This is a genomic window from Aquimarina rhabdastrellae (assembly GCA_947387485.1).
Taxonomy (GTDB): domain Bacteria; phylum Bacteroidota; class Bacteroidia; order Flavobacteriales; family Flavobacteriaceae; genus Aquimarina.
In genome coordinates this window covers 1-115,343 of the sequence record CANDNT010000008.1, presented here as the reverse complement: position 1 = coordinate 115,343, position 115,343 = coordinate 1, and the positions used below count along the sequence as shown (strand labels likewise).

Annotated in this window: 93 protein-coding genes (1 of these 93 running past the window's edge); 40 read left to right on the top strand and 53 right to left on the bottom strand. The window is 31.7% G+C overall.

What is annotated here, in order from left to right; genetic code table 11:
• The 3 genes in view from ACYEKI_RS13255 to ACYEKI_RS13245 are tightly spaced (at most 8 nt apart) and all read left to right on the top strand, a layout consistent with a single transcriptional unit that may run on beyond the window.
• Nucleotides 1–728: the 3' portion of an SIR2 family protein gene (locus tag ACYEKI_RS13255; protein ID WP_459211680.1), read on the top strand. It extends 190 nt beyond the left edge of the window; only the last 728 of its 918 coding nucleotides appear in the window; its start codon lies beyond the left edge, outside the window; the stop codon is at nt 726–728.
• On the top strand, nt 719–1,285 hold the full coding sequence (locus tag ACYEKI_RS13250; protein ID WP_459211679.1) for a pentapeptide repeat-containing protein: 567 nt from the start codon (nt 719–721) through the stop codon (nt 1,283–1,285). The genes ACYEKI_RS13255 and ACYEKI_RS13250 overlap by 10 nt, the downstream gene beginning before the upstream one ends.
• Nucleotides 1,286–1,293: 8 nt before the next feature.
• Entirely contained in the window at nt 1,294–1,689 is a 396-nt protein-coding gene (locus ACYEKI_RS13245; RefSeq protein WP_459211678.1) for a cytochrome c oxidase assembly factor Coa1 family protein, read from the top strand.
• 49 nt (nt 1,690–1,738) lie between these two features.
• Here the strand turns inward: ACYEKI_RS13245 and ACYEKI_RS13240 are convergent, their stop codons facing one another.
• Entirely contained in the window at nt 1,739–2,614 is an 876-nt protein-coding gene (locus ACYEKI_RS13240) for a hypothetical protein (protein WP_459211677.1), read from the bottom strand.
• A gap of 229 nt (nt 2,615–2,843) precedes the next feature.
• On the opposite strand from ACYEKI_RS13240, the gene ACYEKI_RS13235 reads away from it, so the two are divergent.
• Nucleotides 2,844–3,356, top strand: a complete 513-nt coding sequence (locus ACYEKI_RS13235) for a DinB family protein (protein WP_459211676.1) — start codon at nt 2,844–2,846, stop codon at nt 3,354–3,356.
• A gap of 64 nt (nt 3,357–3,420) precedes the next feature.
• Here ACYEKI_RS13235 and ACYEKI_RS13230 read toward each other — a convergent pair whose 3' ends face one another.
• The 3 genes from ACYEKI_RS13230 to ACYEKI_RS13220 form a co-directional block, all read right to left on the bottom strand.
• Nucleotides 3,421–3,660, bottom strand: coding sequence for a DUF6095 family protein (locus ACYEKI_RS13230; protein WP_459211675.1), 240 nt, complete (start codon nt 3,658–3,660; stop codon nt 3,421–3,423).
• On the bottom strand, nt 3,650–4,462 hold the full coding sequence (gene murQ, locus ACYEKI_RS13225) for an N-acetylmuramic acid 6-phosphate etherase (protein ID WP_459211674.1): 813 nt from the start codon (nt 4,460–4,462) through the stop codon (nt 3,650–3,652). Before murQ ends, ACYEKI_RS13230 begins: the two co-directional genes overlap by 11 nt.
• 174 nt (nt 4,463–4,636) lie before the next feature.
• Nucleotides 4,637–6,868: an NADP-dependent isocitrate dehydrogenase gene (locus tag ACYEKI_RS13220; RefSeq protein ID WP_459211673.1), complete on the bottom strand. Its 2,232-nt coding sequence runs from the start codon at nt 6,866–6,868 to the stop codon at nt 4,637–4,639.
• Nucleotides 6,869–7,219: 351 nt separating this feature from the next.
• Between ACYEKI_RS13220 and ACYEKI_RS13215 the strand changes: the two genes are divergently transcribed.
• A complete protein-coding gene (locus tag ACYEKI_RS13215) occupies nt 7,220–7,939 on the top strand; it encodes a hypothetical protein (RefSeq protein WP_459211672.1) in 720 nt (239 codons plus the stop codon).
• Nucleotides 7,940–8,540: 601 nt separating this feature from the next.
• On the opposite strand, the gene rplS is transcribed toward ACYEKI_RS13215, so the two are convergent.
• From rplS to ACYEKI_RS13180, 7 genes are all read right to left on the bottom strand, one after another.
• Nucleotides 8,541–8,891 carry a 50S ribosomal protein L19 gene (rplS, locus tag ACYEKI_RS13210; RefSeq protein WP_459211671.1) on the bottom strand — a complete coding sequence of 117 codons (351 nt, stop codon included), beginning with the start codon at nt 8,889–8,891 and terminating at the stop codon, nt 8,541–8,543.
• Nucleotides 8,892–9,018: 127 nt separating this feature from the next.
• Nucleotides 9,019–14,307 (bottom strand): T9SS type B sorting domain-containing protein, encoded by a 5,289-nt coding sequence (locus tag ACYEKI_RS13205; protein ID WP_459211670.1) that lies wholly within the window; start codon nt 14,305–14,307, stop codon nt 9,019–9,021.
• Nucleotides 14,308–14,645: 338 nt separating this feature from the next.
• Nucleotides 14,646–15,326 (bottom strand): tRNA (guanosine(37)-N1)-methyltransferase TrmD, encoded by a 681-nt coding sequence (gene trmD, locus ACYEKI_RS13200; protein WP_459211669.1) that lies wholly within the window; start codon nt 15,324–15,326, stop codon nt 14,646–14,648.
• 130 nt (nt 15,327–15,456) lie between these two features.
• Nucleotides 15,457–18,609 carry a TonB-dependent receptor gene (locus ACYEKI_RS13195; protein WP_459211668.1) on the bottom strand — a complete coding sequence of 1,051 codons (3,153 nt, stop codon included), beginning with the start codon at nt 18,607–18,609 and terminating at the stop codon, nt 15,457–15,459.
• Nucleotides 18,610–18,708: 99 nt separating this feature from the next.
• Nucleotides 18,709–19,323 (bottom strand): tRNA (guanine-N1)-methyltransferase, encoded by a 615-nt coding sequence (locus ACYEKI_RS13190; protein WP_459211667.1) that lies wholly within the window; start codon nt 19,321–19,323, stop codon nt 18,709–18,711.
• A gap of 207 nt (nt 19,324–19,530) precedes the next feature.
• Nucleotides 19,531–20,979, bottom strand: a complete 1,449-nt coding sequence (locus ACYEKI_RS13185) for a glyceraldehyde-3-phosphate dehydrogenase (protein ID WP_459211666.1) — start codon at nt 20,977–20,979, stop codon at nt 19,531–19,533.
• A gap of 132 nt (nt 20,980–21,111) precedes the next feature.
• Complete coding sequence (locus ACYEKI_RS13180; protein ID WP_459211665.1) at nt 21,112–22,533, bottom strand: trypsin-like peptidase domain-containing protein; 1,422 nt, start codon at nt 22,531–22,533, stop codon at nt 21,112–21,114.
• 176 nt (nt 22,534–22,709) lie between these two features.
• Here ACYEKI_RS13180 and dapF point away from each other — a divergent pair, with 176 nt between their 5' ends.
• The 4 genes from dapF to ACYEKI_RS13160 all read left to right on the top strand — a co-directional run bounded on the left by dapF (nt 22,710) and on the right by ACYEKI_RS13160 (nt 25,989).
• Nucleotides 22,710–23,495 (top strand): diaminopimelate epimerase, encoded by a 786-nt coding sequence (gene dapF / locus ACYEKI_RS13175; protein ID WP_459211664.1) that lies wholly within the window; start codon nt 22,710–22,712, stop codon nt 23,493–23,495.
• Entirely contained in the window at nt 23,489–24,019 is a 531-nt protein-coding gene (locus ACYEKI_RS13170; protein ID WP_459211663.1) for a GNAT family N-acetyltransferase, read from the top strand. Before dapF ends, ACYEKI_RS13170 begins: the two co-directional genes overlap by 7 nt.
• Entirely contained in the window at nt 24,009–25,052 is a 1,044-nt protein-coding gene (mltG, locus tag ACYEKI_RS13165) for an endolytic transglycosylase MltG (protein WP_459211662.1), read from the top strand. Before ACYEKI_RS13170 ends, mltG begins: the two co-directional genes overlap by 11 nt.
• 295 nt (nt 25,053–25,347) lie before the next feature.
• Nucleotides 25,348–25,989: a peptidoglycan-binding protein LysM gene (locus ACYEKI_RS13160; RefSeq protein WP_459211661.1), complete on the top strand. Its 642-nt coding sequence runs from the start codon at nt 25,348–25,350 to the stop codon at nt 25,987–25,989.
• Nucleotides 25,990–26,021: 32 nt separating this feature from the next.
• On the opposite strand, the gene ACYEKI_RS13155 is transcribed toward ACYEKI_RS13160, so the two are convergent.
• From ACYEKI_RS13155 to dnaA, 3 genes are all read right to left on the bottom strand, one after another.
• Nucleotides 26,022–26,750 (bottom strand): SAM-dependent methyltransferase, encoded by a 729-nt coding sequence (locus tag ACYEKI_RS13155; protein WP_459211660.1) that lies wholly within the window; start codon nt 26,748–26,750, stop codon nt 26,022–26,024.
• A 177-nt stretch (nt 26,751–26,927) separates the two neighbouring features.
• A complete protein-coding gene (locus tag ACYEKI_RS13150; RefSeq protein WP_459211659.1) occupies nt 26,928–27,395 on the bottom strand; it encodes a low molecular weight protein-tyrosine-phosphatase in 468 nt (155 codons plus the stop codon).
• A gap of 12 nt (nt 27,396–27,407) precedes the next feature.
• Nucleotides 27,408–28,835, bottom strand: coding sequence for a chromosomal replication initiator protein DnaA (gene dnaA / locus ACYEKI_RS13145; protein WP_459211658.1), 1,428 nt, complete (start codon nt 28,833–28,835; stop codon nt 27,408–27,410).
• 197 nt (nt 28,836–29,032) lie between these two features.
• On the opposite strand from dnaA, the gene ACYEKI_RS13140 reads away from it, so the two are divergent.
• Complete coding sequence (locus ACYEKI_RS13140; protein WP_459211657.1) at nt 29,033–29,467, top strand: acyl-CoA thioesterase; 435 nt, start codon at nt 29,033–29,035, stop codon at nt 29,465–29,467.
• On the opposite strand, the gene ACYEKI_RS13135 is transcribed toward ACYEKI_RS13140, so the two are convergent.
• The 5 genes from ACYEKI_RS13135 to ACYEKI_RS13115 all read right to left on the bottom strand — a co-directional run bounded on the left by ACYEKI_RS13135 (nt 29,464) and on the right by ACYEKI_RS13115 (nt 33,091).
• Nucleotides 29,464–30,078, bottom strand: coding sequence for an IMPACT family protein (locus ACYEKI_RS13135; RefSeq protein ID WP_459211656.1), 615 nt, complete (start codon nt 30,076–30,078; stop codon nt 29,464–29,466). The two genes, ACYEKI_RS13140 and ACYEKI_RS13135, sit on opposite strands and share 4 nt — an antisense overlap.
• A 17-nt stretch (nt 30,079–30,095) precedes the next feature.
• A complete protein-coding gene (locus tag ACYEKI_RS13130) occupies nt 30,096–30,962 on the bottom strand; it encodes an EamA/RhaT family transporter (RefSeq protein WP_459211655.1) in 867 nt (288 codons plus the stop codon).
• Nucleotides 30,959–31,567 carry an HAD family hydrolase gene (locus ACYEKI_RS13125; protein ID WP_459211654.1) on the bottom strand — a complete coding sequence of 203 codons (609 nt, stop codon included), beginning with the start codon at nt 31,565–31,567 and terminating at the stop codon, nt 30,959–30,961. Before ACYEKI_RS13125 ends, ACYEKI_RS13130 begins: the two co-directional genes overlap by 4 nt.
• Nucleotides 31,560–32,594, bottom strand: coding sequence for a bifunctional diaminohydroxyphosphoribosylaminopyrimidine deaminase/5-amino-6-(5-phosphoribosylamino)uracil reductase RibD (gene ribD / locus ACYEKI_RS13120; RefSeq protein WP_459211653.1), 1,035 nt, complete (start codon nt 32,592–32,594; stop codon nt 31,560–31,562). Before ribD ends, ACYEKI_RS13125 begins: the two co-directional genes overlap by 8 nt.
• A gap of 104 nt (nt 32,595–32,698) precedes the next feature.
• Nucleotides 32,699–33,091, bottom strand: coding sequence for a hypothetical protein (locus tag ACYEKI_RS13115; protein ID WP_459211652.1), 393 nt, complete (start codon nt 33,089–33,091; stop codon nt 32,699–32,701).
• Between the two features lie 60 nt (nt 33,092–33,151).
• On the opposite strand from ACYEKI_RS13115, the gene ACYEKI_RS13110 reads away from it, so the two are divergent.
• From ACYEKI_RS13110 to ACYEKI_RS13080, 7 genes are read left to right on the top strand one after another with little or no spacing between them, the layout of a single operon-like run.
• Entirely contained in the window at nt 33,152–33,637 is a 486-nt protein-coding gene (locus ACYEKI_RS13110; RefSeq protein ID WP_459211651.1) for a GNAT family N-acetyltransferase, read from the top strand.
• Nucleotides 33,638–33,661: 24 nt separating this feature from the next.
• Entirely contained in the window at nt 33,662–34,513 is an 852-nt protein-coding gene (prmC, locus tag ACYEKI_RS13105) for a peptide chain release factor N(5)-glutamine methyltransferase (protein ID WP_459211650.1), read from the top strand.
• A gap of 19 nt (nt 34,514–34,532) precedes the next feature.
• Complete coding sequence (locus ACYEKI_RS13100; protein WP_459211649.1) at nt 34,533–35,123, top strand: LOG family protein; 591 nt, start codon at nt 34,533–34,535, stop codon at nt 35,121–35,123.
• Nucleotides 35,124–35,128: 5 nt separating this feature from the next.
• Nucleotides 35,129–36,238 carry a hypothetical protein gene (locus ACYEKI_RS13095; RefSeq protein WP_459211648.1) on the top strand — a complete coding sequence of 370 codons (1,110 nt, stop codon included), beginning with the start codon at nt 35,129–35,131 and terminating at the stop codon, nt 36,236–36,238.
• Nucleotides 36,239–36,286: 48 nt separating this feature from the next.
• Complete coding sequence (gene ligA, locus ACYEKI_RS13090; protein ID WP_459211647.1) at nt 36,287–38,284, top strand: NAD-dependent DNA ligase LigA; 1,998 nt, start codon at nt 36,287–36,289, stop codon at nt 38,282–38,284.
• 14 nt (nt 38,285–38,298) lie between these two features.
• The gene (locus ACYEKI_RS13085; RefSeq protein WP_459211646.1) at nt 38,299–39,009 is read left to right on the top strand and encodes a hypothetical protein; all 711 of its coding nucleotides are present in this window, start codon (nt 38,299–38,301) and stop codon (nt 39,007–39,009) included.
• Between the two features lie 16 nt (nt 39,010–39,025).
• Nucleotides 39,026–41,740 (top strand): AAA domain-containing protein, encoded by a 2,715-nt coding sequence (locus ACYEKI_RS13080; RefSeq protein ID WP_459211645.1) that lies wholly within the window; start codon nt 39,026–39,028, stop codon nt 41,738–41,740.
• On the opposite strand, the gene ACYEKI_RS13075 is transcribed toward ACYEKI_RS13080, so the two are convergent.
• Complete coding sequence (locus ACYEKI_RS13075) at nt 41,730–42,356, bottom strand: SPOR domain-containing protein (protein ID WP_459211644.1); 627 nt, start codon at nt 42,354–42,356, stop codon at nt 41,730–41,732. The two genes, ACYEKI_RS13080 and ACYEKI_RS13075, sit on opposite strands and share 11 nt — an antisense overlap.
• Nucleotides 42,357–42,509: 153 nt before the next feature.
• Here ACYEKI_RS13075 and ACYEKI_RS13070 point away from each other — a divergent pair, with 153 nt between their 5' ends.
• The 9 genes from ACYEKI_RS13070 to ACYEKI_RS13030 all read left to right on the top strand — a co-directional run bounded on the left by ACYEKI_RS13070 (nt 42,510) and on the right by ACYEKI_RS13030 (nt 50,880).
• A complete protein-coding gene (locus tag ACYEKI_RS13070) occupies nt 42,510–43,031 on the top strand; it encodes a DUF6913 domain-containing protein (RefSeq protein WP_459211643.1) in 522 nt (173 codons plus the stop codon).
• Nucleotides 43,032–43,077: 46 nt separating this feature from the next.
• The gene (gene dapA, locus ACYEKI_RS13065; protein ID WP_459211642.1) at nt 43,078–43,947 is read left to right on the top strand and encodes a 4-hydroxy-tetrahydrodipicolinate synthase; all 870 of its coding nucleotides are present in this window, start codon (nt 43,078–43,080) and stop codon (nt 43,945–43,947) included.
• Nucleotides 43,948–43,951: 4 nt separating this feature from the next.
• A complete protein-coding gene (locus tag ACYEKI_RS13060) occupies nt 43,952–44,869 on the top strand; it encodes an ion channel (protein ID WP_459211641.1) in 918 nt (305 codons plus the stop codon).
• Nucleotides 44,870–45,000: 131 nt separating this feature from the next.
• Nucleotides 45,001–45,798, top strand: coding sequence for an outer membrane protein assembly factor BamD (locus tag ACYEKI_RS13055; protein ID WP_459211640.1), 798 nt, complete (start codon nt 45,001–45,003; stop codon nt 45,796–45,798).
• Between the two features lie 22 nt (nt 45,799–45,820).
• Nucleotides 45,821–46,150, top strand: coding sequence for a DNA-directed RNA polymerase subunit omega (locus ACYEKI_RS13050; RefSeq protein WP_459211639.1), 330 nt, complete (start codon nt 45,821–45,823; stop codon nt 46,148–46,150).
• Between the two features lies 1 nt (nt 46,151).
• Complete coding sequence (gene coaBC / locus ACYEKI_RS13045; protein ID WP_459211638.1) at nt 46,152–47,354, top strand: bifunctional phosphopantothenoylcysteine decarboxylase/phosphopantothenate--cysteine ligase CoaBC; 1,203 nt, start codon at nt 46,152–46,154, stop codon at nt 47,352–47,354.
• Nucleotide 47,355: 1 nt separating this feature from the next.
• The gene (porD, locus tag ACYEKI_RS13040; RefSeq protein ID WP_459211637.1) at nt 47,356–48,243 is read left to right on the top strand and encodes a type IX secretion system protein PorD; all 888 of its coding nucleotides are present in this window, start codon (nt 47,356–47,358) and stop codon (nt 48,241–48,243) included.
• Nucleotides 48,244–48,320: 77 nt separating this feature from the next.
• Nucleotides 48,321–49,976 carry a DNA repair protein RecN gene (gene recN / locus ACYEKI_RS13035; protein WP_459211636.1) on the top strand — a complete coding sequence of 552 codons (1,656 nt, stop codon included), beginning with the start codon at nt 48,321–48,323 and terminating at the stop codon, nt 49,974–49,976.
• Nucleotides 49,977–50,064: 88 nt separating this feature from the next.
• Nucleotides 50,065–50,880, top strand: coding sequence for an enoyl-ACP reductase FabI (locus ACYEKI_RS13030; RefSeq protein WP_459211635.1), 816 nt, complete (start codon nt 50,065–50,067; stop codon nt 50,878–50,880).
• Between the two features lie 82 nt (nt 50,881–50,962).
• Here the strand turns inward: ACYEKI_RS13030 and ACYEKI_RS13025 are convergent, their stop codons facing one another.
• The 9 genes from ACYEKI_RS13025 to tssD all read right to left on the bottom strand — a co-directional run bounded on the left by ACYEKI_RS13025 (nt 50,963) and on the right by tssD (nt 61,305).
• On the bottom strand, nt 50,963–51,424 hold the full coding sequence (locus tag ACYEKI_RS13025) for an SUKH-3 domain-containing protein (protein ID WP_459211634.1): 462 nt from the start codon (nt 51,422–51,424) through the stop codon (nt 50,963–50,965).
• A gap of 7 nt (nt 51,425–51,431) precedes the next feature.
• Nucleotides 51,432–56,045: a DUF6531 domain-containing protein gene (locus tag ACYEKI_RS13020; RefSeq protein ID WP_459211633.1), complete on the bottom strand. Its 4,614-nt coding sequence runs from the start codon at nt 56,043–56,045 to the stop codon at nt 51,432–51,434.
• Between the two features lie 28 nt (nt 56,046–56,073).
• On the bottom strand, nt 56,074–56,319 hold the full coding sequence (locus ACYEKI_RS13015) for a hypothetical protein (RefSeq protein ID WP_459211632.1): 246 nt from the start codon (nt 56,317–56,319) through the stop codon (nt 56,074–56,076).
• A 19-nt stretch (nt 56,320–56,338) separates the two neighbouring features.
• Nucleotides 56,339–56,599 carry an immunity 17 family protein gene (locus ACYEKI_RS13010; RefSeq protein WP_459211631.1) on the bottom strand — a complete coding sequence of 87 codons (261 nt, stop codon included), beginning with the start codon at nt 56,597–56,599 and terminating at the stop codon, nt 56,339–56,341.
• 2 nt (nt 56,600–56,601) lie between these two features.
• Nucleotides 56,602–57,957 carry a tetratricopeptide repeat protein gene (locus ACYEKI_RS13005; RefSeq protein WP_459211630.1) on the bottom strand — a complete coding sequence of 452 codons (1,356 nt, stop codon included), beginning with the start codon at nt 57,955–57,957 and terminating at the stop codon, nt 56,602–56,604.
• A 3-nt stretch (nt 57,958–57,960) separates the two neighbouring features.
• Nucleotides 57,961–59,718 (bottom strand): type VI secretion system Vgr family protein, encoded by a 1,758-nt coding sequence (locus ACYEKI_RS13000; protein ID WP_459211629.1) that lies wholly within the window; start codon nt 59,716–59,718, stop codon nt 57,961–57,963.
• 61 nt (nt 59,719–59,779) lie between these two features.
• On the bottom strand, nt 59,780–60,205 hold the full coding sequence (locus ACYEKI_RS12995; protein WP_459211628.1) for a hypothetical protein: 426 nt from the start codon (nt 60,203–60,205) through the stop codon (nt 59,780–59,782).
• Between the two features lies 1 nt (nt 60,206).
• Nucleotides 60,207–60,845, bottom strand: a complete 639-nt coding sequence (locus ACYEKI_RS12990) for a hypothetical protein (RefSeq protein WP_459211627.1) — start codon at nt 60,843–60,845, stop codon at nt 60,207–60,209.
• Between the two features lie 61 nt (nt 60,846–60,906).
• Nucleotides 60,907–61,305, bottom strand: coding sequence for a type VI secretion system tube protein TssD (gene tssD, locus ACYEKI_RS12985; protein ID WP_459211626.1), 399 nt, complete (start codon nt 61,303–61,305; stop codon nt 60,907–60,909).
• A gap of 506 nt (nt 61,306–61,811) precedes the next feature.
• Here tssD and ACYEKI_RS12980 point away from each other — a divergent pair.
• The 5 genes from ACYEKI_RS12980 to ACYEKI_RS12960 all read left to right on the top strand — a co-directional run bounded on the left by ACYEKI_RS12980 (nt 61,812) and on the right by ACYEKI_RS12960 (nt 66,722).
• Nucleotides 61,812–62,816, top strand: coding sequence for a glycosyltransferase family 2 protein (locus tag ACYEKI_RS12980; RefSeq protein ID WP_459211625.1), 1,005 nt, complete (start codon nt 61,812–61,814; stop codon nt 62,814–62,816).
• Nucleotides 62,816–63,763: a CdaR family protein gene (locus ACYEKI_RS12975; protein WP_459211624.1), complete on the top strand. Its 948-nt coding sequence runs from the start codon at nt 62,816–62,818 to the stop codon at nt 63,761–63,763. Before ACYEKI_RS12980 ends, ACYEKI_RS12975 begins: the two co-directional genes overlap by 1 nt.
• A gap of 2 nt (nt 63,764–63,765) precedes the next feature.
• The gene (gene coaE / locus ACYEKI_RS12970; protein ID WP_459211623.1) at nt 63,766–64,362 is read left to right on the top strand and encodes a dephospho-CoA kinase; all 597 of its coding nucleotides are present in this window, start codon (nt 63,766–63,768) and stop codon (nt 64,360–64,362) included.
• A gap of 112 nt (nt 64,363–64,474) precedes the next feature.
• Nucleotides 64,475–66,004, top strand: a complete 1,530-nt coding sequence (locus ACYEKI_RS12965; RefSeq protein ID WP_459211622.1) for a sensor histidine kinase — start codon at nt 64,475–64,477, stop codon at nt 66,002–66,004.
• Nucleotides 66,005–66,008: 4 nt separating this feature from the next.
• Entirely contained in the window at nt 66,009–66,722 is a 714-nt protein-coding gene (locus ACYEKI_RS12960) for a response regulator transcription factor (protein WP_459211621.1), read from the top strand.
• A 170-nt stretch (nt 66,723–66,892) separates the two neighbouring features.
• Here ACYEKI_RS12960 and ACYEKI_RS12955 read toward each other — a convergent pair whose 3' ends face one another.
• The 10 genes from ACYEKI_RS12955 to ACYEKI_RS12910 form a co-directional block, all read right to left on the bottom strand.
• Nucleotides 66,893–67,531 carry an OmpW/AlkL family protein gene (locus ACYEKI_RS12955; protein ID WP_459211620.1) on the bottom strand — a complete coding sequence of 213 codons (639 nt, stop codon included), beginning with the start codon at nt 67,529–67,531 and terminating at the stop codon, nt 66,893–66,895.
• 98 nt (nt 67,532–67,629) lie between these two features.
• Nucleotides 67,630–68,100, bottom strand: coding sequence for a GNAT family N-acetyltransferase (locus ACYEKI_RS12950; RefSeq protein WP_459211619.1), 471 nt, complete (start codon nt 68,098–68,100; stop codon nt 67,630–67,632).
• Between the two features lie 23 nt (nt 68,101–68,123).
• Nucleotides 68,124–68,660 (bottom strand): YIP1 family protein, encoded by a 537-nt coding sequence (locus tag ACYEKI_RS12945; protein ID WP_459211618.1) that lies wholly within the window; start codon nt 68,658–68,660, stop codon nt 68,124–68,126.
• Nucleotides 68,661–68,707: 47 nt separating this feature from the next.
• Nucleotides 68,708–69,160, bottom strand: coding sequence for a carboxymuconolactone decarboxylase family protein (locus ACYEKI_RS12940; protein ID WP_459211617.1), 453 nt, complete (start codon nt 69,158–69,160; stop codon nt 68,708–68,710).
• Between the two features lie 71 nt (nt 69,161–69,231).
• Nucleotides 69,232–69,804 (bottom strand): Crp/Fnr family transcriptional regulator, encoded by a 573-nt coding sequence (locus ACYEKI_RS12935; protein WP_459211616.1) that lies wholly within the window; start codon nt 69,802–69,804, stop codon nt 69,232–69,234.
• Between the two features lie 75 nt (nt 69,805–69,879).
• Entirely contained in the window at nt 69,880–72,042 is a 2,163-nt protein-coding gene (locus tag ACYEKI_RS12930; protein WP_459211615.1) for a M3 family metallopeptidase, read from the bottom strand.
• A 308-nt stretch (nt 72,043–72,350) separates the two neighbouring features.
• Nucleotides 72,351–73,469: a DNA polymerase III subunit beta gene (dnaN, locus tag ACYEKI_RS12925; RefSeq protein WP_459211614.1), complete on the bottom strand. Its 1,119-nt coding sequence runs from the start codon at nt 73,467–73,469 to the stop codon at nt 72,351–72,353.
• Nucleotides 73,470–73,652: 183 nt separating this feature from the next.
• On the bottom strand, nt 73,653–76,049 hold the full coding sequence (gene gldG, locus ACYEKI_RS12920; RefSeq protein ID WP_459211613.1) for a gliding motility-associated ABC transporter substrate-binding protein GldG: 2,397 nt from the start codon (nt 76,047–76,049) through the stop codon (nt 73,653–73,655).
• Nucleotides 76,050–76,104: 55 nt separating this feature from the next.
• Nucleotides 76,105–76,401, bottom strand: coding sequence for a putative quinol monooxygenase (locus tag ACYEKI_RS12915; RefSeq protein ID WP_459211612.1), 297 nt, complete (start codon nt 76,399–76,401; stop codon nt 76,105–76,107).
• The gene (locus ACYEKI_RS12910; protein ID WP_459211611.1) at nt 76,398–77,237 is read right to left on the bottom strand and encodes an SAM hydrolase/SAM-dependent halogenase family protein; all 840 of its coding nucleotides are present in this window, start codon (nt 77,235–77,237) and stop codon (nt 76,398–76,400) included. The genes ACYEKI_RS12915 and ACYEKI_RS12910 overlap by 4 nt, the downstream gene beginning before the upstream one ends.
• Nucleotides 77,238–77,357: 120 nt before the next feature.
• Here ACYEKI_RS12910 and ACYEKI_RS12905 point away from each other — a divergent pair, with 120 nt between their 5' ends.
• Both ACYEKI_RS12905 and ACYEKI_RS12900 read left to right on the top strand, forming a co-directional pair.
• Nucleotides 77,358–78,314 (top strand): PhoH family protein, encoded by a 957-nt coding sequence (locus tag ACYEKI_RS12905; RefSeq protein WP_459211610.1) that lies wholly within the window; start codon nt 77,358–77,360, stop codon nt 78,312–78,314.
• A gap of 88 nt (nt 78,315–78,402) precedes the next feature.
• Nucleotides 78,403–79,350 (top strand): phosphoribosylaminoimidazolesuccinocarboxamide synthase, encoded by a 948-nt coding sequence (locus ACYEKI_RS12900; RefSeq protein WP_459211609.1) that lies wholly within the window; start codon nt 78,403–78,405, stop codon nt 79,348–79,350.
• A gap of 137 nt (nt 79,351–79,487) precedes the next feature.
• Here the strand turns inward: ACYEKI_RS12900 and ACYEKI_RS12895 are convergent, their stop codons facing one another.
• Both ACYEKI_RS12895 and ACYEKI_RS12890 read right to left on the bottom strand, forming a co-directional pair.
• Entirely contained in the window at nt 79,488–80,120 is a 633-nt protein-coding gene (locus ACYEKI_RS12895) for a Crp/Fnr family transcriptional regulator (protein WP_459211608.1), read from the bottom strand.
• Nucleotides 80,121–80,299: 179 nt separating this feature from the next.
• Nucleotides 80,300–80,917 carry a Crp/Fnr family transcriptional regulator gene (locus ACYEKI_RS12890; protein WP_459211607.1) on the bottom strand — a complete coding sequence of 206 codons (618 nt, stop codon included), beginning with the start codon at nt 80,915–80,917 and terminating at the stop codon, nt 80,300–80,302.
• 738 nt (nt 80,918–81,655) lie between these two features.
• On the opposite strand from ACYEKI_RS12890, the gene ACYEKI_RS12885 reads away from it, so the two are divergent.
• The 4 genes from ACYEKI_RS12885 to ACYEKI_RS12870 are packed head-to-tail and all read left to right on the top strand — an operon-like array spanning nt 81,656 to nt 93,388.
• Nucleotides 81,656–82,732: a hypothetical protein gene (locus ACYEKI_RS12885; RefSeq protein WP_459211606.1), complete on the top strand. Its 1,077-nt coding sequence runs from the start codon at nt 81,656–81,658 to the stop codon at nt 82,730–82,732.
• Nucleotides 82,733–82,777: 45 nt separating this feature from the next.
• Entirely contained in the window at nt 82,778–83,887 is a 1,110-nt protein-coding gene (locus ACYEKI_RS12880) for a hypothetical protein (RefSeq protein ID WP_459211605.1), read from the top strand.
• Between the two features lie 14 nt (nt 83,888–83,901).
• Nucleotides 83,902–84,474: a hypothetical protein gene (locus tag ACYEKI_RS12875; protein WP_459211604.1), complete on the top strand. Its 573-nt coding sequence runs from the start codon at nt 83,902–83,904 to the stop codon at nt 84,472–84,474.
• A 13-nt stretch (nt 84,475–84,487) separates the two neighbouring features.
• Nucleotides 84,488–93,388, top strand: coding sequence for a LamG-like jellyroll fold domain-containing protein (locus ACYEKI_RS12870; RefSeq protein WP_459211603.1), 8,901 nt, complete (start codon nt 84,488–84,490; stop codon nt 93,386–93,388).
• Nucleotides 93,389–93,454: 66 nt separating this feature from the next.
• Here ACYEKI_RS12870 and ACYEKI_RS12865 read toward each other — a convergent pair whose 3' ends face one another.
• The 4 genes from ACYEKI_RS12865 to ACYEKI_RS12850 all read right to left on the bottom strand — a co-directional run bounded on the left by ACYEKI_RS12865 (nt 93,455) and on the right by ACYEKI_RS12850 (nt 97,452).
• Entirely contained in the window at nt 93,455–94,561 is a 1,107-nt protein-coding gene (locus tag ACYEKI_RS12865) for a nuclear transport factor 2 family protein (RefSeq protein WP_459211602.1), read from the bottom strand.
• A gap of 122 nt (nt 94,562–94,683) precedes the next feature.
• Entirely contained in the window at nt 94,684–95,736 is a 1,053-nt protein-coding gene (locus ACYEKI_RS12860; protein WP_459211601.1) for a helix-turn-helix domain-containing protein, read from the bottom strand.
• A gap of 59 nt (nt 95,737–95,795) precedes the next feature.
• Nucleotides 95,796–96,464 carry a DNA alkylation repair protein gene (locus tag ACYEKI_RS12855; protein WP_459211600.1) on the bottom strand — a complete coding sequence of 223 codons (669 nt, stop codon included), beginning with the start codon at nt 96,462–96,464 and terminating at the stop codon, nt 95,796–95,798.
• A gap of 34 nt (nt 96,465–96,498) precedes the next feature.
• The gene (locus ACYEKI_RS12850; RefSeq protein ID WP_459211599.1) at nt 96,499–97,452 is read right to left on the bottom strand and encodes an MBL fold metallo-hydrolase; all 954 of its coding nucleotides are present in this window, start codon (nt 97,450–97,452) and stop codon (nt 96,499–96,501) included.
• A 263-nt stretch (nt 97,453–97,715) separates the two neighbouring features.
• Between ACYEKI_RS12850 and ACYEKI_RS12845 the strand changes: the two genes are divergently transcribed.
• Both ACYEKI_RS12845 and ACYEKI_RS12840 read left to right on the top strand, forming a co-directional pair.
• Nucleotides 97,716–98,444: a hypothetical protein gene (locus ACYEKI_RS12845; protein ID WP_459211598.1), complete on the top strand. Its 729-nt coding sequence runs from the start codon at nt 97,716–97,718 to the stop codon at nt 98,442–98,444.
• A gap of 230 nt (nt 98,445–98,674) precedes the next feature.
• Complete coding sequence (locus ACYEKI_RS12840; protein ID WP_459211597.1) at nt 98,675–99,100, top strand: hypothetical protein; 426 nt, start codon at nt 98,675–98,677, stop codon at nt 99,098–99,100.
• A 59-nt stretch (nt 99,101–99,159) separates the two neighbouring features.
• Here the strand turns inward: ACYEKI_RS12840 and ACYEKI_RS12835 are convergent, their stop codons facing one another.
• The 8 genes from ACYEKI_RS12835 to ACYEKI_RS12800 all read right to left on the bottom strand — a co-directional run bounded on the left by ACYEKI_RS12835 (nt 99,160) and on the right by ACYEKI_RS12800 (nt 113,410).
• Nucleotides 99,160–99,942: an FkbM family methyltransferase gene (locus ACYEKI_RS12835; RefSeq protein ID WP_459211596.1), complete on the bottom strand. Its 783-nt coding sequence runs from the start codon at nt 99,940–99,942 to the stop codon at nt 99,160–99,162.
• 1 nt (nt 99,943) lies between these two features.
• Nucleotides 99,944–101,944: an excinuclease ABC subunit UvrB gene (gene uvrB, locus ACYEKI_RS12830; RefSeq protein ID WP_459211595.1), complete on the bottom strand. Its 2,001-nt coding sequence runs from the start codon at nt 101,942–101,944 to the stop codon at nt 99,944–99,946.
• A gap of 84 nt (nt 101,945–102,028) precedes the next feature.
• Nucleotides 102,029–104,476 (bottom strand): T9SS type B sorting domain-containing protein, encoded by a 2,448-nt coding sequence (locus ACYEKI_RS12825; RefSeq protein WP_459211594.1) that lies wholly within the window; start codon nt 104,474–104,476, stop codon nt 102,029–102,031.
• 30 nt (nt 104,477–104,506) lie between these two features.
• A complete protein-coding gene (locus ACYEKI_RS12820; RefSeq protein ID WP_459211593.1) occupies nt 104,507–107,902 on the bottom strand; it encodes a T9SS type B sorting domain-containing protein in 3,396 nt (1,131 codons plus the stop codon).
• A 26-nt stretch (nt 107,903–107,928) separates the two neighbouring features.
• Entirely contained in the window at nt 107,929–108,765 is an 837-nt protein-coding gene (locus ACYEKI_RS12815; protein WP_459211592.1) for an ABC transporter permease, read from the bottom strand.
• A 4-nt stretch (nt 108,766–108,769) separates the two neighbouring features.
• Nucleotides 108,770–109,669, bottom strand: a complete 900-nt coding sequence (locus tag ACYEKI_RS12810; protein WP_459211591.1) for an ABC transporter ATP-binding protein — start codon at nt 109,667–109,669, stop codon at nt 108,770–108,772.
• Nucleotides 109,670–109,807: 138 nt separating this feature from the next.
• The gene (yidC, locus tag ACYEKI_RS12805; RefSeq protein WP_459211590.1) at nt 109,808–111,670 is read right to left on the bottom strand and encodes a membrane protein insertase YidC; all 1,863 of its coding nucleotides are present in this window, start codon (nt 111,668–111,670) and stop codon (nt 109,808–109,810) included.
• A 123-nt stretch (nt 111,671–111,793) separates the two neighbouring features.
• Nucleotides 111,794–113,410: a CTP synthase gene (locus tag ACYEKI_RS12800; RefSeq protein WP_459211589.1), complete on the bottom strand. Its 1,617-nt coding sequence runs from the start codon at nt 113,408–113,410 to the stop codon at nt 111,794–111,796.
• A gap of 297 nt (nt 113,411–113,707) precedes the next feature.
• Here ACYEKI_RS12800 and ACYEKI_RS12795 point away from each other — a divergent pair, with 297 nt between their 5' ends.
• Complete coding sequence (locus ACYEKI_RS12795) at nt 113,708–115,120, top strand: FAD-dependent oxidoreductase (RefSeq protein WP_459211588.1); 1,413 nt, start codon at nt 113,708–113,710, stop codon at nt 115,118–115,120.
• Nucleotides 115,121–115,343 lie beyond the last annotated feature (223 nt).

The window sequence follows — 115,343 nt, the reverse complement described above, 5'->3', positions numbered from 1 at the left end:
AAGGAATTTCGTTCACTGAGTTTTTTGATATACTCGAAATCCAAAGCAAAAAAGAAAAGAACCTAGGAGGAGAGATACAAAAACAAGTGCAGTCAGCAATGCAGTTATGGAAAGGCTCTGCTGAACAAAATCATTTATTACAAAAGATAAGGTCAATAAAAGCACCTATATTGACTACAAATTTTGATAATCTTATGCAGCAAACAATGCAGTTAAAAATGTATAAGATTGTAACAACTCCATTTACAGATTATTATCCATGGTCGTGTTATTATGGAACAGAACAACTAACTACACCTACAGCAGGTTTTGGGATATGGCATATTAATGGTATGATTAAATACCACAGAAGCATTAAATTGGGATTGTCTCAATATATGGGAAATGTAGCTCAAGCTCGAAAATTTATACATAAAGGATATCAAAATCTTTATGCTCAAGATGCTGTATGGAACGGAAGCAATACCTGGTTAGATATAGTGTTTCATAAACCTATAATGATACTGGGATTAGGATTAGACGAAACCGAAGTCTTTATTAGATGGTTACTTATAGAAAGAGCAAAATATTTTAAGAAGACAAAAACGACTCAAAAAGGGTGGTATATAGAAAAAAGTACATCAAGAAGTAAAATTTCTGAAGGAAAACGCTTTTTTTTAGAATCAGTCGGTATTGAAATTATTACTTTGGATAATTATAAAGAACTCTATGTAGATATATGGAATTGATTCTAGATCAAAATTTTAAAGACAAAGATTTTAAACATACAAAATTTGTAAAAGGAGAATATGATAATTGTATATTCTCTAATTGTGATTTTACCGAGGCGAATTTGGCTAATGTTATTTTTACAGAATGTGAATTTGTTCAATGTAATTTTAGTAATACTTCAGTAAAAAAAACAGTATTTAAAGATAGCGCATTCATAGAGAGTAAATTAGTAGGAATTCAATTTAATGAATGTGATGATTTCTTATTTTCGGTAACATTTACACAATGTATTATAGAATATGCTTCTTTTAGAGCAATGAGAATGCGTAAACAGCAATTTAATTCATGTAAATTACACGGAGTCGATTTTGAAGATACAGATTTAACCGAAGTTGTATTTGAATCTTGTGATTTAGATACAACTACTTTTGTAAGAACAAGATTAGAAAAAGCAGATTTTACAACAGCAAAGAACTATAGTTTGGATCCTGAACTAAATCAAATAAATGGAGCAAAGTTTGATAGAAGTGAAGTTCATGGATTATTATCTAAATATAATATTAGAATAGCGTAATTATTGTTATGGAGTATAAACTGAGAAGATGGGGAATAGGAGGACTCATTTTTATAATAATCATAATAGGAGTGATATATATGTTTATAGGAGAGGCTATACCACAATACGCAGCTATATATGCAGATACTTCGATTTATGAAAAACCTCTTGAACAAGTAAGAGCGAATAAAGAGGTAAAAGCATGTATAGGAGATACCATTACTGTGGGAGAAATTATATCTGGAGAAGTGTTTTTTTTTGAAGATTATAAAAAGCTAACATTAACTTTACCCATACACGGAATAAAGCAAAAGGCCAAAATGGATATTATAGCAATAAAAGAAGGTGAAGAATGGATTTATAAAGAGATCAAAATAAGAGTGAAAAAAATAAAGAAAACGATTTACATTTTAAAAGAATAAAAAAAGGCTTACAGATATTGTAAGCCTTTTGTGTATTTTGAAAAACAATTTAATCCTTGATATAATTAGAAAATTGCTTAATCCCTGTCTCAGATAAACGTTTAGCTTGTTTTGCATAAAAAGATTTAGTCTGTCTTAAAGTCTCAGCTTGAAGAATTTCTTCGCTTCTTATATAACGCTTATCAGAAGCAAACATAGAACGTTTATCAAAAATCAAACTTAATTCTTCTAAAACAGCTTCTAATTTTAATAAAGCTTCTTGAGCTTTTTGTTGAACAATTTGTTGCTGTTTAAGTTCAGCAGCTCGTTTTGCCTCTAGCTTGGCTTGTTTTTGCTTTTGAAGTTCAATTTCTTCAGCTAGTCTTTTTTGTTGAGCTTCTAATTCTTGTTGCTTTCTTAATAATTCAGCACGTTGACGATCCATTTCATTTTGATGCTGTTGAATAGCTGCTTGAGCAGATTCAATTGCAGTTGATGTCTTAGTGGCAGTAGTAGTAGTAGATGCACCTTCAGAAGAAGTACTCTCTTCTTGAGTATCAGAAGATGTTGTGAAATTTGTTTTAATATCACATTTATTTAATTCTACCAAAAGCTCAGTAGCTATTTTTTCAGCTCTTTTAGCATAAAATCTACTTCTTTCCCAAGTATCTTGCTCTATAGAACTTTCCATATTATCACGAGCATCATAAGCTAAACTATTAGAATCATAACATCCGTATAAATCAGTAAGACGTTCTACTTCTAATAAAGCTTCAATCGCTTTCTCGGCATATTGATGACTATGTTCTATATTATTTACAATAAAAGCTTGACGGATATGCTTTTTTGCGTAAGCTGCTGCCGACAGAACATCTTCAAACGTTTTTTGAGCATTTGCAAATGCACAGAAAAATAATAAACTAGTAAAAAGTAATGCTTTTTTCATAGGTTTTTCAAACTTTGTAATAAAAAAGATATACAAAAATACAACTTTTTAAATTTGGGTTACAATAATGAACAGCATTTTTTATGCCAGAGTGAATTGTAACCATATAAAATTTTAAATAAACAATTAATGACAATTACTAAGTCTTGTTAAATTATATCGCCTTACTTTTGTTAAAAAATAATTCAGTTTAGTGTAAGTTAATCGATTAAAATGCGCCTATATCTTTATGAAAGCAATAATTATATCCTCTATCAACAAAAATTTAAGTAGTGCTATATCTTTAATAGATGCTATAGATGACAAAACTTACTGCGATGCTAGTGTAGCACCATATTATTCTAGTATAGGATCTCATATACGACACGTTCTCGATTTTTTTAATTGTATTATAGGCGGATTAGATACAAATAATGTAGATTTGACAGCTCGTAAAAGAGATGAAACTATAGCTACAGATAAGGAAGCAGCAAAAGCATTTATTTATGAATTGCAAGAAACCTTAAATTCTTTCGTTGGAGCAAATACAGATTATTTATTGCATGTAACAGATAATTTAGGACAAGGAAAAGTAACTGTTGATTATACACTCGAAAGCATATTGGCTCATGCTAATAGTCACGCAATACACCATTATGCTGTAATAGGTTATATTCTTTCCTTTTTAGGAATAGAATTAAAAATTTCAGGTTTTGGATATAATCCTACTTCTCCTATTAATAAAAAGAGAGAAGGGATATAGATATAAAAATATTAAGTCCACTTATGATTTAAAAATTATGTTTAAATTATAAGTGGATTTTTATTTAAGATTTCTTCTTCCCAAAGAAGGCATCCATAATAGTTTTGATGCCTCTAAAAGCCATAAAAATTGCAAAAACAGTTCCGCAAAGTCCTAAAACTAAAATAGGAACAAACATCGGGTGATCCTGATTTTTAAAAGAAGAATGTAGAATTACAGGACTAATAAACATAAATAATATAGCTAGAGCCATACGTTGAACTCCTTTTCCTAGTAATTCTTTATCAGTGTGTTTACGATCCATAATTTTTAATTGCGTTACGTACACTACCATACTTTTCTAGAAGATGTTGTGCATCGCTATATGAGATTTTTAATTCTTCGACTAGCATACGGGTACCTCGATCTACTAACTTATGATTACTAAGCTGCATATCTACCATTTTATTATCCTTTACTCTACCTAATCTAATCATAGTAGTTGTAGAAATCATATTGAGGACTAATTTCTGAGCAGTTCCTGCTTTCATACGAGAACTACCAGTAACAAACTCTGGGCCTACAACAACTTCTATAGGATATTGAGCTGTTTGAGCTAGCGGACTTCCTTGATTACAAGTAATACAACCAGTTGCAATTTGATGCTGGTTACACATTTGTAACGCATGAATAACATATGGAGTTGTTCCAGAAGCAGCAATACCTATAACAACATCTTTTGATGAAATATGGTGCTCTTTTAAATCTTCCCACCCTTGAGTAGTACTATCCTCTGCAAATTCGACCGCTTTTCTTATAGCAGAGTCTCCTCCAGCGATTAAACCAATTACAAGATCATGAGATACTCCAAAAGTAGGAGGGCATTCACTTGCATCTACAATACCTAATCGACCACTAGTACCAGCTCCCATATAAAAGAGACGACCTCCATCATTAAGACGATTTACAATTATAGTAGTAAGTTCTTCTATTTGAGGAATGGCTTTTTCTACAGCAAGAGGAACAGTTTTATCTTCATTATTAATATGAGTTAATAACTCATTAACCGACATTTTTTCAAGATGGCGATGATTAGAATCTTGTTCTGTTGTTTTGGTAAAATTCATGAGGTAAAAGTACTATTTTCAAATGAATTCTAGAGTGATAATACTCATATCACACATTAAAATAAAAACGATTAGATAGAATAGCAGAGTAATCTAAATTTGAGAATGATATATCATAGAAATAAGAAAGGCTGTTTTATACAAAACAGCCTTTAATTCTTTTAAATATAGAAATTAAGCTAATTCGCTTAAGATAGTATTAAAAGTTTGACTAGGTCTCATGGCAGCTGTTGCCTTATCTTCGTTAGGATTGTAGTATCCATCTAGATCAACAGTTACACCTTGTACCGTATTTAATTCTTCAACAATTTTAGATTCATTATCAGAAAGTTGAGCAGCTATAGGTGTAAATAACGCTTGTAATTCTGCATCTTTAGTTTGAGCAGCCAATGCTTGAGCCCAATACATAGCAAGATAGAAATGACTTCCTCTATTGTCTAATTCATTTACTTTACGTGAAGGTGATTTCTTATTTTCTAAGAATTTTATAGTTGCTTGATCCAAAGCATCACCTAATACAATAGCTTTTTGATTGTTATCTTTTTCTCCTTGGAATTCAAGAGAAACAGCAAGAGCCAAGAATTCTCCAAGAGAATCCCAACGTAAGTGGTTTTCGCTAGTAAATTGTTGAACGTGTTTTGGAGCAGAACCTCCAGCACCAGTTTCAAATAAACCACCACCATTCATTAATGGTACGATAGATAACATTTTTGCACTTGTTCCTAATTCTAGAATAGGGAATAAGTCTGTGTTATAATCACGTAAAACATTTCCTGTTACAGAGATCGTATCCTTACCTTCTTTAATTCTTTCTAAAGAGAAACGAGTTGCTTCAATAGGAGATAAAATTCTAATGTCTAATCCAGTAGTGTCGTGATTTGGTAAATAAGCATTTACTTTTTCGATTAATTGAGCGTCGTGAGCTCTATTTTTGTCTAACCAGAATACAGCAGGAGTGTTTGTTGCTCTAGCTCTACTTACAGCTAATTTAACCCAGTCTTGAATAGGAGCATCTTTTACTTGACACATACGCCAGATGTCACCCTGCTCAACATTGTGCTCTATTAAAGTAGTACCGTTAACATCAACAACTCTAACAGTTCCGTTTCCAGAAATTTCAAATGTTTTATCATGAGAACCATATTCTTCTGCTTTTTGAGCCATTAACCCTACATTAGGGACTGTACCCATAGTAGTAGGATCAAATGCACCATGTTTTTTACAGAAATCAATAGTTTCTTGGTAAATACCAGCATAACTACTATCAGGAATTACAGCTTTAGTATCTTGTGTTTTTCCTTCTGCATCCCACATTTGACCAGAGTTACGGATCATAGCAGGCATAGATGCATCAATAATAACATCACTAGGTACATGTAAATTTGTAATACCTTTATCAGAGTCTACCATTGCTAGTTTAGGTCCATTCTCATAACAAGCTTCGATATCTGCTTCTATAGCAGTTCTTTGATCTTCTGGTAGTGTTTGTATTTTATTAATTAAATCACCAAAACCATTATTTACTTCAACACCTAATTCTTCAAGAACAGCACCATGTTGAGCAAATACATTCTTAAAGAATACGTTTACAGCATGACCAAAAATGATAGGGTCAGAAACCTTCATCATGGTAGCTTTCATATGTAAAGAGAAAAGAACATCATTAGCTTTTGCATCAGCAATTTGAGCTTCAAGAAAAGCTAATAAAGCTTTTTTACTCATTACTGTAGCATCGATGATTTCACCGTTAAGTAATGCAATACTTTCTTTTAAAACAGTTACTTCACCATTAGCATTTACAAATTCAATTTTAGCGTTTGTATTGTCTGCAATAGTAACCGATTGTTCGTTTGATCTAAAATCCCCGCTAGTCATTGTAGCAACATGAGATTTAGAATCAGCAGACCAAGCCCCCATAGAATGAGGATTGTTTTTTGCATACTGCTTTACTGGCTTAGGAGCTCTGCGATCAGAGTTTCCTTCTCTTAATACAGGATTTACAGCACTACCTTTTATTTTATCATAACGTGCTTTGATTTGCTTTTCGGCATCGTTTTGTGGTTCTTCAGGATAATTAGGTAGATCATATCCTTGAGATTGTAATTCTTTAATGGTAGCCTTTAACTGCGGAATAGAAGCACTGATATTAGGAAGTTTGATGATATTAGCTTCAGGAGTTTTTGCTAAAGCACCTAACTCAGCTAGAGCGTCTGCTTGACGTTGTTCTTCTGTTAAGTTTTCAGGAAAGTTAGCAATTATTCTCCCTGCTAATGAAATATCTTTAGTTTCAATGACAATATTAGCAGCCTTTGTATACGCTTGTACAATAGGTAGAAACGAATACGTAGCTAATGCAGGGGCTTCATCAGTTTTTGTATAAATAATTTTTGATGCTTGGATTGTCATATTGTTTTGTTTTTATTTTAAAGTTTGAACCATTTCCCAAGTTAAGTATAGATTCTTTTTATATGAAAATAAAAATCTAATGATTTGGGTTATTTTTTTCAGTTTGTGAAGATACGAAATATAAGAGGTTAAACACAATCTAAAAAAGATAGTTTTTGATATTGAAAAATATTAAAAATGTATTGAAATTGTTAAAAAAATGATTTTTGCATAAATGGTTTTTTGTAGGCCATATTTTAATGCAATAAACGATAAAATATACATGTTAAAAATAGTTAAACTAAAATAAGAGGAACTATTAAAATTATAAATTTAATTCTACTAAAAAATAAATAAACAATAAGTGTAAACATGGTATCTAGTAATGTATATTTTAAGCAAGATGATAAAAAGATATATCATATTCATTGTAAAACATTAGATAAAAAAGAAGTTATAGATGAAGCATTAGATGTTGTAATGCAGGTTATAAAAAAAGCTATTTCTGAAGGTGAAAGCATTATCGAAACGACTTTTTATGAAAATGATAAAGAAGTAGATTACGATGGTGTTTTTTGGGGTAAAGTAGCAAATCTTAAAGAGAGTAGAGATAAGGTAGAAGAGTATATAGCTTTTATCTTAAATATTTTTGAAACTGATGAGGAGCATTATTGGGAAGGAGATGAGGTGCAATTAGCAGATATAGCTGCATACAAGTTTGCTATGGCAGATAAACAGTATATTCCTTTTTATGCAAAATGCCTTAAATGTTGGGATATGGGACATGAGGTTTTTCAGAGTGAACATATAGAAGAGATTATAAGTAAATATGGTTGGATTCCAGAAATTGAAGAATTAATTATCGCTAGAGCTACATGTAACGGACAACATGATGCAGAACAAATAGAAGAATTAGAAGAACTAATTCTAGAACATAATGAACCTTTAGAAGATAGTGAATTCTATATTCGATTTGTCAGAGCTATAGAGGATAAATTAATGACAGGATCAGGTTGGGAAAACTATGCAGAATATGCATTTCCAACTAAGCGATTGTTAGAAGCAGCGCAAAATATTAAAGAAAAGATATAATAAAAAAAACAAAAGCCATATCAATAATAGATACTATTTTGACATGGCTTTCTTATATAGAAGCAATAACAATGCTGGCTGTCTTACCCGCCATAAAATAACAACTTTCGCTAGTTATATCATAGTATCGATTCTATACACAAAGAGTGGTTAAGAATTTGAATAAAATTCCCACTCATTAACTATTGCGAGCACTTCTTTGTATAAACTACTTATGTAGTTTTTCTTTGATAATCTTTACCCGAATAGCCAACATCATACCTTATTATATGTTTACACTTAAAAAAATATCTGAAATTGCATTAGAAAACAGTAGGACGATCTTACGTAATTTGCAGAAATAAATTGAATTCTTTTAGGTAAAATGTTTAGGTATATATTTTATAAAGAACGTGTTTAGTAGATTATAAAAAATATTGAATTCTTGTGTCATCAATTATATTTCATAATCACAACATAAATTTACGAATTAAAAAACATTAAAACGATTATTTAATATGTTAAATATCAACATGTTATAAACTTAGATTGTTAACAATTGTTTATAAAAAAAGCGATCTGACTAGTCAAATCGCTTTTTAATACTTTTAAAAAAGAAAGACTAACGTCTTCTTTCTTTAATTCTTGCTTTTTTACCAGTAAGTTCTCTGAAGTAGAAGATACGAGCTCTACGAACTTTACCTCTTTTGTTAACTTCAATTTTTTGAAGTGCTGGTAAGTTGATTGGGAAAATACGCTCAACACCTACAGTACCAGACATTTTTCTGATTGTAAATGTTTCTGTAGCTCCAGATCCTCTACGTTGAATAACAACACCTCTAAAGAACTGAGTACGAGTTTTATTTCCTTCTTTGATTTCGTAATACACAGTAATTGTGTCTCCAGCTGCAAATTCTGGGAAATCTTTTTTTGTTACAAATTCGTCTTGTACGAATTTTACTAAATCTTGCATTTTGAAATAGTTTTTAATTTTAGATTGAAACAACATTCACGATTCTCGCCAGAGGTTGGTTCAATGAGTTTGCAAAATTAATAAAAATATTGGCAAAATATATTTTTTATAGCGTTAAATTTAAGCTTTAGCGTATTAAACTAAAATGACCTTTGTAAACACTGTTGTCTGTATATAGTATTGAGAACCAGTATTCTGTTGAAGGCATGCTTCTACCATTATATAATCCATCCCAACTTGGACTGCTAGGTGCTAGTTGAGTTAATAGCTTTCCGAAACGATCATATATATATATTGTTTCAAAAGGAACATAATTAGGATTAACAGCCCATACATCGTTATGACCATCACCATTAGGTGTAAAGAATCGTGGTATCATATCTTCTGGAGGACAAAGCATCACATTTATACTGTGACTTTCCTCTATACTAGTACCATTACAAAGATCAACTGTAATAGTTAGTGTATAAGTACCTATATGCAACTCATTAAAATTATCAATAGTTAAATCATTAAGAGTAGAAAAATAATTATTAGGACCTACCCATAGATAAGTAGCATTAGGATATTCTGGGATTTCTATAAAAAGACTATTCCCAAAACAAGCTGTAGTTGTACTTGGAACTCCTGATAAATCAATATTAGGAGAAGGTTCTATAGTTAGATTAAGACTACTTGAATCTTGTACAATAGAGCCATCACAATTTGTAGCAGAAACGGTAACTGTATATCGCCCAGCTTGATTGGTTGTAATATCGGATAAGGTTATTTCTCTAGTATTTGCACTAAAGTTATTAGGACCAGTCCATGCATAAGATGCATTAGGAATTTCATCTGTAGAAAGTAGAATAGTTTCTCCTTCACAAGTATCGATATCTTCAAGTGGTTGTAATGTGATTACTGTATTTTCTTCAACAACAACATCTGTAGATGCGGTACTTGATATTGGATCTCCTAGACATGTTGTTCCAGAAGCGGTTACTGTATAAGTACCTTGTTGAGCAATTTCAATATTAGAAACTGTAATTACTCTTTGGTCAGAAGTGAAGCCATTGGGGCCAGTCCATTGGTAGATAGCCCCGGTTATAAGAGTAGCTTCAATTGTTAAGGTTTGCTGTTCGCATAGGGTAATTAGAGTAGGGATATTTATATCATAATCAGGAGTTGTATTAATTACAACAGCTGTAGTACTAGTTTCTGTTAAAGGATTACCTAGACAATCTGGTAATGTAATACTTACAGTATAGTCACCTTGTTGTACAGTGGTAATATTAGGAATCGAAATGTTTTGTGTTGTAGCAGTAAAACCATTAGGTCCTGTCCAAGCATAAGTTGCTCCAGCAACAAGGTTAGCTTGAATATCTAATGTTTCAGTTTCACATAAAGTGATATTACTAGGAGTGATAGCTTCAAAAACTGGATCAGAATTGATAGTTACAGCAGTTGTATTAGATCTAGTAACAGGATCACCAATACAGTTAATTACAGTAGCTGTTACGGTATAATCTCCTTGATTTACATTAGTAACATTAGGAATGGTAATAGATCTAGTATCAGCACTGAAGCCATTGGGGCCAACCCATGCATAGGTTGCCCCATTGATAACATTGGCTTCAATAGTTAACGTTTGTTGTTCACATAACGTCAATTGGTCTGGGGTATTAATATCAAAATCTTCATCTGTGTCTACAGTAACTGTAGTTGTTTTTGATTCGGTGATAGGAGATCCTTCACAACTTAATGTCGTTACAGTTACGGTATAATCTCCTTGTTGATTAACGGTAATATTAGGAATAGTAATACTAGGTGTTGTAGCAGTAAAACCATTAGGTCCTACCCATTCATAAGTTGCACCTGCGATTACATCGGTTTCAAGAGTTAAATCTTGTCCTTCACAAATAGATACTTCTTCTGGAGTGGTTATAGTAATGACCACTATAGGATTAACTGTGACATTAGTAGTATTTGATCTAGAAATAGTATTTCCTACACAATTCAAAGCAGTGATAGTTACTGTATAACCTCCTTGTTGTGCAGTAGTAATATTAGGGATAGAAATACTTTGCGTGGTAGCAGTAAATCCATTAGGACCAGTCCAAGCATAAGTGGCTCCATTGATAACATTAGCTTGAATAGTTAAAGTTTCTTGCTCACAAATAGAAAGATCATCTGGAGTAGTAACCTCAAAATCTTCATCTGTATTTACTGTCACTGTGGTAGTGTTTGATTCAGAGATAGGATTACCTTGACAATCTGTAGCGCTAACAGTGAGTACATAATCACCTTGTTGAGCAGTTGTAATACCTGTAATAGCTATATTTTGAGTGCTAGCAGTAAATCCATTAGGCCCAGTCCAAGCATAAGTTGCTCCATTTACATTAGATGTGGTAATATCTAAATCTTCACCTTCACATATAGAGATTTGATTAGGATTTGTGACTTGTATTGTGATATCTTCATTGATGGTTACAGTAGTGGTATTAGATCTCGAGATAGGATCACCTGCACAATTTAAAGCAGTAATAGTTACTGTATAATCTCCTTGATTAGTAATGGTAATGTTAGGTATAGAAATATCTTGAGTAGTGGCCGTAAATCCATTGGGGCCAGTCCAAGCATAGGTTCCTCCATTTACAGCATTAGCTTGAATAGTTAAAGTTTCTTGCTCACATAAAGTAAGATCATCTGGAGTAGTAACTTCAAAATCATTATCTGGATTAACATTAACTGTTGTAGTGCTAGATAATGAAGTAGGGTCACCAGCACAATCTGGAGCAGTAACAGTGACAGTGTAATCTCCTTGCTGAGCAATAGTAATGTTAGGTATAGAAATACTTTGAGTAGTAGCAGTATAACCATTAGGCCCAGTCCAAGTATAGGTTGCACCAGTAACAGTATTAGCTTGAATAGTTAAAGTCTCTTGTTCACATAAAGTAATCTCATCAGGAGTAGTAACTTCAAAAGAGGTATTGTTTATAATAACATTTACTTCTAATGATAATGGACAATTAAAAAAGTTAATTTCAACTCTATATAAACCTTCATGTAATGCTTCTTGTGCATTAGGAATTTCATGATTCATTGTATTGGCTATAGAAATGTTGTTTTGGTCAAACCATTCATAAGTAATTCTACTATCGCCATTAAGTATCTCTGGAAAGTTATTTGATACATCAAGGTTAATGGTTTCACCTTCACAAATAGTAATGTCTGGTGCTGTAAATTCAATATCTTGAAAATGTTCTACAGTATATAAAAACAGTTGAGAACCAGATAATCCATCACCATATAGAATATTTCTAAAGTCTATTTTTCTTGCACTACAATCTTCACTTATATAAATAGCATGTGTTTTTCCTGGAACAGAATAGCGACGATCAGTACGACCACCTTGACGATGAACCTCTGTTTCAGGAACGGCAGCCCATGTTCTATCAGCTATAAAAGCACCATTATCAATATTGACTACAGGTTCTTCTCCAAAATCTTCATGTTCTATATATAATCTCCCTGTAATGTTTTGAGAGTCATCTAATGATTTAATACCTCCCATGATACCATCATGACCAGCTAAATCTTGTCCGTGTAATCTATAATAGGTTCCAGAGTAGCGGCCTCCTTCAAAATTAATTTCGTAGCGGTAGAGTCCTAAATCTGTTAGATCAGATACGATTTGTGTTTGAGGATCAGGATAGTTTCTAGGTAGGTCATTATGGTTACGATCTGTGGTTGAGGTTGCACTAAAATTATGTGTTTCAATGCCTACAGGACGTTTACCACAACCAGGTTGTGTACATTGATTACGATCATCATTACCTGTGAAAACACCATTGTAATTCATATAATTTCCTCCTTGATAAGGCCCTAGATATCTAGGTCTATTATCTCGACGACTATTTTTATCATTAATGATGTTAAGTTGCTGGTGTAATGTATTATCATAATTATAAATCTGTAGTTGTCCTTGAATATTATTTGTTTGTACAAACCAACGCATAGAATTAGCGGGATTTACATCATCAATTTCGTCCCAAGACCATTCGTTTGCACCAGGTAAGTTTTGAGTTTCATAAATATGAACTCGATTGTCAAGTGTATGAATACGTGGTGGGTCTGCACTATGAAAAGTAAGCATATGTACTTTATCACCTGGTTCTACTCGACAATCTAAAATACGCTGACGATCAACCCATTCTCCAATTGGAGTACGTTCTACAGATGGAAGAATAGTGGTTAAGATATCGACTAGAAGCGCTCTAGAAGGTACTAGATTATGATCTGCATTAAGTCTACGATAATATTCTGCATTGAAGTTTTTGAAAAAATCAGGATCTTCAAGATACATTTTTTGCATTACAGTTTGACTAATACCATAACGTTGCCAGTGTGATCCTGTTCCTATATCTGTAGAAAAGAAGTCTGTTGTGGTATGAATTTCATGATTTTGAAAATCATAATCCCAATCAAAAGGCATTCCTCTTGAATGGGACCAGTGTATTTTAAATTCGTCTCCATTAAAGAAATTAGGATAACGATCAATAAAAATATCCATAACAATAATGGCAACTGCTTCGGCCATTCCTTCTTCAAATCCACTAAGCGTAGGAACATAATGCCAAGTCTCATCACTACTTAAAATGACATTATCCCTATAAGCGTGTAGTAATTCATGGATCATAAGACGAGGTTGGTCTAGATCTCCATTACGTTCTACATAGGTTGAGCTAATTTGGTTGGGACCGTTATAAAAAACATTTGTTCCTACAGCATTTCCGTCGTTTACAATAGAAACATCGTGATCTCTAGAAGGAGGACCATATATTTCTTTGATTATAGGATTAACGAGATTATAAAAACGCATCATTCTGTCTCTTTGCCAAATTGCATAAGGACCTAATCCATTCACTCCATAATTAGTCTCTACTCTGATGGTTAACTCATTATTAGCATTTCCTAAATCTTCCCATTCAAATCTAAGAGGAGGTGAAACCCATGATGGATTTTGACCATTATCATACATAGAAAAATAGAAAGTATCTCCTATATTAAAAGTATTTCCCATCGCAAGAGCACTACGTCTTATATCTTCATAACTGTGCCCATAGGTATGTTTATCTGTATTTCTTAATAAATGTCCACGATTAAGATCATCAAGACCTGGTGCAGTACCAATTTCGAATCGATAATAAGAACCGCCATCCCATTTTACAATAGCATTGTGAATACTTTGTACAATAGCTCTGGTATTGGTTCCTGGTAACCGTTTTTGGGCATCTATTTCCTTTTTGTGTAATTGATAATAATCCTCATTTTTTTTGAATGCTAAAGAGGGAGACAGACAAGTCGTCGCATCATGATCCTGTGCATAAGTGCATAGGCTGAAGCATAGAAGTAGGGGAATAATGATGTATTTCATTACGGATGTTTAGTTTGGTTATTTAGTTTTTAATAGAACACAAACTGAACTTGACTAGGGGGTTTAATACTAACGAACTAATTTTAGGGCGGGGAAAATTATTAGTTGTTCATTGTACACTCTAGTTCATAATGTAATACCTCCGTAACGTACGGTTTTTAAAAATGTTTTACAGAAATGTTAAAAAGATAAAATAGTATATGTTTTTGGTAATATAAGCTTATAAATAAAAAATAAACTACGGTTTTTACTGTAAAGTATTCAAATAATAACCGTAGCCTTTTGCATGTTTTTACTAATAACTTATTGGTTTTTAGTAACTAAAAAAATATTGTGTGTTATTCGTCTTCAAGTAAGTCAGGACGAAGTTGTTGTGTCCGTAAAAACGCTTGTTCTTCTCTCCAAGCTTCTATTTTAGGAAAATTACCAGAAGTTAATACTTCGGGAACTTTCCAACCTTTATAATCTGCAGGTCTAGTATAAATAGGAGGGGCTAATAAGTTGTCTTGAAAAGAATCGGTTAAGGCAGAAGTTTCATTACCCAATACACCAGGAATTAATCGTATTACGGCATCACATAAAATAGCTGCTCCTAATTCTCCTCCAGAAAGGACATAGTCTCCTACAGAAATTTCTTTGGTAACAAAATGATCTCTTACACGTTGATCTACACCTTTATAATGTCCACAAAGAATGATAAGGTTTTTCTTAAGAGATAATTGATTCGCTATTCCTTGTTTTAGTGTAGCACCATCAGGAGTCATATAAATGACTTCATCATAATCACGTTGACTTTTAAGATTAGATATACATTTATCAATAGGTTCTATCATCATTACCATTCCTGCACCTCCTCCAAATTGATAATCATCAATTTGTTTATAATTATCGGTTACATAATCACGTAGATTATGTAAGTGCACTTCAACAAGTCCTTTTTCGATAGCTCTCTTTAGAATAGAAGCTTCAAAAGGACTTTTTAGTATATCTGGAACTACAGTGATGATATCAATACGCATGAATCAAATTATTTAAAACAGATTGCAAAGGTGCAAAGAAACCTTGATATATAAAAAAGCAAAAGCCAGATATTATCAATAATATCTGGCTTTAATATATTAAGATGTTTTATAAATAAAACGATTAAGATTAGAATCTATAATGTAATCCAAATTGTGCTTGCCATCTTGAGTTAGCATTATCAACTACCCATGGAGTACTTTGCGGATTTCTAAATTGAAAAGTAGGTTGATTGTTTTCTACTCCCACAAAATCTAATAAACTGAAACTAGAATTTAAAACATTAGGAACAAAGTATAATCTTCCCCAATCTTTGTTTAGGAAATTAGGAAGGTTAAGTAAATCAAATGTAAATTCGATAGATTGTTTTTTCTTCTTAAAATTCTTCTTATAAGCTAATTTTAGATCAATCTGATGATTCCATGGAGTTCTAGCTCCATTACGTTCTGCTATACGACCTCTACGGCTTCTTAAATAATCATCGTTATTAATATAATTGTTTAATTGTTGCCATTGTTGAGCTGCCGAGACCGTAACATTTCCTGAAGCATCTGTAATATCTACAAGGTTAATTTCGTTGGCATTAGCAGGAACATAAATAACATCGTTTCTAGAAGAACCATCACGATTAATATCTCCTCCATAAATATAAGAAAAAGGACTACCAGAACGACCATTGTATATTAACCCAACACTTAGATCATCATTTTTAATTTTAAAATCAAAATTATGATAAGACACGATTTTATGACGTAAATCAAAATTTGAATATGATGTTCCTGGATCATTAGATACTACAGCTTGATTAAATTCAAAATTGGCTGCTTGAGAGTTTCTTACGGTACTAGATACATCTTTACTTCTTCCATAAGTATAGCCAACATAACCATTATAAAAACGCTCATTTTTATGAAGTCCTAACGTAAGGTTGTAGCGATACCCTTCATCAGAGTTAGTTAATAAGAAAACATTGGTGAAATTAGGATTGATTTTAATAGCATCTCCAGTAGCAGTAAAATAAGATCTATTGTCAGCACCATCATAATTAGCTGTTTCGTCTTTTCTATTGATAGACTGGAAAAATAACCCTTTAAGTACTTTAGAATATGTTCCTTCTAGAGATAATGTAAAGTTTTTAGGTAGTTTAAAATCTACAGCTAGATTACTTTTCCATTCTCTAGGCAATTTAAAGTTATTATCGATCAAATTAATTTCTGTTAACCTAGGAGCAGAAGGATCAATACTTTGTAAATCATCAGTGATATCTACAGCATCATTAGGTCTAGTATCAATATTAAAATAACGAGTTCCAGAAATATATTCGGCATAAGCATACCATAAGAAAGGAATACGCCCGGTATAAAAACCAGTACCACCTCTTAATAATGCTGTTTTTTCTTTGTTTAAAACTAAATCAAAACCTAATCTAGGATTGATCTGTGGTGCTGCACTAATTTTATTATCAAAATGACTAAACTCTGGAGTATTTAAAACCTCTTGGCTTATCGGTAAATTCTCTGGAAGAATTTGAGAATCCAAACGCAATCCTAATAATAAAGAAAAACGATCTGAAAAGCGAATTTGATCTTGAGCATAAGCATTAGCTAAAATTACTCCGAAATCTGCAGAAGGAGTATTTCTATTTGATTCAAAATCGTTATCCTCTATATTGTATACACCACGAATACGTGCAGGACGATCATTTAAAAAGTCATCTACAGAACGGTATTGATATCTACCATTAAAGGCGGATAAGAAACGGTATTGAATATCATTATATTCTGCACCAAAACCAAAAGTAAAAGTATGCTTATTTTTATAATAAGTAAGCTTATCGTTGATTTGGAATGTATTTAAAGTAGTTCCAAACACTGAAGCTTCTCTGTAAGTACCAGCAAAAATAGTATTGGTACCATTATAAATGATTTCTAAATGAGGAAAAACTTCTCCGTCAAAATCTCTATTTTCTTCTACACGATTATAACCAACAGTTAAAGTATTGTTGGTATTATTGTTTAATGTACTTTTTAAATCTGCAACAAGACTGTTTGCTACACTTTTATGACGATACCCTTGACTTCCAAAATTAAAGAAGTTTGTATTCCATTCTAAATTATCGGCAAAACTATTTACATAATTATTACGTACAGATAATTTGTGTTTTTCTGAAATATTATAATCTAGACGAGCAAAGAATTTTGTACTGTTTCGTTGTAAACTTGCATCTGTAAAAGTTCCTGTATCGTAATTATATTTATCTCTTAAACGATCAGAGATTTGAGTTACCACATCAACTGGAATATTCGAAGTAGCGCTTCCTGGTGCATTTAACACTGGTTGATTGTTTATCGCTTGTTCTAAGTTAACATAGAAGAACAGTTTATTCTTAATAATAGGACCACCTAAACCAGCTCCTAATTGTACATCATAAAAATCTTCGATAGGTTGTTTTACGCCATTAGCATAACGCCCTGTTAAAAGATCGTTATTACCAAACGCATATACATCTCCTTTAAATGTATTTGTACCATTTTTGGTAACTACGTTAATATTAGCTCCAGTAAAATTCCCTAAACTAGCATCAAAAGGAGCTACTTTTACAGATAACTCTTTAATAGCACCGTAGCTAATAGGTTGTGTAGAAGAAAGGCTTCCTGGTGTACCATTGGCAAGAGATCCGGAAGCACCACTAGCTGGTTCTTGAAAACCAATAACATCGTTATTTGAGATTCCGTCAATATTCAAGTTGTTAAATCGGTTACTCGCACCTCCAAAACTATTAAGATTAGCTTCAGGTAATACCTTGGTGATATCTTGAATACTTCGGTTTACTGTAGGTATTTTTCCTATAGTACTTTGCGTAACTAAGGCTTCGTTACCTTTTTTTCTATTTTGAATGGGATCGTTTTTATCAACAGTAATTACAACTTCGCTTAACGAAACATTATCCTCTACTAAGGTAATATCTCTTATTGTTTGTTTTCCTAATTGAATAGCAATACCACCAATAGATTGCGATTTATAACCTACATAAGTTATGTCTAATTGATAATTGCTAGAAGGAGGAAGCTGATTAAAAAGATAATAACCATTGTCTTGAGATATGGTACCATATTTAGCTCCAGTATCTAAATCAACTACAGTGACATTTGCAAAAACAATAGGTTGATTGTTTGAATCCTTTAAAATTCCTGATAATTTACCGGTGGTTTCTTGAGCAAAACCAATGCTGACGGCAAAAATAAAAATGATTAAAACTTGAAATTTGTTACTAAAATACATTGAAATAAATTTATTGCAGTAACAGTAGTCTAAGTCTCGAAGAAATCATTACATAAAAAGACAAAAAAAACTGCCAATTAAGGCAGTTTTACATATTTGTTAAGAATTTGACTTTTTCTGTTTGTTGATCTCGTCTTGTAATTTTCTCATTACTTTTTGTTCACGCTCTAAAGCACGTCTTCTATGATCCTCAAATTCAGCTTCAATATCAGCCAAGGCCTTTTTAGATTGAACAGTAACACTATTACTATTTTTAAATTTAAAAATAAAAAAGCCTAAAAGCAGAACTAGAACACCAACAATAGCCCACATCATAGTTTTGTAACTCTGTTTTGAAAATGCCATACCAAGAAAAACCATATTGTCTTTTTCTTGAGTGACTGTTTCTAAATTAGTATTAATCTTAGATAAAGACTCTTCTAATTTTTTTATGGTATTTTGTTGTTTTTCTATTTGTTGATTGCTAGATTTTATAGTCGTAGCTAATGTTTTTAACGAATCTAAAGTATTAGATTTTAATGTTTGTAACCAATGTTCTTTAACAACTTTGTTGTTCTTGTATCGGTTAGACTTGTTCATTACGTGCTCAAATTGAGCTTTTATAGAACCATTTTTTAGGGGATTAGGCTCTACAGCATCTTGTGCATTAATGACAGTTATATTAAAAACTGACAAGACAAGAGCGAGGGTAGCTAAATATTTAAAAGATGTCATGCTTTTTTTGTTAAGTATTCTTTTTTGTGTAACGCAAGCAATTATACGATATTGTCAACAAATTAGAAAGATTTTTGCTGAGAAGAATTTAAATAAAAATGTTCTAAAAGGGATGTTAAAGAGAAGAACTATGATTAACAAAAAGTTAAGGAAAAAATAAGGCTATCTTATGGATAGCCTTACTAGTATAATGTTAAGTGTATTTTTCTAATAATAAGTAAAACGTCTTACTTTTGCGATATATTTTGATAAACGAATTACTTGATGACTATATCCATATTCGTTATCATACCATACATATAATATAGCATTTGTACCATCTTTATCTACAATAGTAGCTTTACTATCATAAATTGATGGGGCAGAAGAACCTATAATATCACTAGAAACTAATTCGTCTTCTAAAGAATATTTAATTTGTTCTACTAGGTTTCCTTCTAAAGCATATTTTTTGATAATAGCATTCATACTATCTGCAGAAGCGTTCTTTTCTAAAGTAAGATTTAAGATCGCTAAAGATCCATTAGGAACAGGAACTCTAATTGCATTAGAAGTTAATTTTCCTTCAAATGAAGGTAATGCTTTTGATACAGCTTTACCTGCACCAGTTTCTGTAATAACCATGTTTAATGCAGCAGCACGACCACGACGGTATTTTTTATGCATATTATCAACTAAATTCTGGTCGTTTGTATAGGCATGAATTGTTTCTAAATGCCCTTTAACAACACCAAAACTTTCGTCTACAGCTTGTAGAATAGGAGTAATAGCATTAGTAGTACAAGAAGCAGCAGAGAATATCTGAACTTCATCTGGATTGTGATCTGTATGATTTACTCCATGTACAATATTAGGAATACCTTTTCCTGGAGCAGTAAGTAATACTTTATCCACTCCTTTTGAAGCTAAATGTCTGCTTAAAGCTTCTTTATCTCTAAAAGCTCCTGTATTATCAATTACCAAAGCATCTTGAATACCATAAGTAGTATAATCAATGTCTTCTGGTTTTGACGCACTAATAATATTAACAGTTGTACCGTTAATTATTAAAGCCTTTTTTGAAATATCAATATTTACAGTTCCAGCGAAATCTCCATGAACAGAATCATTCTTTAATAAAGAAGCACGCTTTTGTAAGATTTCTTCAGTGATCTCTCCACGAGTAACAATAGCTCTTAATCGCAATTGACTTCCTTTACCAGTTAAAGTCATTAATTCGCGAGCAACTAGACGACCAATACGTCCAAAACCATATAGTATTACATCTTTAGGAACAATGCTTTTTGCCTCTTTAGCATCTTGCAATTTGTTCATTACAAAATCAGAAGCAGTTTCAAACTCCTCTCCAGAGATGTGATATTCATAAGTAAGTTTACCAATATCTAATTTTGAAGGAGGTAAATCCATTTGTTTAATAGCTTGAGCTATCTCTACAGAATCAAAAATTGAAATTGGTTTTTGAACAAACTCACCAGCATATTCATGCAAGTTAAGTATCTCACTAATATTTTTATTAATAAGTTGATTACGGAATAATACTAGCTCAATAGAATTATCATACCATAAATCACTAATGGTTTTGATGAATGCTACAGTTGCGCGTCTTCTGTCTGCCTGAAAAGCAAGTTCTTTTTCATAAACTTGATTAGAGCTCATAATAGTGTTGTGTTTATTAAAACGTTATTTCGAGCAAAAGTATATATTTCAAACGTTTTCGTGAAAGTTTTTTAACAAAAAAATCCCTCCATTAACATCAATGAAGGGATTACTCTTATATTATATACGGGTTTATTGGAAAATAAACTCGCGTTTTTCGCCATTACGATCGATTAAACTAATAGTGATATTTTCATCTTCTCCTTTTTGTTTGAAGATTTTTTCGACTTGTACGGCACTATTAACTTTTATTCCATCTATTTCTGTAATGATTAAACCTTCTAGATTATAACGTTTCATACTGCTCGTTAAAGCATCACTAATCACAACACCATGATTAACCCCCCATTTCTTTAAGTACTCTTTATTAGGAGTAGTAATTTCAAGACCTATATCCTCAATTCTATATTGTTGAATTTCGTACTTAGTAAGTTTAACAGGTACTGTAAGGTCTCTACCATCACGGTTAATTTTTACTTGGATCACATCATTAGGACGTTTACTGCTTACATAACCAGATAGATCTGCAAATTTTTTAATATTTATACCATCAATCTGTTTGATTAAATCGCCATTTTGTATTCCTGCTTTTTCTGCACCACTGTTTTTAGATACATCAGAAACAATAACACCTTGGGTGTCAGAAATGTTATATTTCTCTCGTGTAGTTTCATTAACTGGAGCGATACTTACACCTAAAATTCCTTGTTGAACATCACCAAATTCAATTAAATCATCTACTATCTTTTTTGCATTATTAGAAGGTACAGCAAAGGCATAACCTACATAACTTCCGGTTTGTGAAGTAATAGCAGTATTGATACCTATAAGTTCACCTTTGGTATTCACTAATGCACCTCCACTATTTCCTGGATTAATAGCCGCATCAGTTTGAATGAAAGATTGATAATTTCTATCATTTTCATTTAAATCTCTAGATTTTGCACTAATAATACCAGCAGTTACAGTAGAAGTTAAATTAAAAGGGTTACCTACAGCAAGTACCCATTCACCGACTTTTGCAGAATTAGAGTCACCAAAAGGGATATAACTAAGGTCTTCGTCAGCATCTATTTTAATTAACGCAATATCGGCTTTAGGAGCAGAACCGATTACTTCGGCTTTATAAGTTTTGTTATTATTTAAAGTGACTTCAAGTTCTGAAGCTCCTGCAATAACATGATTATTCGTTACAATATAACCATCTGGGGTTATAATAACTCCTGATCCAGCCCCAGTGATTTGTTTTTTCTGTACACCACTATTTCTAAAATACTCCATTAAATTGCGAGGTGCACGTTTAATATCATAATGTTTAACGTGAACAACCGCATTTACAGTTTTTTCTGCTGCTTCAGAAAAATCGATTGCAGAAGCAACGGCAGCAGCTGTGGTATTCATAGTGGGTGTGTAATTTGTAGGAATATAATTTGACGTTTCAGGATTCTCTGAAACGGTAATTGTAGTAGGTTCCATAAATAGCTTATAGGTACCTAGCGTAAAGATTCCTGCTAAAACTGCTACAATTAATAAACTCAAAAATCTTTTCATCATCTTATTCTTTTTTAGTTTTAGGTTATGTCTTTCAATTTATAAGACTAGAGAATGTTTTTAAAATTACAAAAACAGCGCTTTTTTTTATTTTTTAACGAGCTGTTAACGCTTTAAGTTCTTTTCTGTATGAAAGCAATCTTTGTACCTTTGTTGGCAACATAGTTATAGCCAATTTTATGACACTTACATTTTATAAATATCAAGGTACAGGTAATGATTTTGTCATTATAGATAATCGTCAACAAATAGTATCCAAAAATGATACCAAATTAATCGCAAGACTTTGTGACAGAAAATTTGGTATAGGAGCAGATGGATTGATGTTTCTAGAAGAACCCCAATATCCAGAAGATGATTTTACAATGGTCTATTTTAATGCAGATGGAAATGAAAGTACCATGTGCGGAAACGGAGGTCGTTGTTTAGTTGCTTTTGCAGCACATATAGGTGTAATTAAAGATACTGCAACCTTTACAGCGATAGATGGTAAACATGAAGCAAAAATAGAAGATGGAATCGTGTCGTTGCAAATGCAAAATGTAACTAATATCGAAACTCATGAACAGCATTTGTTTTTGGATACAGGATCGCCTCACCATGTCACTTTAATTGATGGGCTTAAAGCATATAACGTAAAAGAAAAAGGAGCAGAGATCAGGCATGGGGCACCTTATTTTGAAGAAGGAACAAATGTTAATTTTGTAGAGCAAGAAACCGAAGATAGTTTTGCGGTACGTACGTTTGAACGCGGAGTAGAAGATGAGACGTTATCTTGCGGTACAGGAGTTACCGCAGTAGCATTGGCTATGTATGAAACTGGAAAAACAAAGAAACCAGAAGTAGCTATAGAAACATTAGGAGGTTTGTTAAAAGTTAGATTTGATAAAACAGAAAAAGGATATGAAAATATCTTTTTAATTGGTCCAGCCCAACAAGTTTTTAAAGGAGAAATTGAATGTTAACACTTAAAGGAAAACAAGTATATTTAAGAGCTTTAGAACCTGAAGATTTAGAGTTTATTTATGTTATCGAGAATGATGAGCGTATTTGGGAAATGAGTTCGACTCAAACACCGTATTCTAAATTTTTGATAAGGCAATACTTAGAAAATGCACATCAAGATATCTATGAGGCTAAACAATTACGGTTAGTAATTTGTGAACATCAAGATGATGCAGTTGTAGGATTAATTGATCTATTTGATTTTAATCCAGCACACAGAAGAGCTGGTATAGGGATTTTAATAGCAGAAGAACAAGAGCGAGGAAAAGGCTACGGAAAAGAAGCTTTGCAATTGTTGATAGAATATGGAAAAAGACATTTACATTTGCACCAGTTATACGCAAATATATCCGAAGATAATTTGGCAAGTATAAAGTTGTTTGAAAAGCAAGGATTCCAAAAAGTAGGGACAAAAAAAGACTGGAACCTTGTAGGGAAAACATTTAAAGACGAACACATATACCAATTACTTTATGTACATTAAAAAAATATTAATAGCTATAGTGCTAATGGGATTGATAGCTGCAGGAGGATTCTCTTATTTTGTATATCAAGCAGTTTTTGCTCCTAACACAAATTTTGAGGAATCAACAAAAACTATTTATATTCCCTCAGGAGCAGTTTATAGTGATGTGGCTAAACAGATAAAACCGTTGGTAAAAGACTTTTATAGTTTTAATAAACTAGCAGAAAAGAAAGGATATACAACTAATGTAAAAGCAGGGAGGTATATTCTTAAAAAAGGATTAAATTCAAACGAACTGGTAAATGCATTACGTGTTAATAATGTACCAGTACAATTAACCTTTAATAATCAAGATCGATTAGAGAATTTAGCCGGGCGTATAGCGCAGCAAATAGAAACAGATAGTATAGCATTAGTTAAAGTGTTTAAAGATTCTGTTTTTTTAGCAGAAAATGGATTTGACAATGCCACAGCTTTGGCAATGTATATTCCTAATAAATATGAATTCTTTTGGAATACTTCAGCAGAAGGATTTAGAAGTAGAATGCTTAAAGAGTATAAAAAGTTTTGGAATGAAAAACGTTTAGCAAAAGCGAAGACATTAGAATTAACTCCTAACGAAGTTACTGTAATAGCATCTATTGTACAAAAAGAAACAGCCAAAGTGGATGAGCGTCCAAGAGTAGCAGGCGTGTATATGAATAGGTATAAAGATGGATGGAAGCTTGAAGCCGATCCTACAGTGATTTATGCGATAAAGAAGCATACTGGAGATTGGGAAAGGGTGATAAAAAGAGTCTTGTATAAAGATTTAGAATTAGAGAGTCCATATAATACATATCAAAATATTACATTACCACCAGGACCTATTGCAATGCCAGATATTTCTGCGATTGATGCAGTACTAAATTATGAAAAACACGATTACTATTTCTTTGTAGCAGATGTTGAAAATTTTGGATATCATAAGTTTGCAAAAACGCTAGCACAACATAATCAAAATAAGGTAAATTATGTGAAATGGCTGAAAAAGAAAGGTATAAAAAGATAACAAATATCAGATTTATATAATCTGATCGATATTAACGAACTCATTGTCTATTTTCTTATGAAATGGCAATGAGTTTGTTTTTTTGGAATATTATTTGATAGAATACTGAAATATTAATAATAGAAAATTGGTTTTATGACGGGGGATTTAACCCCTTTTTTGATGAATATTAGCCTATTATTTGTTTAGTAATTGAAAAAGGTCGTATCTTTGCGCCGCAAAATTTAAGTAGGTGGGGACGGAGATAAAAATTGCTTTTGTGATGATTATTTGCGGCTACTTAGAAAATGTTTATATGATAAAGAAGATAGTAAAATTATCTATGTTGCTCGCAGTAGGTGGAGCAGTCACAGTTGGGTTTACAGAAAAAGAACAAAACGATTTTAGTGCGTATAGCACGGCAGGATTGGATTTGTTTTATGTAGCACCAAACTTTAATGAAATAGAAGACAATTTACCTGAAACGATTTCTCCTAAATTAGGAAAGACGTATTTAGGATTTAAAGAAGCAATTGCTTTTAAAGAGTCTAGAGGAAGCTATGATGTAATCAATCAATTTGGATATTTAGGAAAATACCAATTTGGTAGAGGAACTTTAGCATTGATAGGGATTAAAGATGTACAAGCATTTTTAAATACTCCAGAACTTCAAGAAAAAGCTTTTTATGCAAATGCATCTAGAAACAAATGGATTTTACGCAGAGATATAGCTCGCTTTGATGGTAGGTATATGAATGGTATTAAAGTGACAGAATCAGGAATATTAGCAGCTGCACATTTGGCTGGACCAGGATCTGTTAAAAAATATCTTCGCAGTGGAGGAGTTCAAGGATTCTCTGATGCAAACGGAACGACAATTCGTTACTACATGAAACGATTTGCTGGCTATGATACTTCTGAAATAGAAAAAAATCAAAAAGCAAAAGTAGTTTTATAAAAAAATAGAAAAAGAATAAGAGTTTAAATCTCTTATTCTTTTTGAATAATAAAAATAGTAGGCCTTTTATGAAGGTCTACTTTTATTTTGGACCATTCTTTGGCTGTTTTGGTCAATATAAATTCAGTATTTAAGGTAATATCACAAGCTACACAAATAGAAGTATTAGGATGTAAAATAGTAACAAGATCTGCTAACATTTTATCATTTCTATAAGGTGTTTCTATAAAGATTTGAGCTTGGTTTTGTTCAATCGAAGTACGTTCTAATTTTTTAATCTTGAGTTTGCGTTCGTTTTTATCAATAGGTAAATAACCATTAAAAGTAAAACTCTGACCATTCATTCCGCTGCTCATCATTGCCATAAGAATAGAAGAAGGACCAACTAGAGGTACAACTTGAATTCCTTTTTGGTGAGCAAGTTTAATCACTTCGGCACCAGGATCTGCAATACCAGGACATCCTGCATCTGACAATAATCCCATAGATAAACCTTGTAGGCAAGGAGTAAGAAAATCTGGAATCTCGGCACTATCAGTATATTTATTGATACTATAAAGGGTAAGAGATTTTTGAGATTTACTAGGGCTCACTTTTTTGATGAAACGTCTAGCAGGTTTTTCATTTTCTACTATGTAATGATCTACTTCTTCAATTACTTTTTTTATCGAGATGGGTAATACTTCTAGAGGAATATCGTCACCAAGTCTGTTTGGGATGAGGTATAATTTACCTTTAAGGGGTAGTGGGGAATGTTCCATACAATAGTGGTTTTGAATGACTTTAATTGTTTCCTGTTTAATTTAAGCTTAGGGCTAAATATATAAAAAAGATGGAGAAAATTATACTTTGAACAAAAAATGAGAAGATTCTAAGGTCGTATAATTGAAAATTATGAAAATTTGAAAGGAATAAATATGTTATAGAAGAATAAAAAATTAAATGATGTTTCCATTTAATTTTTCTGCTATTTGATCGCAAGCAAGGTCTAACATTTGATATACATTTTCAAAACCTTGGTCTCCTCCATAATAAGGATCAGGAACTTCCATGTTTTGGTTTGGATAGATTTCGTCTAAGATTAATTTTACCTTTTGTCGATCCCTTTCAGTCGAAGCTAATTTTATTACATTATCGTAATTTGACTGGTCCATAACATAGATATAATCATAACGATCAAAATCTGAAGCATGAAAATGTGCAGATCTTTGATTAGTTATATCAATACCATGAGCTCTGGCTGTAGTGATAGATCTAGGATCAGGACGTTCTCCTTGGTGATAACCACTAGTTCCAGCAGAATCAACTATAAATTGATTAGTATCTAATTTTGATTGTAAAATACCCTCTGCTAATGGTGAGCGACAAATATTACCAAGGCAAACCATTAAAATTTTTACAGGCATTTTAAAAATGGATTAGAGTGTAAGTTTTTTATTTAAGTCTTCTACGTATTTTCTAAACTGCTTATCTGTTGCAGATAAGTTATCTACAGTTTTGCAAGCATGTAATACAGTAGCGTGATCTCTTTTTCCTATTTGAGAACCAATACTAGCCAATGATGCTTTGGTCAATTTTTTAGCAAAGAACATTGCTAATTGACGTGCTTGAACAATATGACGTTTTCTTGTTTTGGATTGTAAAGTCTCAACATCCATTTGGAAATAATCACTTACTACTTTTTGAATGTAGTCTATAGAAACTTCACGTTTAGTATTCTTAACATAATTGTCAACAATATTTTTGGCAAGATCTATAGTGATATCTTTTCTATTAAAAGAAGAATGTGCAATTAATGAAATGATAGCACCTTCTAACTCTCTAATGTTAGTTTTAATATTGTTAGCTAAGAATTCAACAATATCCTCAGGCATTTCTACACCATCACGATATAGTTTATTTCTAATAATCGAAATTCTGGTTTCAAAATCTGGTTGATGCAATTCTGCAGATAATCCCCATTTAAAACGAGATAATAAACGTTGTTCAATATCTTGCATATCAACAGGTGCTTTATCACTAGTAAGGATAACTTGCTTCCCGTTTTGATGTAAATGGTTGAAAATATGGAAAAATACATCTTGAGTACCAGCTTTACCTGATAACAACTGAATATCATCTACAATCAACACATCTATAATTTGATAGAAATGAATGAAATCGTTACGATTATTCTTTTTTACCGATTCGATATATTGTTGTGTAAACTTTTCGGCAGAAATATATAATACTGTTTTCTCAGGATAATTGTCTTTAATATTAACACCAATAGCATGAGCTAAGTGTGTTTTACCTAGACCTACACCTCCAAATATTAACAAAGGATTAAAAGAAGTTCCTCCAGGTTTATTGGCTACTGCCATACCAGCTGATCTAGCTAAACGGTTAGAATCTCCTTCTAAGAAATTTTCGAAGTTGTAATTAGGGTTTAATTGCGAATCAATTTTGACATTTCTAATTCCAGGAATCACAAAAGGATTCTTAAGTTCTGGATTTTTACTTTTGATAGGAACGTCAACCTCTTGAGATTTTACAGCACTACGATGTGTACTTGGGATTTTTTCAGTAAAAGGTTTTTTATTGTCATAAGAATTTTCCATTTTAATAACATATACCAATTTTGCGCCTTCTCCTAGTTCGCGCATTAAAGAAACTTTAAGCAATTTAACATAATGTTCTTCTAGCCATTCATAAAAGAATTTACTAGGAACTTGAATACTCAAAGCACCCTCTGTAAGTTTTACAGCTTTAATAGGTTCAAACCAGGTTTTATATGCCTGTGGAGTTATGTTGTCTTCTATAAAAGACAAACAATTATCCCAAACTGATTGCGCTGTTTTGTTCATACAGTGGTTATGGTTTACTATTCAAAAATGTTAAAAAAAGTGGAAAAATGTTGAAAAACTCCCTGTTGTTTTCTGTGAACAAATATGTGAACAAAAAATGTAAAAAAAAAACGAAAAGCAGGTTGAATTTTAAATATTTTTTTCGCATACTTTCAAAAATATAAACTTAGATTGCACGCAAAATATTATACAATATAATGAAAATAATTTCAAATACTAAGATAAAAGTAAGATATGCAGAGACTGATCAAATGGGAGTGGTACATCACGGTAATTACGCTCAGTATCTGGAAGTTTCAAGGATTGAGTGGCTTGAAAAACTAGGTGTTTCTTACAAAACAATGGAGGCAGAAGGTGTGATGTTGCCTATTGTTACTATGGATTTAAAATTCAAAAAATCTGCATACTTTGATGATATCCTACAAGTGAAAACTATGTTAAGGAAAATTCCTACAGCTAGAATCGTTTTTGACTATGAAATTTATAACCAAAACCAAGAGTTATTAACAACTGCAACGACTACGCTAGTGTTTTTAAATGCAGCTACAAAAAGACCAATGGCATGTCCAGATGATCTATTGGAAAAAATAAAATTAGCAGCAGAAAATGGAATTGAAGATAATGACAATTAATTTTCAATTTCTTTGATTTCTACCTCATATAAAGCGTCAAAAATTTCTTTGATTTTTGATGCTTCTTTTTTTCGTACAGAAATATAAATTCTACAATCTAATTCTAATTTTTGATTAGTAATGTTTATTTGATGCTCTTTAAGTATACGCATCACTTTGTTCATGTTTTTGTATTCAAAAACAATTTCGAAATCAATATTGATTGTTTTTTCTACAATTTCGCAAGCTTCAAGAGCCATTTGGGCAGCAGTTTTGTATGCATTGATCAAGCCGCTAACACCTAATTTAACTCCACCGAAATATCGAACTACAACAATAAGAATATTGGTAACGTCAAAAGATTGTATCTGCCCATAAATAGGTTGTCCAGCAGAATTTGAAGGTTCACCATCATCATTTGCTCTATGTCTAAGTTTTTCTGTACCTAATTGCCAAGCATAACACCAGTGTCTGGCTGCATGATGTTGTTTTTTTAATGCTTCTATATGATCTTTTACTTGTTCTTCGTTGGTTACTGGAAAAGCATAGCCAAAGAATTTACTGTTTTTATCTTTAAACAATACTTCTTCGTTAGGAATATCAATTGTTTTATATGAATCTTTTATTTCCAAAAGCGATATATTTTAATTTAAGAAACAGAGGCAACCAAGATAATACTTATAACGGCCAAAGCAATACCTATCCAGTTTTTTGTGATCAATTTTTCTTTGAATAAAAGAATTCCAAAAAATGTAGAAAGAAGCAGAATTGCAATATTGTTAATAGTAAAAGTAATAGCACTATCAGGATGATGTCGTAATGCTTTTATTAAGAAATAAATAGAAAAATAATTAGGAATACCTAAAGCAATTCCGCCTAAAATGTTTTTTGTTTTAAATGATACCTTTCCTTGAATGATTTTAAAAAGTAACGTACCTATACCTAATATAGCTGCAAAGCAAAATATAGTTGCCGAGAATAGAGCTGTTTCATTACTAGGAACATAATTTGTTTCTAAATATTTTAAACTCGTATCGATTATACCACTACCCAAAAAGACAAATAATGGTAAAATGAGATTACGTTTATAAGTTGTTTGAGTTTGATGTGTCGTTGCCGAAGTGAGGTATACGGCGACAAGTGCAATAGTAATACCAATTAATTTTTGAATGCTAGTACTTTCGCCATAGATAAGTATACCAAATAGAATAGGGATAGCCAAACTCATTTTACTAGCAACAGCAGCAACAGCAACACCATTGCGTTGTGTCGTTAAGGCTATTAAATTGAAAATAGTAATAAAAAGAAAACCGAGAAAAGCTGCTCCCCAAAACCAATCAAAAGAAGGAAGTTGTGTATAGACAAAAGTACCTTCAAAATTTAAAATCCCACATATAGTAGCAATAACATAATTGATAACTATGGCTTGTAAGGTATCGATCTTATAGATATCAAAGAATTTGAAAATGATAAAGAGGATACTTGAAAAAAGAACACTTAAAATAAGATAAATCAAAATAAATTAGCTTTAACAGTAAATAAATCAGTTACATCCTCTGTATGCGGATTGTTGTTCCATACATGAATACCTAGAGTTTGAGCGGTGTCTGTATTAGCTTTGGTATCATCTATAAATAGAGTCTCTTCTGGAATAAGTTGATTTTGTGCGACTACAAACTCAAAAATATCAGCATTAGGTTTTCTGAAATGAATTTCTTGAGATAAATAAAAAACATCAAAGCAAGATTTAAACTCTTCATAAAACGAAATATGCTCTTTAATCCAATTTATATGTAAATCATTTGTATTACTTAATAAAATAAGCTTGTATTTTTTTTGAGCAGCTAGCTGCTTTAAGAATGTTAAACGATGCATGGGGAAATCTAATAAGATAGCGTTCCATGCAGTAATAATATCATCTGACGAAAGGTGCGGATACCATTGTTGATATGATGAGATGAGTTCTTGAGTAGAACATAATCCCATTTCGTATTGTTGATTGAGCGCGGTCTCTTTTTCTCCAAAATAAGATACCGTTAAACGTTCAAAAAAATGAGGTGTAGCTGCTTTGTCAAGATTGATAAAGACATCTCCAAAATCAAAAATAATGGTCTTAATCATTGTGATGGTATGTTAAAGTGTCTGTATGAATAGTTGTTTGTAAAGAAGGTTTTTTTCTAAAGAATTTAGGAGCAAGAACCCCTTCTTTAAAATGAGATTTACCTGTAAAAACACGAGCTTCGTCCCAAAGGTTTTCGTCTATAAAAGTTTGTAAAGTTTGCGAACCTCCTTCAATGATTACAGATTGTATTTCGTGTATATGCAATAAAGCACAGAGCTGGGTTGCAATAGAACCAGAAAAATCAAGAGTTTCAATAACTACTTCTGGTAGTGATAAATTTTGATAAAGTCCTTTTTGAGTTACAATAATAGTTTTTACGCTTTGATCAAAAATATGAGAACTTTTAGGAATACGTTCGTTAGGATCAAGTATAATACGTATAGGTGAATTTCCAGTCCAGTTTCTTACATCAAGTTTAGGGTTATCCTTGACAGCCGTCGAAGTACCTACAAGAATTGCATGTTCTTCGGCACGCCACTTGTGTACTAATTGTCTAGAGTTTACAGTGGTAATCCATACGGGTTTACGATCTTTAATATCTTGTGTTTTAGGCGCTATAAAACCATCAAAGGATTGTGCCCATTTTAAAATGATATAAGGACGTTTTTTATTGTGAAAAGTAAAAAAGCGTTTATTAAGAGCAAGGCATTCTTTTTCTAAAATGCCAACAGTAACATCACAACCAGCATCTTTTAATTTTTGAATACCTCTTCCAGAAACTTTGGCAAAAGAATCAATAGCTCCAATGACCACTTTTTTGATTCCTTTCTGGATGATAAGATCACTACAAGGAGGTGTTTTACCATAATGACTACAAGGTTCAAGACTTACATATATAGTGGCTTCAGATAATAGTTCTGGTTGCTGTACACTTTGTATAGCATGTACTTCTGCATGTGGTTCTCCTGCTTTACGATGCCAACCCTCGCCTATAATCTTATCGTTGTGAACAATCACGCTTCCTACCATAGGATTGGTATACGTTGTTCCTAATCCATTTTGAGCAAGTTGTATACAACGTTGCATATATTTTTGATCGGTAGTCACTTTATTTTTTTAAGCTTAAAAATTGTTTTTTATCAATAGTATAAGGATAGTTAAAATTACCTAAATGATAACGTATAACTCCTTTATAATGTACTTGAATAGAATCTGTTTGAATAGCAGTAAGAATACTGTTTAATAATCCTTTTTGTTGCTTTTTGTTGCTTTTTGTAAATTTTTGAAAGAGAAAAAGAGCCTTTTAAAGGTACATTGAATTCTGCTTTTGAAGGTACTTCAAATGTAGTTGACGATATGGTTCCTACATCTAAATCATTAACAAAAATATGAAGATCTTCGAGAGATAATGTTCCTTGTAATGCATTGGGATTTTCAAAGATAGCATCAGCATTCAGGGTCACTTCACGTAAACCGATTTTTTCTATCTTTATGCTTTTGATAGTTTTAAAAATAGGTTTTTTAGGAGAAACACAGCCTATAATACCAGTACAAATAAATAAAAATAAAATTAGTCGATTCATAGGTGATCCCAATAGAATTAATGTATATTTCGATCACAAAAATAGTATTTATATATCACAATGAATAATACAATTATTCGTCCCATTACCCCAGCAGATAATCAGGCTATTGCAAAGGTGATAAGAACAGTTTTAATAGAATTAGGAGTACCTAAAGTAGGAACAGCTTATGAAGATGTTTCTCTAGATCAAATGTATGAAACATATCTGCCAGATCAAATGGAATATTATGTAGTAGAACATGATGGGGCTATTATAGGAGGAGCTGGAATAGCACCTCTAGATGGTGGAGATAAAACAGTATGCGAATTACAGAAAATGTATTTTCTAGATCAAGCTAGAGGTAAAGGAATAGGTACTTCGATGATTAATACCTGTATGGCTTATGCAAAAGTGCAAGGATTTAAACGATGTTACCTAGAAACCATGCCTTATATGAATGCTGCTCAAAAACTGTATAAAAAGATAGGATTTACGCCATTAGAAGCACCTCTAGGAGACACAGGACATTATAGTTGTACTGTATGGATGATTAAAGAATTATAGATTTAAGATACTTAGCCTTACCAAGTGACTTTACAAGAACTTAGAACACAATTTATAGCACAGCTAACTCCTCTTTATGGAGAAGAGGAAGCAACTACATTTTTTTATTGGCTTACAGAGGCTTTTCTAGAAATGAGAAGGGTTGATGTAGCGATAGCTTTTTCTCAAGAATTGACTTCAATCGAAGAAGAAAGATTTAATGATGCTACAGCAAAACTTTTACAGTACATACCAATTCAGTATATAGTAGGGAAGACATCGTTTTATGGTTTAGAATTTAATGTAAATGAACATGTGTTGATTCCGAGACCAGAAACAGAAGAACTGGTTGATTGGATTATTAAGGATGTTAGAAAACAATCAAATCAAGAGATAAAAATATTAGATATAGGTACTGGTAGTGGTTGTATCGCTATAAGTTTGGCAAATGAATTACCACAAGCTACTGTAAGTGGAATAGATGTATCTGAGCAAGCTTTGACAACAGCAAGAGTAAATGCAAAAGAGAATAATGTTGAAGTAAAGTTTATACAACAAGATATTTTAAATACAGAAGGAATAGAAACGTATGATATTATTGTATCAAATCCTCCGTATGTTCGCGATTTAGAAAAAGAAGAAATAAAACAAAATGTGCTAGCGCATGAGCCACATTTGGCACTCTTTGTAGCAGATGATAATGCTTTGATTTTTTATAGAAAGATAACAGCATTGGCTAAAGAAAGTTTGACAAAAGAAGGAAGTTTGTATTTTGAAATAAATCAATACTTGGGAAAAGAAACTAAGGAAATGATAGAAGCTAAAGGATTTGAGAAAGTATCTTTGAAAAAAGATTTTTTTGGAAATCATAGAATGATAAAAGCAACATTAAAATAAGGTAACGCAAGAAAAGTATATGAATACATTTAAGTCTATAGCAGTCTACTGTGGTAGTAGCGATAGTAATGATACCAAAATATATGAAACTGCTTACGAAGTAGGGCGTATCATTGCAGAACGTAAAGTAAACTTAGTTTATGGTGGAAGTAAGTTAGGATTGATGGGGCAAGTTGCTAACGGAGCATTAGATCATGGCGGTAAAGCGATAGGAGTTATACCAGATTTTCTAAAAACAAAAGAGGTTGTACAAACAAACTTAACAGAGTTGATTACTGTAGATACAATGTCTGAGCGTAAAATGAAAATGCATGAACTTAGTGATGCTATAATTACTTTGCCAGGAGGTTTTGGGACAATGGAAGAACTATTTGAAATGTTGACTTGGGCACAATTAGGATTGCATAAAAAACCGATAGGATTATTAAATATTAATGGATTTTATGATGATTTGATAGCATTGTTTAAAACTATGGTTGAGAAAAAATTATTGAGTCAAGAAAATATGAATATACTTCTTGTAGCAGATAATACAGAGGAGCTACTAACATTAATGCAAGAATATAAACCGCTTCCTGTACCTAAGTGGATGAATAGACATCAAGTGTAATTTATATGATAAAAAAATACATTCAAGTTTTAAGCCTTATTTTTTGTTGTTATCTCTTTTTTTCATGTGCTCAAAAAAAAGAAATAAAGATCAAAGAGTTAGCTGTGGCTAATGCTAATGAAATTAAGGTGTTGAAAAGATCCCCAAAAGCAACACAAACCGAAAGTGTAAATGAGAAAGAGTCTTACGGGAAAAAATATGTTTTGGCAGAAAACGGTTTGATTGTAAGAGATAAACACGGAGATAAGATTATAACCTTACCCTATGGGAGTTTAGTAGAAGTTCAAGGGTATACAGGAGATAGTCTAGAAGTTAATGATAATGGAAAGCTTATTAAAGGACAACGCGTATTTACCGAAGTCTATGTAAAAGAAGAATACTTAGGAGATACTATAAGTTATTATGCAAAAGGGACAGTGTTTGACGGTTACTTAGGGAAATCTTCGGCAATTAAAGTTTTAGAAAAACAGCTTAAAAAAGGGGTGATAGCGGTAAAAGAAGATAAAGAAGAAGAATTATCGCGAAGTATCCTTGATAGTCTTTTGGATATTGAATTGATGACAGAAGATCAATTTGTTAGTGAGAAAAAACGTGAGAGATTAAAAATTGATACTAAAAAACGTAAAAACACAAAATTTAATGATAGCATATTATCCTTTTCAATAAAAGATAGTATAGTTACATTAAAAAATAAACCAAATCTAGAAGTAGAAAAAGAAGAATACCGATATTTAGGATTTGTAAAAGAACTCAATGGTTATCTAATCAAAGGAGAATATTGGGAATGGGATGATTATCTATTAATAGATCAGACAACAGGATCAAAAACAAAGTTTCAAGAACAACCAGTATTAGCTCCTCAAAAAGATAAAATGATTACAATAAGAGAGCAATTATATGATAGTGGGGCAACGCTAGAAGTGTTTTCTATAGATAAAGATATAGAAATACATAAAGAACTCGAATTGTATTTTCCTAATTGGGTGCCTTATGAAGATGGTAAAGTGCATTGGATTTCTGATACAGAATTCGTTCTGGCTATAAAACAAGCAGATCCAGAATTAACAGGAAATGAATTCCCTAAGCAATACATAAAGATTAATTTAAAAAAGTAAAATAATAACAAGAACCTTTTTTAAGTAAACAACAACAATCAAGATAGGATGAGTATAGAGCAGCAAATAAATGAACTAAGAGAAGAATTGCGTCAACATAATTACAATTACTATGTATTAGATGCACCTACTATAAGTGATTATGAATTTGATGTTAAACTTAAAGAATTACAGGCATTAGAAGCTAAGTATCCAGAGTATTATGATGCGAATTCACCAACATTGAGAGTAGGTGGACAGATCACAAAAAACTTTGAAACTATTGTACATGAACATCGCATGTATTCTCTCGATAATTCGTACTCAAAAGAAGATTTATTAGATTGGGAGACACGTATTAAAAAATTGGTTGATGGAGAAGTACAATACACTTGTGAATTAAAATATGATGGAGCTTCTATTAGTCTTACATATGAAAATGGAGAATTGATTAAAGCGGTAACGAGAGGAGATGGAATTCAAGGAGATAATGTAACCAATAATATCAAGACGATTAAATCGGTACCCTTAAAATTAAAAGGGGATTACCCTCCTAAGTTTGATATAAGAGGAGAAATTGTATTACCTCACGAAGGTTTTATAAAAATGAATGAAGAGCGAATTGCAGCAGGAGAAGAACCTTATGCTAATCCTAGAAATACAGCTTCGGGAAGTTTAAAATTACAAGACAGTGCAGAGGTAGCAAAACGACCATTAGAGTGTTTGTTATATAATATTACAGGAAATAATCTAGGCATAGAAACGCAGTTTCAAAGTTTAGAAAAAGCTAGAGCATGGGGATTTAAAGTTCCAGAGGTATCAAAATTGACAAACTCAATAGAAGAAGTTTTAGAATTTGTAAATCATTGGGATGTAGAGCGTCACAATTTACCATATGAGACTGATGGTGTAGTAATCAAGGTAAACAACCTGCAACAACAAGAAGAATTAGGATTTACATCCAAAGCACCTAGATGGGCTATGGCATATAAGTTCAAAGCAGAGCAAGTTGCGACTAGATTAAACGAAATCACATATCAGGTAGGAAGAACAGGAGCGATAACACCTGTAGCTAATTTAGTTCCGGTGCAGCTTGCAGGAACTGTAGTGAAAAGAGCCTCATTACATAATGCAGATCAAATAGCCAAATTAGATATTAGAGAAGGAGATGAAGTGTATGTAGAAAAAGGAGGTGAAATTATTCCTAAAATTGTGGGGGTAAACTTTACTAATCGTCCAGAAGATTCTATACCTACCGTGTATGCTTCAAATTGCCCAGAGTGTGGAGCTCCTCTAGAAAGAAAAGAAGGAGAAGCACAACATTATTGCCCTAATGATAATGGTTGCTTGCCGCAAATAGCAGGACGTATTCAGCATTTTATTTCGCGTAAAGCGATGGATATAGAAGGGCTAGGAGGAGAAACGGTAACTTTGTTAGTTAAAGAAGGCTTGATTAAAAGTTATGCAGATCTCTATATGCTGACTAAAGAAGAGGTGATTCCGTTAGAACGAATGGCAGAAAAAAGTGCAGAAAATCTGATTAACGGAATAGAGAAATCTAAAGAAATTCCGTTTGAACGCGTATTATTTGCATTAGGAATTCGTTATGTGGGAGAAACTGTAGCAAAAAAATTAGTAAGACATTATAAGACTATAGATGCCCTAATGGCTGCAACCGAAGAAGATTTGGTAAACGTAGACGAGATAGGAATAAAAATAGCAGAGAGTGTAATCGAATTTTTTGCAGTACAAGAGCATCAAGAATTGATTTCGAGACTAAGGGTTTACGGAGTACAATTAGAAATTGGAGCAGAGCAATTAGCTAATCAGACAGATACTTTACAAGGATTGACTTTTGTGGTATCAGGAGTCTTCCATCGTGTCTCTAGAAATGAATTAAAAAAACTGATAGAAGATAATGGAGGGAAAGTATCTAGCTCCATATCTTCAAAAACTTCTTATCTGGTAGCAGGAGATAAGATGGGACCATCAAAACTTGAAAAAGCCAATAAATTAGGAATAGAACTTTTGACTGAAGATGCGTTTTTGACTAAGATAGGGCTATAAGTAAGCTATTGTAAATGGATGTAAAAAAAATATTGAATCACGTTTTTTGGCTAACGGTATGTGGAGCTATAATAGCGTCGATTTCTTTGGATAAAATATATTTAATGGTATTTAAAGCGATGGGAGTACTATCGCTTTGTGCTATTTATTTATGTGACAGCAAAACAAATAAAAATACTAAGATATATGTATTAGGAGTGTTGTTGACTATCGTAGGAGAAACTATGATAATCTGCGATTTCACATTTTTTAAAAAAGCGATATACATTACATTTACATTATTTTATCTCAGTAATATTGCCTTGATACTTCCTGAAGCAAAGCGAGTGGAGTTTAAACAAAAACAGTTTTTTTCATTTCCGTTATTATTAGGAACCATGTTGTTGGTTTATTTAAGCATGACAGTGATTCCTATGGTTTATCCACAACTTATAGGGATGGAGCTTTATTTGGCAGCTATTTTAATAGCATTGATAGGGTTAAATTATATATGTTTTTATCGCTATTTTAATAAACCAGATTTACAAGGATTATGGTTATTGACATTGGCTTTTAGTTATGTTTTTTTAAATGTGATTGTGCCTATTAATTATATGTATTATTATTCTGATTCGATAATCATAACGATAAACATTATGGAAATCGCTTCACATTACTTTTTGCTCAAATTTATGTTGAGTGAAACAGAGCAAAATTTTGCTTCTTCAGAGATTTTTATAGAATAGATAATTTAGGATACCATTGGAAGAAAAGAAATTAATTGAATATTTTTCAGATTGTTATACAGCAGACAATAGAGAATTTATAATAGAAAACTTTTTTGCTTCAAAATATGAAAATCAATGGATTCAAGAATTAGACGAAGAATTAATTAATCGTAAATATACACAGCAGTATTTACCAGTTACAGAAGGAGAAGCAATCTTAAAAAATCTTCAGTTATACGAGAGAGATAAACAAGCGTATTATTGTACATTATTTATAATAGGAAAGAGAAAGTTATTTTCGAATAAGACAGTACGTATTTGTGCTCCTATTTTTTATTATCCTGTGGATGTCGTATTGCAAAATGAAAATTATTTTACAAAATTGACGATAAGTGATCGTCAGGTTAATTATGGTTTTTTAAAGAGTTTATCTTTTAAAACCTCTTTTGATTTATTTTTTGATGACTTTAGTCAATTAATAGAACAAACAGTAATAGATTATCCTTTTATAGCTAAGCTGAAAAGAATTTTTGAGAAACATTGTGAAGAGGTTAGTTTTGATACAGCAGTATCTTTGTATCCAAAACTTACAGAAGCAAAGAAACTTAAACGAGAAATAAATAAACGCGACAAAGAATTTAATCAATATAAGGTATTTACTGCATCTGGGATTATGGTATCTAGTAAAGCCAATAATATCCAAAATGTTGTTACAGAACTAGAAACGTTAAAAAACCTCACATCTTATTCTACAGCATTACAATCGTATTTAGGAAAAATACAAGAAGTAACAACTAAGACGTATAAACTACAATTAAAGCCATTTATATTAAATAATGCACAAGAGCGTATTGTAAAAGCTGCAAATGAGTACACAAAATCAATTGTTATAGGACCACCAGGAACAGGAAAAACTTATACGGTAGGAGCTATAGCAATAGATTATTTAAGTCAGGGTAAAAGTGTACTTATTGCTACTAAAACAGATGAAGCATTACAAGTTATTTCAGAAAAACTAAATGATTTTTCGGTAGGTAAATATCGAATAAAAATAGGCGGATCAAGATATAAAATATCATTGCTGGCTACCCTAAGAAGATATATGAGGCAAGATATACAATCAAAATTTAATGCATTAAGACCTTATGTAGATTCAGATAAACTAAATGATTTAGATAAAAAATTAAAGAAATTAGAAAAAGAATTTAATACGATAAGTGAAAAAAGCAATACGCTTACAGAAAATGTATTATTAGAGAATGGATTTGTAGCCAAGCTAAAGAAAAAATGGATTAAATTATTTAAAGCATGGTCATTAAAAGAATGGCAATTGCTAGATGAATATTTTGATACACTAAATCAATATATAAAGACATCTAACAAGCATCTAGAGGCTGTGGTCTTAAATAATATAATTAATGCTGTAGATAATTCATGGAAAGAATGGAATCGTTTAATAGAGATATTGAGTAGTTCTGACGAAGGAATGAAAATAGTTGATCTAGAGCGTATAAATTTTGACATTATCTTAAAAGCATTACCCATTTGGCTTACAAAAATAGATGAGGTAGGAGCAGCATTGCCCATGCAAAAAGAGCTCTTTGATGTATTGATAATTGATGAAGCAACACAATGTGATATGGCTAGTGTATTACCTTTAATGCAAAGGGCAAAAAAGGTAGTAATTACAGGAGATCCTAAACAGTTAAGACATATTAGCTTTTTATCTCAAAAACAGATGCAAGGTTTTGTAAGTAAACATAAACTTGAATGGAAAGAAAGTTATAATTATAGAACCAAAAGCTTATTAGATTTTACCTTAGAACACACCACTTCTAGAAATCAAATAAATACACTTAATGAACATTATAGATCATTACCAGATATCATAAAATATAGTAATACAAAGTTTTATGAGAATGATCTTATGATAATGAATGACCTGCCTAAACATAAAGAAGATACTGCAGTAAATATTTATGAAGTAAATGGTAAAAGAGAAGAAGGAGTCAATGAACAAGAGGTCAATATTATAATAAAATATATAAAAACTCTTATACAAGAAGAAATAGAAGTTAAAGCAAAAAGCAGTACTACAATAGGAGTTATTTCGCCGTTTAAAGATCAAGTAAAAAGAATAGGGAAACGATTAAAAACAGAATTTGAAATAAAAGAATTACGTAAACATCAAATAAGAATAGGGACACCTTATGCATTTCAAGGAGACGAACGAGATGTGATGTTACTTTCTATGGCTGTAGACGAAACTTCGCATGCATCAGCTTTAAATTATATTAACAAAGAAGATGTCTTTAATGTGATGGTTACTCGAGCACGTAATAAACAAGAAATTTTCACTTCGATTAAACCTAACCAACTGAAGTTTGACTCCTTATTACGAGAGTATTTAGAAGGAATTAAAAGTAAGAATGAAGAAGCATTCGATAATGAGGCGTATCTAGATCAATTTACAGAAGAGGTCTTACAGTATCTTCAAGAAGAATTAAAAATGGAATGTCATCTAGGATATCAATTATCAGGATTGATAATTGATATTATGGTAGCTTATGATGGGAGATATTATGGAGTAGATTTGATAGGATATCCAGGAGAATATCAAGAAGCTTTTTCTATGGAGCGATATAAAGTGTTACATAGAGTAGGGATACAAGTGATACCCCTAAGCTATGTAACATGGTATTTTGATACAAATGTGAAAATGCAATTAAAAAACTTGCTTATTCCGTAGGTTCAATCTGAATTCGACGACCATTGCGATAAGAAGCAATAAAAGATCTTTCAAAACCAAGAGCCACTAATTCATTTCTAAAAGCTTGAGCCTCTTCTAAAGTTTCAAAATTTCCTAAAGCATATTTATTATAATCATCTGCTTTAATTTCTCTAAAATTAACAAAACCATCAGAATATAATGAAAGTCCTTTTTCTTCAAAGGCAGCAATTTGTATAGTATAAACAGTAATATCGCTATCTGATAAAGATTCTTGGGCATCATTATCCACTTCTGTAGCTACTGTTTCATTTGTAGTATCTGTAGTATCAGAATCAACTAAATCGTTTTCAATCTGATGAGAAAGTGTTTGAATACTATCCTCAAGAGATTTGATATATTCTTCATTAACTGTTTTTTGAATAGAGTTTTGCTCGCTTGGACCAGAAAATGCAAGATAAACAGAAACGATAATACCTAATAAAGCTAAAACCCCTAAGATAATAGAAGATAATTTATATTTTTTTACCTCTTTTTGTTCTTTTTTTATAGATTTTTCTTGAAACTCGTTCTTTTTTACCTCAAGTTCTAGATCTGTTTTTAGTTTCTCTAAAACCTCTTCTTCAATATACGGCATGATAGCTTGTTTAAGTTAAAAATAGGCTCAAATATAGTTAAATAGATTTTTTAATAAAATTCAAAATATAACTCAAGGCAAAAAGCACGATGAAAGGCAAGATTAAGCGTTAAAAATAATTACATTTGTGTTTTATAATAGTTAAGCGAGTCAATGATATTAAAAGGCTTAAAGCGTAATGCTTTAAAAAAGAATATAGAAACGTATTTACAAAAAAGAGATAAGACTTTAAGTAATAAGGTTAAGCTAAAAACATTAGCCGTGTTGATAGATGCGTCTCAATCTGTAAATATATTATCGTTATTAAAATTAGCCAATGAATTAGGAGTTACCTCAGATAGGTTAAAAGTTATGGGGTATAAAGAAGATCATAAAGAAGTTGAAGATGCTACAGCTGCATATTACAACAGTAAGAGTATAGGTGTGGGAGGAAAAATGAAAAGTAGCGCACTAGAAGAATTCGTGAATACTTCTTATGATGTATTGATTAATTTTTATACCGAAGAAAAATTAGAATTGGATTTTGTTGCAGCAGCTTCAAAAGCTAAATTTAAAATTGGTTTTGCCGAAATAGATAATAGGATTAATGATCTAGTCATAGGATCAAGTATAGAAGATCCTAATTTGTTTATTTCAGAGTTAAAAAAATACCTAAAAATTTTAGGAATCATATAAAGACATCTAAAAAAAGCTAAAAAGAAAATTAATTAAACATTTACAAATGAATACACTTAGAGGAACAGGAATTGCGTTAGTTACTCCGTTTCATACTGATGGAACAATAGATTTTGAAGGTTTAACTTCATTGATAGATTATTGTATAGAAGGTAAGGTGGATTATCTTGTAGTATTAGGTACTACAGCAGAATCGGCTACACTTACATCTTCAGAAAAACAGGAAGTGGTCAAACATATTGTAAAAGTTAATGATAAACGATTGCCTTTGGTTTTAGGAATAGGAGGGAATAATACAGCAGCTGTAATCAATGAAATTGAGACTACAGATCTTACAGATTTTGATGCAGTACTTTCTGTAGTACCTATGTATAATAAACCTAGTCAAGAAGGAATATATAATCACTATAAAGAGATAGCAGCAGCCTCTACAAAACCTATATTATTATATAATGTGCCGTCTAGAACAGCTGTAAATATGACAGCAGCTACAACTTTAAGATTAGCTGCACTGGATAACATTATAGGAGTTAAAGAAGCTACAGGAGATTTCTCACAAGTACTTAATGTTTTAAAAGGTAAACCAGAAGGATTTTTGGTATTATCTGGAGATGATGCTTTGGCATTACCATTAGTAACTGCTGGAGGAGATGGCGTAATAAGTGTAATAGGTCAAGGATTTCCACATGAATTTTCACAAATTATAAGAAAAGGATTAGAAAACCAGACTACTGAAGCTTATCAAGAACTTTATAAATTATTACCTGCTATCGATTATGCCTTTGAAGAAGGAAACCCTGTAGGAATTAAAAGTATATTAAAAACTAAAGGTATTTGTGGTGATGCGGTAAGATTACCTCTTATTGCAGCTTCGGCACAATTGACATCAAAAATAGAAGCATATATCAAGCAATAGATAAATGGCTCAAAAAATAAAAGATCCGGGAGTAGGTGTATTATCAAGTAGTAAAGCACAGCGATATGTCAATACTGACGGATCTTTTAATATACAACATGAAAATAGGAAAGCTTCTATCTCAGAAAGTTATTCGTATTTAATAAATCTTAGTTGGCCTAGATTTTTTCTATGTGTATTTATAGGATATATTATAGTGAATACGTTTTTTGCAATAGTATATCTCCTATTAGGGATAGAGAATATTGAATCCTCTTCAGGTAATTTTATTACCGATTTTTCCAAAGCATTTTTCTTTTCAGTGCAAACTCTTACTACTGTAGGTTATGGAGTGTTAGCTCCTAAAGGCATAGGTGTAAGTATTGTTGCGTCAATAGAAGCACTGGTTGGGTTGATGAGCTTTTCTTTTGTTACTGGATTATTATATGGTAGATTTTCTAGACCTAAATCTAATATACGATTTAGCGATACATTAGTATTACGAGAACATCAAGACTCTTTGGCGTTAATGTTTAGAATGATGAGTAAAGGGAAACATGTAATGATTTACCCTAAAGTAGAAGTTATTCTAGTACTTTCAGAAAAAGGAGAAAGTAATATGTATAACAATAAATTCTTTAATTTAGCCTTAGAGCGTTCACAAATAACCTATCTACCTACAACTTGGACAATCGTTCATGAATTAAAAGATACTAGCCCATTGGCAGGATATACTAAAGAAGAGTTAGTAGATTTACACGCAGAATTACTTATCGTAGCTTCTTATTATGACGAATCGTTTAAACAAGAAGTACATCAAATACATTCTTATATATTTCAACAAATAGCAGTTGATCATAAATTTGAAAAAGCATTCTACTATGACGATAGAGGACATATTGTATTAGATCATAGTAAATTAGATAAAACTAAAAGTATCTGAGTTTTTTAAGCTTGAATAAAAAGAGAATAAACTTGCAACAAAGGTCAATGTTAACAGTTATTTAGGAAGACTGAATTAAAGTTTTTGTAATACCGCAGAAATACCTATTTTTGCCAGATGTTTTTTAACTTATGAGAAGATTTTTTTATTTATTGCTAACAGTAGTTGTTTTTTCTTCATGTAGTCAATACCAAGAGATATTGAAAAGTGATGATATCGGTGAAAAATATAAACTAGCCGAAGAATTATATAAAGAAGGAAAATACAAGAAAGCATTACGTCTTTTTGAACAAATAGTACCTAGCTATAGAGGTAAGCCTCAAGCAGAGAGAGTTATGTATTATTATGCAGATACGTATTATAACCTTGAAGATTATCAGTTATCTGGATATCAATTTGAACGTTTTGTAAAATCTTACCCAAAGAGTGATAAAGTAGAAGAAGCTGGGTATAAGGGAGCAAAAAGTTATTATTACCTTTCTCCTAGATATAGTCTTGATCAAGGAGATACTCAAACAGCAATTGATAAACTACAAATTTATATCAATCTATATCCAGAAAGTGAAAAACTAGAAGAAGCAAATAAATTAGTTACAGAATTACGTCAAAAACTTGAACGTAAGACCTATGAGATTGCAAAGCAATATCACCATATAGGGAGAAGTAATTATAAAGTTGCAATAAAAGCTTTTGATAATTTTATCCTTGATTTTCCAGGTTCTATTTATAAAGAAAAAGCATTGTATTATAAATTAGAATCTCAATACTTATTAGCTATAGGAAGTTATGATGACTTAGTAAAAGAACGATTAGAAGTAGCTAAAAAGTTTTATGGTAATTATATTAAGTACTATAAAGAAAAAGGAGAATTATTGGAAAAGGCAAACGAAATTGCCGAAGATATAGATAAAAGATTAGAACAATATTAATAGCAATATAATTTAGGCGAAGATGGATTTGAAAAAAAGTAATGCACCAGTAAATACGACTACTATAGATAAAAACTTAGTAGATCAACCTACAGATAATATCTATAAAGCTATATCTGTAATCTCAAAGAGAGCAAATCAAATTAATATTGATATTAAAAAAGAACTTATAGATAAGTTAGAAGAATTCGCTACGTATAACGATAGTTTAGAAGAAATCTTCGAAAATAAAGAACAAATCGAGGTATCAAAATTCTATGAAAAACTTCCTAAGCCACATGCATTAGCAGTTCAAGAATGGTTAGAAGGAAGAATTTATTACAGAAATACCAAAGAAGATACAAAATTATAATATGTCTATAGTAAGCGGTAAAAAAGTACTAATTGGTGTTACCGCAGGAATAGCAGCATACAAAACTGCCTCGTTAGTGCGCCTGTTTGTAAAAGCAGGTGCAGAGGTAAAGGTTGTTATGACTCCTAATGCAAAAGATTTTGTAACACCACTTACCCTTTCTACACTTTCCAAGAATCCAGTACATTCCACATTTTATAATGAAGAAGACGAAAACGAATTGTGGAATAATCATGTCGAATTAGGATTATGGGCAGACTTTATGTTAATTGCCCCAGCTACAGCAAATACCTTATCCAAAATGGCTTCAGGTGGGTGTGATAACCTACTTTTGGCAACATATCTTTCAGCAAAATGCCCTGTTTATTTTGCACCAGCAATGGATCTAGATATGTATAAACATCCGTCAACAGCCGAAACTTTCAAAAAGCTTGAAGAATTTGGTAATATTATGATACCATCAGAATCAGGCGAATTGGCAAGTGGATTAGTAGGACAAGGGCGAATGGCTGAGCCAGAAAATATACTTTCTTTTATAGAAGCTGATATTTTAGGTAAATTACCTTTAAGAGGCAAAAAAGTATTAATTACGGCAGGACCGACTTATGAGGCTATTGATCCTGTACGTTTTATAGGAAATCATTCTACAGGAAGAATGGGAATAGAATTGGCCAAAACAGCTGCAAACAGAGGAGCAGAAGTTACTTTGGTTTTAGGACCGTCTTCACTTACAGTATCACATAGTTTGATTACAGTAAAACCTGTTGTTTGTGCTCAAGATATGTATGAGGCTGTTGCCAAAGAGTTTGAATCATGTGATATCGCAATAGCATCTGCTGCTGTTGCAGATTATAGACCTAAGGTAAAGGCAGATCAAAAGATTAAAAAGAGTGATTCTGAATTTGCAATAGAATTAGAACGTACTACAGATATTTTAAAATGGATGGGATCTGTAAAGACAAATCAAACATTAGTTGGATTTGCACTTGAGACGCAAAATGAATTGGAAAATGCAAAAGGAAAGTTAGAACGTAAGAATTTAGATTTAATTGTTTTAAATTCACTCAATGATAAAGGAGCTGGTTTTAAAGGAAAGACAAATAAAGTTACTTTAATAAATCATAAATCTGAGATAAAATCGTTTGAACTTAAAACTAAAACTGAAGTAGCTCAGGATATATTTAATGAAATAAATCAATTATAATATGCGAAAGATCGTTTTTATCTATGTATTGTTTGTAACTATGTTAGCTCATGCTCAAGAATTTAATGCAAGAGTAGTAGTAAATGCAGAACAGACAGGACAACCTAATTTACAGGTATTTAAAACATTAGAACGATCTTTAACAGAATTTATAAATAATACACAATGGACTACAATCGATTATCGCACAGAAGAGCGTATCGATTGTAGTTTTTTTATCACTGTAAATAATTACAGTAATGATGCTTTTAGTGCATCGATACAAGTACAAGCATCAAGACCAGTTTATGGGTCTAGTTATACAACTCCGATATTTAATGTAAATGATAAACAGTTTAGCTTTAACTATTTGGAGTTTCAACCATTAAACTACGATCCTAATACGTTTGAATCAAATTTAATATCTGTAATATCATTTTATCTATACACTATCTTAGGTGTAGATGCAGATACTTTTGAATTAAATGGCGGAACAGCATTTTTTCAACAAGCAAAGAGTATTGTTAACGCTGCTCAAACAAGTAATAACATAGGATGGAACCTTAAAGATGGTAATCAGACTCGTTTTAAATTAAATGATGATGTATTATCAGGGACATATGATGGATATCGTAAAGCTTTATATGAATATCATAGAGAAGCTTTAGACACTATGAATGAAGATGTCAAAAAAGGAAAAGAAGCAATTATTACTGCATTAGCATCATTAGAAGATTTACATAGAGTAAGACCTAATTCTTATATGATGCGTATATTCTTTGATGCCAAAGCAGACGAAGTACAACAAATACTTTCTGATGGACCATCTGTTAATATCGCCGAAACGATAACAAGGCTTAATAAAATAGCACCTACATACTCAAAGAATTGGAGAGAAATAAAGTTTTAAAAAACAACTTCTCCTTTCTTTTGACAATATTTTAAATCTATACTATCTTTACTACCTTAATTAAAAAATAGGATACATTGCTTATAGATTTATCGATAAAGAACTTTGCCTTAATAGAAGAATTACAGGTTACGTTTGATACAGGATTTACCACTATAACAGGGGAAACAGGAGCAGGTAAATCATTATTATTAGGAGCACTAGGGCTATTGCTAGGAAAAAGAGCAGATGCCAATAGTGCAAAAGATAGTACAAAGAAATGTATCATAGAAGGTACTTTTGATATTAGAAAATATCCTTTAGAAGTTTTTTTTGAAGAAGAAGCCTTAGATTATGAAGAAGCTACTATTATAAGAAGGGAAATTTTACCCTCTGGAAAATCAAGAGCTTTTATTAATGATACCCCTGTAACCCTACAAGTGTTATCTAGCCTAGGAACAAGACTTATTGATATTCATAGTCAACATCAAACATTAGAAGTTACAACAAACGATTTTCAATTTGAAGTTTTGGATGCTTTAGCAGGTGTATCAAAAGAAGTAGCTTCATACAAACGAGGATTAAAAAAATTAAAGGAATTCAAGAAAAAACTTGAAGAACTTACTGTAGCTCAAGTTCAATATAGAAAAGAGTATGATTATAACTCTTTTTTATTACAAGAGTTAAGTGAGGCAAAACTAAAAGAAGGAGAATTAGAAGATTTAGAATCTCAGTATGAAGCATTAAATAATGTAGAAGAAATTCAAGAGCGTTTATCTGAAGCTTTAGGAATGATGAATGCCGAGCAAGTCGGGATTTTGGATCAGCTAAATAATGCGAGAACAGGATTAGGTAAAGTAGCTTCTTTTTCCAAACCTTTGACAGAACTATATAATAGAATAGAAAGTGCTTATATTGAATTAGATGATTTACAAGGTAGTCTTTCTATAGAAGTAGAGCAACTAGAAGCAGATCCAGAGCAATTACAATTAGTCAGTCAACGATTGCAATTGATTCATAATCTGCAAACAAAGCATAGTGTTAGCACGATAAAAGAGTTATTACAGATACAAGAAGAACTTACAGAAAAAGTAAGTTTTACAGAGAATATGACTCAAGATATGGATCAATTGCAAAATGAAATTGATACAATCAAAGAAAAGCTAGATACAATAGCAGAAAAAATTCATCATAAAAGAGGAAAAGCACTACCAAAACTGACGAAAGAGTTAGAAAGAATACTAGAAGCATTAGGAATGCCAAATTCTAGATTTAACACAACTGTGAATATTAAAGACGAATATTATTCTAATGGTAAGGATACTTTAGAATTCTTATTCTCTGCAAACAAAGGAAGTTCGTATGGTACTTTAAAGAAGGTAGCTTCTGGTGGAGAGTTATCAAGAATAATGTTGGCTATAAAAGTAATTATGTCTAGATATACACAATTACCAACAATTATTTTTGACGAAATAGATACCGGAGTTTCTGGAGAAGTAGCGAGAAAAATGGCTGATTTGATGTTAGATATGAGTCAGAACTTACAAATCTTTAGCATTACTCATTTACCTCAAATTGCTGCCAAAGGAAATTCGCAATACAAGGTATATAAAGAAGATATTAAAAACGTTACAGCAACACAATTACGTGTATTATCTGAAGAAGAGCGTATACTTGAAATTGCACAAATGATAGAAGGAAAGAACGTTACAGATACAGCACTTACACATGCAAAAACTTTATTAAATGGTTAAAGAAAGGTAATAAAACAAGGAAAAACATATGCGCCGAGTTTTATTATCTTTACTTATATAATTAGTTACGAATATAATTTACGATTACATGTCATATAACTTATTAAAAGGAAAACGAGGAATCATTTTTGGAGCATTGGATGAAAATTCGATTGCCTGGAAAACAGCAGAACGCGTTTTTGAAGAAGGAGGTAGTTTTGTATTAACTAATGCACCTGTAGCTATGCGTATGGGAGCTATAAAAGAGTTAGCAGCAAAAACAAATGCCGAAATTATTCCAGCAGATGCTACTTCGTTAGAAGATCTTGAAAATTTAGTAGAAAAATCAATGGAGATCTTAGGTGGGAAAATTGATTTTGTATTACACTCTATAGGAATGTCTGTAAATGTTCGTAAAGGACGACATTATACAGATTTAAACTATGATTGGAGCCAAAAAGGATGGGATGTATCAGCCTTGTCTTTTCATAAAGTAATGCAAACACTATATAAGAAGGATGCAATGAGTGAATGGGGAAGTATTGTAGCATTGAGTTATATGGCTGCACAACGTGTTTTTCCAGATTATAATGACATGGCAGATAATAAAGCTTATTTAGAATCTATTGCACGTAGTTTTGGATATTTCTTTGGTAGAGATAAAAAGGTACGTGTAAATACAATTTCTCAATCTCCTACACCTACAACAGCAGGAAAAGGAGTTAAAGGATTTGATGGCTTTATAGCATATGCAGATAAAATGTCTCCTTTAGGAAATGCATCGGCACAAGATTGTGCAGATTATACAATTACACTTTTCTCTGATTTAACACGTAAAGTGACACTGCAAAATTTATATCATGATGGAGGATTCTCTAATGTAGGAGTAAGTGACCTAGTTATGGAAAAGTTTGAAGAGGAATAGAATAAAATCTATATAAAAAAGCCACCTTTTAAAAGGTGGCTTTTTTATTGTTCAAATAATCATATAATTTTTAATTGATTTTTTAAATTTCAATTCTGTCTAATTCTACATTATTTAAAATATTTTTTAGTGCATCAAATGGATCATTACCAAAATGAATCAAAAGATTATCCATTGTAGCATAAACCTTATCTTTTTCATCTATTATTAATTCCATATGTTCTCTATAGAGCATTCCAAAAGGGATTATTTTTTTTAAATCAAAATCAGCTTCAATTGTTTTTATTGCATAGGTGATTTTTAATGCTCTTTCTAATTTAAAATGAATACTATCAGGCTTTTTAAATTTATTAATGAATAAGAATTCTAAGTCATTAAAATAGCATAGAAAATTAATCAATTTTTCATTGATGTTATAATACCCTTTTTTTTCATAAGCTTTTAAAATAACCGATTTTTTATTAGAAATTAAATCAGAATCTAGATTGTAATTTAGTGAAATTCCATGTTTATGGAATAATTTTTTTAATTCATTTGAAATCATTATAATTCTATTTAGGTACCCAAGTAGCACAATTTCTACAAGCTGGTTTTTCTGCACCTGTACTTACTTGAACTGTATACGAAGTAAAATCAGATGGCATACTTCCTTTAATTTTATTCATACCTTGATTATAGGCATCAACCTCTGCACAGTTATTTACTGTCCATATTTCTGATGATGTTTTAGGTAATTGATTCTTTAATCGACTATTTACTTTTGGTTGAGTTCCGGAATGTCCAATAAAAGATTTTCCTGTTTTTTTGTGAACTACAACTGTTACAACTCGAACTCTAGAACCTTCTTCTCTTAATCTTCTAGCTTCTCTATTGGCTAATTTTTTAGCTTTATTATTATTATAATGCCCTTTTTTTAATCCAAAAAGATCAACCAATCCATTTGGGTTGTCGACATAATTATAGAATCCATGTTCTCCAGACATGAGCCCAATCGGATCCACAGAAATATACCTACCATCATTAGGATCGTAATATCTAAAACGATTATAAGCCAATTCGATTTCTGGATCATAATATTGTCCTTGATACATAAAAGGACAACTATCATGATTACCATGGCGTAGTTTACCAAAGCTATCTAAAGAACGTTCCCAAATGGTACCTCCTTCATCATTATACATATGTGTAGGAGTACCCAGTTGATCAGTAAATATACTATATTTCTTATTATTTTTAAGCTTTGCTGTAGGGATAAAACTATCGGCTTCAAAAACCCAAGTAATGATTCCATTTTCGTCAACAGCACTGTTTCCTAAGATACGTCCAGAAGCAGTATCTTCTTTCCATTCGTGTAGCGGTACATTACCATTCCACAACCATTTGGTAGTAACAGTTTTAAAAGTTTTGGATAAACGTCTACCTAAAGCATCATAAGTGAAATGAACTAGATGACCATCAGGACGTTTTACGCTAACTAACATTCCCTGAGCATTCCACTGGTATTTCCAATGTTCGGTTTTGCTAGAGAAAATACTTTTAGTACCCTTATATTTTTCGATTAAAAAGCCTTCGTCATCATATTTATAATGCCAATTTCCTTTCTTTTCTAATCGACCACCATGTGTATATTGACGATCATTTTTTTCTACAGTATCATATAGATTTCCTACAGTATCTGCTTTACGAAATTCTTTATCACCGTTTTCGTATTGTGTGAATTCTAAATGTCCAGTAGCTGTATAACCAAAAGAGGTTTCACCATGTTTACTATCATTGATTTTGTATAAACGATCATTAATACCCCAGGTATATCTACGCTTATGTTTTTGTTGTTGTTTTCTTGTTGTTTGTTGTTGTGTAAGTCTACCTAAAGCATCATAATTAAATCGTTGTTTAAGATGCCCAGGTAAGGAACGTTCTGTTTCAAATCCTAAAGAATCGTATTGATATTGTGCTTGCCAATGGTTTTGATCTTGTTGAGCAGTTAGTTTAGCTAGATTTCCAAAAGTATCATGCTCATAAGTAATAAGAGCTCCCATACTACTTTCTAAACTTATACGTTGCCCTATAGCATTATATTGATGAGTAATACTATGGTCATTTATGGTTTCTTGTGTGATTTGACCAAGAATATCCCTTTCTAGAATTACAATAGCATCCTCATTTATAGCTTTTATGAGTGCTCCTGCTTGATTATATTCAAAACGTTGTTCTTCTTGATGATCTATACCATGAGTGATATTTGTGATGCGATTTGCTTTATCATAAGTATATTGTGTAGTAACACCACTTGCTTTAGTAAGCTGAGTTACACGACCAGCTGCATCTCTGGTAAATTGTTTTACCGTTTGATCAAAACTTCGTTCTTTAATTACATTACCTACACTGTCTAAAGTAAATTGATAAGGAATGTTTTTTTCGTTTAAAATTTCGACAAGCTGTTCCTCTGTATTGTAACGATAACGAGTTGTTCCACGTTGATCTGTACGTTGGGATAACTTCCACATCCCTTTATATTTATAAGAAACTTCTTGTTGATCATCTTTATATTTGATTAAATTATCAATACCGTCATATTCTAAATGGATGGTATTGCCATCAAAATCATGTACTTTAATGATACGACCTATTTCGTCATAAGTTCGCTTTTGTATAACACCTTTAGGGTTTTTAATTTCGATACATCGCCCTAAATCATCATAACTGTATGAAGTAATATTATTCTGACTATCGCATATTTCGACGATTTCATATTGTTCGTTATAAGATAATGTCGTTGTATTATCTAAGGCATTTGTGATGGTAGATAATAACCCATCTTTATAGGTCATTTTACTAGTAGCACCTTTGGGATTACTACGAGAAACAACATTTGCATCTGTATCGTATTTCCATGACCATTTACCACCATTAGCATCAACAGCCTCTGTAGGGACATAAGGGAGATCTTGATTTGCGTATTCAGTAATAAAGGATGCTCCCATAGGATCAGATTGCTGTATAGGATTTCCTAAATCATCATAACTATACAAATGAGTATTACCTAATGGGTCGGTTTTAGATAAGAGTTGATTATGATTGTCATAACGCCATTGTTCTTCAGTTTTATTAGAGTTAATCTTTTTATAAACTAATCCATTTTTGTGATGATAAATAGTAGTTTGTTTAAGACTATTTTCTACATGAGTTTCTCCTTTATAAAAAGTGAGTTTATGATTATAAATATCACCGTCACCCCAAGTATGAATACATCGAGAGCCTATAGTTGTACCATCGTATCTAAAATGCCAAGTAAGACCATTACGCCATATTTCTTTGACCATAAGTTTGTCTTGGTATTCAAAATACATACTATCACCTACAGCATTAGTCTGCTGTATCATATTACCTATTTCATCATAAGTATAAGTGGCTAAGGCTACTTTTTGTTGCTTAATAGAAGGATGAGAAGTTTCTATTTTAAGAATACGTCCGTCAGTATCATTAGTGAGTTGTAAAATACGGTGTGCACTATCTTTAATTTGAATTAGATGACCTTTTGAGTTGTATGAAAACTGTATACTAAAACTATTGCGATTAACGATACTACGTATTAAATGAATCTCGTCATAGGTATTCGTAGTGAAATAATAAAAAAGTTCTTCTTTTTGATTCCATACATAATAAGCACCTTCTTCATTCTTATAAAGAGTGAGTTGCTCTGCTTTATTAAAGCTAGGTAAACCTACATTGGGGATTTCGAAAGCAATGGGACGCCCATCGTTAAGACGTAGCGTGATATAACCTTCTTTTTTATCGATAATCATTCCGATATCATAATTGTGATGCCATCCATTACCTAGGGGACCTTGATAATCACTTTTACTGTACCAAGTGCGTTCCCAACTTAAAGGGATAGGACCTTTGATAAAGAAATCTTCTTCGTCTGTAAAAAACATTCCAGAAGCTACATCAACAGGGTGACCGGTTACTGTACAAATAGCTTTATGGAGTGTGTTTTTAAGTTTCTTACTTTTAATTTTCTTGTTTACTTTATCATGTAGTTTTGTAGCAATAGCTTCTGAAGCCTTTGATTTTTTTGTAGAAATAGTATGTCCAGTTTTTGACTTTTTAAATTTACTAAAGAGTCTTCCAAACGATCCTTTAGCTGCTTTTTGAAGCATTGCCATAGGGTTAAACGGAGCAGGTACAGGATTGGTTAAAATACTTTTTGCCATAGGAATAGGAGTAATCATTCCAGAAGGTGCATAGAGCCTTATTCCGGAGATATTTCCTTTGTCATCAGTATTTTCACTTTTACGCATGGTATGTGGAGAAATGATACCAATATCCCAACAATTATTGTGTAAATGAACGCCACCACCAGAGATAGGATCTCCATCAGCCAAAGCTAAAAGACTACCAAGGAAGGCATGTCCATGATTTTTTTCAAATCCTGCAAAGGCAGGATGAAAACCTGTTCCCATAGGAAAATGAGGAATACTTTTAGTAGGTGTTCCTGCAACTACTCTAGGAATAAAACCTCCTATTTTTACAGTAGCACCCATCATTCCCACGGCCATAGTTGCTACAGTATGTCCTACAGTTAATGCTTGATTTACGGTAGCAGCTTTTTGCTGCTCATCGGTAGCTTGTTCTCCTGGAGCGGGACCTTCTGGGGGCGCTGGAGGAGGAGGTATAAAAGAAGCTACAGCAGCAGCTATAAAATCTTTTGGACGCATTAACATACCAATATAAGGATGAGGCATAGGGATAGGAGCAGGCGATGGAGGAATAGTGACCATATGAACATCTATTCCCATAACAGGATCCATTTGTTTTGATATAGGTAAACTAGCAATACCACTTAATCCTATAGCTTGTAAAATAGGTAAGAGTACGGCTTCAGATAAACTATCTGCCATTCCTGTTAGTGCTCCAAAAGCCTGAACTCCTGCATCAACTGCATTTACAAGTTGAGCAGTTGCTTTTGTACTCGTACTTAGATTATCGTTTGAGGCTATCTCACCAGCTTTTTTTGTAGCGTTGGATAATCCTTCTACTTGTTTACCTACAGTTAATTTTGTTTGTGTACTTACTTGTTCAAAGTAATTTTGATCAGCATAACCTTCTTCTATAGCAACATCATTTGTTACATCTGTTTTTGTTTTTATTTTTTTTGCCATAGTGATGAATTCTTATGATTAGATATGATTAGTAGAAAAGAAAACTTAGTAAAAAACTCACTCCCGTAAAAAAGAGTCCTATGATAGCCCAGATTGTACGCCCTGATAAGCGATGATTCAATAGATTTCCTAAATTCTTTTCTTTTTTTTGTTCTGCCTTTGTGAGTAGAGATTTTTCTTTATAAAAAGCAACAAAATACAATAAGCCTATAATGACAAAAGCGATTATTTTTTGCCATGGAAAAGATGCTGCAGTTACTAAAAAAATCTCCATGATGATATTAAAGACAGTGTTAATGTGATAATGTATTGTAATACCAGAATAAGCTTAAAGAGGCAATTAATCCCAGTGTGGTCATGATTCCTAACAGTATTCTAACAGTTTTACGACCTAATTTTTCGCACCAATAGGCTACATTAAAATAACCTCCTCCAGGCTCTAAAGGCCAATCCCAATCTAGAATTAAGCCTATTAAATAAAGGCCTAATCCTCCTACAGCTATTAGATAACCATAATGTGGGTTTGTATTTATAAATTCTGAGATATTTTCCATGATTATTGAGCGTATATAGGAGGTTGTTTTTTATTAGCTTTTCCGTATTGATCAATGATGAATTCCCAATTAGAACCAAAGATTTGTGTTAATTCTTGATCCATTTGTACATCACTAATTTGTTTTCGTCGATCTTTGTCGTGCAGTATTTTTTGTACTACAAGCGGAAAAGTTGAACCTTTAATCGTTTCTGGTGGAATTTTATGAATTAATTGATAAGCTTGAATATAGGATTGAATAGCTTGTTTACTATTTCCTAATTTTTCATAAGCCCAACCAGTTAGACGCAATGACTCACATTCCATTAAAGAGTCATGACATGTATGATAAGCTTTTGAAGCTTCAATGTAATCTTCTAAAGCTTCAGACCAGTTTTTTTTGACGGCGTATAATGAGCCTCTTCCTAGATATGTTTGACCTAAAAGACGATACGCCATATCTGGATTAATAAGCGTACTTGATAAAAGAGCATTTTCTATAGCTTTGCTAGCAAAATAAATAGCTTTTTTAAACTCTTTATATCCTATTTGGTCATTGTAAAGAATAGTATATATGGTGACTAATTGTATTAACCAATTAGGATCTTTTTCTAATTGACGTGAAGCGATGTCTATACATGATTTACTATGTATAGAAACGTTTTGTTTTTCTCTCTTTTTTACAGCATTCATGAGTTTAACAAGATGAGTGCGATAAGGAGTTTCGACAGCTGTGGGATCTCCTAATCCAGCTAATTCTTCCATAGCATCATCCATATTGAACTCTGGATATATGGTGATGATTTGTTTTGGATTAGCATCTGCTATAGTCGAAAATATAGGTGCGCTTTTGATATCTTGAATACCTAATATAATATTAGAAGGTAACTCTAGTTTTAAGGCATCTTCTAGCCATTTTGTAGCATATGGCTTACTTGCTTGAGGCATACGTATGACTACGCAACATTTAATATCATCATCTGAGATTAAATATTGAGCGAGAGTTACTATATTATTTAAAAATAATTGCGCTACATTTTTTGAAGAATCTTGATTGTAATCTGGTTGCCAAGTAATGTTTTCAAAAGGAATATTCTCAGGAATATCTGCAGTATTCCATTGTTCTATCTCCTCAACAACTTCATCTAATAGCAATCTAGAAAAGTTTTCTAAGTTGAGAAGAGGCGTATCTAATACTAGAACAAAGTCCTCTTGATCGGTATCGATTGCTAACATATATTCAAAAAAAGCATCAAGCATATCTTGTTCGTCAGTATCGCCTAGGATTCTAATAATTCTTGTATTAGGAACTTGTGTGGCAATAGTCCATTTAACGAGTAACTGCTCTATACGTTCTTGTATGGGATTATTTTGATTCATTAATTAATTTAATTTAATGATAGTCCCTTCTACAGATGTTGTTCCAGAAGAACTTACTGTTGATTTTGCAGTACCTGTCATAGACGCTTCGTTAGCCGAATTGATTTCTACTTTTTTATTAGAGCTTACAGCTACTTGATCTGTACCTTTTATTTCGATTTTTTCACTTGTATCAGTAATAGTTTCCTTACCAGTAACTGTAATCTTATTACCAGAAAGGTCAATAGTACCATCACTTTTCATGACTAAAGAACTTTCACCTACAGTTAAACTGATTGTTTTATTTGCAGTTAAAGAGATGAGTCCTTTACCATCATAGCACATGGTATTATTATCAGCATCTTTGATGGTAATATTACCTTCGTCATCATCAAAAATTATAGTACTACCACTACGTGTAGTTAAACTTTTTACTTTATTCCCGTCTGATCCACCAGCACCAGTTGAGCCACTAAAGAGGCTTCCCATTACAAATGGACGATTAGGATCGTTATATCTAAATCCTATCATTACTTGATCATCAACTTCTGGGATATGAACAAAACCACGATTAGTACCTACTGTATCACTTTTACCCGCATCTGGAGACATTACTCTGATCCAAGAAGTTTTTAGGGTACCTGTTTGCCATTGAAATTGAACTTGAATTCGTCCTTTTTTCTTTGGATCATCATTTGACAATACTGTTGCAATTTGTGGTTGTGCATTGGGTAATGCTACTTCAGGTTCAGGAAGAACTTCCACTCCAGCAGGAATTGCTTCAAAATAATTAGAGTATTCGTGTGATCCAGAAGCTTCGTGTATGATTTTTATAATGATATATTCACCATATTTTTTTTCTTCAAAATCACCGTTTTCATAACGAGCAGAGCTGATTTTGATTACACTACCTACCGTGAGTCCTTGAGTATTACTTTTTGCAGTAATTACATTTACATTTGAAGCGGTACTAGCTTGTTTATTTTTTAATATAGTTTCAATTTCACTCTTGTCTTTAACTCTGGCCGAAGTATATCGATTAGGTTTAATTCCAAAAAGTTGATTAGAAGTGTCAAAAGCAAAAGTACCGAGTTCGTTTAATCCAGATATAGCATCTTTTGTAGCTGCTTGATTTTGTTTGTCATCAAGATTATTATAAGAAAAATGACTGTAGCTACTAGGTAAAGCTTGAATACCTATATTGATATTATAGATATCTTTTCCGTATTCTATAGGAATTGCAGGCGCTAAGGTAGGTTTACCAAAGATTAATTTTATACCATCATAATAAAGCCATTCGTTATATTGTTTTGCTAATCGTTGAATGAATTCAAAATGACTTTCTTGATATTGTACTTGATATTCTATAGATTTTTTAAATACAGGAGCAATAGTAGCCTCAATACCTGAAGCGGTAACGGTTTCTCTTATTATAGAAGTTAAATCTTTATCTAGCCAAGAAAACATATGCTTTCCAGATTCGAGTAGAATTGTTTTAGAAAACCCAGAAAGAATTAACTTACCATTAAAACCATTTTCATGTTGTAATTGAATATTAGTAATAATTCCTAAGAATTCTTTTTCATCAAAATTAATTACAGCTGGTTTCGTTAGCCATTTTTTAGATTTTTCTAATGTATGAGTACCCTGACTTTCAATAGTGTCATAATCAATAACAATTTCAAAAGAATGGTGTTCGTTTATAGCTTGAGAGAGTGCTACATATTCAAAGTTTTTTAAGAACTCTCCATCAATACTAATGGTTGTTTTTGGTTCTATCATGATGATTAGTGTTTTGTTTTTTATTTATTCTATTGAATAAATTGAGTGAGATATAATTACATTAAAATTCTGATGTTTTATCCCATATGAGTTTATGTATGAATACCCACGAGGTATTTTTTTTCTGATACCAAGCAGTGATATTTTCGTTTTGCGAATAATTCCAAGTAACCTCTTTGATTAAAATGGACTTACTTTGTTCTTCTTGTGTAAAATAGTTGAGAAGTTCTATTCTAAACTCAGAAATAGGAGTGTTTAAAAAGAATTCTTCTTCGGTATGTGGTTTTTTATATGTTGTGATGAAATTTCTGAATGATAATTTGGGTAAATTATTAAATACGATGGTGTTGTTTTGTTGTGTAAGGGTTGAGTCTTGTTGAATTCGACTTATATCAATAGTTTGATGAGTTGATGTTTCAGATTTACAACCTATGGTTAACATGAGTATAATTAATAGTTGAGGTATGTAAGAGCTGTTATGAATCATGTTATATTGTATAAGATTGATAAACACGACTAACCTTAAATGTAGTATTAGGTATCATTGTATTTAATTCAGAAATAAGAGTATCAATATGTCGAGATCTTAATTCGTGACCTATATTCATAAGGCTTTTTTTGTCGGCATAATGAGGACTCTTTTTTTTGTATTCGTCGCCATGCATCCCTTTACTAGCGTATTTACTATTACCTATAGCGTGACCAAATTCATGTACTACAGGATATTGAACATAAGCTGGATTTTTTTTAGAGGTTTGTCTTAATAAAGTATCGTTTGTATCAAGTTTAATGATATTTGAAGACCAACGAACACTACTCGTTTTAGAATCGTTTTTTTTGATTTTTGTTACGTCAACATTCCAGTGTTCGTTAGAAAGAACCCATTGTACATCAAAGTTGATTCTAAGTGTTTTTTCTTTGTATTGTTTAGCAAAATCAGAACGACCACTAACTTTAAGAGTAAAATGACTAGACCAATTACTCCATATCAAACGATCTACTTTGTTATGGAAATCTTTTTTTTGAGCATAGGTCCAGGCGGTAGTATTAGGAGCATTAAGCCAAGAGTATTTCCAGCGTTGACTAACAAAAATATAATTCTTGTCAGTAACAATAGAAATGTTCATTTTGGATGTAGATTTATGATAATTCATGAATAATGATTAGGATAATGTAAGCGTATAAGGATTAGGCTTTTGGCCAGCGATTATCAATAGCTGCGTTTCCTATAATGATTTCTTCTGCAGAAACGGTAAATTCTATTGACATAGGAACATCATTATCTACATCAAGAATTTCTTTATAATAAACGATATAGCCATTCTTGAATTCGATTTCTTTCATTTTAGAATTTTCATCAGTTTTTTTATAAATGATTTTACCATTAATAGGTTTAAACTGACAATTGATCATAGCTTCTGCAATAGCTGTACTCTCTGTAGAAGCTACACGAGTTTTAATCCTTCCTGCATTGATACTAGAAGATACTTTCCCTTTTTTATCAGTTTCTCGAGTAAACATAAATTCAGAATATAATACATCGTATTCATCCTCTCCTAATAATAATGTAGCTCTAAATGATCCCATAGTTTTATAGTATTAAATGATCGTCCATATAAGGATAATCAGTAATAGTGATATTGGATATGACAAGGTAAAGCTTCAGAATAATAAACAAACTCGAGTTACAACAGTATAAATGTTGTATTACGTTTGATAAGTATAGAACACACTTATTGCTTTCATAATAGATAAGCATGACAGTTTATTTTATTAAAAAGAAGAAGATTCTAAAATGTCATTTCTTACCTTAAATGTAGTGTATAAAAATTAGATTAGAAGCTTTTAAAATAAAGAATTTTAATAGGTTATGTTATTTTGAGGTTATCCCTTATTTGAATTACGTGATTAGTGTAATAATAATTTCTTTTAGAGTATATAAAGAAGGTTTTGCAATTTTTTGAAAAGAGTATTTTTGATCAAGATGATATTGTTAAATCAAAAATCAAACTAAAAATATAAAAGATATTATAGAATCAAAAATAGTATTAAAATAGTAAAGCTGAGTAGGGCTGTTTATGTACCTTTGTTACATGAAAATTGAATACTCATTTATAGTTCCGGTTTATAATAGACCTCAAGAAATAGAAGAATTATTAGCCAGTATGACGGCAATGGAATTTGCAGATTCCTATGAGATTGTAATTGTTGAGGATGGTTCTACAGAAACTTCAGAAGAGGTTATAAAAAAATATACAGATAGACTAAATATAAGTTATTATTCAAAAGAAAATACTGGACCAGGGGATTCTCGTAATTATGGAATGAGAAAAGCCAAAGGGAATTACTTTATCGTTTTAGATAGCGATGTTATTTTACCAGCTAATTACTTAAAGGAAGTGGATTTGTTTTTGTCCAAAAAGTTTGTACACTGTTTTGGAGGTCCAGATGATGCTCATGATTCTTTTACAGATCTTCAAAAAGCTATAAGTTATAGTATGACCTCGTATCTTACTACTGGAGGAATAAGAGGAAGAAAGGCGGTAGTAAATAAGTTTCAGCCGCGTAGTTTTAATATGGGAATTTCAAGAGAGGCTTTTAATGCTTCTAAAGGATTTGGAAATATTCACCCTGGAGAAGATCCTGATTTAACGATTCGTTTATGGAATTTAGGTTACGAAACAGCTTTGATTCCTGATGCAAAGGTATTTCATAAACGTAGAATATCATGGGATAAATTTTATATCCAAGTTAATAAATTTGGAATGGTAAGGCCAATTTTAAATAAATGGCATCCCGAAACAGCTAAGATAACATATTGGTTTCCTGCTTTGTTTTTAGGATACGTATTATTTTCAATAGTAAATTTAATCGTTGGGATACCGTATTTTATATTGTTATTAGGAGTATATTTCTTAAGTATAGGTATAGGTGCAAGTATTAAATACAAAAGTATATCTATAGGAATTCAAGCAATTATCGCTGTATGTATCCAGTTTTATGGATATGGAAAAGGATTTTTAAAATCTTATTTTTATATTCATATTCTTAATAGAAAACCACAAAATCAATTTAAAAAATTATTTTTTTCTAATTAATGGGGATACGTAATCGAATTGCTATAAAGAAAGATAATATAAAAACTTTTTTATTTTTTCTGGGATTTACATCTCTGTTATGGCTATTTATTCAATTTTCAAAAAAGTATACACGAGAAGTAGTAATTAATATAACGTATACTAATATACCAGAACAAAAAACATTAGATAAGAATAGTGATTTAACCTTAAAGTTAACGCTTAACGGAAATGGATTTAGATTACTAAGATATATGTGGAAATCACCAACTTTAACTTTTAATATGAATGATGCAAAAATGCAAAACGAAAATTCATATTATTTTGATTTGATGAATGTAAAATGGAAAGAAAAGTTAAAGTATAATGGAGAAATCATAGCTCTAGATAAAGAAAATTTAAATGTAAGTTTTTATCAAAATTTAAAGAAAAAAATACCTTTAGTTAGTCGACAATATATTACCTATGCACCAGGTTTTGGTAGTGCAGAAGGGTTAAAGATAGAACCAGATTCTGTCTGGATTACAGGACCTAAAACTATGGTCGATACCATACATAACCTAAAGCTAAATCCTGTTGAATTAAGAGGACTTAATGCCGATTTTTATGAAGAAATAGGAATAGAGCAAACTTCATTACCTACAGAAGTTAAAATAGAACCAGAAAAGATACAAGGTACGATTGCAGTAAGTAAGTTTACCGAAGGAAATATAGAAGTGCCTGTAAATTTAATCAATAGTAATATAGATGGGGAAATTAGAATTTTTCCTAAAAAAGTAAAGTTGATTTATAAAATTAGTTTAGAGGATTATAGTGAAATCGTTTTTACAGATTTTAAAATTATAGCAGATTACCAAAAAGCAAATACCGATTTAGGTACACTACCTTTGACATTGGTTAAAAAACCAGATCATGTAAAGGATGTAAGATTACAAGAAGAACAAGTACAATTTATTATTCTTAAATAAGTATGAAAAAAGCTACCGTAGGGCTTACAGGAGGAATAGGAAGTGGGAAATCTACTATTGCAAAAATGTTCAATACTGTAGGGATACCTGTTTATATTGCAGATATTGAAGCTAAGCAATTAATGGTGAATGATGAAAAGTTGCGACAAGAAATCAAAAAACTTTTAGGAAATGAAGCTTACTTAGATAATGGAGTACTGAATAGAGTATACATAGCAGATAAAGTTTTTAAAGATGCAACATTATTACAAAAACTTAATGCGATAGTTCATCCAGCTGTGGGAGCTCATTTTGAAAGATGGAAAACAACACAAAATGTACCTTATGTAATTAAAGAAGCTGCAATATTATTTGAAAATGATAGTTATCAATATTGTGATTACACAATTCTAGTTACAGCCCCAATCCCCGAGCGAATAAAAAGAGTTATAGCACGTGATCAAATAACAAAAGATCAAATAGAAGAAAGAATGCAACATCAATGGACAGATGAAAAGAAAATTCCGTTGGCAGATTTTGTGATAGAAAACATAACTTTAGAGAACACAAAAAAACAAGTAGAAGAAATCCATATGCAGATAAAAGGACTGCTAGCATAAGATAATCGTATTGTTATTTTGTTAACATTTGGTTAAATCATAAAAAGGCTAAATGTTAAAATCTTACTTTTGATATATGAATAAGAGGCTATTTGTACTCCTAATAATATTGATGAGTTTATCATTAATTGGTATCATTTTTGTTCAAGGATATTGGATTAAAAATACAGTTGAAAATAACAAGGAGCAATTTTCTTTTAATGCAAAACAAATTCTAAGAAAAGTAGCAAGTGAAATTGAATACAAGGAGTTTGAAAAATTGTATTTCCCTTTAAAAAGGATTTTAGATAGTCTAGATGAGCCAGATAACGCAACAATTAAGCAATTATTTGACTTAAGTATAGATAATAACCCCACCAACGAAACCATAGCATATGCTAATGGAATTTTGGAAAGTGATTTTAAGTTGTATTCAAACACTTATTATCATAGTATTGACTCTGTTAGGTTTAACAAGATACTCAATAGTAATGCCAATACGCTATTGAAAGAAGTTGAAACTGATAATCAAAAATCCAAAAAAAAATTAGACAGAATTATCGGTATGACCGATAATCAACGTAAAGATTTTGAGATTTTTATTAACGAAATAGCAAGTAGAAAACCTATACATAGAAGGGTTAAAAAGAAAGAAATAGAACGGTTATTAAAAAGAGAACTAGCAGCAAGAGAAATTAATATAGATTTTGAATATGCAATTTATAGTAATGCTTTGGCGACTAGGATAAAATCTGAAGATTTTAGCTTTGATAATTCGACTACTTATGCAATTCCAGTATTTGTAAATAGTGAAGGGATCAGTAATTTTCAATTATATGTAAACTTTATAGGAAAGAAAAAGTACTTATTATCGACTATTAGGGGGATGACTGTGTTGTCTATCATTTTTACATTAATTATTGTAATAGCATATTCTAGTGCATTATCACAATTAATGCAACAACAACAGATATCGCAGATCAAAACAGATTTTATTAATAATATGACGCATGAGCTTAAAACGCCTATAGCAACAATAAATTTGGCATTAGATGCAATAAAGAATCCAAAGATAGGAGGAGATCCCGAAAAAGTCTCCCGATATCTTAAAATGATTAGAGAAGAGAATAAACGAATGCATGCTCAAGTAGAGAATGTATTACGTATTTCTCAACTTGAAAAGAATGAATTAAATATAAAGAAAGAACGCTTAGCATTACACGACATAATAGAAGAAGCGATAACCCATGTCTCGCTAATTGTAGAAAATCGTGAAGGATATGTTAAAACTCACTTTGGAGCTTTGAAATCAACAGTTTTGGCTAATGATTCGCATATGACAAACGTAGTAGTTAATATATTAGATAATGCAATTAAATACTCTGATGAGATGCCTAAAATTGACATCTATACAGAGAACATAAAAAATAGTATAGTACTCAAAGTAAAAGATCAAGGAATCGGAATGAGTAAAGCTGCTCAAAAGAAAGTTTTTGAGAAATTTTTTAGAGAACATACTGGGGATTTACATAATGTAAAAGGACATGGATTAGGATTAACATATGTTAAACGAATAATAGATGACCATCATGGTCAGATATGGATGGAGAGCGAAAAAGGGAAAGGCTCAACATTTATTATAAAATTACCATTAATATCGTAATAATATGGAAACAGAAAACAAAAAGATTTTGCTAGTAGAAGATGATCCTAACTTTGGGACAGTATTAAAGGATTATCTAGTGATGAATGATTATGATGTTGTACATGCCAAAAATGGGATGGAAGGTTTTGAAAAGTTCAAAAAGGACGATTATGACATGTGCATATTAGATGTAATGATGCCTTATAAAGACGGATTTACACTGGCAAAAGAAATACGTGATAAGAACGAAGACGTACCTATCATTTTCTTAACGGCCAAAGCGATGAAAGAAGATGTTCTTAAAGGATATAAAGTAGGAGCAGATGATTATTTAAATAAACCATTTGATAGCGAAGTACTATTAATGAAGATTCAGGCGATTATGCAACGTAAGAGTACTGAATCTGTAACCGATAGTAAACAGCATGAATTTAATATTGGAGGATTTCATTTAAATTCAAAACTACGTTTCTTAACTTTTAAAGAAGAAGATCCAGTAAAATTATCGCCAAAAGAAAACGAATTATTACGTTTATTAGCATTACACCTTAATGATTTAATGCCTAGAGAATTGGCATTGACTAAGATATGGAGAGATGACAACTATTTTACATCACGTAGTATGGATGTATATATAGCAAAACTTCGTAAATATTTAAAAAGAGATGAGGCTGTTGAAATTTTAAATATTCATGGAGAAGGATTTAGACTTGTGGTAAGAAGCGAAGAAGGATAAACAACAAAAAATAATGGTAATAAAAACTGTTTGGTATATAAATACTAAACAGTTTTTTTATGTAGTATAGCTTACGAATATCTTTTCTATACTAACAAAAAGATAAAAGCATAATAACAATTTTTGTCATTATGCTTTTAACAGGTAATATGTGAAAATAGTTTAGTGCGTTAGAATTTAATACCAGCTCCTATACCTACGATCCAAGGATTGATATCAACATCTGCTTTAACTGTAGCACCTAAAGCAGAAGTAGCATTCACAGTAGCTTCGGTTTGAAGAAATAATTTCTTGATATCAAAATTGAGAAACCATTTATCTGTAAGCATATAGTCAATACCAGCTTGGAGAGATAAACCAAAAGTGTCTTCATAAGAAACCTCATTAGCAATAGGGCCTTCATCTGCTCCATAAAAAATAGTGTAATTAAGACCAACACCAGCATAAGGCTTAAATTTACCTGCAGGATAGTGATATTGTAAACTTAAAGTAGGGGGTAATAACCAAACCGATCCTAAATCGATATCGCCTACAGCAGTAGAAACCGCTTCTACATCATGTTTTGTTGTTGCCAAAATAAGTTCCATAGCCCAGTTTTTTGAAAAGAAATATGTGAAATCTACTTCAGGCACAAAAGCAGTACTGATATCTACATCTCCACCAATTGCTTCTATAGAGGCACTTTCATCTGGTATAACAGAAAGAATACGAAATCTAGCTTGCCATTTATTAGTTGTACTTTCTTGTTCTTGAGCATTTGAATGTAATACTCCTAAAAGGACGAATATTCCGAAAACTAGTTTTTTCATATGAGTTAAATTTATATTTCTCATACAAAGAAAACAGCTTCTTTAGGTAAGAAGAATGATAAAGATCATTGGTTTTTAAATACTAAAATCACGTATTTTTATAAGGTTAATTCCATTTGAATATTGCAACGTTCATAAGGAGATTTGATTCCTTCAATCTTTTTAAAACCAAGTTTATAATATAAATTGATTGCAGGTTCAAGAATGGTATTGCTTTCTAAATACAGATTTTTTGCATTAAGAGATTTAGCTTTATCTATTATAGCTTGACCTAATAAAAAACCAATACCTTTACCTTGAATAGAGGAGTCAACAGCCATTTTTGCTAATTCATAATCAAAAAGTGGATGATCCATTTTTATTAAAGCACAAACACCTACAACCTTAGTGTTATATAACGCAACAAGAATATGTCCATCATTATCAATAATATATTCTTGAGGATTTAATAACGATTTATAATCAGAATCTTCCATCTTAAAATAACGTTTAATCCAAGTTTCATTTAATATTCTAAAATCATCTTGATATAAAGAAATATAAGGAGTGATGGTAATTTCGTTTTTCATAAAAATAGATTTGAACTAATGAATTATTGTAAAATTAGGAAATTATATAAAATGAAGAGAAGTAATGGAATTGAAAGGAACACAGCTTTTATGATAGATAAGGAATGAATATATCGTAATCCATTAAAAAATATTCTGTATGAGGAAAATGAGGAGAGAATAAAAAATAGAAAAGAATAGAAATTTTCTTGAAGAGAAAAACGATCTAAACCTAAAATGGATATTAATGTATTTGTTAGAAATAATGGAAAATGAGTAAAAAGTATTAAAGCATAAGAATCTATTGCATATACAGAACCTTTTACTAGTTTTATACACCAATCTAAAAGATAACTCATACCTAAAAAGAAGATGACATAAAATGTAGCAGAAATAGCTAGACGTAAAATAAATGTAAACCAATTTTGAGTTGAATCAAAAGGACTATTTATAAAGATATTACAGAATCCCATAAAACAAGACCAATAAATACCATTTCTTAAAAGAGTATCTTGAAATTCTTGTTGAATATAAGAGATAATCTTTGCAGGATAAAAATAACTATAGATAATAAATTTCATAACAAGTTTAAAAATAGAAAAAAGCGAGATACCCCGCTTTTTTTATTTTAAGAATGAACTTGGTAGTGACCAGCTTCAAATTTAAAGGCTTTCATCAATCGATTCCAACTATTGATCTCTACAATAGCGAGTGAGAGATTAGCGATTTCGCTAGATGAGAAGTAAGTAGATAAGGTATCATAAACAGTATCATTCATATGTTGTTGTGCAACCAAAGTTAATGCTTCAGAAAAAGCCAAAACAGCTTTTTCTTTATCGTTAAATAAATCAGTTTCTCGCCAGGCAGCTAGTAAATGTAAACGTAATTCAGTTTCGCCTGCATGAATAGCTTCTTTATAATGCATGTCTAAACAATAAGCACAAGCGTTAATCTGTGAAACGCGATATTTAACTAATTCTAATAGTTGATGATCTAATGATGTTTTGGATAAATAATCACCAATAGCTCTCATGACATTAAAGAGTTCTTCTGGGATATCTTGGTATGAAATTCTAGGCATAATAATTCATTTTTTTAGCTACACAAAGTTGATGAAATGCATAAGAGAAAAAAATAAGATACCTTAAGAAATTAAAAAGATTGTGCTTTTATAGTACTTAGAAATTCTGGAGTACAATCTAGATAAGAAGCTAACATGTATTGAGGTATACGATGAGCAAAACCATCTGTACCGTTAACAAAGGTATGATAGCGGTCTTCTATAGATAGTTGTGTAAGATGTAATGTTCTACGTTGAGATGCAATATAGGCTCGTTCTGTGATGATTCTAAAAAAGCGTTCTAATTTAGGGTTAGAACATAGCGCTTTTTCATAATTATGATGAGTTAACGAGAGAATTTCTAGTTTTTCTAAAGCTTGTATATATTGAGAAGAAGGCGTTTGTAAAGTAAAACTCTCATGATCTGTAATCCACCAATTTTCTTTACCAAATAAGGTTATGATTTCTTTTCCTTTAGGAGAATATTGGTATATACGAATGATACCTTTAAGGATGAAAAAATATTGATTACAAACCTGTCCTTCTTTAAGCAGGATATCTTTTTTGTTATAAGTTTCTTGAGTAGTAAATTGAACAAAATTATGTACTTCTTCTTTAGTAAAAGAAACATAACGATTCATGTAATTAAATAAGATATCAAGCATGATAGTAATATAAGAAAACAAAACTCCTGTAAATCATTACAGGAGTTTTATTAATATAAATAGTAAAAAACTTTTTTATTTTTTAGGAACAGGAAAACCTCTATCTCTCATTAAGGCATCAATAGAAGCATCACGTCCTCTAAATTTACGATAAGCTTCAGCAGGATCCATAGCATTTCTAGGTGCAAATAAATATTTTACCAATTTTGCAGCAACATCCTTATCATAAAAACCACCTGGTGCTTCAGCAAAAGCTTCAGAAGCGTCAGAAGTTAATACATCTGCCCACATATAACCATAATAAGCAGTAGCATAACCTTCTCCAGAAAATACATGTCCAAATTGAGGAGTACGGTGACGCATCACTAACTCTTTAGGCATTTTTAAATCAGCAAGTGTTTCTCTTTCAAAAGCATCAACATCTAAATTTGCTGGATCTACAGTATGAATTTTCATATCAATTAAAGCAGAGGCAAGATATTCTGTAGTAGCAAACCCTTGATTAAATGTCGCAGCCTTTTTAATTTTTGCAACTAATGCAGGAGGAATAACCTCTCCTGTGGCTTGGTGTACTAAGAATTGATTAATCACTTTATCTGTAGATAACCAACGCTCTAATAATTGAGATTGGAATTCTGTATAATCTCTTACACCACCATTTAAAGTAGGATATTTTACATTTGAAGAGAAAAAGTGTAAAGCATGTCCAAATTCGTGGAAAAATGTATTTGCATCATCCCAAGAAACTAATACAGGCTCACCAGGAGCAGGCTTAACAAAGTTTGAGTTGTTTGAAGCCAATACCGTTTTTTTACCATCAAAAGTAGTATGACTTCTATAAGTAGTTGCCCATGCACCAGAACGCTTACCTTTTCTTGCAAATGGATCAAGATACCATAAACCAATATGATCTCCAGTAGTTTTGTCTGTTACTTCCCAAACTTTTACATCTTCTTGGAAAACAGGAACACTACCTTCTGGAACAGGTTTAAAATCATAGTTAAATAACTCACCAGCTGTAAAGAATAAAGCTTGAGTTAATTTATCTAATTGTAAATATTGTTTTACTTCGTCAGAATCTAAGTCGTATTTTTTCTTTCTTACTTTTTCTGCATAATAGCGATAATCCCATGGTTCGATGGTAATCTTATCACCATTAGCATCTGCAACAGCTTGCATATCTGCAACCTCTTCTTTTACTCTTGCAATAGCAGCTGGCCATACAGCATTCATAAGATTCATTGCATTTTCTGGAGTTTTTGCCATACGGTTTTGTAGTCTCCAATCTGCATAATTATCATAACCTAATAATCCTACACGTTCTTTACGTAGGCGAAGGATTTCGGCAATGATTTTATTGTTATCATGCTCATCACTATTATCACCACGAGAATAATAAGTTTCCCATACTTTCTTTCTTAAAGCTCTTTCGTCTGAATATGTTAAGAAAGGATCCATAGAAGATCTAGTATTTGTAATAGCATATTGTCCTTCGTGACTTCTGTCTGTAGCAGCTTTGGCAGCAGCTTTAACAAAAGATTCAGGTAAACCGTTTAACTGATCTTTATTAATATATGTTACATAGTTTTCTTCATCGGCTAATACATTGTTTGAGAATTTAGTATATAATGAAGAAAGCTCTTTATTGATAGCTGCATAGCGTGCTTTTTTCTCAGCATCTAATTCGGCACCATTCATAGCAAAACCTTCATAAGTCAACTGTAATACACGTTGTTGATCTGCTGGTAATGGATTTTCTTTTGCAGCGTCATAAACAGCTTTAACACGCTGGAATAACTTTTCGTTTTGCGAAATTTTAGAAGAAAACTCAGAAAGCTTTGGAGCCATTTCTCCTTGAATTTTTCTGAATTCTGGAGAAGACATATTGCTACTCCATATACCATAGTACGTAAAAACTCGATCTAATACACTGCCGGCACGTTCCATAGCAACAATAGTGTTTTCAAATGTAGGAGCTTCTGTATTAGCTGTAATAGCATCAATTTCTTTAAGCTGTAAAGCCATCCCTTTTTCCATAGCGGCTTTAACATTACTAATGTTCATTTTATCAAAAGCCGGAACACCCCCATAAGGACCTGTCCATTCATCTAATAAAACATTAGTGCTAACGTCTTGTTTAGGAGTAGTAGTTTCTTCCACTTTCTCTTTTTTTTGATTACAACTAGCAAATGCGATTAAAACACATAAACTTGCCGACTTTAATCGAGTCGAGATCATTATAAATAGATTTTAAAATTCGAGTTAACAAGGTATTAAAAAATGGAGTAATAGGGAAGAATACAGGCTGTTTTTGGTTTTTTTTAAGAAAAAATATGGAAGAGAATAATCATTAAAACACATCATTTTAAAAGTGTATTTTTTATAATAAACTATAGGAGGGAAGATATATGGATTTAAAATTGTAAATCATAGTTTATGGCACATTATTGATAGTAACATTCGTATAAAATAAGAAAATGAGGCATAAAAAAACTCCGATTATATATTAATCGGAGTTGAAATTATATAAAAAGTATAATTTAATATTAGCTGTTTAACATTACAGGCATTACAAGCATAGTGACTTGTTCTCCTTCATCTAATCCATCAATAGGAGTAAGGATACCTGCACGGTTAGGAAGAGACATCTCAAGTTGAACTTCGTTTGCATTAAGATTATTAAGCATTTCGCTCAAGAAACGAGAGTTAAACCCAATTTGCATATCATCTCCTTGATAATCACAAGTAAGACGTTCTTCTGCTTTGTTTGAGTAATCGATATCTTCTGCAGAAATATTTAATTCAGCACCAGCAATCTTTAAACGAATTTGATGTGTGGTTTTATTAGAGAAGATAGAAACCCTACGTACAGAATTTAAAAACTGTGTACGATCAATAGTTAATTTATTAGGGTTTTCTTTAGGAATTACTGCTTCATAATTAGGGTATTTCCCATCGATTAAACGACAAATCAATTGTGTATTATCAAAAGTAAATTTAGCGTTAGCTTCGTTATATTCGATCAATACTTCAGATTCATTGCCAGAAAGAATACCTTTTAATAAGTTCAAAGGTTTCTTTGGCATAATAAACTCAGCTGTTTGAGAAGCTTTTACATCCTCTCTAGCATATTTTACAAGTTTGTGTGCATCTGTAGCTACAAAAGTTAAACTCTCTGTAGAAAACTGAAAGAACACACCACTCATTACTGGTCGTAAATCATCGTTACCAGAAGCGAAAATGGTTTTGCTAATTGCAGTAGATAAAATATCTCCAGAGATAGTAGTAGAACTAGGATCTTCAAGTTCTACAGCTCTAGGGAATTCTTCTCCATTAGCATATGCAAGTGCATATTTACCGTGATTAGAACTGATTTCGATAGTATTATTTGACTCAATAATAAACGTAAGCGGTTGCTCAGGAAATGTTTTTAAGGTATCCAAAAGTAATTTTGCTGGCACAGCAATCGTTCCTTCATCACCTGATTCTACATCTAATTTTGCCGACATTGTAGTTTCTAGATCTGATGCAGAAACTGTTAATGTGTTATGATTAAGTTCAAATAAGAAATTATCAAGAATAGGTAAGGTGTTACTGTTATTAATTACACCACCTAAAACTTGTAGTTGTTTCAATAAATAAGAACTGGATACTATAAATTTCATCTGTTAATAGTTATCAAGAGTTTACGCAAATATAGCTTTTTTATCCTTAGAATAGGCGATTTCATAGATCACCTCTCTGTTATTTTATTTTTTTGACAAAAATATTTTGTCTTTGTAAATTCTACGAAATATAGGTCGAAAATACCACTTTTGAAAGAAAAACTTGTAATATATCTCTAGTTTTTATTTTACATATTTTCTTTTTCGAAAAGCAAAGAATACAAAACCAAATAATCCTAAAATAACCAAAGGAAGTATAAGGTTGATTAATTGCCATTTAGCACGATTAGCTACGATCTTTTCTACCGATAAGAAAGGTATGATCACCTCTTTACTACGTACACTAATTAAGCCAGTATCGTCTAGTAAATAGTTTACTGTATTTAATAAAAATTCTTTATTACCATATGTAGTAAAAGTATATGGATCGTATCCTAAGGCTAGAGGTTGTCCTTTGCTAATATTATTTTTGATAATATCACCATCAGAGATAAGTACTAATTTAGTTTCGATACTAAGATCTTTTTCTTCATCTAACTTTATAGGCTTTACTCTATTTTTATAAGCAGATTTAAACTTTCCTTCTAGTAAAACAGCTAATGGCTGCGCACCTTTATTGTAACTCTCTAAGTTAGGTTTCTTTCTAATATCGTTGATAGAAAATTGTTTAGGTACTCCATCTAATTTTGTTTTGTCAGAGCTACTTAATAAAATTGTTTTCTTGATATCGTTTTTTAATGTATCGATTTGATTAGAAAACTCGAATTTTACAGCTTCGATATTTTTTACAATTGGAGCAGCGGTGATTGTATTGTTTTTTGCTAATGAAGCATAATACCACGGATATGGAGTAAATTGTGTATTGTTTCCTTGACCAGAGGCTAAAACTAATGGTGCAGAATATAAATCATTAATGATTACAGGATTAATTCGGGCTCCATACGAGAAAAAGGCATCCTTAAGATTTAAATCACGATAAAAAGCTAATGTACTTCCTGTAGGAGAAAATAAACTATCTAACTCCATTGCTACGCTTTCTACCAGATGCAAAGCTTTTCCTCCGTGCATTAGGTGTTGATCAAGTACGTATTTTTCTTTATCACTAAACGCTTGAGTAGGTTTTGCATTGATAATCAAATCATATTGTTTTAAATCCTGAAGCGTTTTCTTAGGGTTGCTTGCTACAGAGTCTAAAGTAAATGCGCCTACAAAATAGTAGTCTTGTAGTGTTTTTACAAAATCAGCTATTTTAATATCAGGTAATTGCCCATTACCTTTAAGCATGGCAATCTTTTTCTTTTTAGGATAAATAAGTTTACTAAAACCATCTGCAAAAGCATATTCTAGTTGTTGTATAGAATTGGTTACACGATCATTTGTTGTAGCACCAATGGTGTTTTTTAGTAAAGGAATTTTTACACTGCGGTTTTGAAAATTTGCTATTGCCCAAGGAATAACAACCTCAGTTTCTTTTTTTCCATTCTCTTGAACACTTACTTCAAGAGGGGTTAGACCATATTGTTGTAATTGATTTAATGTAGCAGCATGATCTTCTTCTCCTTCAAAAGGATCAGTAAAAACATATTTTACATTTGGGTTTAAAGCATTGAATTCTTCAAGTAATTGACGTGTCTCTGCTTGTAAACGTTTAAATTCGGCAGGAAAACTACCTTTTAATAAAACATCAATAATAATAGGAGTATTGACATCTAATATAATATTTTCAGTAGCTTCAGAAACTGTGAAACGTTGATCTTGAGTAAGGTCAAATCGTTTATAAAAGTTGTTTCCTATAATATTAATTAGGAAAACAGCAACTAGAGCGATACCTATATATTGAAAACGGAATTTAGTCGTTTTTTTAGTTAAAAATGTTGTAGTAAGAACAATAAAAAATGCGGTTAAACCTAAAAAATAAAAAACATCTCTAGAATCAATGATTCCGCGATTAATACGTTCGTAATGCAGTTGCATTCCCCATTGTTCAATAATATAATCTAGTTCTCCTAAAAATTGGTAATTAGCTATACCACTAAATCCAAAATAGAAGAAGAAGCACAAAAATGTAGCTACCAAAAAAGCTACAATTTGATTAGGTGTAATTGCCGAAGCAAAAATACCTATAGCAGTATATAAAGCACATAATAATAGTAATCCTATATAAGAACCAAGAGTACTCCCAAGATCAAAATTACCTATAGGATCACCTAATTGTATAATTGTCAGTACATACAGTAAACTAGGAATAAGAGCAATAAAAATAAGGAGGAAAGCTCCAAAATATTTCCCTAAAACTAATTGTAGATGACTAAATGGTTTAACCAATAGTAATTCTAAAGTACCTAATTTACGTTCTTCAGAGATGCTGCGCATAGTTACAGCAGGAATCAAGAATAGTAAAATCCAAGGAGCAACTTGAAAGAATGGAGCGATACTAGCAAATCCAGTATCAAAAATGTTAAACTCACTTTTAAATACCCATAAAAAAAGGCTATTAAGGATTAAAAAAATAGCGATAACGAGATATCCAACAGCCGAAGCAAAAAAGGTAGTAATCTCTTTTCGTATCAATGCTAACATAGTGTGTAATCTTAAAACTTATAATTTAAAAAGTGTTGTTAAAGTAAAATGATAATTACTTTACATGAACTACTTCATGAACACTCCAAGCTTCGGGTTTTTGATTAAATTTACTTTTAGTCTCTGCCCAAACTTCTTTGAATAACGCAGAATGGCGATACTTATTTAATGCTTCTTCAGATTTCCAGTGACTATAAGTGAAAAATTGATGAGAATGATGTTCATCTCTTAATAACTGTAGATGAGTACAACCTTCAAAATGTCTAATCTTTTCTTTTGAGGCATCAAATACAGCTAAGAAATTATCTATTTCTTCGGGAACAAATCCCATTTTTACGATTCTAATAATCATATTATTTCTTCAAAATTAATACTTACAGTATCTCTATATCTTAACCCAAACAAACTAGAAGCACCTCCTACAGTTTTAGGATTACTTTTATATATAGCTAATTCTAAATAACCAGAAGAGTTAAAAACAGCAATCTTCTTTCCGTCTTCTTCACGTTTACTTTTTTCGATATCAAAATTAATAGCACCACTGTAGCTATCATAAATAGCATCAAATACAGCGGTTCTGGCAGTAATTTTAAATGGGCGATCTTGACGAATCTCATCAAATAAACTACGGGTAATATTAGTAATAAGATTACCGTAATTATCAATATAAATAATACTACCTACAATTTGTTTGTTACCAAGATTGACAATAGGTGTAATTCCTTTTATAGTCTTGATAGTAGGGATTTGTTTTCCTATAATTTCCAAAGTACCTCCTCTAGCAATATGACAAGCAACAGTCACAAAAACATCTAGTACAGGGAAATTAGTCTTAACACTTCCAGGTAAATTGATTTCAACAATTTTTTCAGGTTTATACTCAGATGCAATCAATGACATGAGTCCATTATTAGCACAAACAAAGTAATGACCATCTAGAGCAACCGCTATATGTTCGTTTTCTGGATGTAGTTCACTATCAATACCTATAATATGAATACTTCCTTTTGGAAAACTTTTATAAGCGTTCTGGATGATGTATGCCGCTTCAGTAATATGAAATGGCGAAACCTCATGAGAAATGTCAACTACCCTAGCGTCAGGGAGTTCACAATAAATGGCTCCTTTAACAGCAGCAGCAAAATGATCTTTCGTTCCAAAATCTGTTGTTAAGGTAATTATAGACATTTATATGAAATGAATTGAATTGTTGCTATCTTTATAATGTTAAGCAATTAAAAATTATGTAAATTTGTTGAGCAAACTTAGTTAATACTCAAAACAAATCATACTAAAATTTGTATACTTTTGAACGAACTTATAATTGAACTTACCGAAATAAGCCCAAGAGATTTTTTTGGACTTCAAAATACAAACATACAACTGCTCAAAAAATATTTTCCAAAGTTAAAAATAATTGCACGCGGAAGTAAAATAAAAGTGTACGGCGATGAACAAATGCTTGAAGAGTTTGATAAACGATTCAATATGGTTCTAGATCACTTTATGAAATACAATAAATTAGATGAAAATGCTATAGAACGTATTTTAACAAGTGATAGCAAAACTACTTATGATGCGTCTTCAAGTACCAAAGATGAGATTTTGGTTCATGGAGTAGGAGGGAAATTGATCAAAGCGCAAACACCTAATCAACGCAAGTTAGTTGAGTTAATGCATAAAAATGATATGGTATTTGCTATTGGTCCAGCAGGAACAGGTAAAACATATACTGGAGTAGCATTAGCCGTAAAAGCTTTAAAAGAAAAACAAGTAAAGCGAATAATTTTAACAAGACCAGCAGTTGAAGCAGGAGAGAATTTAGGATTTCTTCCTGGAGATATGAAAGAAAAACTAGATCCTTATATGCAGCCACTATACGATGCATTACGAGATATGATCCCAGCAGAAAAACTGGATAGTTTTATAGAAAAAGGAATTATTCAAATTGCTCCTATGGCATTTATGAGAGGTAGAACTCTAGACAATGCGTTTGTAATCTTGGACGAAGCACAAAATACAACCCATGCGCAAATGAAAATGTTTTTAACACGTATGGGACGTAATGCTAAGTTTATGATTACAGGAGATCCAGGACAAGTAGATTTGCCACGTAGAGTGATTTCGGGATTAAAAGAAGCATTACTTGTTTTAAAAGATGTAAAAGGAATAGGAATGATTTTCTTAGATGATAAAGATGTAATACGACATCGATTAGTTAAAAAAGTGATCGAAGCCTATAAAGCGATAGAAAATAGAGATTAACATAAATAAATGAGTGATAGTAGTGTAGTGAAATGATAGCTACTAATACTATCAAAGCTACTGGAGACTACTTTTACAACACAACACAATGAACACTATTACCCAGTCAAATTACAAATTCCCAAATCAAGAATCTGTATACAAAGGAAAAGTAAGAGAGGTCTATGCTATAGCAGATGATCTTTTAATTATGATTGCTACAGATCGATTATCTGCGTTTGATGTAGTGATGCCTAAAGGAATACCTTTTAAAGGACAAATACTGAATCAAATAGCAACGAAAATGATGAAAGCTACAGAAGATTTGGTACCCAATTGGTTAATTGCAACTCCAGACCCTAATGTCGCTATAGGTCATCGCTGTGAACCTTTTAAAGTAGAAATGGTTATACGTGGTTATTTATCTGGACATGCTGCTAGAGAATACAAAGCAGGAAAACGTATGTTATGTGGTGTAGCAATGCCAGAAGGCTTACAGGAAAATGATAAATTTCCTAAACCTATTATAACTCCATCTACAAAGGCAGATAACGGTATGCATGATGAGGATATTTCTAGAGAAGAAATCTTGACACATGGTATTGTATCAGAAGCAGATTATTTAATATTAGAAGACTATACACGAAAACTATTTCAAAGAGGAACAGAAATAGCAGCAGAAAGAGGATTGATATTAGTTGATACCAAATATGAATTTGGGAAAACTAAAGATGGAAAGATTGTATTAATAGACGAAATTCATACTCCGGATTCTTCTCGCTATTTTTATGCAGATGGATATGCAGAGCGTCAGGAAAAAGGAGAAGCTCAAAAACAATTATCCAAAGAGTTTGTTAGACAATGGTTGATTCAAAATGAGTTTCAAGGTAAAGAAGGTCAAGAAATACCAGAAATGAATGAAGCATATATCCAGACAGTATCAGACCGCTATATAGAACTTTACGAGAATATTACAGGAGAGAAGTTTGAGAAATCAGATGTATCGAATATAGAAAGGCGAATAGAAGAAAATGTTTTAACTTTTCTGAAAGCCTAAAGAAAAGAAAAAGAGAGTAGTCAAATTGTATTATTTTGATTACTCTTTTTTGTTTAAAAAAGCCCGTAGTTTCAACCAATTGATTTTAACTAAGGGCTTGTAAAATATTTTTGGAAATGGGAGGGGAAGTTAAGGGGTTAGGCAGATGCTATATGATTTTCTAAGAGAACAATAGATCTTGGCCTGCGTATTACTTTTTGATCATCTTCAAGCTTTTTAATAGCTCTAGTAATCGCTTCTCTAGAAAAGTTTAATTCCATAGCAATTTCGTTATGCGGAATTTTAAGTTCTAAAGATTTTGCATGAATAGATTTTAATTTTAAATAACTATAAAGACGACTTTCAAGAGATTGTCCAATGAACTCTTTAATAGTATTTAAAAGACAAGAATAATTCTTTTGATAACTACTTACAATAATAGTTCTTAATTCAGAATAATCCTTTGACCATTCTAATAATTTATCATTAGGGATAAATAAAAGCGTAGTATCTTTTACAGCAACAGAAGAGTATTGAACAGGATGATCGCTAAAAATATCCATATAGCTTAAGATACATACATCATTATCTTCTATGTGATATAATAAAATTTTTCTGTTTTGATGTTCAATAAATAGTTTAATAACTCCTTCTAAAATAAAAAGACTGTCTTTTTCACTACAACTGTCATTTACTAGAGGTGTTCCAGCAGGGTAAGTTTTGATTGACCCATATTGACCAATAAGATCAATGAGTTCTTGTCTAAAGGGTAGTTTTTCGATAAGTTTCATTGAATAATGTATCAGGTTATTAAGTTTTCGTTTTTGGTTTAATGATAATTATAATATTGATTTTAAATTAGTAAATAAGCTAAATGCTTGGTAATCTTCTACGATGTCTTAATAAAATATAAACATCATAGAAATGAATGAGTGTCTAAATCTAAGTAAAGCAATTGATATAATAAAAATCAAACATTTACCAGTACTATAGAACGAGGTTTTCGAATAACTTTCTTGATGATTTCTAAACGTTTTACTGCTCTAGAAATAGCTTCTCTTGAAAAGTTGAGATCCATAGCAATTTCTGAATGAGGTATTTTTAAATCACTAGTTTTATAATGCCTAGATTTAGTTTTTAAATACTCATATAAACGATCTTCAAGGGTGTTTATAGTTAGATTTTTTAAAGCGTTTCTTAAGTGATAACGATTGTTCTGATAAGAATTTATTAAAGCTAATTTTAAGCACATAAATTGCTCAGACCATTCTATAATTTTTGCATTAGAAACCCATAATAATGTAGAGTCATGTATGGCTTGCATGGAAACTTCGATAGGAGTATTTGTAAAAATATTCATGAAACTAGCGATGCAATTACTCTCATTACATAGGTGATATAATAATAAAGAACTGTTTTCTTGCTCTATAAACACCTTTAATAATCCATTAGTAATAAAAGCAGTTTGATCTTTGTAAGCACCTTGAGAAATAATCATATCTCCTGATTCATATTTTTTTTCAATAGCATGTTGTTTAATAAGTTCTGTCAACTGGGGGTCTAGTTTTAAGAGATCTATGAATTGCATGATTGGTATGTGTTAGATATAAGTTTTTAGAGTTGATTGTTAACAATTTGTGTTAAAACTGACAGGAAACTTACATAATTATCTTTGATTTTTTTATGATTTAAATTAGGAGGAGTGATTGAATTTTACGCTTTTTCCGTAAATGTATAAGAGGTTTATTAATCCCCTAAAACACTAGGGTATTAAGGTTTTTATATTCGTTTTTTTATGGTAATTATTTGTTTGATAATAAGTTAGTGTGGTGTGTTTAAAGTGTTAAGAAAATGTGAATATTGAAAATAAAAGCTGTTAATCAAAAGTTAAGAGTTATGTTATCATAAAGTTAAAACCATATAAAATATGTGGTAAAACCGTAAAAGAAAATACGAATTTATTCCAAATTCTGATAGTATTTAGCCTAATACCATTCGTTACAAGTATAAAAGTGATGTGGATCACATTGTGATTGTTGCAGCATAGTGATACAAATCACTTGGTAGTAAACAAAAGTGTTCGACATTTGGTATCAAATTTAGTAGTACTATGCATAAGCTTTTGAAATACAATAAAAAACTACATCAAACTATCAATTTTATTCATAATAAAAAGAGATTAAAAAAAAGCTATTAAAAGCTTGTTTCTGTTAAAAGAATAAAACCAAGAGTTAAAAAAAACATAAATTTTATTGTAAGTAAAGTTAAAAAGTAAGCGACATAGGCTAGCATAAAAAACAAAGCAAACAAAAAAACAATGAATGAAATGAAAAAGAAAACACTTCAATTAGCAATAGCAGCGTTGGGAATGGGGCTATTTAGTTTAACAACTTACGGACAAGACTTCCATTACATTCAAAACAAAAGAGCAATCATTATTAAATCAAACTCAGATGGATCTGATCATCAAGAGCCTATACTGTTAAATGTAGGTATTCCAGGTGGTGGAGGTGGACATATCACTGCGGTAAGAGCAAAACATAATGAGGTAGTGTTAGAAAAACATACAAAAGTTAATGCTCAAATAAACATGAATCGTAATGCACATGTATCTTCTAATTATTCTATGTATTTAACGCACCTTAGATCAAACGCATCTAATAGTGAAATCATAGGACATAATAAAATTTATGCAGAGAGAGGATTACGTCTTTCAGGTGGTTCAAACAGTCGTTTAGGAGTAGGGATATCAAATCCAGCGACGAGTGTTCATATAAAAGATGGACATTTAAGAGTAGATAGTGGGCAATATCAAAGCTGGGGACATGTAGTATTTCGTCCAGATGTTGATAAAAGTGGAGATGACGTTATTACATTCTTGAATAGTGATAATGTAGAAACAGCTAGAATTCATGATGGACGATTACGATTAAATACTGTAAATGGTGTAGGAAGCGAAATTCACAGTACAGGAGGATTAGTATTAAGACCAGATATCGAGAGAAATGGAGGGGATGATTTTGTATCGTTTAGAAATTCAAATGGAGATGAAAAAACTAGAGTACAAGACGGGACAATAACAACAGATAGAGTAGTATTAAATGTGGGGTCATTTCCTGATTATGTATTTGAAGAGGATTACAATTTAATGCCATTGAATGAAGTAGAAACTTACATTAAAGAAAATAAGCATTTACCTAATGTACCATCTGAAGCAGAAGTGATAGCTAACGGAATGAGTGTAGGGCAAATCAATACAATACTAGTAGAAAAAGTGGAAGAATTGACGTTACATACGATTGATCAAGAGAATAAAATAAAAACGTTATCACAACACTTAGAGCAACAAGATACCTTAATCAAAGAATTGCTAAAAGAAGTGAAAAGCTTGAAAAATAGGTAAGTATTAAAGCACTTAAAATAAACTAATAATAAAAAACAATGAACTATGAAAAACAAAACGATTAAATCCTTAGGATTGCTAGCATTTATGTTAGGAGCTTATTCTACATATGCACAATCTTATGGAGCAGATATTAATCAAAATGATGGTGTAAAAATAAGAGCGAATAACGATAATAGTAGACATCATGAATATATAAGATTCCAAATAGGAGGGGATAATACTATTGCCGAAATGAATGATAATGCATTCATTTTTAACGGTAGAAAAGGAAGCAGTAATATTTATAACCCAGTAGGAACCCATGTAAATTTTCAAAGTAATAGAGGTATCAATTTAACATCAAATGCAGATGCTAATAATGCAAGTGATGAAGACATACAATTTAGAGTAGGGCAAAACGGAACAGTTAAGAATGTTGCAGAAATGAGCTTTAATACCTTTACGGTATCTACAAATTCAAGATTTCAAAATAACCTTTATATAGATGATAATGTGGGAGTAGGAACAACTAGTCCAGCAGAAAAACTTCATGTTCGTGAAGGAAACCTTAGAGTAGATAGTGGAGAATACCAGAGCTGGGGTCCTATAATTTTACATCCAGATGTAGATGATAATGGAGATGATAGAATTTCGTTTAGAAATAGTGGAAATGACGAAACTGGATGGGTTAAAGATGGAGTTTTAAAAATGAATACAGCTGTACGTGTTGGTTCGGGAGCTAGTTACCAAAGTTCTGGAGAATTAGTTTTACAACCAGATTCTGATAATGCAGGAAATGATGATGCAATTTCGTTTAGAAATTCAAATGGAGATGAAAAAACTAGAGTACAAGACGGAACAATAACAACAGATAGAGTAGTATTAAATGTAGGGTCATTTCCTGATTATGTATTTGCTGAAGATTATAACCTGATGCCGTTAAACGAAGTAGCTGCTTATATCAAAGAAAATAAGCATTTACCTAACGTACCTTCTGAAGCAGAAGTAGTAGCTAACGGAATGAATGTAGGACAAATCAATACAATATTAGTTGAAAAAGTAGAAGAACTTACACTACATACAATCAGTCAAGAAAACGAAATTAAGAGTTTAAAGCAAGATATCGAAGTATTAAAATCGGCTTTGAAAGAGCTTATTTCTAAGCAAAAATAAATTCCTAGACACATATGAAAAATAAGATATTTCTGTGCATAGTTTTATGCATGGCAGCCATAGGTATGTCCCAAGCTCAAGATACGCAGTTATTTCGTTTTGTGAGTAAAAGGCTTGATAATAATGGGAATAAGATGGTTTTGCACCACGATTTGAGTTCAAACAAAGCAAATGCAGTAAAAATCTCAAATGAAACTTTTAATGGTAGAGATGGATTTTTACAAGCATTCATACTTAAAAGAACTAGTACAGGTAAAGTATTGATAGCTTCAGCCAAAAAGAAAAATTATTTTCTAAAACGCAAATCTGGAGCAAGCAATAACAGTACAAACGAATTGGTATTTAGTCCAATTACAGATACAAACGACTTAGAATTATTTACATGGGAAATAGGATTTGCAGGAAATAATTCAGATGAAGTTGTAATTCAGGCAGATGGAATTGATAAACATGGCATAGGATTATTCCCTACAGGAGATGCTTACTCGGTAGGTTATAGCACCACTTCGGGTAATCCTATCGGTAATGGAGGTAATATCAGTGATACATATAGATTCACTATTCAACGTGTAACTAATGTATTCTAAAAAAAGAAAATCTATGAAAAATACTATACTTAATATCCTTAATAAGGCACTTATCTGGATAGTGTTTAGTACTGTGATGACTGGTATTGCACAAAGCAATAGACCTGCAGTACTACAGATAAGAGGAGCTAATAATTACACTAGTCATTTTGATACACAAACTAGACTTGATGCAGACCTTATCCAAACTGGAGAAACAGGAAAGGCGACGATAGAATTTTGGGCAAAAGCAGCAAAAGAACCACACGCAGCTAGACCTAGCTATGCGCCATGGACATTGTCAAATTTACTTACAGGTTCAGATGAGTTTAGTGTAGCTGTAAGTGCTTCACACGTAAATGTGACAGTAGGAGAAGCTGTTAATCTTATAGAATTAAATGGACAAGATCAATTATTTAATGATACCTGGCATCATTTTGCTTTAGTATTTAATACAACAGCAAATAATGTACGTGTATATATTGATGGAGTAGAACGTTCATTAATTCAGTATGCTTCAATAGCTCCAGAGTTTTTATACATGACAATCGATCCTCAAGATCAATTATTTGTTGCAGAATATAGAGCATGGAATAAAGCAAGGACTAGAGCACAAATTGAAGAAATGCATTACCGCTCGTTATTTAACGAAACGACTACATCTCTAGAAGGATTTTATAGTCAAGGATTAGTCATTGCATATGTAAATGATGTGTTTGAAGAGGCTGTAGTAGCAAATCTACCAGCATTAGAAAATACGTCATGGAAAAATGCTTTGACAGCTTTAGATAGAGAAGAAATCTCTACAGTAGAAAGTTTTATAACTAGTAACTACGTAGGAGGAAAACGTTTTGCCGAATTACGTAACGATGCAGAACATCCAATTTATGAGTTGGCGGATATCTTATTAGTAGCTTCAGATGGAAATGGATTAGACGCTAGAATTTCTGGTGGACGTAATGGAGTAGAATTGAGATGGCCACATATTAAAGGTGCAATTGCATATAGAATTTTACGTAAAAATGTACAAGAAGTAGGAGAACCTATTGAGATAGAAACAAAATCTGATGTAGCCAATAATATTGTATCAGAATATATACGTGTTTTTGATCAAGATATTTTACCTAATGAGTTATATGAGTATACAGTACAAGCAATCAAAGAAGATAATGTAAGAGGAAACTCAGGTCAAGATGTAGGATTTGTATTTGCAAATGGAGAAGTAAATGGGACAATTAAAACAGCACTTGATGTAGCTACCCAAACAGCATTAGTAGAAGCAATACCAGTTAATGGTGATAATCCAGGAAGCGCATTAGAATTTACAACAGAATCTAGTCCAATTATAATTAATGAAGTAGAAGATTTTCGTAGAGCAAACTATACAGGAATGATAGAATTCTGGTATAAAACACCTGAAACTCCTAGAGCAGATAATACGATTTTTAAATTAGGTGCTGCAGAAATCCATATGGATCAAAACGGAATCAATATTCAATTAGATGATAACGAATATATCGCAGCAACACGAATTATAGAAAGAGATGAAGATGGAAATATAATTGATAAAGATGTAGATAATACTGATTGGCACCATTATGCATTTGTATATGGACCTAACGGAGGAAAAATATATATTGATGGAGGTATTAAACCTACAGGAGCAGAGACAGAGGTAAAGCCTAATGAAACTGTTACAGCACCGTTTACTGTTGATTTAAGGAATACAGCTTCATTTTCATTCAATGAAGAGGTGAATCAAAAATATCAAATAGACGAAATCCGTATTTGGAAAGAAGAACGTACAACTCTAGATATAATCAGATATGCAAATCATATTATAGCTGGTAGAGGAGATCAAGGGCAGGAAGCAGAGAACTTAATGGCGTATTACCGATTAGATCTTGATGATACAAATCGTATTTATAATCAAGCACCGAGTACTAGAGGTAGATTAGTAGGAATAAGTACGTCTGAGTTAACACATTTAGAAGCGTCAGAACAACCTAAGATCACTTATGGAACGTATACAGATAAAGATGGTAGGTATAATTTTGTATCACTTAATTCAGGAAGACAGAATTCTAGTAGTATAGGAAATGCTTTTGAATATAGAATTAGGCCATCAAAACCTAACCATTCTTTTATGCCAGAAGATCGTGTAGTTGATGTGGATAGAGTATTACAACCAAATTCAGTTCAAGCGGATTTTACAGATGTTTCTGCATTACCTATATCAGGTAGAATTGTATATAGAGTTCCAGATACATCAGAAGAAGATGGATATGCAGAATATCCTACATTAATAGGAACAGGTATAGTATTAGACGGAACAGTTGTAAACTCAACTTCTCCAGACGCAAAAGTGACTACAAATAATGATGGAGTTTATGTGATTACAGCTTCACCAGGAAATCATACTATTGGAGTAGCTCCACAAGTAGCAGTAAGCGAGGATGATATCGATTCAAATCAAGATTCTTTAGATAAAACAAGCTTAGATTTTGATGGAGAAACAGGATATGCAGTATCTAGTAAAAGATTAACGATTGATAACACGCAAGCATTTACTTGGTCTGGATTTATTAATCCAGATATAGAAGTAGATTCAAATGTATCAATACCAGCAGTTCAAACTATTTTACAATGGGGAGAGTTAGTTCTTGAGTTACGAGATAATAATAGATTACAAGTTGTACTTAATGGAACAGATACGACTTTATCAACTATAATCGACCCTAATCAAGCAGAATATGACTTTTTTGCATTAACAGTTGATCCTAAAAATACAACAATAGCTTTATATGTAAATGGAGATTATCGATCAGATGTTTTATCGGCAGGGTTAGCTATTGATGATAAAATATACGTAGGAGCAAAGCATACAGATGATCTAGAAAATCCATTAGTGAATTTTTCAAGAGCTAATCTTGATATTTTGGAATATAGAACAGAAGCATATACAGCAGATGAATTGAGAGATATCAGAAGAGGACGTGTAATAGAAAAGGACAAAGAACATTTAAACTTATCTTATACATTTGAACATTTAAGAGGAACTAGAGTACTTAATTTAGCTGTAGACTCAACTACAACAGAAAATTTATTTTTACAGCTTGAAGGTGGAGCATCATTTACAAAATCTACAGTAGCTTATACAAGAGCTTTCAAATTTGAATATAAAGTACTTAATGAAAGATATATCCCTGAAGGGGAAGAAGATAGTGATACTTATGGATTTCCTGTGCTAGAAGCAATTTCAAGTTTAAATTTTGAAAATTTATCAAGAAGATCTTTTATAGGTAATATAGTAGTACCATGTGATAATGGTGTAGGAAAATGGAGTGGGAAAATTGTTCGTACAGATATAGCTTTTCCAGAATTTGAAGTAGAGATTACAGATAATCACTTTAATTTAGATCGTACAATTTTCACAGTAAACGATCTATTACCTGGACAATATAGAGTTGAAATAACAAATGAAAACTCAGGAAGGTTGATACAATCGTCTACGATAGATCTTAGAGAAGCTAATAAAACTTTTGATTTCTCATATAGAAATAAGTTTGAAGTAGTAACAACTTTCTATAATTATACAGCAGAAGATGTAGAGAACGAAGTAGTTTTAACAGATACAGAATTGCAAAATCGTTTAATTAATCCAACATGTGGAGCTGATGAAAGTATTTATAATCTTGAAGCTGGTAAAGGAGTATTAATTTCTGTAGAAGTATTTGAACGTTATGGAGAGAATAAATGTCCTGTAGAGAATGCTAATGTAAATCTTGCAGGAAGTATGATTACAACTAACATCAATTCACATACAAACGAAATAGGAAGAGCAAACTTTGTTGTTAATTTAGGATCTCCAAAATTTGATGGAGATTATTTGAGAAAGTTAAATATAGATGTAGGACATGATGGAAGAAGTAAAAATGAAAATGAGGTTGCATATTTAACTGGGGCACAAAGAGGGAATTCAGATTTTACATTAGTAAGTCCTACTGTTGGATTTATTTTACACGATCCACCAGGAGATGGAAGTTCTTCTACTTTAGAAAGAGGATCAAGTTATTCGTTTAGTAATACTGTAGAAGGAGGAACAGATCTAACAGCAAGTTTTACAGCTACTCCAGCAGGTATTGCTACAGATACGAGAATGGTGACTTTAGTAGTAGCGGCACCACTTGGAGCAGGAACGGCTGTGGGTACTTCAACACAAATAGTAGAAGCAAGTGCTAATCCAGAAATCGGAAGTAATACTAGTGCTACTTATCGTAGAACTACAGGTAATACTTATGGAGTTACATTAAATCAAAGTATAAGTACTCCTACAGCAGATGATTATGTAGGTGAAGATGCAGATGTATTTGTAGGAACCTCACAAGTATTAACGTTTGGTACTGGACGTAACCTTAAGGTTAAAAATTGTATCCCAGATATAGATCGTAATGATACTATAGTAACTGCAGATAAGCATACTCCATTTGTTTTTACAAGACAACAAATCGAAGATGAAATTATTAAAGATTTACAACGTATAGCTATTCGTAAATATGATGAACTTAATGGAACTACTCAAAACATCATAGATGAACGTAATACATTAGATCTTGATGGTACAATTGAAAGTTTTAATATTGATATTGAAGATGAGAATACAGATAAAACGTTAGGAGGATATCTATATGAAATCAATACATGGAAAACAATAGTATCTAGAAGAACTAGAGAAGAAAAAGAAGAGTACTTTAGTAAAGCACCTACGTTCTCAAGTACTACTAAAGATTTAAAAGTAGAAGGAGATGATCGATTAGGAGATGCTGTTACACAACTAGATGGAGAATTATCAGTAAGTTCACTATTAACCGTTACCTATAATATTAATAGAGAAGTAGGAAGTAGTGAACAAAATAGTGGTTCTGTTACAACCGGGATATCAGGTGGATTTAGTACAGAGAATAAAATATTTGGAGTACGATTTTCTTTAAGAACAGAACTTGGTATATCAGGAACTGTTGGAGGTAGTGATGGTACAAATACGTCTAATTCTAGAACAGATAGTTTTACAGTAACAGATGATGATTCTGGAGATCAGATAGATTTTATTACTCGTAGACATCCATTGTATGATACACCGATGTTCTTAACAACTTCAGGACAAAGTTCTTGCCCATTTGAATCAGGAACTGTTCCTCGTCAGGGAGTAGAAATCGAAGTAGACAGAAATGTAGCATATGGTACAGGAGATGAAACATTATTATATAATTTAACATTACGTAATACACAAGTTGCAGCAGATGCTACTCCAAAACGATATATCGTAGCAATGGATGGAGCGTCCAATCCTTTAGGAGCAGTTGTATTATTAAACGAATCTCCAATTTTTGAACCAGCAACATCTTCTCCGTTTGTCTTTGGAACAGATGGAACTTCAGATACAGGAGTTCGTAAAGAGATTACAGCACAGTTACGTATAGGGAAAGGAACAGATGCCCCATCTGATATTTCATATGAAAATATCAAGATTAGAATTTATGCAGAGTGTGAACAAGATGGATTTAATTATGCATCGTATCGTGTAGACGAATATCAAGAAGTAGGAGTAGTACCTTTCCATGAAATAGAAGTTTCAGCACATTTTAGTGGAGCTTGTATAGAAGAGGTTATACCTGATCAACCAGCAGAAGACTGGGTAGTTAATAATACAGATAATGATGAACTTGAATTTAGATTTAGAATCCCAGAAGTAGCTAATGATACAGCTCCAGAAGGATTTACGGTAGATTTAGAGTATGCAATTCAAGGGAATAATACACCTAGAATATTAAAATCTGTATCATTACAAGAATTAAAAGATAATCTTCAAAATGATGGATATATAACATATACTGCAGATGTAGCTTCTTTACCAGATGGAACATATAGTTTTAGAGTAACACCTGTATGTGATGATGGAGGAGCAGGATTACCATCTAGTAGAATGAATCCTACACCATATGTAGAAGGACGAATAGCAAGACAGGCCCCAACTGTAGTAAGTACAAATCCAGTACTAGGAGGTGTTTTAACAGATGGAACAATTTCAGCTACATTTACAAGTGCTATTAATCCTGTGACAGCGACAAGTAGTAATATTTCTCTACGTGGTATATTAGGAGGAACACCTAGAGATTTAATTTCGGCAGAATTTGCAGAAATTAATGATGAAGTTACAATTCCTCATCAACCTCAATTTGATCTTGAAGGTGCATATACTATAGAAATGTGGGTGAATCCATCAAAACGCCCAAGAGGAACTAACGTACCTATTATCAAAAAAGGAGATAACTATAAAATTGAGTTAATGCCTTCAGGTAAAATATTAGTTAATGAAACAGTAATGTCTTCTATAGCGTTACAACCATTTACTTGGACACATATAACAGCGATATATGATGGGGCAAATGCTATTCAAATTTATTTTAATGGAGCATCAGCTGGTTCAGGAGTGTATAATGGATTAACGATAAACGAAATGCCTATTACAATTGCAACACCTGTAAATGGAGATGCATACGTAGGGTTACTTGATGAAGTACGTATCTGGACAGAAGCTAGATCTGTATTAGAGATAGCTTCGAATATGGATAAGCAACTAATAGGAAATGAAACTAACCTTCTTGCATATTATGTTTTTGATAAGAATGCTCCAGAGGGAGAAGATGGCGCGCAAGATGAGGCTATTAGAGACTTTACTGGTAGAGCTACTGGTACAACAGAGAATGGATTGGATTTTGTAATAGGTGAAGAGGTAGCGGCACCATTAGATATTACAAAAATGGTACAAGAATTACAGTTTACTTTATCAGCTTCAGTTAATAATACAGTATTAAATATAGTACCTGTATTAACAAATCAAGAATTAGAAGGAGCTAAACTTACAGCAATGATAAATGACCGTAAGTTAGAAGATCCAGAAGGAAATTTAATTCAAGGAGTATCATGGGATTTCATTATAAATAGAAATACAATTCAATGGAGTCAAAATAACATTCGTGTTGAACAGACTCAAGGAGAATCAACCTTAATTGATACTATTGATTTAGTAAATGAAGAAGGAGGAACAGATATCAGTTATAAATTTGTAAGTCTTCCAGGATGGATTACTGTTGTAGATGGTGCTGATCCAGAAGATACGAATATTATAACAGCAGGAACAACTAATAGAGAATTAGAATTCCAGATTGCACCATATCTTAATGCTGGAATACATACAGCAAATGTTAATATAGAAACATTTAATGCAGACACAGGAGAACGTTTAGGTACAGAAACATTTACAGTTGAGGTAGAAGTAACATGTGCTGCTCCAGACTATTCATTTAATAGTAGAGTCTATTCTGGGAATATGGTAATGACTGGTAAAGTAATTATAGGTGGTATACAATCTGTAGATCCTAGAGATGAAATCGTAGCATATCTTGACGGAGAAATTCGAGGTAGTGCACATGTAGAAAGTAATGGGCTTGTAAACTTATTTGTTTATGGGAAAATTGGTGATACTGGAGCACTGAATTTTAGAGTTTGGGATGCATCAGAATGTGAAGAATATCAAGGGATTATTGAAACGTATAATTTTGAATTAGACGGATTATTAGGAAGCGATTCACCAGTAACAATGACAGTAGGAGAGCAATTAACACGTAGAATTAATATTGTACCAGGTTTCCAAGATGTGAGTTTTAATGTGCGTGATAATGAAACATCATTTGAGTTATCATTAACATCATTAGAAGGGTTAACAGAAGGAGATATGATCTTTGATCGCATCGATAGAACTAAAAAGTTAACAGTGAATACAGATGGTGAATTAGAAGGTAACATTACAGCAATTGATGTAAGAAGAGTATATGAAATTCAATCGGTATCTGCTACAAATAAAACATTGTTAGTGTCAGGTATTCAAGTACCTATAGGAACAGATTTAGAGATAGTAGGAAATAGAGTTATTAACGGAGTGCCTTTCTACCCTAATGAGTTACAACGTATCCGTTTTGCATTACGATCATTAACATCTGAAGATGTAGCCATAAATGACCGTATTCAAAGTAGAGATTTATATGCACAATATACCGAAGAAGGATGGAAAGGTACGTTAACACATCTTACTCCAGGTCAAGGATATATTTATAGATCGAAGAATAATGGTACATTGAATTATAGCGGAATTATAGGAGGATTACCAGACGCTAGTAGTGCGGCAAACCTAAATAAATCAACTGTAAATAATTCAGAAATGACAGCAGCAATGTCATTTAAAGAAAAGGCGAAAACTATAGGATGGGAGATGAATCCTAATGCATATCCATCATTTATGTATGTAAATGGAGTATTAGCATCAAATACTTTAGACGAAAGTCAATCTTATATGATCGCAGCCTTTATCAATGATGAAGTAAGAGGTGTTGCTAAAGCTGAATTTAGTAATGGACAATTCCACTATTATATAGGTATAGGAGGAATAGCAGAAGGAGAAGTAAACTTTAAATTATTTAACGGTGAAGAAATTCTTGAATTAGATAATAAAGAAGCGTTTGTTGCAGATGAAATCTTAGGTAATGATAAGAATCCATATGTATTAAGCTTTACAAAGAATATCACTTCTGCTCCTGCACAATTAGGATTTACGTTATCACAAAACGTACCTAACCCATTAGTAGATCAAACGATGATAACGTATAGTGTACCAGAAGATACATTTGTAGATATTAGTCTATACAATGTATTAGGACAAAAAGTACATACGTTTGTAGCAGAAAAGGTAAAAGGAAATATTAAGCATACAATTGATTGGAATGGAGTAGCAAAAGGTAAAAATTTAACTAGTGGTATTTATTTATACCAAATGACTACACCTACAAAAACATTACAACGCAAACTTGTAATTAAATAGTCTGACCAATTGTTTTTAAGTTGTTTTTTCAGAAGCTCCCCATTATGGGGAGCTTTTTTAATATAATTATTTCTCTATGAGTTCGATAACTTTTTTTGCGACCAAAGAGGCAGATAAATAATTTTGACCTGTAACCAAATTTTGATCCACGATAACAAAAGGTTTATTCTTTTCACCACGTTCGTAGATTCCGCCATGATCTATAATGGTTTGTTGTATGTTAAAAGGAAAATGAGCATAATAAGGTCTTTTTTGATTTTCAAAAGCATGAGGGTAACCATTTACACGTTTTCCTTTAACTAGATATTGACCATCTTTGGTTTTAAGATTGGTAATGCCGGCATATCCATGACAAACAGAAGAAATAATTCCGTTTTGATTTTCATAAATATCCATAACAACATTTTGTAAAGGGACATGATCAGGTACTTCATAAAGTACACCTCCACCACCTACATAGTAAACGGCTTTATATTGTTTAGCATCTATTTCTTGAGGTGATTTGGTATACTTTAAACGATACATAAAATCAGCATCATAGAGATAACGCTCTTGAATAGGATCAGACATATTCATATAAACTAGAGGAACAGCACCACCTTGTGGACTCATAAAATCTATAGTATAGCCATGATTTTGATAAACATCATAAGCTTCAACAATTTCAGAAAAACTATTCCCATTTTTTATTGTTGAAGCTCCATAAAAACGACTGTTAGAAACAATAAATAAAATGCGATTCCCTTTTTTGTTTGATGGTGTTCTAGTAGCTGTTTTACTAATGATTTTCCATTCTTGATCAAAACGCTTTAGTAAGAATAAATCAATAAATCGAAGATCTGATTTTGGAATCAAAATTTCAGCTTTAGCTGTAGCGATATCATTTTCGATATCTATAGCAATAATGGAACCTAATCTACCCGTAAATTTTCCAGTGTTTTTAAACCATGAGGTATATTCTTTAGACGGAACTATCCAAAGATCTTGATCTTTTTTAGATAGATATAGGTTAGCCGTTTCGTGAAAAGCTTTACTTATTTGAGATGGATTGCTATAGGAAGTTCCTTGAATATAATTATTTAATGTTGCGGTAATTTTATCCTTATCAGAGGATTGTGAAAAGGTAAATTGAGTAATACATAAAAAGGCAATAAGCCCTAGAAAACGTTTCATAAATATGACATTTTAAATTTACAATGCAAGATGAAAAAGAGACTAGATAAAAGAGCTTTAGATTATAATAATGGAGTCCAATATTATAAAATTGGAATAATGGAATTTTATAAGGTGTTGATTTATAGTTTTTTGAGTTGATTTCTGAATTGAGCAGGTGTATAACCAGTCAACTTCTTAAAAGTAGCATAAAAACTAGATTTAGAATTAAAACCAGCTTCATAACTTATAGCCTCGAGTGTATATGAAGGGTATAATTGTAATAAACGCTTAGCTTCTTCAATACGATATTCATTGATAAACAACGAAAAGTTTTTTTGCAGATTATCGTTCATTAATTGTGACAAACGATGAGGCGAAATATGTAAACTTTTGGCAATATCAATAAGTTTAATATTAGGGTTGATATAAGGCTTTTGTTCTTCCATTATCAATTTTAATGCATTGATCAATTCTTTCGCCTCTACTGTATTGATTTTGTTTGTAGCATATTTAAGTGAGGTCTCATGATGAGAAGTGGTAAATGATTGTTTTCTTTTAAAAAGTATAAGTATACTTAAATATAAAACAAAAGAAAAAGATAATGCACCAACAATGTATGAAGTATATGAAGAGGTAAAATAAGCTGCCCAAATAATAATATTACCAATAAAAACACTTAGTATCCATAACTCATTGTATAGCATCTTATCTCGTTGTGCTAATCCTTTTTTTATTATAGGATACATTAAATAACTTGACCATAATAAATAAAATAACCATTGGTAATTAATGGCTTTAAAAAATTGATTACACCATAAGTCTGGATATATTACGTATGGATATAAAAAACCTACAACTAATATTAAGGTTAACCATGGAAAAAAATGAAGAGATAGTGCTTTTTTATGATTGATATTAGAAGCAAGACTAGTCTTGATATAGAGTAATAAAAATGGCCCGATTAAAAAACAAGCCGATAATCCTATTTGTAAAAATGTTTGAGATAGTTTAGGGTTAAAATAAAAGAAAACAGATTTACCTATGCGAATACTTAGCATAAGTAATAACATACCTAGATAATAAAATGAAGCTTGACGTTTTTTGATAAAAAAGAAAAAATAAAGACTTAATAATAGTCCGTTAAAAGCTCCAAGTGCGCTAAAGAAAAATAAAAGTTGTTTATCGATAAGCATAAATAATCACTAGTAACTGTAAAAATATAAAATTAGGAGTGTTTTTATAATAAATTAGATTATTTCAATAGTCGTAAAGCTTCTCGTTTGCTGAGCGGATGTAACTCATGGGTATCAACAAAATCGATCACCCATTCAGGGTTAGTCCGACTATAGTTTCTAAGCATCCAACCAATAGCCTTATTGATGAAAAACTCTCTAGAACCTAGATGTTTTAGGATAATATCCTGTAATAAATGAGTATCGACGTCTTTTTTATAGTGTAATTGAAAAATAATAGCTGTTCGCTGTAACCAAAGATGAGAAGAAGTATTCCATCGTTCAATATAAATAGGAATCTGATCTGGATAGACTTTAAAATAATTAGATACCAATTTAGTCGCTATAAAATCTACAGTATCCCACCACGATTGGTGTGTAATCATAAATTCGTATAAAACTATATCTTGAGGTTGTACTTTTTTATGATACTTATAAGCAAGTTCTTGAGCAAAATAATGAAACTCACGTTGAGGTTTTTGCCATAATTTTTTGACTATTTGAACCAAATCTTGTTGAGGTGGTAAATAAGCTTTTTCTAAAAAAGGCTTTTGCAATTGACGTCGAAAAGGAGTCTTTATCCCATAGCATTCAAATTGATCTTTTAAATACTGTTTTTGCCCTTTGGCTATATTTGGATCGCTATTTTTTTGAAATTCTATTTCTAGAGTTTCGATATAATTTTTCATAGATAAAAGATACTGCAAAAAAGATGAAATATAGTTATAATACAGATTTAAAGGCAGTCTCAAATTCTTGAATAATCTCTTCGATATCCTCGGAGCGATATTTTCTAGAAAAATGAATAGGAGTAGCTTTATGTACTTTAGCTTTATTCATAATAATACCAGATTGTTCTGCATAACTATGAAAATTAGTAATAGCAGATTCTTTATCTTCATTTTTATAATAGCACTCGATTAGTACATGATTAAAATTAGAAAAAGTGTCTAGAATCTTTTGATGGTTTGCTACTATTGCAGCATGATCCATAATAATTCCCAAGGAATCCCCCTTTTTAATTTCTAATAAATAAAAAAGTTCATGAGCAAGAAAAACTTCTGTACCGATATGAATAGAAAGGTCTCGATTATTTTCTAAAAAAGCAGTTTTTAATGCTTTGATCCATGAACCACCTTTAAATGGAGTACGATCAAGATGTATGCTTACAGTATCTTTTTCTTTAAAAGCATAAGCTATAGAGGACAATTTATGATCTAGAATGGTATATGTAACTTTAAAACGATCCTCTTGATAAACAATACCAGAATTAATGGTAGATATCGCTTTTAATTGCCAATCTCTAGGAGCTATCTCATAAGTGTTAATATGATGCTCGTCAATAATTTCACGAATTTCATAAAGAATAGCACCTTCTTCAATTAGATTCCAGTGATACGCCATGATTTTAGAATGTACGTGATGTTGAATTCCTTTTGGACCGCAGATAATAACCCGTTTTTTAGTCCCTAATTGATGACGAATAAACTGATCTAAATTAATAAAATGATCAATATGTGTATGGCTAATAAAAATGACTTTAGCATTTTGATATTCTTTAATGCTGTATAAACTAGCATCACCACAATCACAGATATAAGAATCTGAGTGATTATCTAATTGAATTTGGATAGAAATATCTTCTTTAGGAGTACTTTTTAATGTAGTAACAAACATGAGTTGATTGATAAATATTAAGTAATCAAAGATATTAATTATTTAAAAAATTGAGAATAGTATGAAAAGGTGTAATTAGTTTCAATAGAAACCTGAGCGGTATTAAAACGAATATCGTTTAAAATACATTATAGATTAAATAATGTTTACCTGTATAAAAGAGAAGGTTTTCCCATTGCAATAAAGTGAAATATTATTTCTTGAGGTTACGAAGTACATTCGATGTGTTAAAAAAACTAACATAATTATTAAAACTTAATAAAATGAAAAATTTAAGAATGTACGCTATAATAGCGGTAGGTATGATGTGTATCACTTCATGTGAAAAACCAGAAGAAAATCAAATTATTAGCAAAACCCAAGAAGAGGGCTTTATGAGTACTACAGGAAATAGTGAAACAATACTTATGAATAATGATCCCTCAACTAAGATGATAGAATCTACTCAATTATTACATATGCATTTTGATAAAGAGCTTAGTAAGGAAGAAGCAATAGCTAAATTCAATAAAAAAGTAACTGAATTTATGAAAACTTATCAAAGTAAGAATGAAAAAGATGTAAGTACAGAATGGTTTTATAGAGTAGATACTTACACAGGATATCAAAATGCTAATGGTACAGATGGTAAGGTGGAAGCAATAACTTGGTTTAATACAGATCAAGGTATTGTAAATACTTTTTCCGAAGATTTAGATAATTCTGGTGATGATCGAGAAGGAGGCTGGGACTTTTATCTTCTTAGTGCTGAATACCCAGGGAAAGCTGTTTCCTGGGTAGAGGCAAATAAAGCTCAGCTTTGGTTGCAAGGTACAGATGGATGGTTTGTAAAACGGTTTGATATTGAAATGTGGTATCATCTTCAAAATGTTCCTGCTACTGGATATACAAGAATCCATTCCGTTCCTAATGTTTGGCTAGACAATAGCAATTCAAGTGGTTGGGATCATTACAATACAGGTACTAAAGGTACTGGAAGAGTGGATTTTTAAAGTATTGACCTTTAGGTTGTAATAACTGTAAAATAAGTCTTCAATAAATTATACGCCATGTAATTTATTGAAGACACTATCACAAAAAGCATGTGAAAAAGTAGTTGAGAGTTTCGTTAAGTTAAAAGTTGAATCCTTCTATTGAAAATAATTCGTAGTACATTTATAGAAAGTTATGTAACGAATAAAGAATAAAAACATAATCAAAATATTAACAATGATTCATAGTAATGAAAGGAACCTCAATATCAAGATTAAATACATATATAGAAGATGCTGCTTGTCCAACATGGTCATCACAAGGTTTAATTGATTTATTCAATGAACTTGATGGAGATATGAAAGAAAAGCAACAAAAGGTTTTACCAATTATTGATGAGAAATTTTCTAATGAAAAGATTGAAATGACAAATCATCAATTCAATTTTTTGAGAGCTATAACTCTTTTTACATATCATCAAAAAACGAGAGTGAAATTTTCATCTTCTGACTTAAATTGGTTACTTAATCGATTTGATAAACAACCTACGCAACAAAGAGCTTCATTAATAGCCATGTTGCTTGATATAAATAAACTGTCTGAGCAAAGAAAGCAAAGTATTAAGGATTTATTAGCAGGAACAATAGGGGAATCGTTTACTCAGGTTGATGAATAAAATACTTTGTTATTCTATTTTTTAAGGAAGCTATTTCTATAGTAAAAACCAACTAGATGCTAAGGAAGAAAAACAAAAGAAGTACAACGAGTCGTGTTTTTTTGATTAGCAATTTCTTTAAAAGAAATCGAGACTTGTGATTCGTCTAAACAACTTGTATAAAAATCTAGATTAGAAGCTAATTCTTGCATAGCTTTAAGACGTTGTTCTTTTGCTAAAAAAGGAGCATGGGTAGAAAGATACAGTATAGGTTTGTGTTGTTTAAGATAAGGAATGATTTCTTTTAACAAGAAAAATTCAGCACCTTCGATATCTATTTTGATAAAATCGATTTGCGAAATAGGATAATTACTAATAAATGTATCCCACTGTAAAGTAAAAGCAGTAAAAGAAAGAGCAGTATCATGAGTTTGTTGTGATAATAAACTGGTCATACTATCTCCCAAAGTATCGCCTAGACTAGCCATTTGTTGAAATCCTGTAACATTTGATAATGCTATATTATGACTAGTAATGTTAGCGAATGTATTAAGCTGAATATTTGTCAATAAATATTTATAAGCAATAGGATCAGGTTCAAAACAAATCACTTGTTGACATTTCTTTGCAGCAAAAAGCACAGTAGATCCTATCCAAGCACCTATATCAAGATAGTTCATATCTGGAGTAAGATAAGTATCTAATATCTCATACGTTTCGGGTTCCCATTGTCCACGAGCAGCATTTCTCCAAAAGCCTAAATGTTTAGGATGAACTTTTAATGAAACATCTTTGATCTTAACAGTATAATAGCCGATACACTGATATAAAAATTTGATAAAATTCTTAAAGAGTCTAGTCATGCTATAATTTAGACATTTTTTCTTGTAAAAACTTAATTTGATCACGAAGTTTCGCAGCAAGCATAAAATCTAACTCTTTGGCAGCTTTTTCCATTTCTTTACGCGTACTACGTATTTTAGCTTCATATTTATCTTTTGTCCAATACAACGTATCTTCTTCGGCAGCTAATAAGGTATTATCAGTATCAATTTTATATGGTTGAGGTTTACCAGGTGTTAAAGCATTATCAAGTGATTTATTTAAGGCTTTAGGTACTAAACCATGTTTTGTATTGTAATTAGTTTGTTTTTGTCTACGATAATTGGTTTCGTCAATAGTACGCTGCATACTATCAGTGATTTTATCGGCATACATAATTGCCATACCATTGATATTACGAGCAGCTCTACCTACAGTTTGAGTAAGCGAACGCGTACTGCGTAAAAAACCTTCTTTATCTGCATCTAATATAGCTACTAGAGAAACTTCAGGTAAATCAAGACCTTCACGCAATAAGTTTACCCCAATTAAAACATCAAATAAACCTTTTCTTAAATCTTGCATAATTTCAACACGTTCAAGTGTATCGACATCACTATGTATATAACGACAGCGTACATTAATACGAGTAAGGTACTTGGCCAACTCTTCTGCCATACGTTTGGTTAAGGTCGTAACAAGAATACGTTCGTCTTTTTCAATACGCTGATGCATTTCTTCTACAAGATCATCAATTTGATTTAAACTAGGACGTACTTCTATAATAGGATCTAATAAGCCTGTAGGTCTTATGATTTGTTCTACATATAAACCCTCTGTTTTTTGAAGTTCATAATCAGCAGGCGTGGCACTAATGTATAAAACTTGATTTTGTAAAGCTTCAAACTCTTCAAATTTTAACGGACGGTTATCCATTGCAGCAGGTAATCTAAATCCGTATTCTACAAGATTCTCTTTACGAGAACGATCACCACCATACATAGCATGTACTTGAGGAACGGTAACATGACTCTCGTCGATAATCATTAAATAATCATCTGGGAAATAATCAAGCAAACAGAACGGACGTGTACCAGGATCTCTTCCGTCTAGATAACGTGAATAATTTTCGATACCAGAACAATATCCTAATTCACGAATCATTTCAAGATCAAAATTAGTACGTTCTTCAAGACGTTTTGCTTCTAAATGTTTACCAATTTCTTTAAAGTATTCTACTTGCTTTCCTAGATCAAGACTAATATCATTGATGGCGTTATTTAAAACTTCAGGAGAAGTAACAAACATATTAGCAGGATAGATATTAAGACGATCATATCGCTCGATAACCTCATTAGTTTTAACATCAAAAGCTTCGATTTCTTCTATTTCATCACCAAAAAAATGAATTCTAAAAGCATCATCTGCATAACTAGGATAGATATCTACAGTATCACCTTTAATTCTAAAGTTTCCGTGAAGGAATTCAGCTTCTGTACGAGAATATAAACTTTGTACTAAGCGATGTAGTAATTTAGTTCTCGAAATCTGTTGATCGCGTTCTAAAGAAATAACACTCTTTTGAAACTCAACAGGATTACCAATACCATATAGACAAGAAACAGAAGCAACAACCAATACATCTCTACGCCCAGATAATAAAGATGAAGTAGCACTTAATCGTAACTTTTCGATCTCATCATTGATAGATAAATCTTTTTCGATATATGTACCTGTAGTAGGAATAAAAGCTTCTGGTTGATAATAGTCATAATAAGAAACAAAGTACTCTACAGCGTTATTAGGAAAAAACTGTTTAAATTCTGAATACAATTGTGCTGCTAAGGTTTTGTTATGAGCAAGAACCAACGTAGGACGTTGTACAGATTCAATAACATTTGCAGCGGTAAAGGTTTTACCAGAACCAGTAACACCTAATAGGGTTTGATACTGTTCATCAGTTTCTATACCTTTTACCAATTGCTGTATTGCTTGTGGTTGATCTCCTGTAGGACTAAAATCGGATTCTATTTTGAATTTCATAAAATGAAAGAAGCTTTAAATAAAGTATATCAAAAGTTAATAAGCTTTTGTGACACAAAATTAAGCAATCCAGAATACAATGGGCTAACGTTTTAAAACAAAAGAACCTTTAAGAAGCCTTCCATCTTCAAGTTCTACACGATACCAATAAGAAGAAGAGGGCATAGGTCTTTTATTATAGTTACCATCCCATCCATTACCTAGAGGATTGATTTGTGTAAGTAACTTTCCGTAGCGATCAAAAATATAGATTAAAGAATTTCCTAGATGTGTGCTAGAAACACCTTTTACATTCCATGTATCATTAAAAGAATCTCCGTTAGGTGTAAAAAACTTAGGAAACCCTACAACAGCTATGTCTTGAGTAGTAATAGGTAAACAACCATTTTTATCGCGAATTAATACACGATGGAACCCAGGAGGAACATTAGTGAATACATTACTATCTTGAAAAATAGCGGGTTGTTGACCATTGAATTCGATTGCATATTCATAATCACCAAGTCCGCTAGCATTTATAGTGACCGTATTATTATCACTTACATCCATAATATCAATTACATCAATTGTAGCAGAATTAGATAAAGTAACAGTTATAGTACGATCTTTTTGACAACCATTAGCATTGGTTACAGTTACAGAATAAGTACCATCACTTGTTACTGTAATAGATGGTGAAGTTTCACCGGTAGACCATAAATATGTGAAATCACTTAAAGTACCTTCTAATAAACCTGGATTAAGTATTACAGAATCATTCTCACATAAAAATGCAGAACCTTCAGTTTCAATATTAGGTAATGTATCAACTGTTAATGTAATTTCGCTAATTCCAAAGCAATTATTGTTATTTTCAATACGTGCATAAATAGTTTGAGTATTAGGAGTAGTATTAGTGAATGAAGTTGTTAATTCGTTTTGCTCAAGAATAGCATCGTTTTCATTTTCATAAATAGCTACTGTTGCACCAGTAGGAATACTAAGTGTATTTAATATAGTATTCTGGATATTGACGATATCAAAAGTAAAAATACCATCTTCTGTTCCGTCATCATCACAATGACGATGTATGATATTAGAAACAGTAACAACCAATGTATTTAATGTTAAAGTAGTATCTCTAAAACAGTTAGTGGTATTGTCTTGAATACGAACATAAACAATTTGCCCATTGGTAGTATTGGTATAATTTTGAGTATTAGAGATTAGCGAAGAAAAAGCCATATCTTCTGCAAAAGTTGCAGTAACATTATTGACGTTATTAGTAAGAGAAGGTATTGCTTCTTCGAGATTATAAAGTGTTATACCATCTGTGGGATCTGTGTCAATATCACATTGAGTTAATGTAGTAGCTATAGCATCTGGTAAAGGATCAACAATAAGATCTAATTGCGTAAAGCTAGCGCATGTAGGATTAGCAACTTCTTCAATTCTTACAAAAACTCGCTGAGCGGTAGTATTGCTGAAAGGAGAAGTTTTATCAATTGGATTTGTATTTAAATCAGCATCATTTTGAGTTAAATGATAGCTAACTGTTACCGAATTGGGATCGATAGTATTAAGGATTTCACTGTCTTTGTCTTGTAATAAAAAAGTAGCAAAGCCATTGGTGTCATCTCCATCTGCTGCCGTATCACATGTATGTAAAGGTGTAGGGTCTGTTATTTGTGGTCTAGGTAATGTAATAAGAGTAAATGTATCTATGATAAAACATCCTGTAATAGTATTTTCAATACGAATGTATATAGTTTGATTATTTAGGGTACTTAAAAAAGTTCCAGAAATAGGATTTGCATCTGTATTAGCATCTTGATCCGTAATATGATAAGAAATGTCAACATTAGTTTGAGTACCAAGTATAGCAACAGTATTAGTTTCTATATCAAAATTTGTAATTCCATCTGTAGCGTCACCAACTATATCACATTCAGTTAAATCTAGATTTGTACCATTAGCAGCATTCATAGGACTATCTGGAAACATAGCGGTACCAGTAAATTCTAAATCAAAACCACCATTTTGAGAAAAATTATCTATTAAAATATAATATTCTTCGCCAGCCAAAGCATCGATAGAACGAACAAAACCATTACCATTGCCTCCAGGACCTTCTGTAAGGTCAGTTTCTGTGTCACTGAGACCAGTTTGAGTACCAACTCCTGCAGCAGGAGGATTAGTTGACGAACATCTAATTGAACTTCCTAAAGAGGTACAATCTACATTAGGACCATATACAGCAAAATCATAATCTTCGTTGGTATTAGTTGATTCTGGAGTAATTGTAAATGCTAATGTACCATCTTGTACTATATTTACCCGTAACCATAAACTTTGACTTTCTGAAAAACCACAAGAAGGGGCGTTATTTCCAGGAAGATTAAAATCATTGATTCCAGTTCCGTTTGAATTCAATTCTAAATCCGTATTACCACAAATAATGATTGCATTTACGCAATCTGTAGGAGCGTTTTGTGCAATCACAGTAGAAATTGAGAATATTAATAGAGTGAAACTAAGAATCTTAATTGTCATAAGAATTATAAATTAAAGGTTTATGTATAATTAACGCTTTAAAACAAAAGAACCCTTAAGAAGTCTTCCATCTTCAAGTTCTACGCGGTACCAATAAGAAGAAGAAGGCATGGGTCTACTATTATAAGTACCATCCCAACCATTCCCTAAAGGACTTATTTGTTTAATTAATTTTCCGTAACGATCAAAAATATAAATCAAAGAGTTTCCTAGATGTGTACTAGAAACACCTTTCACATTCCAGGTATCGTTAAAAGAATCACCATTAGGGGTAAAGAATTTAGGGAAACCTACAACAACAATATCTTGAATAGTAAGAGGTAAACAACCATTTTTATCTCGAATTAACACACGGTGGAATCCAGGAGGAACATTAGTGAATACATTACTATCTTGAAAAACTACAGGTTGTTGACCATTAAACTCTATGGCATATTCATAATCACCAAGTCCGCTAGCATTTATAGTCACAGTATTATTATCACTTACATCAACAATATCTATAACATCAATTGTAGCTGGATTAGATAAGGTAACAGTTATATTGCGATCTTTTTGACAACCATTAGCATTAGTCACAGTTACAGAGTAAGTACCATCACTTGTTACTGTAATAGATGGAGAGGTTTCACCTGTAGACCATAAATAAGTGAAATCAGTTAAGTTGCCTTCAAGTAATCCTGGATTTAATATTGTAGATTCGTTTTCGCATAAAAATGTATTGCCCTCAGTTTCGATATTAGGTAAGGCATCTACAATTAATGTAATTTCACTAATACCAAAACAATTGTTATTATTTTCAATACGAGCATAGATTACCTGATTATTAGGAATCGTATTAATATATGAAGTAGTTAACTCATTTTGTTCTAAGATAGCATCACTTTCATTTTCGTATATAGCGACAATAGCACCTGTTGGAATACTAAGTGTATTAAGTATGGTATTTTGAATATCTAAGATGTCAAAAGTGAAGAGACCATCTTCAGTACCATCATCATCACAATGGCGATGTGTAACATTAGAGACCGTGACTACTAATGTATTTAATGTTACCGATGCATCTCTAAAACAATTAGTCATATTATCTTGCACACGAGCATAAATGATTTGTCCATTAGCTGTATTAGTGTAGTTTTGAGGATTAGCGATACGATTAGAAAAAGTCATGTCTTCTGCAAAAGATACAGTTACATTAGTATTATTATTAGTAAGTGATGGTATTGCTTCGTTTAAATTAAATGCAGTTAATCCATCTGTAGGATTAGTATCAATGTCACATTGAACAAGAGTTGTATCTATTGCTTCAGGAAGGGATTCTATTTGAACAGGAATTTCAATAGTATCAAAACAATTTGTGTTAGCCGCATTATAGATACGAGCAAAAATATTAGTAGAAATTGTAGCCGAAGCTGGATTTGTTATTAAATCAGTAGCAATTTCATTTTGAGCCCCATTGAGAGTGGTATAGTAATCAATATCGAAATCATTTGAATTTTGAGTTTGATAGATTTGTGTATCAAGAGATCTAAGATTAAAGGAAATTTGACCATTTGTATCATCTCCATCATCAGCATTATCACATTCTATTACAGTATCAACATTAAAAGCTTCAGGTGTAATGTAAATAAAAAAGCTTGTTGTATTATAACAATCTGTGTTAGCTGTATTTTCTATTCTAGTAAATAATGAGTATACATTTGATGTTGGGATGAACCCTGCTGTAATAGCATTAGTACCCATATCTGCATCGGTTTGGTTTTGATAAAAACTAATGTCAACATCAGTTGCATTTTGAGTTGTACCTCTAATAATAGTAATAAAAGAATCTAATGTACTTTGTTCTATGCCTATATTTTGATCAATACAAGTTTCATCTAAAGAAGGAGTAGCAGCTATAGAAGGTATATTAAAATAGGTAACGTTTGCAGCACCTATAGAAGGACAACTACCATCATTAAAATCAACTTCTAATCTATAATTTCCAGCAGTAGTAACGATAAGAGAGTTTGTGGTTTCTCCAGGAATTAATATATCATTTAAATACCATTCAAAAGTAGAACCTACAGGTGCATTAAAACTTAAAGTATATGTTTCACCATCACATAGGTTTAAATTGATATCATTGGCAGTTAAATCAGGGTCATTAATAATGTCTATAGATTCCGCAAATAATGATTGAATAAATGGAGGTAACCCAATTCTAGAACCTCTACGACCATCAATATTAATTCTTAATGAATTGTCAGAATAAATAATACCAGCAGCAAGTGTTTCAGGGTTCTCAATCACACCCAGAAAATCACCATTACCACTAGAAAAATCATATAAAGCTCTATAAATTTTTCCGTCAGGAGCTAATTGAATAGCACCAGCACTAAAAGAAGAAGTAGTTTGTCCTGTTTGGTTAGCAATACGATCGCCACTAGCAGCAATTTGTGCATCAGGTAATGAAAGATCATATTGCATAAGAATGCTACCATTTGCACCACTATCACCTAGTCCTATAGTTGCATAAAGACGTTCTCCACTAGGAGAAAATTCAACACCATAAGGAGCGTCACCATCATAAAGTTCAACTTCGTTACTAACAGTTCCTGTGACGTTATCAAAGTTATATAAAAGAACTTTTCCTGGTCCATTGCCACCAGTTAAATTAGTTAATCCCAAATGAGCTACAGCTAATTTATCTCCCTCTGGAGAAGCTTTGATATATCCTAAAGCATTTCTACGATATCCTTCAATAGGAACATCTACACCTACATTAGAAATAACCGGAGTAGCATTAACACCTGCATTGTTTACTTCAAAAGCATAAAAGTTATGGGTAAAGTGTGTGATGACCCAAAAAGAATCGCAATTATCACTTTTTACAGCAGTTATTTTTTCTGAACAACGATATGCTTCTTCTCTTGGATTTGTAGGATCATAGGTGACTAAAGGCATGTTTTTTTGAGTAGCTATAACAGCTCCGTTTCCTCCATCAAGTGACATATCTACAACAGAATACATTAAACCGTCATTAACTCCATCACCATCTATAGTATTTGGATTTCCATCAGCATTGAGATGATGTGGCTCATCAACGGTAAATATTAAAAAAATATTTGGAGTGTTTGGTTGAGGAACTACTAAAGCAGAAGATGTACTAGAGGGATCACCTTTTAGACCAGTTCCATTAGGCATTATTATATGATTTCTATTATAGACATTAATACCATCGGTATAGAATAAAAGATCTCCGTTAGGATCAGATATAGTGGTACAACCTTCTAAGGTGTTTAATGCACCATCAGTAAGAACAGTTGGGGGAGTAGTTCCAAAATTTAACCCTGCATTTTGCCCAAAGTACCAGTAATTAGCTTCACCTTGAGCAAAAATTGCAGCTTGTACACAAAAAAATACAATTAATAGATAATATTTCATAGGACGTATATAATGTCCCAAATATATTATAAATCTCTCTTTTTTAACAAAACATAAGAAAGATTAACAAATATAGCAGTCCATACGATAACAATTAATAATTCATACCAGTGTACAGCATAATCTCTTTCAAAATTTGTTCCTAGTTGATTAGCAGCAGATTGAATAAAGTTTAATCTCGAAAAAGGCTCTGTGATAAGGTTCCCCATAGCAGTTAAAGGTAAAAAACCAGTTACTGTTTCTGCCACATCAGTACCTCTAAAAAACTTAAATTTTAATAAAGCGTAAATGATCCATTCTATAATCCACCACATAAATAAAAAGCCTAAAGAAAATGCCGATCTTTTTATGAGTACAGCAAGAAAAATACAAAAGCTAAAAAAGCCTGTAAGCTTTATAAAATATGCTAATACAAATTCTAAATCAGAAAAAATGATTGAAAATTCATTATAATCAGAGAAGAATAACCCTAATATTAAACTTACTATAAAAACAAAGATAGTAGAACCTAAAGCAAAGCTTACAGCAGTAAGAAATTTAGAAAGAATAAATTCTTTTTTACTTAAACCATCGATTAAATTTTGTTTAAGAGTACGATTACTATATTCATTAGCCATCATTGAAACGATTACAATAGCAAAGAACAATTTTAACCAAGCTACAAGATAAGTGTTAAAATGCCATATATATGGGAAATTAAAAATACCTTGATCCGCTACTCTAAATTTTACACCAGCAAAATCAAATTCTATAGAAGCTATCAAAGCAATAAAAGTGATTAAAATAAAATAAGTAATAGTAATTACTTTGGCGGCTTTATTATGTCGTAATTTTTGAAATTCTATTTGAAGTAAACGTAGCATAGTCTTAATTTAGGTTATTGGTTAATTGTAAAAATTGCTCTTCTAAACTCTCTTTTCGTTTTACTAAGTGTGATAAAGCAATTCCTGCTTGGTGTAACTCAGTATTTAATTGTTGAGCATCAAGTTCCTTGGTTAAAAAAGCAATAATCAAATCCTCTTCCTCTTTAATATTACCAAAAGAACCTTGATTAGAAAGCCAAGACTTTAGTCGAGTAGGATCTGTGCTTTTAAGTTCAAAGAAACCATGACTAGCATTCATCTCATCCACAGGTCCAGAATATAGTTTTACACCTTTACGTAAAATAACTACGTGACTACATACTTTTTCAACTTCATCAAGAAGGTGAGAAGCCAAGAGAATAGTTGTACCTTGAGCAGCAATCTTTTTGATGATCTCTCTAATTTGATGAATTCCTTGAGGGTCTAAACCATTTGTAGGTTCGTCAAGGATTAAAATTTCTGGATCATTTAAAAGCGCAGAAGCTATGGCTAAGCGCTGTTTCATACCTAAAGAAAAAGTATTAAATTTGCTATTCTTTCTTTCTAAAAGCCCAACGATTTCTAGTTTTTCATCTATTTTATCTGCAGAAACATCTTTAATCAGACATACAAGTTTTAAGTTTTGAACTGCAGTCATATAAGGATAGAAGTTAGGACGTTCTATAATAGCACCTACTTTTTTTAAGGAATCGTGAGTAGAAGTTTGTCCATTAAACCAACTGAAAGATCCAGAAGTAGCATTGACAACATTAAGTACAATACCTAAAGTAGTGGATTTACCACTTCCATTAGGACCTAAAATACCATAAACATTTCCTTTTTTTATAGTAAAAGAAAGGTTATTTACAGCAGTTAATGTACCAAATTTTTTAGTGAGATTATTTATTGTAAGTATAGTATCCAAATTGAATATATTTTTTGGTTGATATATACTTGACGAATAAAGCGAAATTTTGTTACAATTTAAAGTGTATAGTATAGAATACAAGCATAAAAAAAAGAGCTCAATTGAGCCCCTTTTTTTATATTAAAAACAGTAGGTTTATTTTTGATTAGCTCTACGTTGAGCTTCAGCCTGCTCCATCATTTCTTTCATTTTTCTTTGGAACTTATTTTCTTTTTTAGGCTTTTTCTTATTCTCTTGAATCTTAGCATGAATCTTATCTTCATCTATAATTACATATTTGATGACTAACATGATTCCTATAGTAATTAAGTTAGAAATGAAATAGTATAAAGATAAACCACTAGCATAGTTGTTAAAGAAAAATAACATCATGATAGGAGATAAATACATCATAAATTTCATATTAGGCATTCCTGGCTGTGGATTTTGCATTGCTTGACCAGTAGTCATTGTCATATAAATGAAAATTGCAATAGAAGCCAAAATAGGAAACAAACTAATATGATCACCATAAAACGGAATTGTAAATGGTAGTTCAGCAATAGTATCATAACTTGATAAATCCTCTGCCCATAAGAAACTTTTTTGTCTTAATTGAAATGCACTAGGGAAGAAGTTAAATAAAGCATAAAAAACAGGAATTTGCATTAAAGCAGGTAAACAACCACTCATAGGGCTTGCTCCAGCTTTACTGTATAAAGCCATAGTTTCCTGTTGCTTTTTCATAGCATTATCTTTGTATTTTTCATTAATCTCGTTAATCTCAGGACGTAAAACTTTCATTTTAGCTTGAGATACATAAGATTTGTATGTTACAGGAGATAATACAATACGAACAATAATAGTCATAACTACAATAGCAAGACCATAAGGTAAAAATCCACTTAAGAAAGCAAAGAACGGAATAAATACATAACGGTTAATCCATCCAAAAATACCCCAACCTAAAGGAACAACTTCATCAAGATTACGATCATAGCTATTTAAGATTTTATAATCTGTAGGACCATAATACCAATCCATAGCATAATTTAATTCTCCGCCAGTCAATTCTAAAGGAATGGTTGTAGTAAAAGCTTTTGTAGTAGTAATATCTTTATCTTCGTCTATCGCTTGAGCTATATTCTTTGATGTAAATGAAGCATTTTTAAAAGCAGTATCAGTCAATAAGATTGAAGTAAAGAAATGCTGTTTAAAAGCTACCCAAGTAACATCTTCAGCAGTATCTTCAGTAAACTCTCTTTGACCTAAATAATCGTCTTTTCCACCTTCATATTCAAACAATACTTCAGTATATCTATTTTCATAAGAAGCACTTTTCGCTTGACGAATAGCTTCTAATTCCCAGTTTAAATTAATAGGGTGACTTGAATTGATAACATTTTGTAATCCTTGAGAACGGATTGCAAAATCTATCATATAATCATTAGGTTTTAATTCATAACGATATTCTAAGAATTGATTCGCAGAAACCTTTAGTTTCATAGAAAGAACAGTATTCTCTCCGTTTTTAGAAACTTGAGGCTCAAAAAATAAATCCTTAGTATTTAACACATGATTATCTGTAGTACCTAAATTGATATTAAAAGAGGCATTTTTTCCATCTTTAATTAAATAAAGAGGTTTAGCATCATAAGTTTCAAACTTCTTTAATATAGCTTCAGAAATATACCCTCCTTTATTGTTTATCTTTAAACTTAAAACATCATTTTCAACTGTTGTGAATTGATCTTTTGCAGATGGTAAAGCAGCAGAATAAGCAAAAGCACCTAATTGAGATTTTGCTTTTTCAAGAGCTAAAGAATCTTGAGGATTTACACTTAATGTAGTAGTCTTAGTTGTTGTAGCTTTTTCAGAATCTGTAACTACTTGCTCTTGTTGAGCTTTTTCTGCATCTACTTCTTCTTGAGATGCATTGTTGTACATCATCCAAGTTAAAATTCCAGCAATTAATACAAATCCGATAATCGAATTAAAGTCAAATTTCTTTTCTTCCATTGGGTATTCCTAATCAAAAAATCTTTTAAGCAAAACCTAAAAGATCTTCCATGTGTTAAATATTAATTAAAAATTGATAAACAATTATTTTTCCATTTTACAATTGTATGCCACTTTGACATATTATTTTTGTTGAGAATACTTTTTTGTCGCAGCTATAAAAGAAACAAACAAAGGGTGAGGGTTATCAACAGTACTTTTGTATTCTGGATGATACTGCACCCCAACAAACCATGGATGTGTAGGAATCTCAACGATTTCTACTAAACCAGTTTTAGGATTAATACCAGTTGTTTTTAAACCAGCAGCCTCTAATTGTTCTTTATAACTATTGTTGTATTCATAACGGTGTCTATGACGTTCTGATATTAAAGTGTTTTTATAAGCGTCATAAACAATACTATCTTCGATAAGTTGGCAATCCCATGCACCAAGACGCATAGTACCTCCCATATCGGTAATATTTTTTTGTTCTTCCATAATATCTATTACAGGAACAGTAGTATCAGGTTTCATTTCTACAGAACTTGCTTCTTGAAGACCTAAAACATTACGAGTATACTCAATAACGGCCATTTGCATTCCTAAACAAATTCCAAAAAACGGAAGTTGATGTTCGCGAGCATATTGTACCGCTTTTATTTTCCCTTCGATACCTCTTTCTCCAAAACCAGGAGCAACTAGAATTCCGTCAAGATGAGCAATTTTATCTTTAATAGTAATATCATCGATATATTCAGAATGAATACTTTCGATATGTACTTTTACTTCGTTTGCTACACCAGCATGAATAAAAGCCTCAAGTATAGATTTATAAGAATCTTGTAATTCTACATATTTACCGATCAAACCGATTCGAACTTCGTGAGTTGGATTCTTTAAACGATTAAGGAATACATCCCATTTAGCTAGATTTGGAGCGTCATCGTTACGTAAAACTAATTGCTTTAATACCACGTTATCTAATCCCTCTTTCAACATTAAATTAGGAACATCATATATGGTATCAGCATCGATTGATTGAATTACAGCTTCAGGTTTAACATTACAGAATAATGCTAATTTTCTACGTAAATCTGTAGACAATTCATGTTCTGTTCTACAAACTAAAACATCAGCTTTAATTCCGCTTTCCATTAATGTTTTTACACTGTGTTGTGTTGGTTTTGTTTTAAGCTCACCTGCAGCAGATAAATAAGGAATAAGTGTTAAATGAATAACCAAAGCATTAGTATCACCTAATTCCCATTTTAATTGACGAACAGATTCTATATAAGGTAAAGATTCAATATCACCTACAGTACCGCCTATTTCGGTAATAATGATATCATAATCTCCAGTTTTTCCTAAAAGCTGGATACGTTCTTTAATCTCATTTGTTATATGAGGAACAACTTGCACTGTTTTTCCTAAAAACTCACCTTTACGTTCTTTCTCAATAACACTTTGGTAAACTCTTCCTGTCGTTACATTATTAGCCTGGGACGTAGGAACATTTAAAAAACGTTCATAATGACCTAAATCAAGATCAGTCTCAGCACCATCATCGGTTACATAGCACTCACCATGCTCATAAGGATTTAATGTACCAGGATCTACATTAATATAAGGATCAAATTTTTGAATAGTTACTCTATATCCTCTTGCTTGTAATAGTTTTGCTAATGAAGCTGCAATGATACCCTTCCCCAAAGAAGAAGATACACCTCCAGTAACGAAAACATATTTAGTGTTAGCCATATAACGATTTGTTTGTTGTGTTTTTTTAATCTGCGCAAAAGTACAAAGAAGAATGGAAATTTTAATCTCAAAATGAAGGTTTGTTTTAGTGTTATGGGAATTAAAGTCAATGTGTTGATTATTAATTGTTAATAAGCGTTTTTGTGATGCGTTTAAGTTGATTTTAATCCCTTATTTAAAATAGAATGCTATATCTTTATATAAGAGCTAATACTGATGAAGATATAGTATTAACAGAATTTTTAGAAATATCTCTCAAATAAATACGACATAGCATTAACCAAATCAAAGAAATATATGGATCAAATAATATTATATGGAGCCGATTGGTGTCCAGATTGTCAAAGAGCAAAGAGTTACCTTAAAGAACACAATATTAAATATCAATTTGTAGATGTAGATTTAGATAAAGAAGCTACAGCGAAAGTTGAGAAAATTAATAATGGAAAGCGAATTATACCTACCGTTATTGTAAACGAAAAATCGTATACAAATCCAGATAATCCAAATCTAGCAAGTGTATTAGGTATAAATGAAAACATTTTAAAAACTGTAAGATTATATGGAGCTGATTGGTGTCCAGATTGTAGAAGAGCAAAAAGCTATTTAAATGATAATGGAATCAAATATCAATTTATAGATGTAGACGAACATGATTGGGCTACAGAAGAAGTAGAACGTATAAATAATGGTAAACGAATTATTCCTACAGTGATTATTAATGGAGAACCATATACAAATCCAGATAATCAAGAGTTGAAAGAACTTCTAGAAATTGATGAAGCACAAGAGCACAAAGTATATGATACTATAATAATAGGAGGAGGTGCTGCAGGATTAACAACAGCGATATATGCACAAAGAGATCGCTTTGATACGTTGATATTAGAAAAGAAGAATATAGGAGGAAATGCTTTTCTCACAGAAAAGATTGAGAACTATCCTGGATTTAATGAAATTTCGGGTCCTGACTTAATGCAAAAAATGGAAGAACAAGCCAAAGTTTATGGAGCTACTATAAAGACAGGAGAAGATGTAAAGGAAATAAATAAGAAAGAAGGGCAGTTTTATATAACTACAAAAGGAAACGAATACATAGGTAAGAGTGTGGTTTTAGCTACAGGATCTACATATAGAAAATTAGGAATACCTAATGAAGAAGAATTAATAGGATCAGGAATTCATTTTTGTGCTACATGTGATGGAGCGTTTTATAGAGATAGAGAGGTTATAGTTATAGGAGGAGGAAACTCAGCACTAGAAGAAGGAATATTTTTAGCAGGGTTTTGTAAAAAAGTAAAAATTATAAATAGATCATCAGAATTTAAAGCATCCAAAACATATATAGAGAAATTACCAGAGATAGAAAATATAACTACATATATAGATAAATCTTCTGTTGCGTTTGAAGCTGATGAAAAGGGATTGTTTAAAGGAGTAAGAGTAAAAGATAATAAAACAGGAGAAGAAGAGCTTATTACAGCAGATGGAGCATTTATCTTTATAGGACTTATACCAAATACAGAAACATTTAAAGGAGTTGTTGGATTAAATGAAAGAGGATTTATTCAAACCAAAGGTTTAGCAGAAACAACAACTACAGGGGTATTTGCTGCGGGAGATTGTAGAGAAGGAGCCATAGCACAAGTTGCAGCAGCAACAGGTGAAGGGGTTTTAGCTAGTTATGGAGTAAGAGCATATTTAAAATAAAAGCTATATACTAATATATATAATGATTAAAGGAGAGGTAAATTCCTCTCCTTATATATTAAAAACAATCCCTTTTTAAAAAAAAAACTTTTGTGTATAAAGCGCTGTAGTATAGGTATGTAAGGATGTAGGTGAAAAAACTTTAGAAAAAAGATAGGAAAAAGGCTTGTAGAAGTAAAAAAGGGTTGTATATTTGCACCCGCAAAACGGCTAAAGGAAACGA

Excerpts from the sequence above, each read along its gene's own strand:
- ACYEKI_RS13250 (WP_459211679.1), top strand. The coding sequence starts at position 719 with ATGGAATTGATTCTAGATCAAAATTTTAAAGACAAAGATTTTAAACAT.
- ACYEKI_RS13245 (WP_459211678.1), top strand. The coding sequence starts at position 1,294 with ATGGAGTATAAACTGAGAAGATGGGGAATAGGAGGACTCATTTTTATA.
- ACYEKI_RS13240 (WP_459211677.1), bottom strand. The coding sequence starts at position 2,614 with ATGAAAAAAGCATTACTTTTTACTAGTTTATTATTTTTCTGTGCATTT.
- ACYEKI_RS13235 (WP_459211676.1), top strand. The coding sequence starts at position 2,844 with ATGAAAGCAATAATTATATCCTCTATCAACAAAAATTTAAGTAGTGCT.
- ACYEKI_RS13230 (WP_459211675.1), bottom strand. The coding sequence starts at position 3,660 with ATGGATCGTAAACACACTGATAAAGAATTACTAGGAAAAGGAGTTCAA.
- murQ (WP_459211674.1), bottom strand. The coding sequence starts at position 4,462 with ATGAATTTTACCAAAACAACAGAACAAGATTCTAATCATCGCCATCTT.
- ACYEKI_RS13220 (WP_459211673.1), bottom strand. The coding sequence starts at position 6,868 with ATGACAATCCAAGCATCAAAAATTATTTATACAAAAACTGATGAAGCC.
- ACYEKI_RS13215 (WP_459211672.1), top strand. The coding sequence starts at position 7,220 with ATGGTATCTAGTAATGTATATTTTAAGCAAGATGATAAAAAGATATAT.
- rplS (WP_459211671.1), bottom strand. The coding sequence starts at position 8,891 with ATGCAAGATTTAGTAAAATTCGTACAAGACGAATTTGTAACAAAAAAA.
- ACYEKI_RS13205 (WP_459211670.1), bottom strand. The coding sequence starts at position 14,307 with ATGAAATACATCATTATTCCCCTACTTCTATGCTTCAGCCTATGCACT.
- trmD (WP_459211669.1), bottom strand. The coding sequence starts at position 15,326 with ATGCGTATTGATATCATCACTGTAGTTCCAGATATACTAAAAAGTCCT.
- ACYEKI_RS13195 (WP_459211668.1), bottom strand. The coding sequence starts at position 18,609 with ATGTATTTTAGTAACAAATTTCAAGTTTTAATCATTTTTATTTTTGCC.
- ACYEKI_RS13190 (WP_459211667.1), bottom strand. The coding sequence starts at position 19,323 with ATGACATCTTTTAAATATTTAGCTACCCTCGCTCTTGTCTTGTCAGTT.
- ACYEKI_RS13185 (WP_459211666.1), bottom strand. The coding sequence starts at position 20,979 with ATGAGCTCTAATCAAGTTTATGAAAAAGAACTTGCTTTTCAGGCAGAC.
- ACYEKI_RS13180 (WP_459211665.1), bottom strand. The coding sequence starts at position 22,533 with ATGATGAAAAGATTTTTGAGTTTATTAATTGTAGCAGTTTTAGCAGGA.
- dapF (WP_459211664.1), top strand. The coding sequence starts at position 22,710 with ATGACACTTACATTTTATAAATATCAAGGTACAGGTAATGATTTTGTC.
- ACYEKI_RS13170 (WP_459211663.1), top strand. The coding sequence starts at position 23,489 with ATGTTAACACTTAAAGGAAAACAAGTATATTTAAGAGCTTTAGAACCT.
- mltG (WP_459211662.1), top strand. The coding sequence starts at position 24,009 with ATGTACATTAAAAAAATATTAATAGCTATAGTGCTAATGGGATTGATA.
- ACYEKI_RS13160 (WP_459211661.1), top strand. The coding sequence starts at position 25,348 with ATGATAAAGAAGATAGTAAAATTATCTATGTTGCTCGCAGTAGGTGGA.
- ACYEKI_RS13155 (WP_459211660.1), bottom strand. The coding sequence starts at position 26,750 with ATGGAACATTCCCCACTACCCCTTAAAGGTAAATTATACCTCATCCCA.
- ACYEKI_RS13150 (WP_459211659.1), bottom strand. The coding sequence starts at position 27,395 with ATGCCTGTAAAAATTTTAATGGTTTGCCTTGGTAATATTTGTCGCTCA.
- dnaA (WP_459211658.1), bottom strand. The coding sequence starts at position 28,835 with ATGAACAAAACAGCGCAATCAGTTTGGGATAATTGTTTGTCTTTTATA.
- ACYEKI_RS13140 (WP_459211657.1), top strand. The coding sequence starts at position 29,033 with ATGAAAATAATTTCAAATACTAAGATAAAAGTAAGATATGCAGAGACT.
- ACYEKI_RS13125 (WP_459211654.1), bottom strand. The coding sequence starts at position 31,567 with ATGATTAAGACCATTATTTTTGATTTTGGAGATGTCTTTATCAATCTT.
- ribD (WP_459211653.1), bottom strand. The coding sequence starts at position 32,594 with ATGCAACGTTGTATACAACTTGCTCAAAATGGATTAGGAACAACGTAT.
- ACYEKI_RS13115 (WP_459211652.1), bottom strand. The coding sequence starts at position 33,091 with ATGAATCGACTAATTTTATTTTTATTTATTTGTACTGGTATTATAGGC.
- ACYEKI_RS13110 (WP_459211651.1), top strand. The coding sequence starts at position 33,152 with ATGAATAATACAATTATTCGTCCCATTACCCCAGCAGATAATCAGGCT.
- ACYEKI_RS13100 (WP_459211649.1), top strand. The coding sequence starts at position 34,533 with ATGAATACATTTAAGTCTATAGCAGTCTACTGTGGTAGTAGCGATAGT.
- ACYEKI_RS13095 (WP_459211648.1), top strand. The coding sequence starts at position 35,129 with ATGATAAAAAAATACATTCAAGTTTTAAGCCTTATTTTTTGTTGTTAT.
- ligA (WP_459211647.1), top strand. The coding sequence starts at position 36,287 with ATGAGTATAGAGCAGCAAATAAATGAACTAAGAGAAGAATTGCGTCAA.
- ACYEKI_RS13085 (WP_459211646.1), top strand. The coding sequence starts at position 38,299 with ATGGATGTAAAAAAAATATTGAATCACGTTTTTTGGCTAACGGTATGT.
- ACYEKI_RS13075 (WP_459211644.1), bottom strand. The coding sequence starts at position 42,356 with ATGCCGTATATTGAAGAAGAGGTTTTAGAGAAACTAAAAACAGATCTA.
- ACYEKI_RS13070 (WP_459211643.1), top strand. The coding sequence starts at position 42,510 with ATGATATTAAAAGGCTTAAAGCGTAATGCTTTAAAAAAGAATATAGAA.
- dapA (WP_459211642.1), top strand. The coding sequence starts at position 43,078 with ATGAATACACTTAGAGGAACAGGAATTGCGTTAGTTACTCCGTTTCAT.
- ACYEKI_RS13060 (WP_459211641.1), top strand. The coding sequence starts at position 43,952 with ATGGCTCAAAAAATAAAAGATCCGGGAGTAGGTGTATTATCAAGTAGT.
- ACYEKI_RS13055 (WP_459211640.1), top strand. The coding sequence starts at position 45,001 with ATGAGAAGATTTTTTTATTTATTGCTAACAGTAGTTGTTTTTTCTTCA.
- ACYEKI_RS13050 (WP_459211639.1), top strand. The coding sequence starts at position 45,821 with ATGGATTTGAAAAAAAGTAATGCACCAGTAAATACGACTACTATAGAT.
- coaBC (WP_459211638.1), top strand. The coding sequence starts at position 46,152 with ATGTCTATAGTAAGCGGTAAAAAAGTACTAATTGGTGTTACCGCAGGA.
- porD (WP_459211637.1), top strand. The coding sequence starts at position 47,356 with ATGCGAAAGATCGTTTTTATCTATGTATTGTTTGTAACTATGTTAGCT.
- ACYEKI_RS13030 (WP_459211635.1), top strand. The coding sequence starts at position 50,065 with ATGTCATATAACTTATTAAAAGGAAAACGAGGAATCATTTTTGGAGCA.
- ACYEKI_RS13025 (WP_459211634.1), bottom strand. The coding sequence starts at position 51,424 with ATGATTTCAAATGAATTAAAAAAATTATTCCATAAACATGGAATTTCA.
- ACYEKI_RS13020 (WP_459211633.1), bottom strand. The coding sequence starts at position 56,045 with ATGGCAAAAAAAATAAAAACAAAAACAGATGTAACAAATGATGTTGCT.
- ACYEKI_RS13015 (WP_459211632.1), bottom strand. The coding sequence starts at position 56,319 with ATGGAGATTTTTTTAGTAACTGCAGCATCTTTTCCATGGCAAAAAATA.
- ACYEKI_RS13010 (WP_459211631.1), bottom strand. The coding sequence starts at position 56,599 with ATGGAAAATATCTCAGAATTTATAAATACAAACCCACATTATGGTTAT.
- ACYEKI_RS13005 (WP_459211630.1), bottom strand. The coding sequence starts at position 57,957 with ATGAATCAAAATAATCCCATACAAGAACGTATAGAGCAGTTACTCGTT.
- ACYEKI_RS13000 (WP_459211629.1), bottom strand. The coding sequence starts at position 59,718 with ATGATAGAACCAAAAACAACCATTAGTATTGATGGAGAGTTCTTAAAA.
- ACYEKI_RS12995 (WP_459211628.1), bottom strand. The coding sequence starts at position 60,205 with ATGATTCATAACAGCTCTTACATACCTCAACTATTAATTATACTCATG.
- ACYEKI_RS12990 (WP_459211627.1), bottom strand. The coding sequence starts at position 60,845 with ATGAACATTTCTATTGTTACTGACAAGAATTATATTTTTGTTAGTCAA.
- tssD (WP_459211626.1), bottom strand. The coding sequence starts at position 61,305 with ATGGGATCATTTAGAGCTACATTATTATTAGGAGAGGATGAATACGAT.
- ACYEKI_RS12980 (WP_459211625.1), top strand. The coding sequence starts at position 61,812 with ATGAAAATTGAATACTCATTTATAGTTCCGGTTTATAATAGACCTCAA.
- ACYEKI_RS12975 (WP_459211624.1), top strand. The coding sequence starts at position 62,816 with ATGGGGATACGTAATCGAATTGCTATAAAGAAAGATAATATAAAAACT.
- coaE (WP_459211623.1), top strand. The coding sequence starts at position 63,766 with ATGAAAAAAGCTACCGTAGGGCTTACAGGAGGAATAGGAAGTGGGAAA.
- ACYEKI_RS12965 (WP_459211622.1), top strand. The coding sequence starts at position 64,475 with ATGAGTTTATCATTAATTGGTATCATTTTTGTTCAAGGATATTGGATT.
- ACYEKI_RS12960 (WP_459211621.1), top strand. The coding sequence starts at position 66,009 with ATGGAAACAGAAAACAAAAAGATTTTGCTAGTAGAAGATGATCCTAAC.
- ACYEKI_RS12955 (WP_459211620.1), bottom strand. The coding sequence starts at position 67,531 with ATGAAAAAACTAGTTTTCGGAATATTCGTCCTTTTAGGAGTATTACAT.
- ACYEKI_RS12950 (WP_459211619.1), bottom strand. The coding sequence starts at position 68,100 with ATGAAAAACGAAATTACCATCACTCCTTATATTTCTTTATATCAAGAT.
- ACYEKI_RS12945 (WP_459211618.1), bottom strand. The coding sequence starts at position 68,660 with ATGAAATTTATTATCTATAGTTATTTTTATCCTGCAAAGATTATCTCT.
- ACYEKI_RS12940 (WP_459211617.1), bottom strand. The coding sequence starts at position 69,160 with ATGCCTAGAATTTCATACCAAGATATCCCAGAAGAACTCTTTAATGTC.
- ACYEKI_RS12935 (WP_459211616.1), bottom strand. The coding sequence starts at position 69,804 with ATGCTTGATATCTTATTTAATTACATGAATCGTTATGTTTCTTTTACT.
- ACYEKI_RS12930 (WP_459211615.1), bottom strand. The coding sequence starts at position 72,042 with ATGATCTCGACTCGATTAAAGTCGGCAAGTTTATGTGTTTTAATCGCA.
- dnaN (WP_459211614.1), bottom strand. The coding sequence starts at position 73,469 with ATGAAATTTATAGTATCCAGTTCTTATTTATTGAAACAACTACAAGTT.
- gldG (WP_459211613.1), bottom strand. The coding sequence starts at position 76,049 with ATGTTAGCATTGATACGAAAAGAGATTACTACCTTTTTTGCTTCGGCT.
- ACYEKI_RS12915 (WP_459211612.1), bottom strand. The coding sequence starts at position 76,401 with ATGATTATTAGAATCGTAAAAATGGGATTTGTTCCCGAAGAAATAGAT.
- ACYEKI_RS12910 (WP_459211611.1), bottom strand. The coding sequence starts at position 77,237 with ATGTCTATAATTACCTTAACAACAGATTTTGGAACGAAAGATCATTTT.
- ACYEKI_RS12900 (WP_459211609.1), top strand. The coding sequence starts at position 78,403 with ATGAACACTATTACCCAGTCAAATTACAAATTCCCAAATCAAGAATCT.
- ACYEKI_RS12895 (WP_459211608.1), bottom strand. The coding sequence starts at position 80,120 with ATGAAACTTATCGAAAAACTACCCTTTAGACAAGAACTCATTGATCTT.
- ACYEKI_RS12890 (WP_459211607.1), bottom strand. The coding sequence starts at position 80,917 with ATGCAATTCATAGATCTCTTAAAACTAGACCCCCAGTTGACAGAACTT.
- ACYEKI_RS12885 (WP_459211606.1), top strand. The coding sequence starts at position 81,656 with ATGAAAAAGAAAACACTTCAATTAGCAATAGCAGCGTTGGGAATGGGG.
- ACYEKI_RS12880 (WP_459211605.1), top strand. The coding sequence starts at position 82,778 with ATGAAAAACAAAACGATTAAATCCTTAGGATTGCTAGCATTTATGTTA.
- ACYEKI_RS12875 (WP_459211604.1), top strand. The coding sequence starts at position 83,902 with ATGAAAAATAAGATATTTCTGTGCATAGTTTTATGCATGGCAGCCATA.
- ACYEKI_RS12870 (WP_459211603.1), top strand. The coding sequence starts at position 84,488 with ATGAAAAATACTATACTTAATATCCTTAATAAGGCACTTATCTGGATA.
- ACYEKI_RS12865 (WP_459211602.1), bottom strand. The coding sequence starts at position 94,561 with ATGAAACGTTTTCTAGGGCTTATTGCCTTTTTATGTATTACTCAATTT.
- ACYEKI_RS12860 (WP_459211601.1), bottom strand. The coding sequence starts at position 95,736 with ATGCTTATCGATAAACAACTTTTATTTTTCTTTAGCGCACTTGGAGCT.
- ACYEKI_RS12855 (WP_459211600.1), bottom strand. The coding sequence starts at position 96,464 with ATGAAAAATTATATCGAAACTCTAGAAATAGAATTTCAAAAAAATAGC.
- ACYEKI_RS12850 (WP_459211599.1), bottom strand. The coding sequence starts at position 97,452 with ATGTTTGTTACTACATTAAAAAGTACTCCTAAAGAAGATATTTCTATC.
- ACYEKI_RS12845 (WP_459211598.1), top strand. The coding sequence starts at position 97,716 with ATGAAAAATTTAAGAATGTACGCTATAATAGCGGTAGGTATGATGTGT.
- ACYEKI_RS12840 (WP_459211597.1), top strand. The coding sequence starts at position 98,675 with ATGAAAGGAACCTCAATATCAAGATTAAATACATATATAGAAGATGCT.
- ACYEKI_RS12835 (WP_459211596.1), bottom strand. The coding sequence starts at position 99,942 with ATGACTAGACTCTTTAAGAATTTTATCAAATTTTTATATCAGTGTATC.
- uvrB (WP_459211595.1), bottom strand. The coding sequence starts at position 101,944 with ATGAAATTCAAAATAGAATCCGATTTTAGTCCTACAGGAGATCAACCA.
- ACYEKI_RS12825 (WP_459211594.1), bottom strand. The coding sequence starts at position 104,476 with ATGACAATTAAGATTCTTAGTTTCACTCTATTAATATTCTCAATTTCT.
- ACYEKI_RS12820 (WP_459211593.1), bottom strand. The coding sequence starts at position 107,902 with ATGAAATATTATCTATTAATTGTATTTTTTTGTGTACAAGCTGCAATT.
- ACYEKI_RS12815 (WP_459211592.1), bottom strand. The coding sequence starts at position 108,765 with ATGCTACGTTTACTTCAAATAGAATTTCAAAAATTACGACATAATAAA.
- yidC (WP_459211590.1), bottom strand. The coding sequence starts at position 111,670 with ATGGAAGAAAAGAAATTTGACTTTAATTCGATTATCGGATTTGTATTA.
- ACYEKI_RS12800 (WP_459211589.1), bottom strand. The coding sequence starts at position 113,410 with ATGGCTAACACTAAATATGTTTTCGTTACTGGAGGTGTATCTTCTTCT.
- ACYEKI_RS12795 (WP_459211588.1), top strand. The coding sequence starts at position 113,708 with ATGGATCAAATAATATTATATGGAGCCGATTGGTGTCCAGATTGTCAA.